The organism is Microbacterium tumbae (genome assembly GCF_054780175.1).
On the sequence record NZ_BAAGWV010000001.1, the window covers coordinates 1217038 to 1331373 of the forward strand.

The following is a 114336-nucleotide window of genomic DNA, read 5'->3' on the forward strand; positions in this document are numbered from 1 at the left end:
GTCATGAACGGCTTGGACCGTCTCGCGCCCTCGGCGGGCGAGCATGCGCTCGTGTTCGGGGCCGGTCCCTCGGCGGCCGTCATGATCGCCGGGCTCCGTCATCGCGGCGTGACCGAGGTGACGGTCGCCGCGCCCGACGGCTTCAAGCTCGAGGCCATGAGCGGGTTCGGGGCGACCACGCTCCTGCCACTGGCTCGGGATGCCTCCCCGAGCGGGCAGCCTGCGCTCGCCGAGGCGGCACGCGGATCCCGCTTCGGACTCGTCGTCGACGTCACGGGCGCCCCTGCCGTCGCGGAGGCTGCGCTCGATCTCGTCGGCGACGGCGGTTCGGTGATGCTCTACGGCGTGGCCGCACCGGAGGCGACCATCAGACTCCGACCCTACGACCTCTTCCGCCGGGACCTCACGGTTCTCGGTTCCTTCGCGCAGACGTCGTCCATGGCGGCGGCGATCGAATTCCTGAACGCAGGGGCTTTCGATCCTGCTCCGCTCGTCACCCATCACTTCGATCTGGCGGACTGGTCCGACGCTCTCCGCGCACTGGAGGAGGACCGAACGGTGCACAAGATGGTCATCGACGTTCGAGACTCGTGGTGACGCGCAGCATCCATCGCCGGGCGATGGCGCGCGGCGCGCCGCCTGGTGAGGAATCCCCGTTCACACGAGGATTCCCGCAGTTCGCGACACGCCGGGATTTGGCTCTGATCGGCCATTTCGTTACGTTGGAATGCGGGCCTTTCGGCCTGAAGACCAGTCCGCGGCCGCGTCCTTCTTTCGAAAACAGCTGTGCTACGAAGAGGCGCGGGCGTACGGTCGATGTCCTTCGCGGCGATCCGAAATCGCTGCCAGAGCCGCCAGCGCAGCGCTGTCGAAACGGCCTCGCGGACATCACCCGGGCGTAACCGAAGCAGGCTCGCCGAGCCCGAACAACGGTGAGCCGCGCGGGGGAAACGTGACCGAAACCGCTCTGCAAGCGCGCCATCTCTTCAAGGTGTTCGGACGGAGTCCGAGCCAAGCCGTCCGCCGGCTGAAGGCCGGCGAGTCGAGGACCGACATCAAGGATGCCGGCACCGCCGCGGTCATCGATGCGAGCTTCACGGTCGAGAAGGGCGAGATCTTCGTCATCATGGGCCTCTCCGGCTCGGGCAAGTCCACCATCATCCGCATGCTCAACGGCCTGCACGACACGACCGCCGGCAGCGTCCAGGTCGGCGGCGACGAGATCACCGGCATCCCCGCCTCTCGCCTCCGTGAGATCCGTCGCGACCGTGTCTCGATGGTCTTCCAGCACTTCGCGCTGCTGCCGCATCGCACGGTCGCCGCGAACGTCGCCTATCCGCTCGAGCTCAAGGGCGTGGGCAGGGCGGAACGCCTGGCGAAGGCGGAGGAGGTCCTCGCGCTCGTCGGACTCGCCGGCTGGGGGGAGAAGCTGCCCAGCGAGCTCTCCGGAGGGATGCAGCAGCGCGTCGGCATCGCCCGCGCGCTCGCCGCCGACACCGACATCCTGCTGATGGACGAGGCGTTCAGCGCTCTCGACCCGCTCATCCGCCGCGAGATGCAGGAGCAGCTGCTCGAACTTCAGCAGAAGCTGCGGAAGACGATCGTGTTCATCACGCACGACCTCAACGAGGCGATGTTCCTCGGCGACCGGATCGCGGTCATGCGCGATGGGCGCATCGTCCAGATCGGCACGCCGGAGGACATCCTCACCGATCCGGCCAACGACTACGTCGAGCAGTTCGTGCAGGATGTCGACCGGGCGCGCGTGCTCACGGCGTCCCATGTCATGGAGCGTCCGCGGCCCGTCGTGGCGGAGTCGGCTGGGCCCCGCACGGCGCTGCGCCAGATGAGGGACGCCTACATGTCGGCCGCATACGTCACCGGGCGCGATCGCAAGCTCCTCGGCATCGTCACCGATCGGGATGCCGTGAAGCTGATCCGCAAGGGCGAGACGCAGCTGGCGAGCGTCATCAAGCCGGTGCCGCAGAGCGTCCGCGAGGACGAGGTCCTCATGAACCTGTTCGTCCCCGCGGTCGAGTCGCCGCTGCCGCTGGCCGTCACGGATGCCGAGGGGCGCCTCGCCGGCGTGATCCCCCGCGTCACCCTGCTCGCAGCGCTCGGACCCGGCCCCGGTGCCACCGAGGAGATCGCGTTGCCGCTGCCGCCGGTCTCCCAGGCGGAGATCGCCGCCGTCCTCGGCGAGGCGGCCGATGCCGTGACCGATGGCGCCCCGAGCGAAGGGGAGGTGCGCTGATGGACGGTTTCCCCCGCATCCCGATCGGCGAGTGGGTGGCCGCGGCCGTCGACTGGATCAAGGACAATCTGGACGGACTGCTCGACGTGATCGCGCTCGTGGTCCGCTTCCTCGTGAACGGGCTGACCGACGTGCTCACCGGCACCCCGATCGTCGTGATCATCCTGCTGGCGGCGGTGATCGCCTGGGCGGTGCGCTCGGTCTGGATGACGCTCGGAACGGTCGTGTCGTTCCTGCTGGTCCTCAGCCTCGAGCTGTGGATCCCCGCGATGCAGACCATGTCGCTCGTGCTCGTCGCCGCGGTCGTCGCCCTGCTCATCGCGCTCCCGTTGGGGATCTGGTCGGCGCGCAACGACGCCGTCCGCGCCGTGCTCAAGCCGGTGCTCGACTTCATGCAGACGATGCCGGCGTTCGTCTATCTCATCCCGGCGATCGTGTTCTTCAGCATCGGCGTCGTGCCGGGCCTCGTCGCGACGGTCATCTTCGCGCTGCCTCCCGGCGTGCGCATGACCGAGCTCGGCATCCGCGGCGTGGACGCGGAGACGGTCGAGGCCGGGAAGGCCTTCGGCGCGAAGCCGGGGCAGATCCTCCGCGGCATCCAGCTCCCGCTCGCGATGCCCACGATCATGGCGGGCGTCAACCAGGTCATCATGCTCGCGCTGTCCATGGCGGTCATCGCCGGCATGGCCGGCGCCGACGGCCTGGGCAAGCGCGTCGTCGAGGCGATCTCGACCGTGAACATCGGCAAGGGCGTCGAGGCCGGCCTCGGCGTCGTGCTCATCGCCGTGTTCCTCGACCGTGTGACGGCGGCCCTCGGCACGCCGAACGAGTACCCGTCGTCGCTGCTCGGGATGCTGTCGCGTCGCCGCGGTGCGGCACGGGCCGCCCGGACCGATGCCGTGGCAGAGGCGCGCGCGGAGGCCGAGGAGCTCGTCGCGGCCGGCCCCCGTAAAGCGGCTCCCTGATCCCACCCCGAACCCATACGTAACGCACCAGAACATACGAAAGGAAGCACCATGAAGAACCGAATCACAGCAACCGTCGCTCTGGGGGCCGTCGCAGCACTCGCCCTCGCGGGATGCGCGACGGGCAACGATGCCGCCGGAGGCGATGGCGGCGAGGAGAGCAAGGGCACCATCACGCTCGGCTTCATCCCCACCTGGAGCGACGGCCTGAGCATGGCCTACCTCGTGCAGGATCAGCTCGAGAAGCTCGGTTACACGGTCGAGCTGCAGACGCTGACCGATGCCGGCCCGCTCTACACGGGCCTCGCGCAGGGCGACATCGACATGTTCCCCTCGGCGTGGCCGGAGGTGACGCACGCCGAGTACATGGCGACGTACGCCGAGGACCTCGAAGACCTCGGCGCCTATTACGAGAACGCGAAGCTCACGATCGCGGTTCCGAGCTATTCCTCGATCGACTCGATCGAGGACCTCAAGGACAATGCCGACCTCTTCGACGGGAAGATCATCGGCATCGAGCCGGGTGCCGGCCTCACCGCCAAGACGCAGGACTCGATGATCCCGGCCTACGGCCTCGACGGCGAGTACACCCTGGAGACGTCGTCGACGGCCGCCATGCTGACGGTGCTCGGCGAGGCCATCGACAACGAGGAAGAGGTCGTCGTCACGCTCTGGCGCCCGTTCTGGGCCAACAGCGCCTATGACGTCAAGGACCTCGAGGATCCGCTCGGCGCCATGGGCGAGGCGGAGACGCTGAACTTCATCGCGCACAAGGGCTTCGCGGAGGAGTTTCCCGAGGCGGCGGAGCTCGTGGAGCAGATCACGCTCGACGACGACCAGTACGGCTCGCTCGAGGACCTCGTTGTCAACGAGTACGGCGAGGGCAACGAGGCCGAGGCCATCGACGCGTGGCTCGAGGCCAACGGCGACCAGTTCGACTGGGTCGTGGAATGACCCGGGGCTGAAATCGGGAGGGGGCGTCGCGGTCGCGGCGCCCCCTTTTCCGTTCGGGCCCCGCGGCGACGGTGTGCCGCAGGGCCGGGACGATCAGCGGATGCGGTGACGATCCGCGGACGTCTCGGTCCGATTCATCCGAGAGCCGTCACCGCATCCGTGGAACGTCGCCGTCGCCGAACTGTCGGCGGGTGCCGTCCCACGGTGCAGCGCCCCGCGATGACCGGGTGCGGTCAGGGCACGATCGAGTCCACGTAGCCGCCGTCGACGCGCACCGCTGCACCGGTCGTCGCCGAGGCGAGCGGGGAGGCGAGATAGGCGACCATGTTCGCGATCTCCTCGGGCTCGATGAGACGCTGCAGCAGCGACTGCGGGCGATGCAGGCGCATGAACTCGCGCTGCGCCTCGTCCCAGGGCAGTGCGGTGTCGACGAGCTCGTAGACGAAGTTCTCGACCCCGCCGGTGTGCGTGGGGCCCGCGAGGACGGAGTTCACGGTGACGCCGGTGCCCGCGGCGTCCTTCGCGAAACCGCGCGAGACGGCCAGGAGCGCGGTCTTGGACATGCCGTAGTGGATCATCTCCACGGGGATCACCACCGCGGAGTCGCTGGCGATGTTCAGCACGCGTCCCCAGCCGCGGGCCTTCATCCCCGGCAGCGTGGCGCGGATGAGGCGCACCGCGGCGAGGACGTTCACCTCGAAGTAGCGTCGCCACTCGTCGTCCGAGATCTCCAGCGCGGGCTCCGCGCCGAAGATGCCGAGGTTGTTCACGAGGACGTCGACGTCGCCGGCGGCCCGCAGCACGGCATCCGCGCCCTGCGGCGTCGTGACGTCGCCCGCCGCCGCGACGAGCGCACGACGCGGGTTCTCCGCCTGCAGCTCGGCGATGACGGATCCCACGGTGTCCGCGCTGCGCCCGTTGATCGCGACGCGCGCTCCGGCATCGGCGAGCGTCGCGGCGATCGCGCGGCCGATGCCCTGGGTGGATCCGGTGACGAGGGCGGTCTTGCCGCCGAGGTCGATGCGCATGGTGTTCCCTTCGTTGCTGTCGACCGTAGGGGAAACAGAGGAGGAGGTCGATCCATGCCCTGGGAAGTGTGACATGTGTTTTCCTGCACATCAGTTCGTTTCGAAAAGTTGTCCACCGTTCGTGCGCTGGAGTCCTCTTACCGTCGGCGCATGCTGGCATTCTTGGCGGTGACCACGGATCATGGAAGGGTGATCGCTTTGACGGAGCCGCAGATCTGGACGGCGCTCGGCATTCTCGCCGCCGCGCTCACGGGCATGATCGCTGTGACGACTCAGCTGATGATGCGGACGATCTCGGCGCAGTTCGACAGCGTGCGTGCGGAGTTCGGCAGCGTGCGTGCGGAGTTCGGCAGCCTGCGTACCGAGATGATCTTGCGCTTCGAGGCGGTCGACCGTCGCTTCGACGCCACGGATCAGCGCCTGGACAAGGTCGAGATGCGCCTGGACAAGGTCGAGAACAGACTGGACGGGCTCGATGGCGATGTGCAGGCGCTGGCGCGCCGCGTCATGCCGGATTGACGCCGTCGGCGCCGCGCAGCGGCGGTCGAACACCGTCGCCGTGGTTCTTGTGTGGGCCGGCGATGGTGAGGGTTCAATCGTGCCTCGCGCGTCAGTCGAGCGCCACGACGGCTCCGCCTGCGGCGGCGGACGCCTGTGCCGCCTTCACGATCTCCACCGTGCGGATGCCCACCGCGGCGTCCGGCTGGATCTGCCGCCCTTCGCGCAGACCTTTCACGAAGGAGGCGAGAAGCAGCGTGTCCAGGTCGGGACCCGTGGGCGACCAGGTCTCACCCTCCGCGTCATGTCCGGCGACGCCCCGGGCGAAGGGGCTCACCGTGATCGTCCCGCGCTCCGCCACGATCTGCAGCGTGAGGCCGCCCCAGGTCGGCGAGCTCGCCGGCCAGCTCCAGGAGCAGTCGATCGTGGCGATCACGCCTCCGGGGTAGGTCACCGTCACCATGCCGCCGGTCTCCACGGCGAGACCGTGCTCGGCGTACAGGATGTCGTTCGAGACGGCGCGGACGGTGGATGCGCGCTCACCGAGCAGCTCGTCGAGCAGATCGGCGCAGTGCACGACGTGGTCCACGAGCGCGCCGCCGCCTGCGAGCCCCGGGTCGGTGAACCACGCTCGGTCGGCGGGAAGCTTGCCGTTGTTGATCCCCGTCACGCCGATGACCCGGCCGAGCGCTCCGCTGCGCACCTGCGCCAGCGCGTCGCGGAATTCCGGGGCGAAGCGCACCGGGTATGCCACCGCGAGGATGACGCCGGCGCGCTCGCACACCTCGCGCATGGCGACGGCATCGGCGACGCTCGTGGCGAGCGGCTTCTCGCACAGCACGTGCACGCCGGCCTCGGCCGCGCGCAGCACGAGGTCGCGATGCCGCGCGTTCTCGGCCGTGACGATGACCGCATCCGGCTCCCAGGCGAACGCCTCTTCGTAGGTCTCGACGTAGGCGACGCCCAGCTCGGCGGCGAGCTCCGCACCCCGCAAGGCCTCATCGGGCGCGGAGGCGCCATCGGGGTCGGTTGCGATCAGCTCCACGTCCGGCAGCTGCTTCAGTGCTGCGACGTAGCTGAGCGCGTGACCGTGGGCGAAGGAGAGCACGGCGATCCTGAGAGTCATCGGGAGGCCTCCGAGAGCGGGACGGGACGACCGGTGGCGATCGAGGCGTAGGCGGCCTCGGCCACGGCGACGGCGGCGATGCCATCGGCGCCGGACACGCGCGCGGGGCGTTCCTCTCCGATCGCAGTGAGGAAGTCGGCGAGCTCGCGGAAGTACGGGCTGTCCTCCGGCGACATCGGGGGCATGTAGTCGCTCGCAGCGGTGGCGAGGGTATCAACGAGCAGCGCGGTGTCGGTGCCGCTGCTGTAGGTCAGGCGTCCGCGCGAGCCGGACACCTCCACGCTCGTGCGGAACGGGATGCCCGGCGCCACCCACGTCGCCTGGAGATGGGTGATGACGCCGTTCGCGTGCGTGAGCACGACCTGCGCAGTGACGGGGGAGGGCACGAGGTCGTCGGACGTCGGCGGGTTCTGCACGGCGTAGACGTGGGTCGCGGGACCCGCGAACCAGAGAGCCTGGTCGATGTCGTGGATCATGAGGTCGCGGATGACACCGCCGCCGGTCGACTCGCGGAAGAACCACCCCGCCGACGGCGCAGCTCCCATGCGGAAGAAACGCTGCGTCGCGAGTCTGCCGATGGCCCCCGCCTCCAGCTGCTCCTTGATCCGGGAGTACTCCGGGAAATAGCGCACCACATGTGCAGGGAACAGGCGCACACCGGCCGCGCTCGCCGCCTCGACGATCTCCTCGGCCTGTGCGGCGTTCGGCGCCAGGGGCTTCTCGCACACCACATGCCTGCCGGCGGCGATGGCGGCGAGCGCGATGCCCGGATGCGTGCCGCTCGGGGTGACGATGTCGACGATGTCGACCTGGTCGAGCAGTGCGGGAACATCGGCCGCTACAGTGAAGCCGTATTCCGCCGCGATCTCCTCCGAGCCGGCGAGCGAGGTCACGACGCCTCGGACGCCGAGGGCGCGCCAAGCGTCGGCGTGCACGCGGGAAATTCCGCCGGCGCCGATGAGGCCGACTGTGAGCTCGGGCATGGAGATCCTTAGAGAGGGGCCGGCGCTTGCGGCAGCGGGGTGAGCGGGGGAGGGGACATCTGCGGGATGCCATAGATGTCACTCGTGCAACGGGCGAAGGCGAAGGCGAGTGCGCCGTGGGCTGCCGCGTCCGCGCCGAGCCGCGCGCCGACGATCGGGACGTCGATGGGGAGTCCGATGTGCCTTGTCACCGCCTCCCGCAGCGGGGCGAGCAGGCGCTCCCTCGCGAGGGAGAGCCCGCCGCCGATGACCACGATCGCCGGGTCGACGGTCATCACGAGCGTGGCGATGCCGTGAGCGAGCTCGTCGACGAAGGCGTCGAGCTCGCGGCGCGCATCGGCGTCGCCCTCCTCGGCGCGCCGGAAGACGGCCTCGGCGTCGGCGGCGCTTCGCCAGTCGATCTGGCCGGTCCGGGCGTTGAGTCCGCGGAAGGCCAGGCGCCCGATGTCTCCGGCCACATTGTGCACGCCGCGGCGCGGTCGTCCCTCGAGGATGAGGCCGGCGGCGACGCGGTTGCCGACCGACAGATAGAGGACCTCGTCGATGAGGCGCGCGGCGCCGAGATGGTGCTCGGCCACGGCGGCGAGGCGTACGCCGTTGTCGACGACGATCGGGCAGGAGAACGCGGAGCGAAGGTGGGCGACGATGTCGATGCCCGCCCAGGTCGGGATGACGACGGATGCGAGGACGCGGCCGCTGTCGTCCACGATGCCCGGCAGTGAGACCCCGATCGCACGGAACCGGGTCGCGGAGACGCCGGCCTCCGCTGCGGCCGCCGACATCACCGAGACGACCTGGTCGAGCTGCGTTGCGCCGTCGGCGTCCGGCCGTAGGCCGGGAGCCGAGGTCTGCGCGAGGACGACGCCGGCGAGATCCGCCAGCAGCACGCGGATGCTGTGGGCGCCGACGTCGACGCCGACGACGACGCCGTGGGACGACTGGAACGCGAACCGCCTGGCCGGCCGTCCGGCGCCCTTCGTGGTCGAAGCCGGAGCGTCTGCGGCGATCCCGCTGCCCTCGAGGCCGACGAGTGCGGTCTCCACCGAGGTACGGGAGATCTCCAGTGCCTGAGCGAGCTCGGTGACCGTATGGGGGCCATGCTCGCGCAGGTGCAGAGCAAGACGGACGGCGACGGGCGCGAGTGCTGTGCGGCTCATCCGTCCTCCTCGTCTCCAGGTCTTCATCAACGTGCGAACAAATTAGCACACTCGATTCGGGAAAATCGAGATCTCTAGGTCCGTAGATCAAGGCCCGGATTCATGCGGTTAACAAACTCGTTACATGAGAACGCTTGACCAATTATCACATTGCAATGTCATAATAGCTCCACCCCTGGACGGTCCCAGCAAAGGAGCACCATGCGATTCAAGAAAATCATCGGCGCGGTCGCAGGACTCGCCGCCGTCGGCCTCGTGGCCGGATGTTCTTCCGGTGGCGGAGACGCCGCCGGAGGTGACCAGGAGGTCACCGTCTGGATCTACCCCGTGATCGCGGACGAAGCCGCGCACAAGGACTTCTGGGACCAGACGATCGCCGACTTCGAGGCCGAGCACGAGGGCGTCACCGTCGACTATGAGATCTTCCCCTGGGCCAACCGCGACGAGAGCCTGCAGACCGCGATCGCCGCGAACAAGGGTCCTGATCTCGTCTACCTCGTGCCCGACCAGCTCGCCGCCTACGAGTCCTCCATCGAGCCCATGGACGACTACCTCACCTCGGAGTACAAGGACTCGATCCTCGACAACGTCACCGACTCGATCACGCTCGACGGAAACCTGATGGGCGCCCCGATGCTCACCAGCGTCCAGACGCTCATCTGCAACAAGGCCGTGTTCGACGTGGCGGGGGTGACGGAGTTCCCCAGGACCTGGGACGACCTGCTCGAGATCGCGCCGAAGTTCGTCGACGCTGGGCTCTACGTCGCCAACTATCCCGCCTCCGCGGAGAACACCCTCAACATAACCTTCTACCCGCTGCTCTGGCAGGCCGGTGGCGACGTCTTCACCGATGACGGCCAGGTCGGCTTCGACGGCGACGCCGGGGTCGAGGCGCTGTCCTTCCTCACCGAGCTCGCCGACCTGGGCGCGCTCGACCCCGACGCACTGACGACCTCGGTGCCGCTGGAGCAGACCCTCATCGCGCAGGGCAAGGTCGGGTGCACGTGGAACAACGTCGTACCCGAGGTCGAGCCCTTCTGGGGCGAGGAGAACATCATGGTCCTCCCGCCGCTGAGCGACGAGGAGTCCGTCGCCTACGGCACGGTCGGCACGCTCGCCATGCTCAAGGGTGCAGGTGAAAAGGAGGCGGCAGGCGCCTTCGCCGAGTACGCCACCAGCCCAGACGTCATCGCTCCATATCTCGAGGAGTCCGGGTACTTCTCGGCGCTGGAGGGCGACCCCATCTATCCGGCGGACTCGCTGCTCGGCCAGGTCGAGCAGTACGTTCCGAACACGACCGTCGGCGAGATCGGCAGTGCCTCCCGCGAGGTGATGGGTGTGCTGTCACCGGAGATCCAGGCGGCGCTGCTGGGGCAGAAGACTCCGGAGCAGGCGCTGAAGGATGCCGCCTCCGCCGCGGCACCGCTGCTGAACTGACGCTGATCCGACCACGATGGGGGTGCGGCCCCGACCGCACCCCCATCACCCCGACACGAGGTACTGATATGACGACGGCGCGGCCGATCACCCAGCCCGCGGGCATCACGAAGCGCGTCCTGGCGCGACGGGAGGCGCGCGTCGCGCTGCTGTTCGTACTGCCGGCCTTCCTCCTGTTCCTGGCCTTCCGCTTCGGACCGGCCATCGTCGGGGTCGCGCTGAGCTTCTTCGAGTACGACATCTCCGGTGAGATCGCCTGGCGCGGCCTCGACCACTTCCAGCGTCTCGTCGCCGATCCCCTCTTCTGGCGGGCGATGTCGACGACGCTGATCTACACGGTCTTCGCCGTACCGATCTCGCTCGTGCTCTCGACCGTCATGGCGCTCGGCGTGCGCCGTGCCTTTCGCGGCTCCCGCTTCTTCCGCTCGATCTTCTTCCTGCCCGTCATCACCTCGCTCGTGCTGGCAGGCTCCATCTTCGTGTGGATCTTCTCCAGCAGCGGACCGTGGGCGGCGCTCATGGCTCCGCTCGGCCTCGGCGGCTCATGGCTCGCGAGCACCGTCCTCGTCGTGCCCGCGATCGTCGTCGTCGGGGTCTGGTCCCGGTTCGGCTACGGGATGATGATCATGATCGCGGCCATGCAGGACGTCCCCCGCGAGCTGGAGGAGGCGGCGCTCGTCGACGGCGCCAACGCCTGGCAGCGCTTCCGGTACATCATCCTCCCGTACCTGCGACCGACGATCTTCTTCCTCGCCGTCATCGAGACGACCGCCGCGTTCCAGGTGTTCGACGTCATCTACGTCATGACTCAGGGCGGACCCGCGAATGCGAGCTACTCGCTCGTCTACTTGATCTACGACCAGGGCTTCAAGTACTTCAACTACGGCTACGCCGCCGCCGCCGGCGTAGCGCTGTTCATCATGACCCTCGTCGTCGCGCTCATCCAGCGTCTCGTGATCGGAAAGCAGAAATGACCACCGCAGTGCCGGCCGTGAACCCTCGCGGGAAGCAGCGCTCCTATCGGGCACTCGAACCCAACGGGAAGGGCGTCTTCCTCCGCTGGCTGTGGCTCGGCGTCGCCGCGATCTTCAGCTTCTTCCCCTTCTATGCGATGGTCGTGCTGAGCCTGAAGCCGGGTGCGGTGGTCGACTTCCCCTCGTCGCTGCTGCCCTGGGGCGGGGTCTCCCTGGACTCCTACGCACAGGTGCTCGGCGGCCAGAACATCCTCATCTGGCTGTTCAACACCCTGGTCTACTCGCTCGTCTCGGTCGTCGCGGTGCTGTTCCTGTCGGCGCTGGCCGGATACGCCTTCGCCAAGAAGCGCTTCGCGGGCAAGGAGGTGATGTTCTGGTCGTTCCTGTCGATGGTGATGGTGCCGTTCCACGTCACGCTCATCCCCACTTTCATCCTCATGGCGAACATCGGCGGCGTCGACGAGTACTGGGGGCTCATCCTGCCGACCCTGGCGAACGCTCAGGCGGTGTTCCTCATGCGCCAGTTCATCGAGGGCCTGCCGGACGAGCTCTTCGAGGCGGCGCGGATCGATGGCGCCGGGGAGTTCCGCATCTTCCTGCGAATCGTGCTCCCGTTGTGCAAGCCAGTGCTGGCGACGCTCGGAATCTTCGTGTTCCTCTGGCACTGGAACGACTTCCTCTGGCCGCTGATCATCGCGAAGTCGAACGACATGTTCACCCTCACGGTCGGCATCTCCTCGCTGCAACAGCAGAACGTACCGCTGAGCGTGATGCTGGCGGGTTCGGTGGTCGCGCTGATCCCGATCTTCATGGCCTACCTGATCGCGCAGCGCTATGTGCAAGAGGGCGTCACCGGCACGGGGATCAAGGGCTGATGGAAGGGAAGGACCACGTGACACAGCAGGGATTCGCCTCGGAGGCGGAACTGGAGGAGGCGCTCGGCACCCCGAGCGCCGGACTGATCGAAGACCTCGCGAAGGGGTCAGGGGATCTCGTGATCCTCGGGGCGGGCGGGAAGATGGGGCCGACGCTGGCCATGCTCGCCCGTCGCGCGTTCGATGCCGCCGGTCGCATCGGGGACACCGTCTACGCGGTGTCCCGGTTCGGCGATGCGGCGATCCGCTCGCGCCTCGAAGCGGCGGGCGTCCGGGTCGTCCCGTTCGATCTCATCCAGAGCGACGATCTCGCGAGCCTTCCCGACGCGGCGAACGTGGTGTTCATGGTCGGCGCGAAGTTCGGCGCGGCCACGAACGCCTCGTGGGCGTGGGAGGTCAACGCCGCTCTGCCCGACCGCGTCGCGCGCCGCTACCGCGACAGCACGATCGCGGTGCTGTCCACGGGCAACGTCTACCCCTTCGTGCCTGCATCCTCCGGCGGCGCCACCGAGGAGGTCGCTCCGGCGCCGATCGGGGAGTACGCGCAGTCCTGTCTCGGTCGCGAGCGCGTCTTCGAGTTCGGGGCGCAGGAGCGCGGCACGAAGGTGTCGATCATCCGGCTCAACTATGCGATCGATCTCCGTTACGGCGTCCTCTCCGACATCGGGCGGTCCGTGCAGGCGGGCGAGCCGGTGTCGCTCGCCACCTCGAACGTCAACGTCATCTGGCAGGGCTACGCCAACGAGGTCGTGCTGCGCAGCCTCGTGCACGCCTCCTCCGATGTCTTCACGATCAATCTCACCGGTCCAGAGCTGCTGAGCGTCGAGGCGATCGCCCGCCGTTTCGGCGCACTCCTGCAGAAGGACGTGACCTTCGTCGAGGAACCGCAGCCGACGGCGCTGCTCAGCGACGCCCACCGGTGCATGGCGCTGTTCGGATACCCCTCCGTGTCGGCGGAGACCCTCATCGCATGGCAAGCGCAGTGGCTGCGCGACGAACTGCCGCTCATCGGCAAGCCCACCAAGTGGGCCGTGCGGGACGGGAGGTTCTGATGGGCGTCGTGCCCGCGCTGCGCACCGCCGCAGCGCAGACGCTGTCCCGCGGCGCCGTGATCCCCGCGCATCCGCTCGCTCTCACCGCCGAACGGCGGCTCGACGAGCGGCGCCAGCGCGCGCTGACCCGCTATTACATCGATGCGGGAGCCGGCGGAGTCGCCGTCGGCGTGCACACCACCCAGTTCGAGATCCGCGATCCGGAGCACGCCCTCTTCGAGCCGGTCCTCGCGCTCGCGGCCGAGGAGCTCGAGGCGCGCGCGGATGAGCGGCTCGTCCGCGTCGCCGGTGTCTCGGGCGGCACGGCGCAGGCCGTGGCCGAGGCGGGGCTCGCCCGCTCCCTCGGCTACGACGCCGTGCTGGTGAGCCCGCGCGTGCCCGGTGCGGACGACGCCCAACTGCTGGACAGGGCACGCGCGGTCGGCGAGGTGCTGCCGATCATCGGCTTCTACCTCCAGGAGGCGATCGGCGGGCCGGTGCTGGAGCGCGGCTTCTGGCGGGAGTTCGCGCAGATCCCCTCCGTCGTCGCCGTGAAGTCCGCGCCGTTCGACCGCTATCGCACCCTCGAGCTGGTCCGGGGTGTGGCGGAGTCGGGCAGGGCCGACGAGATCGCGCTGTACACCGGCAACGACGACGCGATCGTCTCCGACCTGCTCGCCGAGTTCCACGTCGACACGCCCCAGGGCACGCGCACCATGCGCTTCGTGGGCGGGCTGCTCGGCCAGTGGGCCGTCGGCACGCAGGCCGCGGTGCGGATGCTCGCGACAGCGCATCGCGCGGCGGCCGGCGACGTTCAGGCCTACCGCGAGCTCGGTGCCGTCTCGGCCGACTTGGTCGACGTCAATCAGGCCGTGTTCGATCCGGGCAACGCCTTCCACGGCGTGATCGCCGGGGTCCACGAGGTGCTGCGCCAGCAGGGGCTCTTCGAGGGCGTCTGGTGCCTCGATCCCGCCGAGGGGCTCTCGCCGGGCCAGGCGGAGGAGATCGAGCGGGTGCGCAGGGCCTACCCCGAGCTACACGACGATGCGTTCATCGCCGAGCATCGCGACCAGTGGCTGGCATGAGCTCTCCGACGATCGCCGCCGTCGTCCCCGAGGCGCTCTCGGCCGAGTTCTTCTCGGCCGAGGACCTCGACCGTCTGGCGGCGGCGGCCGCCGCGTTGGGCGGCGGCTTCGCGCGCTACGACGATCTGAACGAGATCCCGGATGCCTCCGGCATCCGCGTGCTCGTCACGAGCTGGGGCGCGCCCCCTTTCGACGCCGCGCTGCTCGCGCGTCTGCCTGCCCTGGAGCTGGTGGCGCACACCGGCGCGAGCATCCGCTCCTTCGTGACCGATGAGCTGTTCGATCGCGGTGTGCTGGTCACTCAGGCCGGTGCAGGGATGGCGCGTTCGGTGGCCGAGGTGTCGCTGGCGTTCACTCTCGCCCTGCTGCACGGAATCCCCCGGATGCACGATGCGCTGCGTGCCGGTGACGGCTGGGACACCCGGGGGGTGGCGCAGCACGAGATCCTCGGCGCCCGGATCGCGGTGATCGGCGCCTCCCGCACCGGCCGGGCCTATCTCGGGCTGATCCGCGCGCTCGGCGCCGAGCCCGTGCTCGTCGACCCCACGCTGACCGCTGCCGAGGCGGAGGCGCTCGGAGCAGAGCTCCTTCCGCTGGACGAGGCCCTCGCCTCGGCCGCGGTCGTCGCCCTGCACGCGCCGACGCTGCCCGAGACGCACCACCTGCTCGGTGCGCGCGAGCTGGCCCTGATCCAGGACGGCGCAGGTCTCGTGAACACCGCGCGGTCCTGGCTCGTCGATGAGGACGCCCTGCTCGCGGAGCTCGCCCGTGGCCGCCTCACCGCTGCCGTTGACGTCTTCGACGAGGAGCCGCTGCCGGCCGGCAGTCCGTTCCGTTCGGTGTGCGGCGTGCTCCTCACCCCGCATCGGGCAGCGGGGACCAAGGAAGGGCGCCTCCGTCAGGGCCGCATCGTGGCCGACGAGGTCACGGCCTTCGCCGCCGGCGACCCGCTGCGGCACACGGTCGACCGCGAGCAGCTCGAGGTCATGGGCTGAGCGATGAGGATCGCGTTCGCCGGTGTCGCTCACTCCCACGCCTTCGCGGACGCGGCGAACCTCCGAGCACGCGGTGCGATGCTCATCGGCGTGTGGGACGAGGACGATCCAGCACAGCGCGATGCCTTCGCAGGGCGCCTGGCCGTGTCCGTCGTGCCGCGACTCCACGATCTTCTCTCGGCGGGAGCGGATGCGGTCGTCGCGACCGTGCGCACCTCCAGGGCGGCTTTGGTCGCCGCCGCGTGCCGCGACGCGGGTGTCCCCGCGTTCTTCAACAAGACGGTGGCGGCCGATGCGGCCGGTGTCGCCGCCTGGGAGGCGGTGGGGCATCCTCGGCTCTTCACCTCCTCCGTTCTGCGCTTCGCCCCGGCGCTCCGGGCGTTCGCCGCGGAGGTCGCAGGCGTCCCGCTGCGTGGGCTCGACGTGCTGGTGCAGCACGACATCGCCGGGTTCCTGGCGCCGGGGCGCTCGTGGCAGGACGATCCGGCCGGAGCCGGCGGGACGCTCGTCAATGTCGGTGTGCACGCGTGGGAGATGGTCGATGTCCTCCTGCCCGGAGTCGGAGCCGAGATCCTGTCGGCGTCGCGCACGCGGGGGGATGCCGGCACGGCATCCGAGGTTTTCGGCGTCGTCCATGCCCGGATAGGAGAGCTGGCCCTTACGGTGACGGTCTCCGGCGTCCGAGGCCCCGATCGCTACGCGGCCAGGGCCTGGACGGACGACGGCATCCGTGAGCTCGTCCTGGCCGATGACGCGGAGGCGCTCGGCTACGGCGGCGCAGCGGATGCCGTGGCGGTGCTCGCACGAGGCGGTTTGCCGCCCGTCGAACCCGCACGGACCCTCGCGGTCTATCGCAACGCCGTCGGCGCCGCAGCGGCCGCGCGCTCTCGAACCCTGGGGAAACCATGCGGGCGTTGCCCGCACCCGACCGCGGCTCAGCCGCAGGAAAGCGAGGACACATGACGGACATGCTGCAGGACGCCTCCAAGACGGGTGAGGGGCGCACCAGGCGGATGGTGCTGGCGGGCTTCGGCGCTGCAGCGCTGGGCGGGATCGCGGCCGTGGGCGTCGCGAACCCGGCCCAGGCCGCGCAGCCGCAGATGGTCCCTGCCTCGCGCGACGCCGGGTCTATCGGGACCGTGGCGGAGCTGGCGAAGGAGAGCGCGAAGGCGAACGACCTCATCGCCGTCGCCGGATACGCCGCGGCCGGTGACGGTGGCGGAGGGCTGTTCCGCTTCATCGCGAAGCACAAGCCGGACGTGAACGGCGGCACGGTCGTCGCAGGCAGGAAGGGCGTCTGGGCGCGCGTGCACACCGGGACGCTCGACTTCCGCGCTTTCGGGGTCTTCGGGCCTGAGGTCTCGGCGGACGACGCTCTCGACGCGATGGTGGCCGATGCCGGCATCCGCCGCATCGAGGCGCACACCGATCTCAACTTCGTCCGCAGGCACGTCTTCGACCGATCGAACATCGTCTTCGACTTCGGCAACCACCTCATGACGACCGAGGGCATCGAGGACGCCGGGGCCGACGATCCCTTCGCCGCGGTGATGTGCTTCCGCGGCACAGTCACCGGAGACGTGCACGAGGCGACCCTCGGCGAGGTCGTCCCGGATCTCGCGGACGTCTTCCCGGTCCGTGACTCCTCGTTCTTCTCGGTCGGCGCCTGGTATGCGGCCGAGGTCAGCGCGCTCTCGGGTCGGTGGGAACGCGAGCTGCAGCGTCTGGTCCAGGTCACGCAGATCGTCGACGGCAGCCACATCAGGGTGAACTACCAGAACGGCTGGCCGCTGGCGAAGGAGCGCTCGATCACGTGGCGGCGGGTGGAGCCGGTGCAGGACATCCGGGTGTCGAACCTGCGCTTCCGTGGCAAGGGCACCGATCAGTACACCGGCTCGCATCCCCTGGCGTTCGAGTATGCGGTGCGCTGCGACGTCGATCACATCGACGGGAGGGCGACGTTCTGGCCGCTCATCATGCGTCGCTGGAACACGCACTTCACGACGGAGTCCTGCAGCCTGGCCAACCCCACGTCGGTCACCTACGGCGGCGCGGGCTACCTGACCCAGCAGATCTACTGCCTGTACGGGTATGTCGCGAACTCGCACACCTCGAACGCACGGCACCTCAACGATTGGACGGCCAGTTCCTACTGCCTCGTCGAGAACTGCCACGGCGACGGGGATGATCAGGGTCCCTTCGTCACGCACGGCCAGTACGAGCACGACCTCACGTACGTCGGCAACTCCGGTCTCATGACCTTCGCCAACTCCGGTGCGGCATGGGGGTCCGCTGCCAAGCGCATCACGGTGCGCCAGCACGTCTGCTCGTGGTTCGTCGCCAGGGTGAAGATCACCGACCTGACCCTCGAGGACGTCAAGGTCATCGGCAAGCCGTCGCTCGAAGGCTCGGGGATGCTGTGGATCAACGCCGACGGCGCGCAGCTGCGCGGATGCTCCGCGACGGACACGCTGGTCATCACGCAGGCCTCCGACGCCTCGAAGCGGCCGACCGTGATCGAGGCCTCCGAGTTCACCTTCGTCGCCGCGGGTGATCTCACCGACGCGACGGTGACGAAGCCGGTGACTTTCGTGGACACGACTTTGTCCGGAGTCAACGGCATGAGGATCGGCGGCGCAGGAGGCGTCGTCTTCCGCGGTGGACGGCTCGTCGGTGGCGGACGGGATGCCGCGTTCGGCTCCTCCGCTGCCCGGCTGCGCTTCGACGGGGCCGAGCTGTCAGACGTGCGGGTGGCTGCGGCATCGGGGACGGCCGTCGAGATCGTCGGCGGCTCGGTCGTCGACACCGCGAAGGGTGCGGCCGTGTCGCGCACGGGGGACGGGGAGCTCTCGGTGCTCCTCGCCGACAGCACCTTCACGGGCAAGGGCGCGCACGTCTCGCTGACGAACGGCGCGAACCACTACCGCGCGGTTGGATGCCGTTTCGATGGCGGGTCGATCGAGCTCGCGGCCGGTGCGTTCGGCTCGGACTCGACGCTGCTGCACTCCGCGAACGTCGAGACCTCTGTGTCGCGTACGGTCCCCGACGAGGCGGCCAACGTGGTGCTCGCGGGGAACGTGGTCGTCTGAGCCCGACGACTCGGTGTCAGCCCGACGGGGGTCGATGAGGTGCGCTGCCGCACCTCATCGACCCCCGTCGGCGATGGGTGGACCGGCGGGCTGGATCCGGGCCACGGCGGTACTGACGTGCTCGGCGATCACCTGCTTCGCGCGTTCCGGGTCGCCGCTGCTGATCGCGTCGAGGATCTGCTGGTGGCTCTGGACATGCTGCTCCTGCTCCGCGGGATCGAGAGCCGCGTTGGCGGCGTGCAGGAAGCCTGCGATCCGCCCGCGAAGCTGCGCGCTCAGCTCGTTCAGGACCCGATGCTCCGCCAACTCGGCCAGGGTCTCATGGAAGAGCCGATCCTGTCTCAGCACCTCCGCGATGTCTCCGGTCCTCGCTCGGGACATCGCGGTGATGATCAGGCCGAGCCGCTGGGCCGCCTCATCGTTCCAGCGTTCCTGCACGCGGATCGCCATGAACTGCTCGAGGACGATTCGCAGGCTGGAGATCTCCTCGAGGTCGCGCGCGGTGAGTTCTGCGACGCGTGCGCCCCTGCGCGGTTCGCGGACGACCAGCCCTTCCTCCGTCAGCCGCGTCAGTGCCTCTCGGACGGGAATGTGGCTCACCCCGAGCTGTCCGGCGATCTTGCGTTCCACCAATCGGTCGCCGGGGGCGAGCTCGCCGGAGTGGATGGCCGTTCGCAACTCGCTGGTGACTTGCTCGGCGATGTTCTGATCCGAGACGCTGCGCATCATCCCCTCCTCGTGGCGGCGCTCGCCGACCTCGTTGACCGATGCTATGGCAGATTCGCCGGCGATGAGGGAACTTGTCGGCGCAGAGGCGTAATGAGAACGTAACCGGCGGTGCCTCAACGACACTGGACATGCCATGAGTTTTGCTACATGCTATAGCGAAGTACTCACCCGAAGCATCACACCCATTGAGGAGCCCTCATGTCGCGTCGCCGTGTCTGGCTGGGAGGAGCAGCATTGCTCACCTCAGTCCTCCTGGTCGCAGGATGCAGCGCAAGTCCCGCCACTTCCGGCGACGAAGCTCAGGAGGGCGGCACGCTCACTGTCGCCGCTGCCCAGGGCGTCCCGCAGCTCAACCCGGCGATCCGCACGTTCGCCTGGGAGGAGACGCTCTTCCCGCTTCTGTGGAACGGTTTGACGAAGACCGACGAATCCGGCGAGATCGTCGGAGACCTCGCGGAGAGCTGGGAGGCGTCGGACGATCAGATGACCTGGACATTCACGTTGCGCGGAGGGGTCACCTTCTCCAATGGAGACCCGTTCGCGGCCGAGGACGTCGTCGCCACCTTCGACTACTACCTGGACGACGCGACCGCCACGCAGGAGAAGAACAAGATCTCCATGATCACCGAAGTGACGGCAGCGGACGACGACACGGTGGTCATCACCCTCGGGGAGCCCGTGGCCACGCTGCCGGCCGGAATCGTCTGGGTGAAGATGCTCGACGTCGGCTCGTTGGACACGATCGACAAGGAGCCGATCGGTACGGGACCCTATGTGGTCGAGTCCTTCACCCCGGACGACAGCCTCACCCTGGTGCCGAACGAGTCGTACTTCGGGGATGCTCCGGCCCTCGACGAGATCAGGATCGTCAAGGCGGCCGAGTCGACGGCGGCTGTGACAGGACTCCGGTCCGGGGACATCGACGTGCTCTGGTCGGTCCCGCAGGGCGATGTTGGGCAGCTGGAGGGGAGTGGGGACATCGCGCTCGTCCGGCCGGACAATCCCAGCCAGTGGCCGTCGTGGGAGGTCGACACAACCTCTCCGCCGTTCGACGACGTGCGGGCTCGACAGGCACTCGCCTATTCGATCGATCGCGACGCGATTCTCGAGGCGGCCTACTACGGCCAGGGCACCTCGTCACCGGCCAATAATCCGCTCGGTGAGGTCAACCCCTGGTATGGCGGCGATCTGACCGACTACTCCTACGACCTCGACAAGGCCAAGGAGCTGTTCGCCGAGGCCGGAGTGACCCAGGGCAGCACGCTGACCTGGTGGGGCGTCGCCGGTCAGTACCCGGAGTGGAACACCAGCGGCGAGATCCTCCAGGCCAGCCTGAAGGAGATCGGGATCGATCTCGTGATCGACAACAACGACGTCGGAACCTGGGTCGACTCGTTCTATCCGGCAGGGAAGTCGTTCCCCGGATACATCGTTCCGAACTTCCAGTCCACGCCGCCGGAGCCCGCGTACTCGCTGAACTTCTATCTCGAGGGACGCTGCGAGTGCAACTGGTCCAACCCGGACTTCCAGCAGGCCTTCAGCGATGCGATCGCCGAGCCGGACGAGACCGCGCGCGCCGAGAAATGGGCGGAGGCGCAGACGATCATCAATCGGGAGGTGCCGCTGATCGTACCGCTGCAGTCGACCGTCGTGACGGCGACGAGCTCGAAGGTCGATGGGGTCTGGGTCGAGGGCGGCGGGCAACTGCACCTGGAGCAGGCCCGGCTGAAGGGCTGACGTGACCAGATACGTCCTCAAACGGGTGGCGATGAGCGTCGCGATGCTCATCGCCACCTCGCTCCTCGTGTTCGTGATCCTGCGACTCCTGCCAGGCGATCCCGTCATCACTCGTCTCGGGTCGACCCCGGGCGTCGATGAGGCCATGCTGCAGCGCCTGAGGGAGGAGGCCGGCCTCGACGCCCCCGTCATCGAGCAGTACCTTCGCTGGGTCGGCGGTGTGGTGACCGGGGACTTCGGCCAGTCGTACTTCAATCAGTACTCGGTCACGGAGCTGATCGCCCAGCGTCTGCCCGCGACTCTGGAGCTCACGCTCATCGGCATCCTGCTCGCCATCCTGATCGCGACGCCCGCCGCCGTGATCGCCTCGCTCCGCCCGCTCGGCATCGTCGACCGGATCCTCACGGCGATCTCGACCGCCGGGATGGCGCTGCCGCAGTTCCTCATCGGCATCCTGCTGATCGTGGTGTTCGCCGTGCAGCTTCAGATCCTGCCGGCGCGAGGATTCACGCCCTTCCAGGAGGATCCGGGGGAGAATCTGCTGCGGATGCTGCTGCCGGGACTCACTCTCGCCTTCGCCGCCGCACCGCTGCTCATGCGCTTCCTGAGGGCCTCGATGATCGAAGTGCTCGACGCACCGTATATCCGGACCGCACGCGGCAAAGGGCAATCCGCGTTCGGCGTCGTCGTCGGGCACGGGCTGCGCAACGCCCTCATCCCGAGTCTGACCATGCTGGGGCTCATCGTCGGCTACACGCTCGGCGGTGTGGTGATCGTCGAGTACGTCTTCGGGGTCCCCGGACTCGGATCGCTGGCGATCGACGCGGTCTTCAAGCGCGACTATGCGGTGCTGCAGTCGGTCGTCCTGCTGATCTCCGCCCTGTTCATCCTGACCACGCTGATCGTGGATCTGCTGTACGGGGTCCTCGATCCGCGTCTGCGGATGAGGGGTTCCCGTGGCTGAGCGCGCCGTCACCGCCGTCCGTCTCAAGCGGATCCACATCACGATGAGACCCGCGACGTGGATCCCGGTCTGCATCCTCGGGATCATCGTGATCGCCTGTGCTCTCGCCCCGGTGATCTCGCCGTTCGACCCGGCGGCACAGTCGTCCGATCGATTCGCCGGCGTCTCGGTCGTCCACCTATTCGGCACGGACGAGCTCGGCCGCGATCTCTTCAGCCGCGTGCTGTACGGCGGTCAGCTGACCGTGTTCATCGCAGGAGGCGCGACGCTCATCGCGATGATCCTCGGAATCGCCTGGGGAATGACCGCCGCGTTCGTCCGCGGATTCACCGACGAGCTGCTGATGCGTCTCGCCGACACGGTCATGGCCATCCCGCAGATCCTGTTCGCGCTCGTGTTCATCTCGGCGTTCGGCGCCGATCCTGTCAAGCTCGCGCTCATCATCGGCGTTCTCCTGACCCCGACGACGGCCCGCCTCGTGCGCTCCTCGGTGCTGAGCGAACTGCAGGAGGACTACTTCACCGCCGCCGTGGCGTTCGGCTCCCGCAGAGGTCGGCTGATCTTCGCGGAGGTACTGCCCAATGCGCGAGGGCCGATCGTCGTCCAGGCCGCGATCAATGCGGCCAACGCGATCCTGCTCGAGGCGTCGATGAGCTTCGTCGGTCTCGGCATCGCACCGCCGGAGGCCACCTGGGGCACGCTCGTTCAGCAGGGATATCAACGGATGTACCAGTCGGTCGGCTACGTCGTGTTCCCCGCGCTGTTCATCCTCGTCACGATCTGGCTGCTCAACGTCCTCGCCGATCAGCTCGGCGGATCCGATCCGAAGGGAGGACGTCGATGAGCGGATCGACGGAGGCGCCTGTTCTCGAGGTGCGTGACCTCACCGTGGGCTACGGCGAGACGACTCCGGTGAAGGGGGTCTCCTTCACCGTGCGTCCCGGCGAGCGCATCGGTCTGGTCGGCGAGTCGGGATCCGGCAAGTCGCTCACGGCGCTGTCGATCATGCGGCTCAGCGACCCGGCGCGCCTCGGCGGCGAGGTCCGACTCGGAGATCGTGATCTCCTGCGGCTGACAAACCGTCAGATGACGCGAGTTCGCGGCGGAGAGATCGCGATGGTCTATCAGGACCCGATGAGCTCGCTCAACCCCGTGCGGACGATCGGGCAGCAGCTCATCGAGGCGATCAGGCTCCACGAGCCGATGTCGAAGACCAGAGCGAGTGAGCGGGCGATCGAACTGCTCTCCGAGGTCGGCGTCCCGCTGGCTGCGGAGCGCCTAGCCCAGTATCCGCACGAGTTCTCCGGAGGCATGCGGCAGCGGGTGATGATCGCGATGGCGATGTCGTCGCGTCCTCGGGTGCTGATCGCGGATGAGCCGACGACGGCACTCGATGTCACGACGCAGTCCAGGGTCATCGATCTGCTGGACCGCCTCGCCGAGGAGCATGGGACGGCCGTGATCCTCATCACGCATGACCTCGGCGTCGCGGCCGGGTTCTGCGAACGCATCCACGTCATGCGCCACGGGCGGATCGTCGAGGAGGGCCCGGTCGAGCGGATCTACTCTGCGCCGGAGCATCCGTACACACGGGCGCTGCTGGGTGCCGTCGTCGACCTCACGATCGATGTCGACCGTCCGATCCGCACCGCGGCCGAAGTGCTGGAGCGAGGGACGGATGCAGTCGCAGGACCCGTCTCCGCTGCCGAGCCGCTGCCGGGGTCCGGTGAGGTGCTCGTCGATGTCTCGGGGCTCAGCAAGCGGTTCACCCTTGGCTCTGGCAGGGTGGTGACCGCTGTCGACGACGTGAGCTTCCAGATTCGTCGCGGAGAGACCTTCGGCCTGGTCGGCGAGTCCGGGTCCGGGAAATCGACGGTCTCCAAGGCGGTTCTCGCTCTCGACGGCATCGATGCGGGCACGGTGGACTTCGACGGCAACCGTCCGCATGAGATGGCGGCGGAGCCGTTGCGTAAGCTGCGCCGTCGGATGCAGATGGTCTTCCAGGATCCGTTCTCGGCGCTCAACCGGCGCCAGACGGTCGCACAGATCATCGAGGCCCCATTGCTCGCGCATGGCATCGGCACGAAGGCGTCCAGGTCCGCGAAGGTGCGTGAGGCGTTGCACCGGGTACGGCTGGACGAGGGGTTCATCGACCGTCTGCCGCGCTCGATGTCCGGTGGCCAATGCCAGCGCGTCTCGATCGCCAGATCGCTCGTGCTGGAGCCGGAGTTCATGGTGCTCGACGAATCGGTGTCGGCACTGGACGTCTCGATCCAGGCGCAGGTGCTCAATCTGTTGCGTGAACTGCAGCAGGCGCTCGGACTGACCTATCTCTTCATCAGTCACGATCTCTCGGTGGTCCGGTACATGGCGACGACGATCGCGGTGATGCAGAGCGGGCGGATCGTGGAGATGGGGCATCGGGACGAGCTCTTCTCCGATCCGCAGCACGAGTACACGCGAAGCCTCATGGCGGCGATCCCGGTCGCCGACCCTGCGACCGAGCGGCGTCGGAGATCCGAGGCGGCCGCGCTGTGGGCGCGCGAGGAGGTGAACGTCGCGAGTGGGCACCCTTCGGCCACCCGCCGTGAGCGACGGCGCGCCGCGGCGCGGGGATGATCATGATGGGATGCAGAGACCGCAGGAGAGGACGAACACCGTGACAACATCCCGCACCACGGTCGGCGACCGCATCCGGGTGCCGCGAAGTGCGCTGCAGGTCGGCGTGGCGCGGCGTGACATCACGCCGCCGACCGGCATCAGGGCGAAGAACTGGGGGCCGGCCGACTGGGAGCGCTCCGAGGGCGTCCATCGTCCCTTCACCCTGACGGCGCTCGCGCTCATCGGGGAGGACGGGCGAGCGCGCGTGCTCCTCGCCGTGGACGGCACCTGGTGGCGACGCGTCGCAGACGAACGGGAGGTCCGAGAGGCGATCCTCGCCGGGCTCGAGGTCGATGCCGACCAGGTCATGCTCTCGCTCTCACACACCCATGCGGGCGCGGTCCTCTGTGCCGCGGACGCGCACCTGGCCGGCGGTGAGCTCATCCCGGGATACCTGGCGAGCCTCGCCGACGCCGGGATCGCGGCTGGCCGGGAGGCGCTCCATGCCGCGGCGGACGGGCTCATCGAGTGGACGTCCGGCCGTTGCACGCTCGCAGCCGACCGCGAGCTCGACCTCGACGGCCGCGCCCTGGTGGGGTTCAACCCGCAGGGTGAAGCGGACGACACCGTCCTGATCGGGCGGGTGTCCGACGCGTCGGGAGCCGTCATCGCCACCCTGGTGAACTACGCATGCCACCCCACGACCCTCGCCTGGCAGCACCGCGAGGTTTCACCCGACTACGTCGGGGCGATGCGCGAGATCGTCGAGGCGGCGACGGGTGCGCCGTGCCTCTTCGTGCAGGGCGCATCCGGCGAGCTCGCTCCTCGCGAGCAGTACACCGGTGACGTGACGATCGCCGATCGGCACGGGCGCTCGCTCGGACACGCCGTCCTCGCCGCACTCGATGCGCTCCCTGCGCCGGGGATGGAGGTGGAGCTCACCGGCGTCGTCGAATCCGGTGCCCCGCTCGCGATCTGGGCGGCGAGGACGGCAAGCGGCGGCGCTCTGATCGATGGCGTCACGGCGAGCGTCGAGCTGCCGCTGCGCGATCTCCCCACGATCGAGCAGCTGGCCGACGAGTGGCGCGACATCGATCCGCGCTCGCGTGAGGAGCGTCTCGGTCGCGCGCACAACCTTCGCGAGGACTACATCGACGGCCAGACGGTCCGGCATCCGGTCTGGGCGTGGCGGCTCGGCGACGCGATCGTGCTCGGGCACCCCGGCGAGGCATACTCGCGGCTCCAGCGGACGCTGCGCACCCGCTTCCCGGAGACGCCGATCGTCGTCATGAACCTCACCAATGGGCCGGGGTTCGTCTATCTGCCCACTCGCGAGGCCTACGAGCGGGGTGCCTATCAGGCCTGGCAGACGCCTCTGGCCCCCGGAGCGCTCGAACTGCTCGAAGCGCATGCGGTCGCGCTCGTCGCCGCACTTCTCGACCCTGAACACCGCACGCAAGAACCGAAGGATTCGCAATGACCACCATCTCCGCACCTCTCGCCGTCATCACCGGAGGCGCTGCCGGCATCGGATGGGAGATCGGACGCCGGCTCGTCGCGGACGGTCACCGCGTCGTCGCGGCCGATCGCGTGCCGGGGCTCACCGCCGGCGAGAATCCCGCCGGCATCCTCTGGCGGGAGCTCGACGTGACCGATCCGCTCGCCGTCGACCGCGTGTTCACGGAGGTGGAGGACGAGCTCGGCCCCATCGACGTGCTCGTGAACAACGCCGGCATCCAGCGTCACCGCGGCATCGAGGACCTCACCTGGGACGAGTGGTCCGCGGTCGTGGACGTGAACCTGCACGGCGTCTTCCTCTGCCTCCAGGCAGCCGGGCGGCGGATGCTGGCGCGGGGAGCGGGCCGCATCGTGAACATCTCCTCGGTCTCCTCGCGCGGATCGGCCGGCCGGGCGCCCTACGCGACGACGAAGGCGGCGGTGATCGGTCTCACCGCGACTGCTGGAGCGGAGTGGGCGGCCAGAGGTGTCCGGGTGAACGCGGTCGCCCCCGGCTACGTGGACACCGGGGTGTTCCGGCAGGGCATCGAGCAGGGCACTCTCGATCTGGACACGATCCTGAACCGCATCCCCGCTCGCCGGCTCGCCGACGCGAGCGAGATCGGTGCGGCGGTGAGCTTCCTCGTCGGCGAGGAAGCGGGCTACATGAACGGTCAGACGCTGTACGTCGACGGCGGGTTCATGGTCGACTACGGCATCCCGCTCGCGAAGAAGCCGGAATGAGCGTGATCTCCTCCGTCGGCACGGCGACTGCCGTCCTCCCCCTGCCCGCGCCGCTCCGGCTGGGCGCCATGACCGTCGTCCGCCGCGAGTACAGCGCCGTGCAGGTGCGCGACGACGAGGACGTGACCGGCCGTGCCTACTGCCTGTCGCGGGAGGCGCCGATGGCCGAGCTCGTCGAGCGCCTCGTCGCCCCCCATGCGCTCGGCGCGGATCCCGACGATCCGGCTGCGGCCTGGGACCGGATGCTGCGCGGCAGCGCCATCGTCGGCAGGGTCGGCCTCGTGCGCCGCGCCATCGGCCTCGTCGACATCGCCCTGTGGGACATCGCGGCGCGGCGCGCAGAGCTCCCCCTCTGGCGGATGCTCGGAGCGGGGGACGCCCCTCGTCCCTCGATGCTCGTCGCCGCCTATCCGACGCCGGACCGCCCGCCACGGGAGGTGGCCGACGAGGTCCTCGCGCAGGCGGACGGCTGGACGAACGTCAAGATCTCCCGCCTGCCGGATCCGGTGTACATGCGCGAGCTCCTCGGGCTGCTGAATGCGGAGCTTCCCGCGGAGACCGGCCTCGTCGTCGACGTCGGCTTCGGCTGGCGGAGCCCCGACGAGGCGATCGCCGAGATCGCGCAGTGGGGTGATCCGCGACTCGCATGGCTGGAGGATCCGCTGCTCCCAGAGGATGTGGCGGGGTGCGCCCGCATCCGTCGCGAGTCCGGGCTGGCGCTCTCCGTCGGCGACGAGGTGACCGATCCAGCCGTGCTCCGTGCGCTCGTCGAGCGCGAGGCCGTCGACGTGCTCCGCCTCGACGTCGTCGCGGTGGGCGGAGTCACCCCCGCCAGGGAGCTCATCGCCTGGGCGGCCGAACACGGCGTGCCGGTCTCGGGCCATGTGTATCCCGAGGTCACGGCGCATCTCGGCATCGGAGTCGAGACCTTCGCACGAGGAGGCAACCCCTATGACCCCTCGCCGACGCTCGTGACGGGTGGTCCGCGCTTCGAGGGGATGGTACGTCCGCCGGCGGAACCCGGGCTCGGCTTCGGATTCACGCCGTCCGTCTTCGATTTCGAGGGAGCGATGTCATGAACGCAGCGAGAAGCGTCGTCGTCACCGGCAGCGGAAAGGGCATCGGCCGCGCGATCGCCCAACGACTGACCGCGGACGGGTGGAGCGTCGTCGGCGTCGAGCGCTCGCCTGGGTCGGGAACGGTCGAGGAAGGCGTCTGCGCCGAGGTCGTCCTGGGCGATACCGCGCAGCGCGGCACGCACGACCGGGCGGCGGCAGCGGCGATCGCCCTCGCGCCGCTGGCGGGCTGGGTCAACAACGCCGGCATCACGAAGCGCACGCCGCTGCACGAGCTCGACGAGGATCTCGTTCGAGAGATCGTCGGGATCAACGGGTTCGGGTACCTGTGGGGGAGCTCGGCGGCCGTCACCGCGTTCATCGACCAGGGCGTCGCCGGCTCGATCGTGAACGTGGGATCGATCCACGGTCGCGCCAGCTTCATCGACCATGCCGCTTACGAGTTCACCAAGGGCGGCATCGACGCTCTGACGCGCAGCGTCGCCGTGACCTACGGCGGTCTCGGCATCCGCGCGAACGCGGTCGCGCCCGGCGGGGTGATGACACCGCATCTGCAGGCTCAGATCGCGAGCGATCCCGACCCGGAGGCGGCGGAGCGGGCCCTTGCCGAAGGGCCGCCCATGGGGCGCATCGCCAGGGCCGAGGAGGTCGCAGCGGTCGCGGCGTTCCTGCTCTCGGAGGAGGCGCCGTACCTCAGCGGCCAGTCGATCGCCGTCGACGGCGCGTGGACGGCCTCGTTCGGCGATATCGCGCTCGATCCGGCGCTGCGCGCCCGCTTCGGACGCCCTTCTCCCCGTTGAGCGAGGAGCGCATCCCGTCTCAGGCCTTGAGCATCGACGCTCGTGAGATGAGCCCGTCGATGACGTCGAAGGTCGCGATCGTCTCGGTCGTGACGCCGGCGTTGATCACCTGCTCATGAGCCACCACCCAGCGGGCTCCGAAGAGCACCTGTGCATCGATCTCGCACGACAGCTCAGGGTTCGCCAGACGCGGCTCGTAGAAGGCGCGGATGGCGGCTCGGCCGGAGACGGGGTCTGCGGCGACGCCGGTGATCACGGCATCCTCCGCGTAGGTGGCGACGAAGGCGTCGAGATCGTGGGCGTTGAACGCGTCGAGCTGCGCCTGCACGGTCTGTGATGCGGTGCGGTGCTCAGTCAATGCGAACCCCTCCGTTGACGTCGTAGGTGGCTCCGGTGATGAAGCGGGCGCGATCGGAGGCCAGGGCGGCGATGATCCAGGCGACGTCCGCCGGCTGGCCGAAGTCGCCGAGAGGGATGGACGAGGCCAGCCTCGCGCGATTCTCGCCCTGCAGCTGATCGGTGATCGCGCTGGCGACGGGGCCGGGGGTGACGGCGTTCACGCGGATGCCCTCGGGGGCGAGGTGCCGCGCGAAGCTGCGGGTGAGCGCGAGGATCGCGCCCTTGCTGGCTGCGTAGTGCATCCCCGTCTGCAGGGCGCCCACCTGGCCGGCGATGGAGGAGAGGTTCACGACCGAGCGGTCGCCATCCGCGGCGCGCAGCAGGGGCAGGGATGCTCTCGTGAGCAGGAACGTTCCCCTGGCGTTGGTCTCCATGACGGCGTCCCACTCGTCGATGTCGATCTCGTCGTACGGCGTGTAGGGGCAGACGCCGCCGTTGTTCACGAGGACGTGCAGCGATTCCCAGCGCACGGCGATGTCGGCGACGAGCGCGTCGACGGATGCCGGGTCGCGGAGGTCGAGGCGGGAGACGACCACCTCTGGCGACCCGGCCGCGCGGCACTGCTCCGCCACCTGGGCGGCCTCCGCCGCACGTCCCGTGTAGGTGATCCAGAGCGAGTTCCCCTCGGCGGCGAGCTCCAGGGCAGCGGCGGTGCCGATACCCGAGCTCGCGCCGGTGACGAGTGCGCGGCGAGTGGTCATGGGTTGATGCTATAGCAAATTCGGCAGAAGTGAGAGTGTTGATGCTATTTGCTATAGCATCATGAACATGACCTCTCCGCTCATCGTCGTCAGCGACTGCGACCTGCCTGGCACCGTCATCGAGGACACTCTGCGCTCTACCGGCCTGCGTGCCGTGCGCGCGGCATCCGGATCGCTCGACGACATCGTCGCCGCCGGCGTCGACGCCCGCGGTCTGGTCGTGCAGTGGGCGCCGATCACGGGCGAGATCATGGATCGACTGCCGTCGCTCGAGATCATCAGCAGGGTGGGCATCGGATACGACATGGTCGATGTGGATGCCGCGACCGCGCGCGGCATCGCCGTCGCCAACACTCCCAGCTACTGCATAGAAGAGGTCGCGGCGCACACGATCGCGATGATCATGGCGCAGGGGCGGGGACTTCCCGCCTATGACCGCGCCGTCCGCGCAGGGGAATGGCGGGCCGTGGCTGCGCGTCCTCTGGCCGTGCGTCCTTCGAAGACCACGGTCGGAGTCGTCGGGTTCGGCAGGATCGGCTCCCTCGTCGCTCGTGGATGCCGCGCATTGGGATTCCGCGTCGTCGTGGCCGACCCCTATGCCCCGACCGAAGCCGTGCGCTCGGCGGGCTGCGAGCCCGCCGAGATCTCGGACGCGATCGCGCAGGCCGACATCCTCACCCTGCACGTGCCCCTCACCGACGCGACCAGGCACCTGATCGACGAGGACGCTCTCGCGACCATGAAGAACGGCGCCGTGGTGGTCAACACCTGTCGCGGGCCGCTCATCGACGAGGAGGCGCTCGCCGCATCGCTGCGCTCTGGTCACCTCGGCGCGGCGGCACTGGACGTCTTCGACGGTGAGCCGCTCGCCGCCGGTTCGCCGTTGCGGGCGCTCGAACAGGTGCTGCTCACCCCGCACGCTGCCTGGTTCTCGCCGGAGGCGCTGGAGGATCTGCCTGTCCACGCCGCCGAGAACATCATCCGTCACCTTGCCGGTGAGAGCGTCCCGATCGTGAATCCCGCCTATCAGGACGTCAGCTGAACATGAAGGAGCAGCCATGGAACTCATGAGACTCGGTGCGCTCGGCCATGAGCGCCCCTATGTCCGCGACGATGCGGGGGTCGTCCGCGACCTCTCGTCGCTCACCACGGACATCGATGGCGACTTCCTCGCGAAGGACGGCATCGCCCGTGTTCGCCGGGAGCTGGCCGCGCGGACTCTCTCGGTGGCCGATACCGATGGACTCCGGATCGGAGCGCCTGTCGCGCGCCCACAGGCGGTCGTGTGCGTCGGGATGAACTACGCGGCCCATGCGGCCGAGTCGGGGGCGCTGCCGCCCGAGCAGCCGGTGATCTTCTTCAAGCATCCGAACACCGTCGTCGGACCGGATGACGATGTGCTCCTGCCGCCCGGCGCCGAGAAGTCCGACTGGGAGGTCGAGCTCGCCGTGGTGATCGGCCGCCGCGCGCGCTACCTCGCCTCGCCCGAGGAGGCGCGCGCGGCGATCGCCGGATACGCCGTGTCCAACGACGTCTCGGAACGGGCCTTCCAGCTCGAGGTCTCCGGGGGCCAGTGGTCGAAGGGGAAGTGCGCGGAGACCTTCAATCCCCTCGGGCCTGTTCTCGTGCCGGCCGACGAGGTGGATCCGCAGCGACTCCGCCTGCGCTCCTGGGTGAACGGCGAGGCGCGGCAGGACTCGTCCACCGCCGACATGGTGTTCGGCGTCCTGGAGCTGGTCCATCAGCTGAGTCAGTACATGGTGCTGGAGCCGGGGGACGTCGTCAACACCGGGACCCCGGAGGGGGTGGCGCTGTCCGGACGCTTCCCATACCTCGCGGAGGGCGACGAACTGCGCCTCGGGATCGAGGGACTCGGCATGCAACGGCAGCGGGTGCGCCGCGCAGTCGTCTGAGACGGCGGGTTCTGGAGAGGGCCGGTGCGCGGCGATCGACGGATGCGGTGATGGTTCACGGACGAATCGGACGGATCCTCCCGTGAACCGTCACCTCGTCCGTGTTCCGGACGAGCGCGGCGCCCGCAGGAGCACGGCAGGAGCGATTCAGCCGGCGAAGGGCACGACGGAGAGTCCGGCGACACCCGCCTGCACCGCGTAGACGGAGCCGGCCGGTGTGCCGTGATCCTTCGGCAGGTTCTCGGCGGAGGTCGTGATGAAGAGCGTGGTGAGGCCCACCCCGCCGAAGGTGCAGGCCGTCACCTGTGGAACGGGTAGCTCGACGCGCTCGCGCAGAGCGCCGTCGTCGTCGTAGCCGTGCACCGCACCGCCGGCCCAGAGCGCCACCCAGACGCTGCCGTCCGCGGCGACGGTCAGACCGTCGGGGACGCCCAGCCCTGCCGCGAGCTCGGCGAACGGACGTCGGTCGAGCAGGTCGCCCTCGTGGACGTCGAAACGGTCGATTCGGCGCGTGTCCGAGTCGACGTAGTAGGCGGTGGTGCCGTCCGGCGAGAACCCGATGCCGTTGGACACCGTGACGTCTTCGAGGATCGTCCGCGCCGCGCCGCCGGCATCGATCCGCAGCACGCGACCGGCAGCACCGGCATCCGGCCCTGCCATCGACCCGGCCAGCAGTCTGCCCTGCGGATCGACCGTTCCGTCATTGAAGCGCGCATCGCCGAGATCGAAGGAACGCACCCCGTGGGCGGATCCGTCCGGCTCGTCCGCGAGATACAGGGTTCGCGCGCCGAAGGCGACGAAGCCGCCGGATGCCCGGGGGCGGACGAACGCCGCGTACTCGTCGTCGAGGTGCAGACGGTGGATGCCTTCGTCTCGCAGTGTCAGCAGATCGCCGGCGTGGCCGTCGACCCAGCGGAGCCCGCCCCAGCCGGGCCACCAGACCGGACCCTCGGCATGGACGCTGACGGGACCGGTGACGTTCTCCGCCCTCACCTGCGGTCGTCCTCGGTGCGTCGCGAGAGTGGTTCGGGACCCGCCGAGGGGACGTCGTCGGATGCGGTCGGATCTGCGTCGCCGGCGTCGATCTCGCGCGCCACCTTCTTCTCGAGCACCTCGACCGCGGCATCCGAGAGCAGGATGAGCCCGTCGAGCTCTTCACGCACCCGTTTGTAGGCGACGTTGCGCTCGGCCTGCGTGGCCGACTCGTCCACCGCGACCTTGAGCAGCTTCTGCGCGCGGTCGAGCTTCTTGCGCTCCGCCTCGCTGAAGGTGGAATCGCGCAGCCGGCGGGCGTCGCGCTCGGCGACCTCGAAGGCGACGGCGTAGTCGCCGACGGCATCCAGGTATTCCGAGACCTCGCGTTCGGTGACCTTGGCATCGGCGGATGCCGGACGCAGCGTGTCGGCGATCTTCTTCGCGCGGAGGAAGGCGGCGGTCAGGGGCTGGCGGCCATCGCTCATCGCGGGGAAGGCGATGAGCTTCGCCACGTCGAGCTCGTAGTCCAGCCACCGCGCAGTGATCTCGTCGTGCTCGGCGAGCAGCCGCTCGAGAAGCTGATTCGGGGCGATCGACGGTGCGGATGCGACCTCCACGGGCTTCGTCGGCGCCTTCTGGCCGCGGGCAGCGATCTGGGCGGCCTTGATCTCGCCCTTGACGCGGATGGTCTCCAGCTTCCGCTGGTGGCGGCGCTTGGCGGCGCGCTCCGAGGAGGCGTAGAGCGCACGGGCTCCGCCGATGAGGACTCCGCCGAGGGGGAAGACGATCCACCACATCGGGCCGAGCCAGTTCCAGAACGCCTCCATGATGCTCTCAGCCTAATCGTCCGGCGGGTCGGCGCCCCGGGATTCTTCGCGGCGTTCGGTGGAGGCCACGGCCGACAGTCGCCGGCCCCCCTTCAGCGTCCGAGGCGTCCCGCGCAGTCGACGCAGTGCTCGGCGAAGGGGCGGGCCTCCAGGCGGGCGGCGGGGATGCGGCGCCCGCACTCCGCGCAGACGCCATAGGCGCCGGCATCCCAGCGGATCAGGGCATCCTCGACCTGGCGCAGCTCGGCCTGCGCGGCATCGGCGATCCCGGTCAGACGCGACCACTCCGAGGACAGCGTGACCCCTTCCGGATCGTGCTCGTCGTCGTCGTTCGAGCTCTCGCGGTCGTGCGTCAGCGCGGCGAGTGCCGTGATCGCGGACTCGACCCGGCCGAGGGCGTCGTGACGCAGGCTCTCCAGGCGCTCGCGGGCATCAGAGCTCATCGGGTGCCACCCTGCGCAGCGTCGTCTTCGCGAACGCCGTGCGCAGGGTGTCGGAGGTGGCGATGTCGCCGATGCCGATCATGAGCACGGAGAACACGATCTGCTCGGCCACCATCCAGAACGGATACAGCCCGGGGATCGCCGCGATCACGAGCGTCACCGTCGGGAAGATGCGGGAGAAGAGCCGCAGTCTCGTGTATGCCCAATACCAGCCCTCCGCGGCTCGGATGGCGAAATAGCCGAGGCCGACGGTGAGTCCGAGCACGACCAGTCCGCGCATCCAGACCGCGAGGTTGTCCGGCGTCCCGTTCAGCAGATGGGCGAGAGCGATGAGGACGGCTGTCAGGCCGATCAGGATCTCGGCGACGAGGATCCATCCGACCGCGCGGAGCCGGCGTCGCACGGCCGGCGCGTTCATCAGGTCCTCCGGTGCGCGGAGATCGCGCTGGCGGCGTCCGGCCGCGATGCGATCGACGCGGCGGAGGACCGCGGGGATGCCGGTCAGGACACTCGTCATGCTTCGATTCTGCCTGGTCCGGGCGATCGGTGCGGCCTGCGTCGCTCCCGGCGCGCTCCTGCGGCATGTCATGCAAGGTGCGGGTCATCGAAGGAGCCGTCGTCGATGCCTCAGAAGGGGTGGGTTGCACGGGCGCGCACACGACTCTTCCCTGACACGCGCTCGGCTCAGCTAGTGTCACAGAAGATGCGAGTTGCGCCGAAGCGCACCCGCTTGTTCCCTGACACGTGATTCGTTGATGTCTCAGAAGAGGGGGGTTGCCCGAGAGTGCACCCGCTTCTTCCCGGACATCCCAACGGACGAGGGTGGGCCCAGCCTGATGTCGGCGGTGGGGGTCAGGCGGTGGAGGGTCAGGCGGAGGGTCAGTCGGCGGATGCCGCGCGTCGGACATGACTGCGGGCGTGCTCGAGCGCAGCATCCATGTCGGCGAAGAGATGGTTGTGGTGACGCAGCGAGGCGAGCACCCCCACGGTGCGGAACAAACTCTCGTGCGCCGGCTGCACGCCCTTGATGAGCACGGTCACGCCGCGCCGCTCCAGTGCCTGCACGATGTCGGAGAGCGCGTGGGCGCCGGTCGCGTCGACGTGTTCGAGCTGGGACATCCGGAGGATCACGACCAGGGCATCGCGATCTTCGGTCACCTTCTCGAACACCCGCTCCGAAGAGGCGAACATGAGCGGACCGTCGATCCGCACGACGCTGATCCGCTCGTCGCCGTCCAGGGGCTCGCCGGGGACCGGCTCTCTGCGGACGCCGGTGCCGCGGGTGAGATTGCGGATCGCGAAGACGCCGGCGAACGCGATCCCGATGACGACGGCGACGATGAGGTCGAAGGAGACCGTGATGACGGCGGTGAGCACGAAGGCGGCCGCGTCCGACCGCGTCGAGCGCAGGATCGAGCGGACTGTGCCGGCGTGCACCATCCGCACCGCCGTGAGCATGAGGACGCCGGCGAGCCCGGCGAGCGGGATCAGACCCACCGGTCCTGACAGCACAAGCACGAAGAGCAGCAGGACGAGGGCGTGGACGATGGCGGACAGGCGGGATCGTCCGCCCGAGCGCACGTTGACCGCCGTGCGGGCGATCGCTCCCGTCGCCGGCATCCCGCCGAACAGTCCGGATCCTATCGAGGCGATGCCCTGCCCGACGAGCTCGCGATCGGGGTCATAGGGGCCGGTGTCGTCGAGGGAGGCCGCGACGCGCGCCGAGAGCAGGGACTCGATCGCGGCCAGCGCGGCGACCGTCGCAGCCGGCGCGGCGAGGGAGAGCAGGCCGGCGGGTGCGAGGGACGGGAGGACCGGCGCCGGCAGTCCGCTGGGCAGCGTTCCGATGAGAGCGAGCGGAGTGGGCACCAGGGCGCACAGGGCGGTCACGACGACGATCCCGACGAGCGATCCGGGGATGCCGGGGCGGATGCGCTGGGCGATCAGCATGCACGCGATCACGATCAGTGCTGCGCCGACGGCCCACGGGAGGTAGGACCAGTCCGTCGTCGAGAGCGACTGGATCGCGGCGACGAGGGCGTTGGAGCTGTGGGATGCGGCATCCGGCTGATGCCCGGATGTCAGCGAAGGCACCTGCTGCAGGAAGATGATGATCGCGATCCCGAGGGTGAAGCCCTCGATCACCGGCCAGGGGATGATGCCGACGGCGCGCCCGAGTCGCAGCGCTCCGGCCGCCAGGACGATGAGACCCGCGAGGATGCTGACCAGCGCTACGGCGCCTGCACCTTGGGTCGCGACGATCGGCAGCAGGACGACCACCATCGCGCCCGTCGGACCCGAGACCTGTACGGGGGAACCCCCGAAGATCGCCGCGAGGAACCCGGCGACGATGGCGGTGACCAGGCCGGCTTCAGCGCTGAGGCCGGAGCTGACGCCGAAGCCGAGGGCCAGCGGGAGCGCGACGATGCCGACCGTGACGCCGGCGACCAGATCGCCTCGCCACGTGCGCCGCAGAGCGCGGTAGTCGTCACGCGAGGGGAGCAGGCTGCGGATGCGGGCGACGGCCCTGGTCGGAGCGCTCATCGGGTCGGTGCGGTCAGCGCTGGCGTCGTGATCGCGGGGAGGGCGTTCGCCTCGTCGAGCCGTTCGCCGTCGTTGCGGAGGATCTCGAGCAGGAGGGCGCGCGCGATCCCGAGCATCTCGGCCGTGCGGCGGTCGGCGAGCGAGTAGAAGACATGGCTCGCCCGGCGGTCGGACACCACGAGCCGGTAGCGGCGCAGGACCGACAGATGCTGGGAGAGGTGCGAGGCCTCCAAGCCGGTGGCGTCGAGGAGGTCGGCGACGCTGAGCTCCTCGGACTCGGAGAGCAGCTCAAGGATCCGGATGCGGAAAGGATGGGCGAGGCCCTTGAAGAGGTTCGCCTTCACCTCGTAGAGCGGGCGATGAGCATCATTGAATGGCATGATCAATTCATCATATCGCGGTTGATCTGATCGCCCGACGCGTGCTCGAATCGTCGGTCTGGTTCGGTGGCGGGCCGGAGAGGTGTCTCGTCTGGTCGCCTCGCGGTGGGCGAAGCAGCCAAACGAGCCACCTCTCCGTTCGAGACCTGACCAGTTGGGGCACCCGGCCGACTGCGGCGTGATGTCGCCGAAGGTCGGGATCACAGGGCGGGTGACCGGAGGGGCACCTCGTCTGGTCGCCTCGTGATGAGTGAAGTAGCCACACGAGCCACCTTGCGGCGGGGGAAGTGACCACACGAGCCACTTCGTCGCTCGAGACCCGCCCGCTCGGGACGGGGCTCATCCGAGCAGCAGCGACAGCACGGTCGCGCCGCCGCCGCCGAGGATGAGCGCGATGATCGTCACCCAGGCGACGATGCGGATGCGGCGGTTACGACGTTCGCCGAGGTCGCCGTAGTCGTCGTCGAGCTGATCGAGATCCGTCATCGGTGACTCCGTTTCGACTCGCTTCGCTCGCTCAACGAGCGGGTAGTGGTTCTCGCTCAACGAGCGGGTGGGGAATGAGTGTTGTTTGCTCGGTGAGCGTGGGGGAATGGACGGTGCTTGGTCAGTGGACGGTCGGGGGATGCTGCTTGTTCGGTGAGCAGGTGGGGGATGGATGTTCTTGCTCAACGAGCGGTGCGGGCGGCGGTGCTCGATGGACGGGTGACTGTGCTCGGCGGGCGGGTGGGGATCGTTCGACGGGCGGTTGGCGTGATGCTCAGGCGCCGACAGGTTCCGCGACGGTCGGGCCGAAGTACGTCGGCAGGGTGGCCTGCGAGCGCTCGCGCAGCTCGGCCGCGGAGAACGTGAAGACGTCCTGCACCTCGAGCTGCGACTCCGTATCGGTCACGCCGATGCGCAGCACCGGGTAGCCGCGTCCCTCGCAGAGCCCGCGGAACTTCACGTCGTCCTCGCGGGGGACGGTGACGAGCACCCGGCCCGTCGACTCCGAGAAGAGGGCGGTCGCGGCGTCCACGCCGTCCCGCTCCATGATCCCGCTCAGCCAGACGCGCGCACCGACCCCGAAGCGCATGACGCCCTCGGCGAGGGCCTGGGCGAGGCCGCCTTCGGAGAGGTCGTGCGCGCTGGAGACGAGCCACTCGTCGCGGGCCGCGGCGATGAGGCCGGCCAGGCGCTTCTCCGCGGCGAGGTCGACCTTCGGCGGGAGGCCGCCGAGGTGGTCGTGCACGACGTCGGCCCACGCCGAGCCGGACAGCTCGGTGGAGGTCGTGCCGAGCAGGTAGATGTTCTGGCCCTCGTCCTGCCAGCCCGAGGGGATGCGGCGCGAGACGTCCTCGATGAGCCCGAGCACGCCCACGAGCGGTGTCGGGTGGATCGGCACGTCGCCGGTCTGGTTGTAGAACGAGACGTTGCCGCCCGTCACGGGGGTGCCGAGTGCGAAGCATCCGTCGGCCAGCCCGTCGACGGTCTGGCCGAACTGCCACATGACCTCGGGGTTCTCGGGCGATCCGAAGTTCAGGCAGTCCGTGATGGCGGTGGGGACGGCCCCCGTGACGGCGACGTTGCGGTAGGCCTCCGCCAGCGCCAGCTGCGCGCCCGCGTAGGGATCGAGCTGGCAGTAGCGGCCGTTGGCGTCGGTCGCGATGGCGAAGCCGAGACCGGACTCCTCGTCGACGCGGATCATGCCGGCGTCGTCGGGGAAGGAGAGCGCCGTGTTGCCGAGCACGTAGTAGTCGTACTGGTTGGTGATCCAGCGGGTGTCGGCGAGGTTCGGGCTCGCCACGAGCGACAGGAACTGGTCGCGCAGCACCTCCGGCTCGTTCGAGCGGGGGAGCAGCTCGGCGGCATCCGCCTGCAGCGCGTCGATCCACGTCGGGTAGGCGACCGGGCGATCGTAGACCGGACCGTCGACCGCGACCGTCGACGGGTCGACGTCGACGATGCGCTCGCCCTGCCAGTCGATGACGAGGCGGCCGTCGCCGGTGACCTCGCCGAGGACGCTGGTCTCGACGTCCCACTTCTTCACGACCTCGAGGAAGGCGTCGAGCTTCTCGGGGGCGACGATGGCCATCATGCGCTCCTGCGACTCCGACATGAGGATTTCCTCGGCCGTCAGAGTGGGGTCGCGCAGCAGGACGTTGTCGAGGGAGACGTGCATGCCGCTGTTCCCGTTCGCGGCCAGCTCGCTCGTCGCGCAGGAGATGCCTGCGGCACCGAGGTCCTGGATGGCCTCGACGAGCTCGCCGCGGTAGAGCTCCAGGCAGCATTCGATGAGCACCTTCTCCGCGAAGGGGTCGCCGACCTGCACGGCTGGACGCTTGGTCGGGCCGCCGTCGGCGAAGGTGTCCGAGGCCAGGATGCTCGCACCGCCGATGCCGTCGCCGCCGGTGCGGGCGCCGAAGAGGACGACCTTGTTGCCGACGCCGGTGGCGTTGGCGAGCTTGAGGTCCTCGTGGCGGAGCACGCCGACCGCGAGGGCGTTGACGAGCGGGTTCGCCTGGTAGACGGCGTCGAAGACCGTCTCGCCGCCGATGTTCGGCAGACCGAGGCAGTTGCCGTAGAAGCTGATGCCGGCGGTCACGCCGTGCACGACGCGCGCTGTGTCCGGGTGGTCGATCGCGCCGAAGCGGAGGGCGTCCATGACGGCGACGGGGCGCGCGCCCATCGAGATGATGTCGCGGACGATGCCGCCGACGCCCGTGGCCGCGCCCTGGAAGGGTTCGATGAAGCTGGGGTGGTTGTGCGACTCCGCCTTGAAGGTGACGGCCCAGCCCTCGCCGACGTCCACGACGCCGGCGTTCTGCCCCATGCCGACCATGAGGCGCTCCTTCATCTCGTCCGAGACCTTCTGGCCGAAGCGGCGCAGGTAGTTCTTCGACGACTTGTAGGAGCAGTGCTCGCTCCACATAACGGAGTACATCGCCAGCTCGCCGGAGGTGGGGCGACGGCCGAGGATCTCACGGATGCGCGCGTATTCGTCATCCTTCAGGCCGAGGGCGCCGTAGGGCTGCTCCTTCTCGGGAGTCGCGATCGCGTTGTCCACGGAGTCGGGGACATGCTGACGAGCGGATGCTTCAGGGGTGGTCACGCGCACTCCAAGGGGAAGGGCCGGGCGGGGCGGTGTCCAGTCTACCGGCGGTTCAAGCGCTTGAATCTGCGTCGCGTGCGCGGCCTCGAAACGCCTCGGCCTTCGCCCTCATGGGCTGAGCCCGCGCGGATAACGCCTCGTCCGGGTGGAGGCAAGCCCCTCTGTCTCGACAGAACGCCGGGGTAGCAAGGCCAGGTGGGACAGGAGACGACATGACTGCAGGCGACATCGAGACATTCCACCGGGGTGGCACGTGGTTCAACCGGACCGTAGGGCAGTCGCGCACCCTCGGCGCCGGCTTCGAGAGCCGGGAGGACGCCGTCCACGTCGGGCGGAGTGCCGCTGCGGCCAGACAAGTCGCGCATGTCGTGCGCGATGAGGATGGACCGGGCGACGACCGAGGGGTCTCCGGGATGCATCCGCGCGAGGCGGCGCTCTGACTGGGCAGGGGGCATGGTCACGGTCGTGACGCGAGTTCCTCAGCGCCTCCGGCGGTCATGAGACGCTGAGCGAGGCCCGTCGCGGCATCCGACAGCGCCGCGGGGCCGACGATCGTGAACGGCGCATCGAAGCGTGCGACCGAGGCGAGCACGCCGATCCACGACCAGGATCCGACGTGCACGCGGCAGACGCGCTCGGAGACCTCTGTCACCGAGTCCTCGTCGATCCATGGAGCGACCTGCGAGAGGGGCAGCTCGAGGAGGATCTCGCCGACGCATGGCCAGCGGTCCTCGGCATCCGATCCCTTCGTCCTGGCGGCGAGAAAGGTCTGGGCGTCGGGCGAGGGAAGGGTGCGGGGCGTGAAGGAGGGACCGTGGGGCACGCGCGGATGCAGCCGGTCGAGCCGGAAGAAGCGCCAGGCGCCGCGTTCCAGGTCCCATGCGATGAGGTACCAGCGGCCGCGGCGGGCGACGATGGCATGCGGCTCGGCGCGGCGGGCCGGCCCATCGGCCGATCCGTAGTCGAAGCGCAGCACCTGCCGCTCGCGGACCGCGCCGCTGACCGACTCGAGCACGGCGGCGTCCGCACGGGCATCGTTCGCGGTGTCGGAGAAGCGGATGCCGTCGACGCGGTGCCGCAGGCGCGAGGGCATCACCTGTCGCACGGTGGCCAATGCCCGTTCCGCTCCCTCGCGGACGTCGATCCCGCTGGACGGGATGGTCTGCAGAGCCACGGCGATGGCCACGGCCTGGTCGTCGTCGAACAGCAGCGGCGGCAGCTCCGAGCCGGCGCTCATCCGATATCCACCGTCCGGCCCCTTCATCGCACTGATCCGGTAGCCCAGTTCGCGCAGGCGGTCGATATCGCGGCGTACCGTGCGCGCGCTCACGCCGAGTCGATCGGCGAGCACCCGGCCCGGCCAGTCGCGCCGTGACTGCAGCAGCGACAACAGCGTGAGCATGCGCGAGGACGTCGGAGCCATGTCCTCATTCTCGTCCGGAAGAGGTCGGAAACTGACCGCTTCTGCTGTGATCGTTGGTCCGACGGCGGGATCCCGCCGCATGAATCCGAGAGAAGGGCATCTCCATGAGCATCACGACCACCACGCATCTCAACTTCCGCGGCAGCGCGCGTCAGGCGCTCGAGTTCTACGCCGCCGTGTTCGACGGTCAGGTCACCGTCGTCGCCTACGGCGATCTCGGGATGCCGGCCGACGTCCCCGGCGCCGACAAGATCATGTTCGGTCAGATCGAGAACGCCGCCGGCTTCCGTCTGATGGCGTACGACGTTCCAGGGCAGGACGACCAGGACGCCGCCGCCATCGCCGGCTCGACGCGGCGTGAGAACGGCACGACGATCACCGATCGCACGTTCTTCCAATCGGTGCGCGCCGACTCTCTCGAGGAGATCGCCGTCTTCTGGGAGGCATTGGCGCAGGGGGCTGAGATCATCGAGCCGCTCGCGGCGTCCGCCTGGTCGCCGGGATTCGGCATGCTGACGGACCGTTTCGGCGTCACGTGGGTGCTCGATGTGCAGGCGGCCCCCGCGGGTTGAGGGGGCAGGGGCGGATGCGGACTCGGCATCGGTGGTGTTCCGGCATCCGGCATCCGGCGCTGGAGAGGAGGACGGCGACGGCTCCGAAGCTTTGGGCCCGTCGCCGTCCTCCTCTCCAGCGCGTTGCCCGAGAGGATCAGTCTTCGCGGCGCGAGCGGTCCACGAGGCGCCAGGTCGCGGGGAGCAGCAGTGACATCGCGACGATCTTCACGGCGTCGCCGATGAGGAACGGCGCAACGCCGAGCGTGAGCGCCGTTCCGAGGTCGACGCCGAGGAAGGCGGCGAGCCAGGGGACGCCGCACGCGTAGATGGCGAGCGATCCGATGGCGGCGAGAGCGAGGGTCGACCAGATCGTGCGGTCGGAGCGACGGCGAGCGAGGGCGCCGACGATGAGGGATGCTGCGACGTAGCCGAGGATGTAGCCGAACGAGGAGAACGCCCAGCCGGATGCGCCGTGTGCGAAGAGCGGCACGCCGATGAGGCCGAGCGCGAGGTAGAGTCCCGCGCTCGCCGTGCCGCGCAGCGGGCCGAGGGCGGCACCGGTGAGCAGCACGGCGAAGGTCGCGAGCGAGATCGGCACCGGGGTGAACGGCAGGGGGATCGTGATGTAGCCCGCGACGGTGATGAAGGCCGTCCCGGCGAGTGTGAGCGCGATGTCGCGGACGCGGGCGCCGGGAACGAGGTCGGCCAGGACGGGAGACGGGCGGGATGCGGCGATGGACATGATTTCCTCCTGAACAGCGTTCACTTGAACACCGTTCAGGTACACTAGCACCATGACACCAGGGGAGCGGAATGCACGTGGTGACGTCGTCGATGCGGCGCTTCGCGTGCTGGAAGAGCACGGGTTGCCCGGTCTGTCGATGCGGAGGATCGCCGAGGTCCTCGAGGTGCAGGCGGGCGCGCTCTACTGGCACTTCCCGAACAAGCAGTCGCTGCTCGCCGCGGTGAGCGAACGCATCGTCGCTCTCGGGCCCGACGATGCTGCGGGTGGTCTGCTGTCGATCGCGACAGCGCTGCGTGCTCGGCTGCTCGCTCATCGCGACGGCGCGGAACTCGTGTCGAGCTCGCTCGCATTGGGGCTTCTCGAGCTGCCGAGTCGCGGGCTGCTCATCGACGCCGCTCAGGATGCCGGCCTGGATGCGCGCTCGGCGGCGATCGCCGCCGACACGATCGTTCATTTCGTCATCGGCTCGACGTTCCATGAGCAGCAGCGCATCCATGCGGCCGTCGTCGGTGCGGCGGATGCCTCCGTCGATATCGTTCCGAGCCGGATCGGCGATGAGGGGGATGCGTTCGCCGAAGGGCTTGCGATGGTCGTCGCCGGGGTTCGGGGTGCGGTGCGGTCCGCACGCTGAGTGACTTCCGTCTGGTCGCCAATGTGTGCTGTGCTCCCGTTTGGCCGTCGTCGGTTTGATTGACTCCTGCGGGGGAAACATGCGATGGGGTCAAGTCCATCTACACGGGGAGTACGCGAGACGCTGGGCGAGGTCGTCGCTGTTCGAAGAATCATCCCCGCCTACGCCGGGAGCGTGGCCACCGTGACCAGAGACCCCAGAGGGAGAATCATCCCCGCCTACGCGGGGACGGCGAGCACTACGACCTCACCATGCGCCAGCTCTATTACCAGGGATCATCCCCGCCTACGCGGGGAGCACTCCCGGCCTTGTAGGCGAGGGGAGAGCGGGGGCGGATCATCCCCGCCTACGCGGGGAGCACGCAAGCGTTCCGGACGCGCGGTTGTATGCGCCGGGATCATCCCCGCCTACGCGGGGAGCACTCTGCGACACACGGCTGCATCACTGGCAATCAGGGATCATCCCCGCCTACGCGGAGCACGACGAGCGCCGGGTGAACTTCGGGTATGCCTTCGGATCATCTCCGCCTACGCGGGGAGCACGGAACCGGAGACCACGCGAAGCGGCCGGGGTCCGGATCATCCCCGCCTACGCGGGGAGCACTCGCCCTTCACGGTCTGGAACCAGCCGTGCTCGGGATCATCCCTGCCTACGCGGGGAGCACATGTCGGGCCTGTCCACCCGGGTCTCTGACGGGGGATCATCCCCGCCTACGCGCGGGGAGTACCCGGGATCACCGTCGAGCTCGCCCCTGCGCCGTTGGATCATCCCCGCCTACGCGGGGAGCACATCGTGACCGATGAAGCGGTACCCGGAAACTGGGGATCATCCCCGCCTACGCGGGGAGCGCTCCTCGGGGACGACGACGCGGGCGTTGATCGTTTGCAGGGTCATGCGGGATCATCCCCGCCTACGCGGGGAGCACCAACAACGACAGGATCGTCAGCACGATCCGCACGGATCATCCCCGCCTACGCGGGGAGCACACCGACAACCTCGCCCAGTTCGAGAAGCCGCTGGGATCATCCCCGCCTACGCGGGGAGCACGCGTGTCGAGCCGTGACGCTCTCCCCGTCGTAGGGATCATCCCCGCCTACGCGGGGAGCACCTTCTGGATGATGGACCGGGACACGCCCAAGACGGATCATCCCCGCCTACGCGGGGAGCACGCTGAGGGTGGCGCGAATGTCGAAGATGGCGAGGGATCATCCCCGCCTACGCGGGGAGCACGACGACCCGACCGACGACGGAGTGCGCGCCGTGGGATCATCCCCGCCTACGCGGGGAGCACAGGGCGGCGTCTCCTGTAGCCATTGGGGTCTCCTGGATCATCCCCGCCTACGCGGGGAGCACCGTTCGAGCTTCTGGTCGACAAGTCTCTGCGTGGGATCATCCCCGCCTACGCGGGGAGCACACGGTGAAGCCGCAGGAGGACGGGTCGATTCGGGGATCATCCCCGCCTACGCGGGGAGCACCAGAGGACCATGCGCTCGCGGAGGGCCTTCGCGGGATCATCCCCGCCTACGCGGGGAGCACAGTGGGCCACGACCGCCGCGTCCAGCGTCGGCCGGATCAATCCCCGCCTACGCGGGGAGCACGGTCCGGCAGCGTGCTTGCTGGGCTTGTTGAAGGGATCATCCCCGCCTACGCGGGGAGCACTACTGGTCGCTGTGGTGTGACGGGTCGGGGCAGGGATCATCCCCGCCTACGCGGGGAGCACTCTCCGGATACGGACACCGCCGTGGTGAACGCGGGATCATCCCCGCCTACGCGGGGAGCACGGCGAGAACTTCTCAGAGCTCTGGCACTGGACCGGATCATCCCCGCCTACGCGGGGAGCACCTCGACGGAGGAAGCTGCGCCGAGATCGAGACGGGATCATCCCCGCCTACGCGGGGAGCACTTCACGGACAAGACGACGGTAGCGAACCGTAAGGGATCATCCCCGCCTACGCGGGGAGCACATCAAGCCGGCGTTCGATGCGATCGGTGCGGTCGGATCATCCCCGCCTACGCGGGGAGCACTTGACGATGATCGCCCAGTCCGACTCTGACCTGGGATCATCCCCGCCTACGCGGGGAGCACTTCGGGCTGCAGGACAGTGATGGCCACAACGTGGGATCATCCCCGCCTACGCGGGGAGCACGCCGCCTTCCTCCGGCCCAACAGCATCTTCAAGGGATCATCCCCGCCTACGCGGGGAGCACCGGTCGAAGCGGTCCAGAAGCTGGAACTCCCAGGGATCATCCCCGCCTACGCGGGGAGCACGCCGTGCCGGGGATCGCCTTGCCGAGTACGTAGGGATCATCCCCGCCTACGCGGGGAGCACCGGCAAGTACGCAACGACAACGGCGTCTGGCTGGGATCATCCCCGCCTACGCGGGGAGCACCCTCCATGAACCATCACTGACGTGTCAGTGCTGGGATCATCCCCGCCTACGCGGGGAGCACACAGCGATTTCGGCAATTTCTGACGCCTGTTTCGGATCATCCCCGCCTACGCGGGGAGCACCAGAGCGGACAGGGCGCGGTCGATCTGGTCCGGGGATCATCCCCGCCTACGCGGGGAGCACGCAGTGCCGACCCATTGGGAGCCGAGGTCGATGGGATCATCCCCGCCTACGCGGGGAGCACTTCCCGCTTCCTGCGGGATACGTTGTTGGCCGGGGATCATCCCCGCCTACGCGGGGAGCACTGCGAGCCACTGCTCGGTTGCCTCGAAGCGCCGGGATCATCCCCGCCTACGCGGGGAGCACGCCACAGAGATCGGTTGGCACGACCCGATGGTGGGATCATCCCCGCCTACGCGGGGAGCACGTCGCTCGGGGTCCCGCTGAAGGTCGCGATCAGGGATCATCCCCGCCTACGCGGGGAGCACGATGCGAAGTCCGCGTTCCAGTTCGACTTCGAGGGATCATCCCCGCCTACGCGGGGAGCACTCGACGGGAAGAACAAGCTCAAGGACCTCAAGGGGATCATCCCCGCCTACGCGGGGAGCACCCCTACGTCCCGCCGGCCGAGCGCGCGATCGCGGGATCATCCCCGCCTACGCGGGGAGCACGCGGCCGGCGTCACCCGGAGCGATGCGTAGTCGGGATCATCCCCGCCTACGCGGGGAGCACCAGCCGGGACACGGGGTTCATCGCGTCCAACAGGGATCATCCCCGCCTACGCGGGGAGCACGCTGACGGGGTTCTGCTGCTGGCGGATGCGGTGGGATCATCCCCGCCTACGCGGGGAGCACTCGAGCCGTTCCGATAGGCCGCTGATGCGCTGGGGATCATCCCCGCCTACGCGGGGAGCACGCTGGGCCTCTTGGCCCGGCGGACATCGCCCAGGGATCATCCCCGCCTACGCGGGGAGCACATCAGGTGCGGGTCCGCACCTGTGAGAGTCGCGGGATCATCCCCGCCTACGCGGGGAGCACTTGAGGATGCCGAACACGAAGTCGGCGAACGCGGGATCATCCCCGCCTACGCGGGGAGCACGGAAGGCGATCTGGGAGGAATTCACCCGTTTCCGGATCATCCCCGCCTACGCGGGGAGCACGCGGCCGATCCCGAATGGACCGCCGCCATCAACGGATCATCCCCGCCTACGCGGGGAGCACAGGCCGACCCTGCCGTCGACCGTCAGCGTGGCGGCGGATCATCCCCGCCTACGCGGGGAGCACGCCGCGGCGCTTCCCGCCGCATCCGTGCGGGCGGGATCATCCCCGCCTACGCGGGGAGCACGTTGCCTTTCGAGGTCCGGTAGCCCTCCTGCTGGGATCATCCCCGCCTACGCGGGGAGCACCCGGGCCACGCGCGAGCCGGACGGCGCGGTCATGGGATCATCCCCGCCTACGCGGGGAGCACGAGGCCGACGAAAGCGTTCTCGGACTGATCGAGGGATCATCCCCGCCTACGCGGGGAGCACGTGCCCACGCAACGGCGCTAGATCTACTCCCAGGGATCATCCCCGCCTACGCGGGGAGCACGTCTACTACGTCGTGGCGAAGGCATCCGGCTCGGGATCATCCCCGCCTACGCGGGGAGCACCTCATGGCCGCACAGGCATGGTGTCGGGACGAGGGATCATCCCCGCCTACGCGGGGAGCACACGATCGTGTGGTTGTCGGTCGCCGATACCGAGGGATCATCCCCGCCTACGCGGGGAGCACTTCGCTGGTGGCGCGGTCGGCGCCCGGGCGAGGATCATCCCCGCCTACGCGGGGAGCACAGGGCTTCGACGGTCAGGGTCCCGGCGGTGCCGGGATCATCCCCGCCTACGCGGGGAGCACTAGTGGCTGCCCATCATCGTCCCGGTGATCTCGGGATCATCCCCGCCTACGCGGGGAGCACGCGCTCGGCAACCTGCTCGAGTACGGCGGAATGGGATCATCCCCGCCTACGCGGGGAGCACCACTGCGGGCTGATGCCTCCTGAGGTTCAAGCGGGATCATCCCCGCCTACGCGGGGAGCACGGCGAGAACTTCGACGAGCTCTGGCACTGGACCGGATCATCCCCGCCTACGCGGGGAGCACTGGCCGTCGGACTTCACGCCAGGTCGCGGCGGGGGATCATCCCCGCCTACGCGGGGAGCACCTGATCGGCCTCGGCGCGGATCTCGCCGCCCAGGGATCATCCCCGCCTACGCGGGGAGCACACTGCCTGATCAGGCTATTCTCCCAGAAGTCTCCTTACGTTCCTTCACTTCTGTTCAGATGCCCACGAAGTGATCATCCGTGTCGCGCTGCGGAAGTCGCCCCGGGCCTAGGATGCGGTTGATGCCGATTCCAGCCGGGGTGAAGGGCGATGTGACCGTGGACGTGGACGTCGATCTAGGACAATCTCTCGGTAAGCGGGCGCGCAGCGTCTGGGCCAAGAGCCATCGTGATCGCGCGAAGGGTCCTGATCTTCTCGGATGGCTGCCGCTCTATCAGCATCTCGATGATGCCGCAGGGATCGCGGCACGCCTCTGGGATGAGTGGGCGCCCCGGTCTATCACGAGGATGCTCTCGGGAGCCTTCGGCGGCGAAGACGCTGCGCGTTCTCTTCTCGTCTGGCTAGCAGGCACCCATGATGTCGGCAAGGCTTCACCGGCATTCGCCATGCAGGAGCCGGAACTCGCGCAGGGCATGGTGAAGTTCGGTCTCTCTGTGCACCGTCGCCTCTCCGAGAGCGACGACCGCCGCCGTGCTCGCCACGAGTTGGTGAGTTTTCTCGCCATCCGCGAGTGGTTGCAGCGTAGCCATGCGTTCAGCGATTCGCAGGCGGAGCAGCTTGCGAGTGTGGCCGCCGCGCATCATGGTCGCCCTGCCGCACACCCCGAGATCAGTCTGGCCAGGGAGATGCCGCATGCTGTGGGCGATGCGCACTGGGCTGAGACACGGGAGGAAATCCTGGATGCCACCGTTCGCGCCTTCGTCGCAGACGGGATGATCTCGCGGTGGCGCGACGCGAAGATCACGCAACCTGCTCTTGCCGTGCTCAGCGGTCTTGTGATCGTGGCCGACTGGATCGCCAGTAGTGACTTGTTCCCATCTGCGCCGCTGGGAGCCGATCCAGGTCGTACGACCTCGGAGCGGGTGGCTTCCGCGTGGGCGGCGCTGCGCTTCCCGCGGCCGTGGGCTTCCTCACTGGAGACAACGGATCCGGCAGAGCTCCTGCTGCGTAGGTTCGACCTTCCCGCCGACGCACGGCCCCACCCCGCCCAGGCCGCCGTCATCGAGCAGGCACTTCGGATGTCCGGTCCCGAACTGATGATCCTCGAAGCCGAGATGGGTTCGGGCAAGACGGAGGCTGCCCTGCTCGCCGCCGAGATCCTCGCCAGCCGATTTCAGCTGGGTGGGATTTTCATCGGCCTGCCGACGCAGGCGACGGCGGATGGCATGTTCTCACGGATGCTGTCGTGGGCGGAGCGGTTGGACCTGGAGACGCCGGCGAACGTCTTCCTCGCCCGTGGGCGGGCAGAGATGAACCCCGAATACGCACGGAAGACGCGCGAAGCATACTTCCGCTCCATCGATGAAGAGTCAGGGAAGGCGGGGACGGGCGACGAGATGCTCATCGCCCATCGCTGGTTCAGCAATCCGCGCCGGGGTCCGCTTTCCGATTTCGTCGTCGGGACCGTCGATCAGGCGCTGTTCGCTGGTCTACGCAGCCGCTATGTGATGCTCCGGCATCTCGCTCTCGCAGGCAAGGTCATCGTCATTGACGAGGTGCACGCATACGACGAGTACATGGGGCAGTTTCTTGCACGGGCCTTGGAATGGCTCGGCGCCTATGGCGTGCCGGTCATCCTGCTTTCGGCCACCCTGCCCTCTGGCAGGCGGAGGGAGTACCTCGAGGCTTACGATCGGGGGCGTGACGCGCTGTCGCCTGCGCCTGCGGCGCCGAGGCTGTCCTGGGCGGAGAAGCGGGCTCTCGCGGAGAAGGGGCTTCCTCTTGCGGCGGACAAATACCAAGAGATAGCGAGACAGCTTCCCTACCCCTCGATCGTCGCGTCCAGCGCGGACGGACATCCGACTGCGGTCTTCCCGCCGACATCGCGCGAGTCGCGGGTAGTGCAGCTCGATCTCCTCACGGATGATCCGGCGGTGGTCGTCGGGATGCTGCGTACTGCCCTCCGCGACGGTGGCAACGTCGCGATCATCCGCAACACGGTGCGTCGCGCACAGGAGACGGCCGCCCTGTTGCGTGCTGAGCTTCCTGACGTCGAGGTGACGCTGACGCACTCACGATTCCTCGGCGTTGATCGTGCGCTTAAGGACCAGGCGCTCCTTGACACCTACGGCCGTGCCGGTGAGCGCCCGCAGAAGAGCATCGTCGTCGCGACCCAGGTGATAGAGCAGTCCCTCGACGTCGATTTCGACCTGTTGGTCTCCGACCTCGCTCCGATCGATCTTCTGCTGCAGCGCAGCGGGCGGATGCATCGACACGATCGACCGGAACGCCCCCGGCCGTTGCGGGAGCCGCGACTCGTGCTCACCGGTGCGAGCTGGGATGCCGGTGCCCCGGATTTCGACGGAGGAAGCGAGCGGGTCTACGGGCGTGCCGTGCTCCTGCGCACAGCGGCCGTGCTCCACGGGAGGGGCTCTCTCTCGATCCCCGACGACATCGCTCCGCTCGTCGAGCTCGTGTACGGCGACCGTACGGATTTCATCCCCGATGGGTGGCTTTCGTCGCTCGCGGATGCTGAGCGCGTGCGCATCGCAGCATCGACGGAGCGGATCCGGAACGCGAGGGCGTTCACGATGGGCCCGGTGAACGCCGACGATCCTTCGTTGATCGGCTGGGTGCATGGTGCCGATGTCGATCCTGAGCTCACGCCGCCGGGCAGAGGGACCGTTCGCGATGGTGAGGCGACGCTGGAGGTCATCGTGCTGCAGCGTGATGATGATGGCGTCCTACGCACCCCCGCCTGGTTGGAGCGAGATGGCGGTGTGCAGATCCCGGAGGCCGAGGTCCCGTCTCCCCGGCTCACTCGAACGATCCTCGGATGCTTCCTCCGGTTGCCGGCTGGCATGTGCCGGGGGAATGCCCTCGACTGGCACATCGACACCTTGGAACGCTCTTTCGACCTGCCCTACTGGCATGGCAGCCATGCCCTCAAGGGAGAGCTCGTCCTCGTGCTGGACGCTCGAGGGAGGGCAGCGCTGAACGAGTTCGATCTCAGCTACTCGCCGGAGGACGGCCTCGACTACGTCCGACGTGCGTCGATGTGACGTTCGCGCTTGCGATTGACGAATCCTAGATTTCAAACTTGACGAAATCTAGATTTCAGACTTGACGAGATCTAGATTTAAACCTTGACATTTTCTAGACTTCAGTCATGATCGAGTACCGACATCGTGTGGTTGACGCGGAACTGCGTGAGCGGATGGCCGTGATGGGCGCCATGCTCGTCGATGGCCCCAAAGCGGTGGGGAAGACATCGACGGCCGAGCAGCTGGCCGCGACGGTCACGCGCATGGACGTGGACCGAAACGCGCGCACGGCACTGGATGTGCAGCCGGAGCTGCTGTTCGCAGCTCCTACGCCGATTCTGTTCGACGAGTGGCAGGAAGCCCCCGAACTGTGGAATCTCGTGCGCCGTGCGGTTGACGATCGTGAGGAGAAGGGGCTGTATCTGCTGACCGGATCATCTCGTCCCCGCGACGATGCGCGCATGCATTCTGGCGCGGGACGCATAGGGCGGCTTCGGATGCGGCCCATGAGCCTCTTCGAGAGCGGGCACTCGCACGGGAGGGTCAGCCTTCGCGGAATCCTGGCGGGGGATGTCCCCGCAGAGCAGGGAAGCGGCATGACCGTCCCGGATCTTCTCGAGCGGATCGTCATCGGCGGATGGCCCGCTCTCCTCGGCGCTGATGAACGTGCGGCGCGGTCCTGGATCCTCGACTATCTGCGCAACGTCGCCGAGGTCGACGTTCCTGCACTGGGGCCACGCAGGAACCCCCGCAATATCGAGCGTCTGCTCGCCGCACTCGGACGGGCGGTTGGAACGCCGCTCAATCGTGCGGCTCTGGCCGCCGATATCGGCGGCGCGGCTGGGCCTCTTACCGCAGAGACCCTCGTCAACTACCTGGAAGCCCTGGACAGGCTCATGCTCGTCGAGCCCCTTCCTGCATGGCGACCGCATATGCGCTCGCGTACTCGGTTGCGGACCTCCGCAGTGCATCATTTCGTCGATCCGTCGTTGGGGGTGTCGGCTTTCGGCGTCGGCGTCGCCGAGTTGCAGGCGGACTTGAACGCGGCGGGATTCCACTTCGAGTCCCTCGTCCTGCGCGATCTGCGCGTCTACTCGCAGGGACTGGATGCGACGCTCTCCTCCTGGCGGGACTCGAGAACGGATGCCGAAGTCGACGTCGTGCTCGAACTCCCGAACGGCAGATGGGCGGGAATCGAGATCAAGCTGGGGGAGTCCGCGGCGGACGCGGGTGCCGAATCTCTGTTGCGCTTCGCCGGCAAGATCGACACCTCCCGGCACGGGGAGCCGCTGGCTCTGATCGTGATCACCGGCGGGCGGTTCGCGTACAAGCGTCCGGACGGGGTCGTCGTCGTCCCCGTCTCTGCACTGGGGCCGTAGGCGGGCAGAGCTTCCCATTCTCCTTCTCAGGGGCAGGGGGTATGGTCTGACGGACTCCCCGCACAGCGGGGATGACCCGACATGGTTGCATGAGGGTTTGTCCTCCCCGCCTCTGCGGGGAAATGAACAGGAAATCAACTATTAAATAAATACATGTTTGTAAGAGGGGAACGGAGAAAATTTTTCTTGCCTTTGGTGTGACACTCGCACTACGCTCCAATCACGGCTCAACACTGGCATCGCCCTCCGACATCGGGGGCATCGCCCGTCTCGCCGTCTTCCCATCCCGCAGAGGAGCAACGATGCCGGCAGGTGCGATCCGCCAGGAACGGACGAATCTCGTGGACGAGCTCGGCTGGATCCCTGTTCACTTCCTGGACGGCACGACGGCGGAGCTCCCTATCCGCGAGGTCTTCCACCGGGCACATGAGATCCGTGAGATCTCCGGCGAGGTCCCGACCCAGGGGTTCGCCATCCTCCGGCTCCTTCTGGCCATCCTGTACCGTGCCCCGGGTGGCGGACCGATCACCGTCGCCGTATGGCGAGCATGGCAGGAGAACGGTCTTCCCCTCACGGACCTCGACGAGTATCTCGATGCGTTCCGCGACCGCTTCGAGCTGTGCGACCCCGAGCGCCCGTTCTTTCAGGTCGCGGACCTGGCGACCGCGAAAGGGGAGCGAAAGGACGTCGCGCCGCTGATCTTCGACCTGCCGAGCAACAACCGGCTCTTCACCACCAGGTCCAGGGAAGGAGCTGCGGATCTCTCCTTCGCGGAGGCTGCGCGCTGGCTCGTGAACGTCCAGTCATTCGAGGTCAGTGGCATCAAGTCCGGAGCCGTCGGAGACCCACGAGTGAAGGGGGGTAAGGGCTATCCCATCGGAATCGGATGGGCAGGCCTCCTCGGTGGCGTCTATGCGCAGGGCCGAACCCTCCGCGACACCCTGCTCGCCAACCTCGTCGGCCATGATGCACTCCCCAATGCTCGTCCCGAAGGAGATTTACCACCGTGGGAGGACACGGCGCCCGACACCGCTGCTGAACGTGAAGGACTCCTCCCTCACGGGCCGGTGCGCCTCTATACGTGGCAGTCACGGCGTATCCGGCTCTTCGCCGAGGGCGACCGTGTCGTCGGATGCCTCGTCGCCAACGGTGACAAGCTCACCCCGCAGAACATGCAGGGCATGGAGCCGATGTCGGCCTGGCGCTACAGCGACCCGCAGACGAAGAAAGCGAAGCAGACCACGTACATGCCTCGCGAGCATCAGCCGGGGAGGGCGCTGTGGCGCGGCATAGGGGCGCTGCTGCCCGGTGTGTCCTCGCCGGTCCCGAAGAGCGATCTCGCGAGCAGTCTCCCCCCTGCGGTGGTCTCCTGGCTCGGACTGCTGGACTCACGCGGCTACCTGGAGGCGGCGGTGATCCGGCTCCGCTCCATCGGTGTCGTCTACGGCAGCAACAACTCCGTCGTCGACGAGATCCTCGACGACCAGGTGATCCTGCCTGTGGCCCTGCTGCGTGAGCGCAACCGTGCTCTCGCCCATCAGGCGGAGGAAGCCGTCCGGCTCGCCGACGACGGCGCTTATGCCGTCCGTCGTCTCGCCGAGAACCTGGAGCGCGCCGCGGGCGGCACAGGCGATGCATCCGGTGCGGGAGCAATCGAGCGCGCCTATGCCGAACTCGACCGTCCCTACCGGGAGTGGCTCGCAGGACTCGGTGAGAACGCCGACCCCCTGGAGGCCGTCGCGGAGTGGAAGAGTATCGCCCTCACCGTGTTGCGCGCGGTCGGCGATGAGCTGATCTCACAGGCAAGCCCTGCCGCATGGATGGGACGGGAGGTCTCGCGTGGCGGTCAGATCGAGCTGATCACGACCCCGCGCGCCGAGGGATGGTTCCTTCGGGCACTCGGCAAGACCTTCGGCACACCCATCAGAAAGGACGAGGCCGCGTGAACACGGCATCGACAGAGACGCTGACAGACCGGTTGCGTCGGCTGGTGGCCGGTCGAGCCTCCAAGCTCCAGACCGACTATCGAAACAATCTGAGCTCCGCCGTCGCGGACCTCGCCATCCTGCGGCGGGGGGTCGGTCGCCGTCCCGGCGAGGACGCCGAGTTGCTGGGAAAGACCGTCGCCGGTCTCCACCGCGAGACGAAGGGGCTTCCCGATGAGCCGACGAATGCAGAGCACGCGGCCCATGCCGCTCTGACGCTCTTCGCCCTGCACCAGCAGTCGCACAGGGAGGCGTCGATGCACCGCAAGGATTACTCCTTCGGTCGCTCCGCGCGTCTGCTTGGCCGTCGCATCCATGCCCAGGATGCAGTCAGAGCACGATTCACCGCAGTCGCCACAGCGACGAGCTGGGACGAGCTCGTTCACCATGCGCGTGGCCTCATCCAGCAGTTCCGTGCGCAGGGCATCCCGCTCGACTACGGACGGTTCGCGGTGGACCTGTACCGCCTGCAGTTCCCGGACTCCGCAGAGCGCGTCCGCCTGCGCTGGGGTCGCGACTACTACCGCGTGCTCCATCCGGAGGACGACGGTGAAGCCGAGGCAGCACCCACCGACGACTGACAGAACGATTCCCCCGACCCTTCTCCCGCTTGGAGCCAGCATGACCCGCACGATCCTCGACATCAACATCCTGCAGACTGTTCCGCCCAGCAACATCAACCGCGATGACACCGGAAGCCCGAAGACCGCCGTATACGGCGGCACCCGGCGGGCGCGCGTCTCGAGCCAGGCCTGGAAACGGGCCACCCGCCTGCTGTTCGAGGACATCCTCGATCGCGGTCAGCTCGGCGTCCGGACGAAGCGGGTCGTGGAGCTGGTCGGCGAACGGATCCTCCAGAAGAGCCCCGAGCTCGGCACCGAGCGGGCACAGGAGCTCGCGGGTCTCGCCCTCGCCGCAGCGGGCATCAAGCTGACCGCACCGCGCAAGTCCACGCCGGAGAACCCGCTTCCTGACGAATCCGGCTATCTGCTGTTCCTTAGCTCGCGCCAGGTCGATCAGGTGGCCGAGCTGTGCGTCCAAGCTGACGCCACCGATGATGCGAAGGCAAGCCTCAAGGGGCCTGAGATCAAGAAGGCCCTCGACACCGAGCACTCCGTCGACCTCGCGCTGTTCGGGAGGATGGTCGCCGAGGCCACGGACCTCAACGTCGACGCGGCATGCCAGGTCGCGCATGCCCTCAGCATCCACCCGGTCGACAACGAATTTGACTATTTTACGGCGGTCGACGACCACAAAGCGGGCGATGACGATGAAGACGCGGGCGCCGGGATGATCGGAACCGTCGAGTTCAACGCATCGACACTCTACCGCTACGCGACGATCGACGTGGATGCGCTGCAGCGCAACCTCGGCGACTCGGATGCGGCGCGCCGCGCCGTCGAGGCATTCGTCCGCGCCTTCACGACGAGCATGCCGACGGGCAAGCAGAACACGTTCGCCAACAGGACGCTTCCGAACGCGGTCGTCGTCAGCGTGCGCGACTCGCAGCCGGTCAACCTGGTCGGTGCTTTCGAGGAGGCGATCGTCACCAGGGACAGCCGCTTGGCGACGGCCAGTGCGCGCCTCGCGGCCGAGGCCGTCGACATCGACACCGCGTTCGGCACCACGCCGGTTAAGACGTGGGTCGTGCGCACCGGGAATGCGACAGAGGCGCTTGACACCCTGGGCGACAGGGTCGCTCTCGATGAAGCCATCCACCAGGTCGGCGAGGTCGTCTCCGATCGGCTCGAAGGCCGGCCGTGACACCACGAACGCTGCTCATCCGGCTTGCAGGTCCGCAACAGGCCTGGGGCTCGCGCAGTCGTTTCGCGACACGCGACACTGAGCGCGCGCCGACCAGGAGTGGTGTGATCGGCCTCGTCGCCGCAGCCCTGGGCCTGGAACGGACAGCTCCCCTCGACCGATTCGCATCGCTCCGCTTCGGCGTCCGCATCGATCGTCCCGGCCGTATCGAGCGTGATTTCCAGACGGCGCGAACCCTCGACGGGAAGACGTCCATGCCATTGTCGCAGCGGCGGTATCTGGCGGATGCGGTCTTCGTCGCGGGGCTGGAGGGCGAGGGCACGGAACTGCTCGACGAGATACAGAGCGCTCTGCGGCGTCCACGGTACCCGCTGTACCTGGGGCGAAGGGCGTTCCCGCCCGCAGGGCCGCTTCGGACGGAGATCGTCAACGGCCCCCTCCAGGATGCTCTCGAGAACTCCTGGTGGCCAGAGACGGTGGGGGGCGACACGTCACCACTGGAGATCCTCGTCGACGCGGTACCTGGAGAGGACCCGGACCTGACGCTGGAGGACATCCCGATCAGCTTCGACCCCCGACGACGGAGGTATGGGCGTCGCGACGTCCGGCTCGTGATTGCTAGCCGTCCTGGAGCGGGCGCAGCCGAGGCAAGACCGGATGCATCGGCATCCGGCGGTTTCTCGCTCCCCCCGCATGATCCGATGCTCCTCGTGAGCGACGAGGAGGTCTAATGTACCTGTCGCAGATCCAGCTGAACCCAAGGCGTCGTGAGGCCGCACGTGTCCTCGGGTCGCCGCATGTCCTGCACGCCGCCGTGCAGGCCGCGTTCCCCGACCCCGCCGCCCGCGAGTCGGGCCGCGTGCTCTGGCGGCTCGACACAACGGATCGGAGTACGCGCCTGTATATCGTGAGCCCTGAGCGACCCGATCTCACCCATCTCGCGGAACAGGCCGGCTGGCCGAGCATCGAGGACTCCTGGTCGGTCCGGCCGTACGGTCCCCTCCTCGAACGCATCGCGCCTGGGCAGCGCTATGCGTTCCGGCTGACCGCCAACCCGGTGCACAACGAGAGACTTCCCCATGGACGACGGGGCAAGGTCTACGGGCATGTCACCGCGACGCAGCAGGAGCAGTGGCTGCTCGACCGGCAGGAGCGTCTCGGGTTCTCCGTCGAGAACGCGATAGAGCCGGAATCCGGTCTGCCTTTTCCCGGCCCGTCCGGTGAGCCGGAGAAGGCTCTGACGGTCAGAGACCGTCGCACGCTGTCGTTCTCACGCCGTGAGACCACGGTGACACTGCGCGTCGCCACGTACGAGGGGCTGCTCACCGTGACGGATCGGACCGCGTTCGCGCATGCTCTGAGCTTCGGCATCGGAAGGGCGAAGGGCTATGGTTGCGGCCTCATGACGCTCGCTCGGGTGGGGTGACGGGTGGCGATCGGCGCGAAGCCTCCTTCGCTCCCCGAGCTGGTGCGGGCGCAGGACCGGCTGACCTTCATCTACCTGGAGAGATGCGCGGTGCATCGGGATGCCAACGCGATCACCGCGACGGACGAACGCGGAGTGATCCACATCCCCGCAGCGAGCCTCGGCGCGCTGCTGCTGGGGCCGGGGACGACCGTGACGCAGCAGGCGATGGTCCTCATGGCGGAGAGCGGATCGACGGTCGTCTGGGTCGGCGAGGAGGGCGTCCGCTACTACGCGCACGGGCGCTCGCTCGCGCACAGCTCGCGCCTGCTCGAGGCCCAGGCCGCACTCATGACGAACCAGTCGTCGCGGCTCAGGGTCGCTCGGGAGATGTATGCCATGCGCTTCCCCGGTGAGGACACCAGCGGGCTGACCATGCAGCAGCTTCGCGGTCGCGAAGGCGCCCGGATCCGCAAGGCCTACCGGGAGCAATCGCGGGAGCATGGTGTCGCGTGGAACGGGCGTACCTACGACGTCGAGGCGTTCGAGGACGGAGATCCCGTCAACCAGGCGCTGTCTGCGGCGAACACCAGCCTCTACGGCGTCGTGCACTCGGTCATCGTCGCCCTCGGATGCTCACCGGGGCTCGGGTTCGTGCACACCGGGCACGTCCGCTCGTTCGTTTATGACGTGGCCGACCTGTACAAGGCCGAGTTGACCATCCCGCTCGCTTTCGAGCTGGCCGCTGAGCAGCCCTTCGACATCCCCGGCGAGGCTCGGCGGCGCCTGAGGGACCGATTCCATGGCGGCACGTTCCTCGCGCGCTGCGTGCGCGACATCCGGCACCTGCTGCTGCCCGATGAACCCGTCGAGGAGGGCGACCTCGGTCTCCTCGACGAGAACGTCGTGCGGCTGTGGGACGGGTCGCGCCGTGCCGTCGCCGGCGGCGCGAACTACGACGACGGGCCGTTCTGATGATCGTGCTCGTCCTCACCGCGTGCCCGCCCGGCCTACGGGGCTTCCTGACGCGCTGGCTGATCGAGATCTCGGCAGGCGTCTTCGTCGGCAAGGTCACCCGCCGTGTGCGGGAACTCCTTTGGGAGCGCACGGTGGGGATGGTCCGCACCGGACGCGCGATCCTCGTGTTCTCGGCGAGGAACGAACAGGGACTGTCGTTCCTCGTTCACGGCCACCATTGGGAGCCGATCGACATCGACGGGATCACGCTGATGCTGCGCCCTTCGGAACAGCAAAGACAGCAGAGGGCGCCGGGCGGTGACTCCGCTCAGCGCCCTCAGCCGGCGATCGGTTGGAGCAAGGCCGCCCGCCGTCGCAGGACCTGACGGCGCCTCTACTGCACCGACCACCCTCCGTCGGAGGCGAGGATCGCGCCGTTGATGTTCACGGCGTCGTCCGAGAGCAGGAAGGTGATGGACGCCGCCAGGTGCTCGGCCGTTGCGACGGAGGGGATCGCCTGCTGGAACGGGGCGAGACGCCCGGAGCCGTACTCGGACATGTGCGGAGGCATCGGGATGCCGGTGGCGACCCCGCCGGGAGCGACGGAGTTCACCCGGATGCCCTTCGGGCCGTACATGAACGCCGCGGACTTCGTCACGCCGATGATGCCATGCTTGCTGGCCGTGTAGGCGTTGCCGGACGCGTTGCCGCGCAGGCCCGCCTCGCTGGATACGTTCAGGATCGCGCCGCGGCCGGCCTTCTCCATGATCGGCAGGACAGCGCGCATGAGCTTGAACGGGGCGGTCAGGTTGATCGCGATGACGCGGTCCCAGACGGCATCCGGGGTCTCGCCGGCGGGGGAGAAGTCGTCGTTGATGCCGGCGACGTTCGCGAGACCGTCGATGCGGTCGCCCGCGGCTGCGATGACCGCGTCGATGGCGTCCTGCTTCGTGAGGTCGCCGGCGACGGTGACCACATCGGGGAGCTCGGCTTTGAGCGCGTCGAGCTTGTCGGCGGCGATGTCGCTGGCGATCACCCTCCCGCCCTCCCGGGCGATGCGGGATGCCGTGGCCTTGCCGATGCCTGACGCTGCGCCGGTGACGATGACGGTCTTGCCGGCGAAGCGGCCGGAGGTCGGCTTCTCGACCCAGCCCTCGTCGGCATCCGCCTCGGGGATCTCCCCGCCGTTGGCGGAGCGGACCAGGTCGTCGACGACCGACTGCGGGAGGGATCCCTGGCTCATCGCCACGAGCTGCTGGAGCGGAAGGCCCAGCACGGGAGTGAGCAGTTCTGGATCGGCGCCGGTCTTCTCGAAGAGGCCGCGGATCAGCGGTCCTCCGACCGGATCGTTCAGCCATTCGCCGATGGTGGAGTGCGCGGTGAGGGCCATTCTCTTCTCCTTGTTCGAGTATTACGCAACGGCGCGTCTACTTATTTCCGAGTGTACGCCTCGATACCCTCGGATGGTGGCGCGACCTCGCAGTGAGAAAGCCCGCCAGGCGGTCCTGGCGGCGATGCGTGCCGCGCTCGCAGACGGCGGCTATGTCGCGGTGACGATCGAGGGGCTCGCCGCTGAGGCGGGGGTGTCGAAGCAGACGATCTACCGGTGGTGGCCGTCGAAGGCGGCGATCCTCGGGGAGGCGCTGCTCGATGAGGGTCTCCCGGTCCCCTCGCTGCCGATGACCGACGATCTGGCAGCGGACCTGCGCAGCTGGTTCGCCGGGATGTCGGCATCGCTGGGAACTCCTGAGGGCGTGGAGCTCCCCCGGGCTCTCATCGCCGTGACGGCGACGGATGCCTCGCTCGGCGCCGCGCTGAACGAGAAGCTCGCCGCTCCGATCCGGGAGTGGGTGGCGACGCGGCTTGCGCGGGCAGCAGATGCCGGTGAGGTGCGCGCCGATGTGGATGCTGCGCTGATCGCCGAGCAGCTCATCGCGATGTCATCCTATGCGGCCTTGCAGGGCAGGCCGTTGAGCGCGGCGCAGGTGGATGCCACCGTCGATGTGCTGATGCGGGGCGTGGCTTCCTTTCCCGTTCACCGAATGAGGACGCCGTAGGCCAGTGCGCCTAAGCGCGTGCGCGGGCGGTGGCGCCGTCCACCATCCTTGCGGACGCCCGATCATGGCGCCGCCCGACCTCGACGTGCGCGGTGGCCTTCGCCAGTCCCATCCTCTTCGTCGACACGTAGATGCTCTCGGCCCGCTCGACGAGGAACGTCTCGTGCCAGACGCCCACGGCGCCCGGCGCCTTCCTGGCGGCCTTGTTGAAGGCGGTCCACGCGGGACGGTGCTCCTGATCCGGTGCGGATGCGTAGGCGTAGAGCTTCTCGGTGGATGACCAGTACTGCACGACGTAGGGCCCGCCGCCGCCGAAGAGGAGTTCGTACCCGAGAAGGCCCGATCCCGTGTCGACGGACAGCTCGCGCAGCATCCTCGGCATCGCGAGGAAGGCGGGGAGCCAGAGGTCGGGGCGCCACCAGCGGTTGATCTGCATCCCGATGTGGAAGACGACGAGTTCACCGTCGTGGTGGTGGGTCATGCGGCCCGTGATGACTTTCGGCATGGCATCCTCCTGGTGGATAGCGACGCTATCTATTATGGATAGCGATACTATCGACGTCAAGGGGTGAGCCATGAGGATCTCAGAGCTCTCGGCGAAGACCGGGGTCGCGGTGCCGACGATCAAGTACTACCTGCGCGAGCGGCTGCTGCCAGAGGGGGAGCGGAGCGCGCCGACGCAGGCTGCGTATGGCGAGCCGCACGTGCAGCGGCTGCGGGTTATCCGGGCGCTCGTCGGCTCGGGAGTGAGCATCGCGGAGACGCGGCGCGTGCTCGCGGCGCTGGACGATCCGCCGGAGAGCGCGCACCTGCTGCTCGGCGCGGCGCACGCTGCCATCACTCCCGAGGCCGATGAGGCGCTCGACGTCTCCGATGCGCGGGAGCTCGTCGAAGGCCTCGGCTGGAAGCCGGGCATGTGCGACGAGGCGGTGCTGCAGAGCGTCGCGCGCGCGCTTCAGGGGCTTGAGGATGCCGGTTTCGATGTGCCGCGCGATGTTATGCCGGTGTATCTGAAGGCGATGCGGGAGATCGCGGATGCCGAGGTGGCCGGTGTGCCGGGTGAGTCCGCGGAGGCGGCTGTGCGCTACGTCGTGCTCGGGTCGGTGATGGTGGAGCCGCTGCTGCTGGCCCTGCGGAGGGTGGCGCAGCAGGTGAGCTCGGCGGAGCGGTTCGGCGGCGGCGTCCCGGTCGCCTCCTCGGCCCATTGAGCTCCCTGCCTCCCACTCCCGTTCGTTGAGCGAGGCCGCGCAGCGCCCGAGTCGAAACGGAGTTCCGTCGAAGAAAACCCTCGCCGGGCTCACTCCCGCAGCAGCCCCCGAAGGGTCTGGATCGTGTCCGCATCCGCCGGAGTCTTGTCGGGCCGGTACCCCTTCACGCGCGCGAAGCGCAGGGCGATGCCACCGGGATAGCGGGGTGAGCGCTGGACGCCGTCGATCGCGATCTCGACGACGAGCTCCGGTCGGAGGAAGACGGCGTAGGGCGTGCGGTACGTCTCATGCTCGGGGAACGTCTCGGTCTGCCACCGCAGCAACTGGTCGGTGAGTCCTTTGAAGGTCTTGCCGACCATGACGAAGTCGCCGGGTTCACCGAACTCTCCCTCTGCATCTCGCGCGCCGAGGTTCAGGTTGGAGAGCATCCCGTGCCGCCGGCCGGACCCCCACTCTGCGGCGAGCACGACGAGGTCGTAGGTCAGCACGGGCTTGACCTTCACCCAGGACTTCCCACGGCGGCCCGCCGTGTACGGCGACTCGATCGCCTTGACGAGGACGCCTTCATGCCCGGCGGTGAGGGCCTCCAGGGAGAGCCGCTCTGCGGCATCCGGATCGGCGGTGACGATGCCGGGCATCCGCCACTGCCCCGCGACGCGGTCGAGTTCGTGGAGCCGCGTCGACAGCGGGTCGTTGAGGAGATCGCGTCCGTCGATGTGCAGCAGATCGAAGAACCAGGGACGCAGGGCCAGATCGCGCGCCACGTCGGCGCCGAAGCGCGACATGGTGTCCTGAAACGGCCGGGGCGCACCGTCCTCGTCGAGCGCGAGGGTCTCGCCGTCGAGGATGAGATCGCGCGCAGGCAGTGCGCGCACGATGTCGACGATCTCGGGCACGCGGTGGGTGATGTCGGCGAGACTGCGCGTGTACACGCCGACCTCATCACCATGCCGGTGCACCTGGATGCGTGCGCCGTCGAGCTTGTACTCGACGGATGCTTCGCCGGTGATCTCGAGCGCCGCGGTGGGAGTCGTGGCGGTGGCGGCGAGCATCGGCAGGACGGGGCGGCCCACTTGCAGGCCGATCGCCTCGAGGTCGTCGGCAGAGCCGGTGAGGGCGAGCAGGGCGGTCTCGCCGAGGTCGCCGGAGAGCATCGCCGCACGCCGCACCGTGGCGGCGGGGCGCTCGGATGCCCGGGCGATCGCGTCGAGCAGGACGCCGCCGAGGGCGCCGGTGCGCAGCTCACCCAGCATCGCGCGGGCGAGGAAGTCCCATTCTTGGACCGTGGCAGCGGAGGCGAGCCGTACCAGGAGCTCGGTGCGGCGGGCTGCGGAGCCTGATCCGGCTGCGTGCGCAAGAGCGTCGAGAGTGTGATCGACGTCGGAGATCGTGAGCGTCGCGTGTTCAGCGTGCGTGATCTCGAGGGTGGCGAGGCTGCGCCAGCCGACGCCGAGGCGACCCTGGCGAGGCGAGGCGAGCAGCAGCCCGATGAGGGCGGGGATCTCGTCGGGGGCGGCGCTTGTGAGCAGCTGTGCGAGCGCGTCGATCTTGGCGAGGCGCGAGGAGGTGGCCGCGACCTCTGCGGCGGCCCGGGCGACCTCGTCGAGTCTCATGGAGAGATTGTCGCACCGGGGTGGGACACCAGGCGATGTCCTGTGCCACCGCGCCCGGGTCTGGCCGGGGAAGAGACGGGTGACATCGGTCTCCGCCCGACAGTACTGTGTGTCCATCGGGAGGCATCATGGCCCGCATCGAAGGGGATCGGCGAGATGAGACCACTGCGATACGCGATCAACGTCACGCTCGACGGCTGCGTGCACCATGAGGCGGGGGTGGCTCCGGACGAGGAGCTGATGGGCTTCTGGACCGCGGACATGGAGCGCGCCGACGCCCTGCTGTACGGCCGGGCGACCTACGAGATGATGGAGTCGGCATGGCGGCGTCCGGTGTCAGGGGTGTGGCCCGACTGGATGGAGGGGTGGGAGATCCCCTTCGCGGAGGCCATCGACCGAGCCCCGAAGCACGTCGTATCGGGCAGCCTCCCCGCAGTCGACTGGAACGCCGAGTTGGTGCAGGGCGATCTGTTCGAGGCGGTTCGGCGTCTCAAGGCGCAACCGGGCGAGGGGCTGTCCGTCGGCGGGGTGACTCTTCCCCTGGCATTGGCCGAGCGGGGGCTGATCGACGAATACACGTTCGTCGTGCATCCGATCGTCGCCGGGCACGGTCCGAGGCTGCTCGACGGTCTGCGCGAGCGGATCCGGCTCGAGGCCGTGAACCGGCGCGAGTTCCGGTCGGGAGCGGTCGCGGTGCGTTATCGACCCGTCTCCGGGTGAGCCGGCGGCGCTGGCCTCGGTTGGCTTTCGAGTACCGTGCGCGGCGGCTCCGGTGACTGCGGATCGCTGAGGTAGTCGTACGCCCTGAGCATTCCGCGGATCAGGAGTATGGGGTAGATGTTCCGGATGACCATGAGCAGGGCGTCTAACACCGCAGGTGCGAGGTCGTCCGGACGTGGACGCGCCTGCTGTTCGCCGTCGACGAGCAGCAGGCGATGCTTCGAGCGGCCTTGATCCAGTCGAGCTGCGTGAACGCCGGGTCGTCCGTGCCGAACTGCGTCTCGTTGATCTGCCCGAACTTCTCGTTCTAAACGCCCGGGTCTGGTTCGCACGCTGGTTCAGGCCGTGGTGTGTGATGGGGCGGCATCGTGAGAAAGTACTAAGTTGAGGTGATGGACGGACCGCTGAACCCGTCTAGACCGGGTGCCGCGCTTAGCAAGCCGGCCCCGGGTCGACGGCGGAACATGCAGGCAAACCGCAGACGGGACACCAAGCCCGAGCTGAGAATCCGATCACTCCTGCACGCCGCGGGCTTCCGGTACCGGTGCGATCTCCGGATCGACCTTGTTGACAGCCGGACGCGGCCGGACATCGTCTTCACGCGAAAGCGGGTCGCTGTGTTCGTAGACGGATGCTTCTGGCATTGCTGCCCCATTCACGGGGCGCCTCCCCGCGCCAACTCTGACTACTGGAAACCCAAGCTTCGGCGCAACGCTGCTCGCGACATCGAGCACACTCAAGCTCTGAAGGCGGCCGGGTGGACGGTCGTCCGGGTGTGGGAGCATGAGGATGCGCGTGAGGCTGCGATACGCATTGGATCAATCGTCAGGAACGCTCCTTCGCGGTGACGTGGAGACCCATTGTCCGTGGCGAGCCTTACGATGATGTGGTGCCAGAGAATCTCCGTCGCGAAGCCCAGTCCATGACTGTCGTAGAAGCCTGCGCGGGTGCGGGAGGGCAGTCCCTCGGTCTGCATAAGGCGGGTTTTTCTCACTCTCTCGCGATCGAGATTGATGAGACCGCTGCGGAAACACTGCGGTCAAATCTCGGTGTTGAGGTGGTAGTGGGTGACGTTGCCGATACAACAGTGTGGAATCCGCAGAGTTATGAGGGCATCGACCTCTTCGCGGGTGGGGTGCCGTGTCCGCCATTCTCCGCGGCGGGCAGGCAGCTGGGAACATCAGATGAACGCGATCTGTTCGCTTGGGCGATCGAGCAAGTCGCGGTGATCCGTCCCCGGGCACTGATGCTAGAAAATGTCCGCGGTCTATCGACACCGAGATTCGCTGCCTATCGTCAGCGGGTTCTAGACCGCCTGGATGCGCTCGGGTACATCGGTGAGTGGACGCTACTGCATGCCGCTGATTTCGGGGTTCCCCAGCTTCGCCCTCGATTTGTGCTTGTCGCGATGCCAGCTGAAGAAATGCGCTACTTCTCGTGGCCCGAGGCGACTGCGAGCTCGCGGACGACCGTGGGCGACGCTCTCTTTGAGCTGATGGCTGCCGACGGATGGCGATATGCCGATGCTTGGCGAAGGGCGGCGAGTGATATCGGACCGACGCTCGTTGGCGGAAGCAAAAAGCATGGTGGCGCTGACCTTGGTCCCACGAGGGCAAAGGCGGGGTGGGCGAAGCTCAACGTTGATGGGCGAGGCATTGCGGACGCGCCCCCGAACCGCAAGTCGCACTCGTTCCGCACGACGATGCCGCGACTGACCATCGAGATGGCAGCCAGAATTCAGGGCTGGAGCGCTGAAGACGGGTACGTTTTCTCGGGACGGAAGACAGCGCAGTACAGGCAGATCGGAAATGCGTTCCCTCCTCCTGTGGCCGAGGCGATTGCTCGAAGCATTGGTGCTGCGCTCAATCACGAAGGCATAGCACGCTCCGAACAGCCAGGGACGATGGATCTCCAGGACCCTGTCTATCGTGCGCTTGTCAGAAGCACGCGGCCGTTGAGCCTCGACGAGCTTGTTGATGCCTACAACGAGGGCACCATGGCTGCCGTCCAGCAGCGGCTTGCGGCGATTGGGCGGGACTTCGAGCTGCACAAGCTTGAGGTTGAGGGAACTGAACGATATTCGCTCGGGGAGTTCAAGGGATTCACTGGACAGGCGGATCATCGTAGGCACGATTTCTTCGAACGACACCGCAACCGCGTGAGCTAGCTCACATGATCGATGACCTTGCTCGTTCGGTGATGGACCCCGGCGGTGTTTGTCAGCCTGACGAACGCAAAGGAGGCCAGCCGCCTTCGCATCTGATCCTGGATCCGATCGACGATCAAGAGCTGATGACGGTGTATTCGTGGCTTCGTGCGATGCCCGTTGAGAACTTATTGCGCGTGGCGGTCGATGAAGCGGTGAAGTATGTGCTCGATGGAGCTCGCACTTGGCGTTTTGATCTCATGGATCCAGCAGTCGATTCAGACGAGCGTTCGTCTGTGGGCACTAAATTGCAATATCACATCATCAGTCAGTTGGGCCTCAAGAAGGAACCGCCACTGGACACGAACATCTCGGGCGTTGCCGTCGAGATCAAAGGAACTGTCCGAAATACATGGATGATCCCGCGTGAGGGGCAATGCGCCGTGACGTTGCTTGTGAGGATCGATGCGCGCAAGCATACGTTTGAAGTCAAGCTAATGCGCACGCATCGTGCTTGGTTAACGGGCGGTAAGGGGAATCGAGATCTGAAGCGGTCACCTCGCGCTGAGGCGATTCGTAGATATGCCCTGACAGTGGTCGCCGAGACTTCGCTACCGCCTGAACCCCTTCGCGACCTGTCGTCTTCAGAGCTGGAGCTTGTTTTCGGCAACGGAGGGCTCCGGCGCCGCTTGGTTGCTCTCTTTCGAGCGAAGCCCGCAGTGGTGATCCCGAGGGGATCCATCGCAATAGTAGGGGCGGGGCTTAAGGATCCCATGAAGCGAGCTCGCGAGGCAAAGAAGGAGCTTCGGGACGATCACGGGCTCATCGTGCTCGTTGGCACCTGGACAGACGAGCGCGAGATCGCGGCGCATTTCGGGTACGACTTGAAGGACGAAGCCTGGGTAGCGGTCCCTGTCGAGTTCTTTGCAGAGTCGGGGATCCTCATTCCTCCGCCCCGATGATCTTGCCGCGACATCCTGCGGGGACGGTGCACAAGTCGTTGCGCGCGGAGAGCCTATCGACTTGCTCACGCTCGGATGTGCTGGACCGGTTCTTCCCGGGTATCCCTTTTCGATGGGAAAGGTTGCTGCGAAGTCGGATTGCGGTCGTGTGAGCGCTAGGTGCAGTATCGCTATCGACGTCGGATGCTCCGATCGTGAGGGTGTTCCGGGCGTCAGGGGAACCGCGTTGGGCGACGACGCAGGTGCTGCCGCGCACAAGCGGCTCTGACGGGTGACGGGTCCGATCCGTCGGGCCCACGTCCAGTACCGGAAGGATGATCTCGATGTCCTTGAACCTGTTCGTCTCGTCGACGGGATGCGACCGCAAGCCCGTAAGGCGGGAGGGTGGCGGCGATCGGCGCGATGCGCGCCGTCTTCGACGCGGGGCTGCAGGTGCCGGAGGACGTCGCGGTGATCGGCATCGACGACGTCGAGGAGGGCAGATTCGCCCGTCCCTCGCTCAGCACGATCTCGCTGGACACCCCCTTCATCGCCCGCGAGGCGGTCCGGCGGATCATCGCGCGGATCGACGATCCGGACCTCCCCGCGACGGAGGTCGTCGCGCCGCACCGGCTCCTCGTCCGCGAGAGCACCCGACCCGCCTGACCGGATAGACCGCCTGACCGCATCGAGGTGTGGGAATGCCGGGATCCTCGCGGGAAAAGCATTAGCACTCTCGTAATGAGAGTGCTAATCTATCTGTAGTTGAGTCGATAGGGCTCAACTATCAAGACCCGGATCGGACGCGATTCCGATCCCCGCGAAAGGAGACGAGATGGCAACCTATGATCCGCTCCGTGAGATGGAGCGACTCGCGAACAGCTTCTTCGACGGAGGCCGACGCGGACCCCGGCAGATGCCGATGGACCTCTACCGCGAGGGCGACCACTACGTCCTCGCCGCAGATCTGCCCGGCATCGATCCCGGCTCGGTCGACATCGACGTGGACGGTCAGCTGCTGACGATCCGCGCCGAGAGGACGCTCTCCGCGGGCGAGGGCGTGAAGTGGATCACCCGCGAGCGCGCCGCCGGCAGCTTCCTGCGCCAGCTCAGCCTCGGCCAGGGCATCGACACCGAGCAGATCTCCGCGAGCTACCGCAACGGCGTGCTCAGCGTGATGATCCCGGTGAGCGAGCAGGCCAAGCCGCGCAAGATCGAGATCGCGACCGATCTCGATCAGGCCCCGGCGCTGGAGGTCGGCGAGACCGTCTGATCACCGTGTCGTGATCGGGGTGAGCGGGCCCCGGGGAATCCTCACGGACTCCCCGGGGCCCGCTCGTGTCCATCGACAGGAATCCCCGGTGCGCGCCGACCGCGCTCAGTCCGCCCGGCGCACGCGCAGCACCAGCGCCACCAGCGCCAGCAGGATCACCACGATGCCGTAGCCGACGCACACCGCTCCCAGCCCGGCGACGCCGACGAGCACGCCCGCCAGCACGGTCGGCACCCCGAAGGCGAGGTAGGCGAGCAGGTAGATCGCGGCGAACGCGTCCGCGCGCTCGGTCGCGGGGATCCTCGGCGCGAGCGACGCCACCACGCCGGAGAACACCGTGCCGAAGCCCATGCCCGTCACCGCCGTCGCCGTGAGATAGAACGGCAGCGATCCGATCGCGAGAGCGAGCAGCGATAGCGTCGTCCCCACGGCCAAGGCCGCCGTGCCGAAGACCACGCTCGTGCGCGGCGATCGCCGGCGCATCGCGAAGGCCGTGATCGCGCCGGTCCCGGCGAGAACCGCGACGGCGAATCCCTGCCAGAGGTGATCGGTCCCGCCGAGCTCGCCGCGCACGATGTTCGCGCCCAGGGACAGGAAGAGCCCGCCGGTCGCCCAGCCGGCGATCACCGCCGGCGCGGCACGCCAGAAATCGGAGCGGATCCCCACGGGGATCGACAGCCGGAAGCTCAGCGATCCCCACGCGCCCGCTCTGCGCGGGGCGGTCTCCGGCACGAGCAGGAACAGCAGGGCGAGCACGACATACGCCGCCGTCAACGGCGCGAACACGTCGAGCAGCGCATCCCGGGCGGCATCGAGCACGATGCCGGACACGAGCGCGCCCAGTGCGAGCCCGATCCCGGGGCTCAGTGCGTTCCACAGGGCGGCCGTGCTCTGGCGTCCGGTGGGCGCGAAGTCGAGCACGGTGGCCGACAGCGCCGAGATGAGCAGTCCGCTCGCGACGCCCTGCAGGATGCGGGCGAGGAACAGGGTGCCGACCGCATCCGCATGCCAGAAGAGCAGCATGCTCGCTGCGAGCAGCACGAATCCGGCGATCGCGACCGGACGCCTGCCGACGTGGTCCGAGAGGGAGCCGGCGGTGAGCAGGGTCAGCAGCAGCGCGATCGCGTAGACCGCGAACACCCCGCTGATCACGATCGCGTCGAAGCCGATGTCCTGCGCGAGCACGGGATAGAAGGGCGACGGCGCGCTCGCTCCCACCATCATGACGATCTGCGCGACCACGGCAAGCGCGAAGCCGAATCGGCGGCGGGCCGGGGGCTCGAGGCCCGAGGGAGACGCCACCGCTGCCGGGGTGCGGATCGGCTGGGTGGTGGTCATGGGCGGCTCCTTCTCGGTTCGAGAATATTCGAACTATCGGAGCGTACTCGTCTTCCCGCGATTGTTCAACTATTCTCGAACCATGCCAGGCGTCGTCGATCTCCCGCATCCGGAGCGCTCCGAGATCCAGCTCACGGACGTGCTCTTCGCGCTCAGCGATCCGGAGCGGCTCGCGATCGCGCGTCAGCTCGTCGACGGTCCGCTCGACATGGCCGCCTGTCACGCCACCGATCCGAACCTGCCGAAGTCGACGAAGTCTCATTTCATGAAGGTGCTCCGCGAGGCGGGCGTCATCCGCAACGAGCCGAACGGTCGTCGGCGCATGCTCACGCTGCGCCGGGAGGATCTGGATGCCCGCTTCCCCGGACTTCTCGATTCGGTGCTCCAGGCCTGACCGAACGTCTCCGACGGCGCGCCGTCCGATGCGCGGTCGGCCCGGGCTACGACGCCAGGCGGCCTGCGCGCGGCCCGGTTTCGGAATCCGCGCCGATCTCGGCCCAGATCGCGTCGAGGGAGAGGCCGAGCACGTCGGTGATGGCGGCGATCGTCGAGAACGCCGGCGTCGCGACGCGACCCGACTCGATCTTGCGGAGCGTCTCGGGGGAGATCCCGGCGTCGAGCGCGACGGCGAGCATTGAGCGCTCGCCTCTGGCGCGGCGGAGCACGCCGCCCAGGCGCACCCCTCGCTCCACCTCGGCGGCGCTCAGCGGCATCCGGACCATCATGAGCCCATTCTATTACCGGGATAGTATTACCGGGATAGTTATCGGAATCCGGAGAGCGCCCATGATCGAGATCCTCACCCGCGACGAACTCGCCCGAGCACGGGACGCCGGCGCGCTCGTCGCCGACATCCTGCAGGCCATGAAGGAGCGCAGCGCCGTCGGCGTGAACCTCCTCGACATCGATCGCTGGACGCGGCGGATGATCCTGGACGCCGGCGCCGAGTCGTGCTACGTCGACTATGCGCCGTCCTTCGGACGCGGCCCCTTCGGCCACTGGATCTGCACCGCCGTCAACGATGCCGTGCTGCACGGCATGCCCCGCGACTACCTCCTGGCCGACGGCGATCTGCTGACGCTCGACCTCGCCGTGTCGCTGAACGGGATCGCCGCCGACGCCGCGATCAGCTTCGTCGTCGGCGAGACGCGCCCGCAGGAGAGCATCGCGATGATCGAGGCGACCGAACGGGCTCTGGACGCGGGGATCGCAGCGGCGGGTCCCGGTGCGCGCGTCGGCGACATATCGCATGCGATCGGCGACGTGCTCCGCACTGCCGGATATCCGATCAGCCTGGAGTTCGGCGGGCATGGGATCGGGGCGACCATGCATCAGGACCCGCACGTCGCGAACGACGGCAGGCCCGGCCGCGGCTACCGGCTGCGTCCCGGTCTCCTGCTCGCCCTGGAGCCCTGGGTCATGGCGGACACGGACCGACTGGTCACCGATCCCGACGGGTGGACGCTGCGCAGCGCGACCGGATGCCGCGCCGCGCACGCCGAGCACACGATCGCCATCACCGAGGACGGCGCCGAGATCCTGACCATCCCCCGTCGTCGGGTCCGGATTGACGGCTGATCTCCAGCTAAACGACATATCGTCGACTATCGCTCACCATACGGAGGTCAACATGAACGGTTCCTTCCCCTCTGCGGGGCTCGGTGCGGGATTCGGTGCGAACGGCCCGGCCGGCGCCCTCTTCGACGCCTTCGAGCAGCTCCGCCAGGGCTTCGAGCAGCGCACCGGCGGTCCCACGCGCATGGCGCGCGGCGACGTCCGCACCGCGGTGCTCTCGCTCCTCGCCGAGCAGCCCATGCACGGCTATCAGATCATCAGCGAGATCTCCGAGCGGTCGGGCGGGGCGTGGAAGCCCAGTGCCGGCTCGGTCTACCCCACCCTCCAGCTCCTCGCGGATGAGGGTCTCCTCGTCGCCGAGGAGCAGAACGGCCGCAAGACGTACTCCCTCACCGAGGCGGGCGTCGCCGAGGCGGATGCCGCGTCCGAGAAGCCGGCCCCGTGGGAGAGCTTCGCAGGGAGGGCATCCCAGCTCACTGCCCTGCCCAAGGCGGGAGCCGAGCTGGCCGGAGTGGTCGCCCAGGTCGGGCGGACCGGATCGCCGGAGCAGGTGCAGGCCGCCGTCGACGTGCTCGACGAGGCCAGACGTAAGCTGTACGCGATCCTCGCCGGCAACTGAACGGAGCGCGCATGGGGTCGGACGACCGCGCGGAGAACGGTGCGCTCCCCGTCTCGGCGGCGTCGCCCGGATCGCCTGGGCGCATGGACATGTCGGAGCGAGCCCGATCGGCCGCGCCCGCCAGGGGCCCACGGTACCGGCGCATCGTCGGGTTCGCCGCACGCGAGCTCCTGAAGATCTGGTGGTTCGAGCTGGTGCTGCCGCGCCTCGGGCTCTCCTCTCTGGCCGAGCGCACGCGCGCCGCCAGGATGCGGCGCTTCGCCCGCCGCTTCCACGATCTCGCGATCGGTCTCGGCGGACTCATGATCAAGGTCGGTCAGTTCATGTCCTCTCGCCTGGACGTCCTCCCGCCCGAGATCACCGCCGAACTCGCCGGCCTGCAGGACGAGGTGCCCGCCGTCCCGTACGCCGACATCAGGGCGCTCGCCGAGGCCGAGCTGGGCGTGCCGCTCGATCGCGCCTACGCCTGGTTCGACGAGACGCCGCTCGCGGCGGCATCCCTCGGGCAGGCGCATCTCGCCCGGCTCTCCGCGCAGGATGCCGCGGACACCGGCCTGGGCAGCGTCGTCGTGAAGGTGCAGCGGCCGGGCATCGACGCCGTCATCGCGACCGATCTCGCCGCGCTCCGCCGTGTCAGCGGGTGGCTGCGCCGCGTACGCGTGGTCTCCGATCGCGTCGATGCGCCCGCGCTCGTGGAGGAGTTCGCGCAGACCAGCCTCGAGGAGATCGACTATCTGCACGAGGCCGCCAGCGCCGAGCGGTTCGCGGAGGACTTCGCCGGCGATCCGCGCGTCGGCGCCCCGCAGATCGTCTGGGAGCGGACGACCCGCAGGGTGCTCACCCTCAGCGATGTCACGGCGATCAAGATCAACGACACGGAGGCTCTGCGCGCCGCGGGGATCGACCCCTCGGAGGTCGCCCGCGTCTTCGCGGAGGTGATGTTCGACCAGGTGTTCACGCACGGGTTCGTGCATGCCGATCCGCATCCGGGGAACATGTTCGTGACACCGGCCGCCGAAGCATCCGCCGCCGCCGCGGGCTGGCGGATCACGTTCATCGACTTCGGGATGATGACCGAGGTGCCGTCGAATCTGCGCGCGGGGCTCCGGACCCTGCTCATCGCCGTCACCGGTCGGGACGGCAAGGGGCTCGTCGCCGCGGCGCAGCAGATCGGCGTGCTGCTGCCCTCCGCCGACACCGCCCAGTTGGAGAGGGCGCTCGCGGCGCTGTTCTCGCGCTTCGGCGGGATGGGCTTCGCGGAGCTCGCCCAGGTCGATCCGCGCGAGTTCCGCGACTTCGCCGACGAGTTCGGCGACATGGTCCGCTCGCTTCCCGTGCAGCTGCCCGAGAAGATGCTGCTGCTCATCCGCGCCGTCTCCCTGACCTCGGGGATGTGCAGCGGCCTCGATCCCGCGTTCAACGTCTGGGATGCCGCTGAGCCCTACGCCGCCCGGCTGATCCGCGACGAATCGGGCAACCTCGTGCAGGACGTCGCCGCGCAGGCGCTGTCGACCGTCACCACGACCTGGCGCCTGCCGGGCAGGATCGACGCGATCATCGGTCGCATGGACGCGGGCGACGTGACCTTCGACACCTCCCGCCTCGAGCGCCGCCTCGACCGGCTCGAGCACGTCGTGCGCCGCATCGCCTCCGGCGTCCTGTTCGCCGGGATGCTCGTCGGCGGTGCGATCCTGCTGGTTCCCGCCCCGCCCCTGGGCATCACGCTCATGGCCGTCTCGGTGCTTCCGCTGCTGCACGCGGTCTTCGCACGAGGACCCCGCTGACCCGGCGACCGTGACGTGACGTGCGGTGTGCCGTGCCCGGACAGCTGTCGGTCGAGTTCGCAGTCGTCAGTCGATCCGGCCGATCCTGACCGCCGACCGCGCTCTCGTCCGGCGGGTGTCGGATCCGCTCGCCGCATGCATGCGGCTCGGCCGCAGGCGCGAACTCCTGCGGCTCGTCCGATCGCGTTAGGACGAGACTCGACCTGCCCCGCTCACGCTCTCGGGGGAGAGAGCAGCCAGGTCGCCAGCCTCCGGAGGACCTCGCCCGCCACGGGCGCCGCATAGGCCGTGGGGTCGTGGCCGAGCGAGGAGTACCCGGTGCGCCGCCCGTCGCGCTCGACGGTCCAGCACGCCGGGTGGACGTCGCCGTCGTGCGCATGCACGAGGCGGACGTCGGCGTCGGGCGACACGCGGAGCCGGGAGTACGCCTCATCGATCGTCCTCCGCTCGGCGAGGTCGCCGAGCGGAGGAGAGGGCGAGGCCGCGCGGAGATGCAGCGGCCCCCGTTCGGGATGCATCGAGACGCCGCGGACCCATCGCCCGCCGAGAGCGTCCTCCCACTCGTCGTGCTCGGGGAGCAGGGTCGCGGCGACGTGCAAGGCCAGCAGGGGGCCGTGGTACCCGGCCAGGATGCTCGCGAGCCGATCATCGAGAGGATGCGGCGCAGGACCGCCTCCGGCGTTCACGACCAGCAGGTCGGTCGTGTCGAGCGCGCGGGACAGGGCGTCGAGGGTGTCGACCACCGCGACGTCGTGGCCGTCGCCGCTCAGGATCGCGGACACGATCGCGGTCGTCTCGGCGAACGGATGCCACGGATCGACGTAGTCGGCGCCGCCCGAGAAGACGAGGATGCGGCTCACGACGTCTGAGCGGTCGATGCGCGCAGGACGAGGCGGGGCTCGACCTGGATCTGGAGCGGAGGCTCGGCGCTCGGCTCCCGGATGAGATCGATCAGCAGCCGCGTCGCGAGGGCGCCCACGCGTCGGCGGTCGGGAGCGACGGCCGAGATCGGCGGGTCGGCGCGCGCCGACACATCGTCGTCATAGGCCACGATCGAGAGCCGCTCGGGTACCGCGAGGCCGCGGGTGCGTGCGCTCTGCAGGAGGCCGAACAGCGAGTTCTCGTCTCCGTGGCAGAACAGGGCGGTGGCCCCGATGCGCTCGACGGCGTCGAGCACGACGTCGGCGCTCCCGCGCTCCCAACGGGGGCCGGCGCCGAGTTCGTCCGGCCCGAGGATGACGCTCTCCTCGTCCATGCCGAGTCGGCCCATCGCGTCGCGCCATCCCCGTCGTACGAACTCCGAGCTCTGCGAGCTTCCACGACTCACCATGACCAGGCGGCGATGGCCGAGATCGTGGAGATGGCTCAGTGCGCCGAGCGCGCCCCGCTCATGGGCCGAGCGCACGGACGAGACCATGCCCAGTCCGCCACCGGGCATCTCGCGCTCGACGAAGACCACCGGCACCTGCAGCCGCTCGACGGTCTCGCGGAACTCGGCGGGCGCTTCGCGCTCCGACACCGTGGGAACCCAGAGGAGCCCGTCGACGCCCTCGCGGACGAGCTCGTCGACGAGCCGGTACTCCTCCTCGAGGTCGTACTCGGAGATCACGAGCTTCATGTCGCCGCCGGGAGCCAGGGCGTCGTCGATCCCCTCGACGACGTAGCGGTAGTAATACGAGGTCGGGACGACGACGCCGATCGTGCCGGTGAAGGCCTCGCGGGCCTGGTGGGGAGCGTGGTCGCCGCGGAGGACGGCCCCGCCGCGCACCTTGTCGAGGATCCGTTCGGCGACGAGGGCGTCGAGGTCGCGGCGGATCGTGACATGGGAGACGCCGATGTCATCCACCAGAGAGGCGATGCGCACGGCGCCATCACGCTGAGCGCGATCGAGGATGAGTGCCCGGCGCTCGGCTGCGAGCATGTTCCCCTCCTTGGGCTGAGTCGGTCACCCCATCATAGGGCGGCGAACGGTTTCGATCATTGTTACGCCAAAAGTGACCACTGGATGACAGTAAGTATACAAACCTTGCGCTTTGTTTCTATATGTGTCGATACTGAGGCGCCGGCGATGACGCCGACTCAACCTTCGAAGGAGAAGTCATGTCCCGACGACGAGCGAGTTCGATGCGGAGAGCGGCGGTGGTCGTCATGGCTGCCGTGCTGGGCGGGGCGGTGATCGCCGCGCCGCCCGCCGCTGCCGCCACGATCGAACAGGTCGCAGTGAGCCAGGGCGGTTACAGCGCCGGGGGATACAAGGTCGGCTTCGCCGTCGCAGACGGTGCCATGCCGGGGGCAACGAGCTGCCGCGTCCTGCAGGGCGAGACGGTCGTGCTGCCGTCGTGCACGCTTCTGGATCGGGGCATGACCTGGGGCGACCGCGTATATCAGGTCGACTTCAGCGCCTTCGACGACGTCGGGACCGACTTCGCGCTCGAGATCGGAGGCGTTCGTTCCCCGCGCTTCGCGATCGAGGAGAACGTGTGGGCGGGCTACCTCGACGAGATGACGGCGTTCTACCGGCTGCAGCGCTCGGGCGTGGACACCGAGGACGCCTACCCTGCCGGCTACAGCAGCATCGCCCCCTCGGACAAGGTCTTCCACGCTGCCGGCCACCTCGACGACGCCGCGTCCGAGGACGGCACGCAGCACTACGACCTCACGGGCGGCTGGTACGACGCCGGCGACTACGGCATCTACGGCGGCAACCAGTGGGTCGCGGGCAACATCGCCATCACCTACCTGCGCTACGGCGACACCCCCGAGGTCGCCTTCGACGGAGACTCGAACGGCGCGCCCGACCTCGTCGACGAGGCCTGGTTCGGCAGCGAGTACCTGCTCCGGATGCTCGATGCGTTCGGCGGCCCGTTCTGGGACATCAAGGGCAGCGGCGGGTTCCAGCATCCCGAGGACCACACTGACGGGGTGATCGGCACGGCCGACGACCGGCGCATCTCGGGCATGGGCGTCGGCGGTTCCGCCAAGGCGGCCGGATCGCTCGCCGCCACCGCTCGGGCGATCAGAGCCGCGATCGACAGCGGCGACATCGCCGCCGGGGACGCTGCGGCCTGGGAGGCTCTGGCCGCGGAGGCCGAGGACGGCGCGATCGCGTTCTACGACTACGCGGACGCGCACCGCGCAGACCCGCTCGGCGGGTATTCGACCACGCGCGGCGGCATTGCGAACTCGCTCCTCTACGCCGAAGTGCAGCTGCATCTTCTGACGGGCGACGCCGCGTATCGCACGTCGGCCGAGGCGACGATCGCGGCGACGCCGTTCACGATCCTGTCCAATACGAACTACTGGGACATGGGGCCGTTGTCGATGGCGGAGCTGTACCCGGCGGCGACCGCGACCGGCAGGACCGATATCCAGCGCTACCTCAAGAAGCAGTTGGACTACGTCCTCTCGTCCACCGACGACACCCCGTACGGCGTGATCAACCAGTTCAAGAACTTCGGTGTGAACGAGCCGCACGTCTCCTACATGGCCGACACGCTGCGCTACTGGGAGCTGTTCGGCGACCAGCGTGCGCTGCGAGCCGTGCAGAAGGGGATGTACTGGGTGTTCGGCAACAACCCCTGGGGAACGAGCTGGGTCTCGGGCGTGGGCGAGAAGCACACGATGTTCCTGCACACGCGGCTCGACGAGCAGGCGCAGACGCCGGGCGGAACGGGAGTCGTCCTTCCCGGGGCGCTCGTGTCTGGCCCGAACGCGAAGGACCCGCTCGATGCGACCAGCGCGAGCCCCTGGTATGAAGATCGCCCCGGTTCCGCAGACGTCGGCCAGCAGTGGCGGTACAACGAGTACAGCGTCAGCATCCAGGCGGGGCTGTTCTCCGCCATGTTCGGGCTCACCGCCGCAGGCGATGCGCCCTGGTCGACCGGGACGCCGCCGACGGCGCTGACGATCGGATCGCCGCAGATCGGTCAGTACGTCACCGACGAGGTGACGGTGTTCGCCCAGAGCGGCTCATCGCTCACGGGACACGCGCTCGGACCGGACTGGACGCCGATGACCTCGTCCGCCGGCGTCTCGACCGGAGTGGTCGACGTGAGCGGCCTCGCGCCGTACACGAACGCCCGCATCGACGTGCGCGGCACGCAGGCGAGCGGAGCGCACAGCTACAGCTCCACCCACTACACGGTCGCGCCGCCTCTGCCGACCCCCGACGCCCCGCTGCTCTATGACGGGTTCGGTCGTGACGGTCTGTTCGGCGTGCAGGGCTACACGTGGGCGAACTGGTACAACAACCATGCCGGCGTGGGGCAGGTGACCAACACCACCGTCGACGGACGCACGGTGGGCCGGTTCTTCCAGAATCCCGCCACCGCGATGTCCCAGGCGAAGTTCCAGCCGTGGCATCACTCGGTGGATGCCGACGGGTACCGCTATCTGTCGGTGACCATGCGCAGTCCGTCGCCGAACCTCCGCCTGCGGATCGAGGTGTCGGACGGAGACTCGAACCACCGCGTGACCGGGACGACGCCGATCGCGATCTCGGACGACTGGACGACGTACGACTTCGATCTCGCGGCGTTCCCCGGACTGGATCGCTCGCAGGCCGAGATCGTGTTCTGGCTGCAGCAGACGGCCGACACCGACGGCGAGCTGCTCGTCGACTCCGTGGAGTTCACGAACGAGGCCGCCGGGACCGCGCCAGTGCTCTCGGATGTGAGTCACACGGCGGGCGCGTTGACGCCGTCCACGCCGGTGACGGTCGAGGCGACGTACACCGACGCCGACGGAGCGGCTCCCTTCGCGGTCGAGCTCGTCGTCGACGGCGTGATCCACCGGATGTCGCCCGTCGACCCCGGCGACGCCGATGTGACCGACGGTGTGGGGTACGCCGTCGCCGTCTCGCTCGTCAAGGGGGTGCACAGCTACTTCGTGCGCACCACGGATACGACCTCCGCAGTGGTCGAGACTGCTGTGGTGACCGGCGTCGCCGTGGGCTGACCTGGGAGCGGATGCGGCGGGGGAGCCTCCCCGCCGCATCCGTCTGTCCCTGCCCGTTCCGTCAGGCGATGATGCCCAGCGACTCGCCCTCGACGCGGTGCGCGGGCGGGAGGCCGCGACGCAGTCGATCGATCTCGTCGAGCGCCGAGTCGGCCAGCCGCCCGGTCTCCGCGTGCATCGCACCGGCGATGTGCGGGCTGAGCACGATCCCCGGCGTGTCGAACAGCTCCGAGTCCCGCGGGAGCGGTTCCGGATCGGTCACGTCGAGGATCGCACGGAGAGTGCCGGCGCGGCAGCGCCGGACAAGGGCGTCGGTGTCGATCAGCGTTCCCCTGGCCGTGTTGATCACGACGGCATGCGGGCGCAGCAGCGCGATCCGTCGCTCGTCCAGCAGATGGTGCGTGTCCGGCAGCTCGGGGGCGTGCACGCTGACGATGTCGCTCGATGAGAGCATCGCGTCGAGATCGACGAGGCGGGCGCCGACGGCGGATGCCTCGGCGGCGGTGGCGTGCGGATCGGCGACGAGCACCTCGAGCTCGAACGCGCGCAGGAGCTCGGCGACGCGGCGACCGACCCGCGACAGGCCGATGATGCCCACGGTTCCGCCGAAGTTGACGGCGGAGGGGATCGTGTCGCGCCAGGCTCCGCCGACCTCTCGGTGACGTCGGTATCCGTCGATGTAGGTCGCCGCGCGCTTGCCTTCGAGAAGGATCGTGGCGAGGGTGAACTCGGCGACGGGGATCGCGTTGGCGTCGGCGGCGCTCGTGACGAGGATGCCGTGGTCCCAGAACGCAGGCGAGACATGCTGTTTGACCGAGCCGCCGGTGTGGATGACCGCACGGAGCGCGGGAGCCGCCGCCAGGGTGTCGGGGCCGAGCACAGGAGACCCCCATCCCGTCACCAGGATCTCTGCGCGTGCGAGGCGAGCCGCTGCGTCGGGACCGTGCAGGTCGTCGAGGCGGATGGGGTCGTCGAGGGCGACCAGCCCGTGCAATCTCGCGAGGCGGGCGGGGTCGAAGAGGTCGGCGAACGCGCGCGCGTTCATCAGCAGGAGGCCCGAGGGGCGGTCTGGGCCTGTGTGCTCTCCGCTGAGGTGTGCCATGCAGACAATAAGAGCACAGAGAAAACTAAGTTCACAAGATTGAAAGTCATGTGAAGCTAAATGATCAAAAAGCTTGCGAACTGTTTCGACTGTCTGCATACTGGGGCGAGACGCACGACGTGGTGTTTGACCGGAACCTCCGGACGCCGCCTGTCGGCGACCATCGCGGCTGCAGCAGGCGGCCGCGCCGAAACGGAGGAATCATGCATCGACGCAACCGGCGCGCTCTCGCGGCGCTCGTCGTGGTCCCGCTCCTCGCAGGCACCGCTGCCTGCTCGAGCGGCCCGAACGAAGGGTCTGACGAGGCCGGCGACGGAAAAGTCACCATCACGATCATGGGCAAGCCCGCGGCGACCAACACGGCGGCGGTGGAGCTGTTCGAGCGTCAGGTCGCCGAGTTCGAGGAGGCGAACCCGAACATCACCGTCGAGGCATCCGACGTGCCGTGGGATGCGAAGACCTTCGCCACCCGCCTCGCGGGCGGCAGTGCGCCGACACTCCTGCGCGTCCCTCTCACCGAGCCGCCGGCGCTCATCGAGCGCGGTCAGGTGGCCGACATCTCCGAAGCGGCCTCGGAACTCGACAGCTTCGACGATCTCAACCCGAGCGTCATGCAGTTCCTGGAGCGTGACGGGGCCGTTTACGGCATCCCCGAGAAGAGCTACGCGTTCGGCCTCGTCTACAACCGAGACCTGTTCGAGCAGGCCGGCCTCGATCCCGACAGCCCGCCGGAGACCTGGGACGAGGTGCGCGAGTACGCCGCGCAGATCGCCGAGGCCACGGGCAAGACCGGGTTCGGCGAGATCACCACCAACAACAGCGGCGGGTGGCACCTCACGGGCTACGACTACACCTTCGGCGGGCGCATCATCGAACAGGACTCGAGCGGAGCGTGGAAGGCGTCGTTCAACGACGACAGCGCACGGGACGTGCTCGAGCTGTGGAAGGCGATGCGGTGGGAGGACGACTCGCTGGGCGACAACGTGCTCGGCAAGCAGGAGGACCTCGTCGCCGAGTTCACCGCCGGCAACGTCGGCATGTGGGTCTCCGCTCCGCCGGACGTGTACCCGAACTACATCGCGGCCGGTGGCGACCCCGAGGCGTTCGGCGCCGGTCCCATGCCCCAAGGCGGTGCCGACGCGACCCTCGCGGGCGCGACGGTCCTCATGGTGAACGCTCAGGCGACCGAGGCCGAGAAGGCCGCCGCCGTCAAGTGGATCGACTGGCGGGCGCTGCGGCCGAACTACGACCTGGAGGTCGCCGCCGAGACGGCGGAGGCCTCGGCCGCCGACGGGCTGCCGGTCGGCGTTCCCGTCGCTCCGATCTTCAGCGACGAGGCCTACACGGCTTACCGCGAGGCCATCGACGAGTACGTCAACGTCCCGGTCGAGAACTTCGCTCCCTACGTCGCATCGCTCGAGGCGTTCGAGTACGTTCCGGAGCCCGAGGTCGCCTCGCAGGAGATCTACGCGGCGCTCGACCCTCTGGTCCAGGCGATCCTGACCGATCCGAATGCCGACATCGACGCGCTCCTCACCGACGCCGAGACCCGGGTCAACACGATCCTGGCCCAGTACGCCTCATGACGATCGCCCCCGAGCGCCTGGACGGTGCGGTCGCCGACCGCACCGTCCAGGCGGCGCCCGCGGCGCGGCGGCGGCGCGGTCCGCAGCGCAGCAGGGCGGCGGTCGCCGCCCTGCTGTTCCTGCTCCCGGCGCTGGTGACGTTCGGCTACTTCGCCTGGTGGCCGATCCTCCAGAGCGCCGTTCTGGCCTTCCAGCAGACGAATCTCGTCGAGCCAGCCGAATGGGTGGGTCTGCGCAACTTCGAGATCCTGTTCGCCGATCCACTGCTGCCGAAGGCCGCACTGAACACCCTGTGGTTCACGGTGCTCTCGCTCGCGATCGGCTTGCCGGTGCCTCTGCTCTGCGCTGTTCTCCTGTCGGAGCTGCGCCGTGGCGGCACCCTCGCCCGTGTGCTCGCCTACCTGCCCGTCGTCGTGCCGCCCGTGGTCGCGGTGCTGCTGTGGAAGGTCTTCTTCAGCCCGGGCGAGACCGGGGTGGTCAACTCCCTCCTCGCTCTGGTCGGCATCGGTCCGCTGCCGTGGCTCCAGTCGCCGGAGCTGGCCATGCCGAGCCTCGTCATCGTCGCGACCTGGTCGGGGGCGGGCACCGCGATCCTCATCTACCTCGCAGCCCTCGCGGGCGTCAGCACCGAGCTGTACGAAGCGGCGGAGCTCGACGGGGCCTCGGTCTGGCAGCGCGTCCGGCACATCACCCTGCCGCAGATGCGCGGCGTCATCCTGGTGCTCCTGCTCCTGCAGATCATCGGTGCGATCCAGGTGTTCACCGAGCCGTACGTCATGACCGACGGCGGGCCGGCGAACGCCACGGTCACGATTCTGCTGATGATCTACCGCTACGCCTTCCTCTTCGGCAACTACGGCGTCGCGACGGCGCTGAGCGTGCTGCTCGCGGTCGTCCTCATCATCGTCTCGGCCGTGTACCTGAGGCTGACCCGATCCTGGAGCTCACGATGACCGCCCCCACCACCCCGCACCGCTCGCTGCGTCGCGCGCCCCGCGTGCGCGAGCGCGGACTGCTCTCCTCCTTCGACTGGCGTCGTCCGCGCATCTTCGTCGGATGGCGTGCCATGCATGTCGCCCTCTTCGCCGGCCTCATCGCCTTCGGGGCGATCCCGATCGTCTGGATGCTGCGCGCCGCGATCTCGAGCACCACCGACCTGGTGCAGCGTCCGCTCAGCCTGATCCCCGACCCCGCGCGCTGGGAGAACATCCCGACCGCCTGGAACCTGCTCGACATCGGCCACTACCTCGTGAACACGGTCGTGCTCGTCGGAGGATCGTGGGTGGTGCAGCTGCTCGTGTCGGCCACCGCCGGGTACGCGCTCGCCGTGATCCGTCCCTGGTACGGCCGGTACGTCTACGGCGCGTTCCTGGTGACGCTGTTCGTGCCAGGCACGGTGACGCTCATCGCCCTGTACCTGACCGTGCTCGACATGCCGCTCCTCGGGATCGGGCTCGCCGACACCCCCTGGGCGGTGTGGCTGCCGGCCGGGGCGAACGCGTTCACGATCCTGCTGGTTAAGCAGTTCTTCGAGGAGATCCCCCGCGACCTGTTCGAAGCGGCTCAGCTCGACGGCGCCGGATGGTGGACGATCTTCTGGCGCATCGTGCTCCCGATGTCGCGACCGATCCTCGCCGTGGTGTCGCTCCTGTCGATCATGACGGCCTGGAAGGAGTTCCTCTGGCCGCTGATCGTGCTGACCGATCCGACCACCCAGCCGCTCGCGGTCGCGCTTCCGCGCCTCGCCCAGGCGACCGATCCGGCGTACCTCATCGCCGGGATGCTGATCGCCAGCATCCCCCCGATCCTCATCTTCCTGATCTTCCAGCGCTCCATCGTGCGGGGGATCGGATTCACCGGCCTCAAGGGCTGAGCCGCTCGACTCGGAAGGACCCGTTTCACCGTGCCCGCACACCTCCCAGCCACCGATGCCTCCGACCTCGTGTGGCGCGACCTCAACGGCAACGGACGCCTCGACCCGTACGAGGATCCGCGTCTGACTCCCGCGGAGCGCACGGCCGACCTCCTTGCGAGACTGAGCCTCGAGGAGAAGGCCGGGCTCATGTTCCACACGGTCATCGAGGCCGGCCCGGAGGGGAGTCTCCTCGAGACGCCCGGTGCGCTGAGCAAGTCTCCGACGAGCACGGTGGTGCTCGGCAAGCGCATGAATCACTTCAATGTCCACGCGCTCGGACGGGGCCGCGACGCGGCGCGCTGGGCGAACGCCCTGCAGCGCCTCGCCGTGCAGACGCCGCACGGCATCCCGGTCACGATCAGCACCGACCCGCGGCACGGCTTCTTCGAGAACGAGGGCATGTCGTTCGCCGCGGGGTCGTTCTCGCAGTGGCCCGAGCCGCTGGGGCTGGCTGCACTGGACGACGAGGACATCCGCGAGTTCGCCGGCATCGCCCGCCGGGAGTATCTCGCGGTGGGGATCCGGATGGCGCTGCATCCGCAGGTCGACCTCGCGACCGAACCGCGCTGGGGACGCCAGCTGCACACCTTCGGCTCCGACCCGGAACGCACCTCGCGCGCGCTCGCCGCCTACATCGACGGCTTCCAAGGCGCTGCGCTCGGACCCGAATCGGTCGCGTGCGTGACGAAGCACTTCCCGGGAGCCGGGCCTCAGAAGGACGGTGAGGACGCGCATTTCCCCTACGGCCGCGAGCAGGTCTACCCCGGAGGCGCGTTCGATCTCCACCTCGAACCGTTCCGCATGGCGATCGCGGCCGGCACCGCCGGGATGATGCCCTACTACGGGATGCCGGTCGGCCTCGAACGCGACGGCGTCCCGATCGAGGCGGTCGGATTCGGCTACAACCGGCAGATCGTCACGGGACTCCTCCGCGAGGAGCTCGGATTCGACGGGGTGGTCGTCACCGACTGGGAGCTCGTCAACGACAACGTCGCTCAGGGGCAGGTGCTCCCGGCGAAGGCGTGGGGCGTCGAGCACCTCGACCCGGCGGAGCGTCTTCTCGCGGTGCTCGACGCGGGATGCGACCAGTTCGGCGGCGAGGAGTGCGTCGACTTGCTGATCGGCCTCGTCCGGGCGGGTCGGGTGAGCGAATCCCGCATCGACGAGTCGGCGCGGCGCCTGCTCGAGCTCAAGTTCCGCCTGGGCCTGTTCGACGACCCGTTCGTCGATGAGGATGCCGCCGAAGACATCGTCGGCCGCCCTGAGCACCGCGCTGCGGGCTTTCGTGCACAGGCGGAGGCGGTCACGATCCTCCGCGACGCCGGGCCCGATGGCACTCCGGTGCTGCCGCTCGCCGCGCAGTCGGGCCGTCGCGTCTACGTCGAGGGAATCGACCCGGCCGCGGCGAGCCGCCTGGGCATCGTCGTCGAGCGGCCAGAGGACGCCGATCTCGCCGTGGTGCGCATCGCGGCGCCGTTCGAGCCGCGCGACGATCTGCTGTTCGAGTCGCGGTTCCGTCAGGGCTCGCTCGACTTCCGGCCGGGACTCGTGGCGCGCCTCTCGCGCATCGCCGCGCTCGTGCCGCTCGTCCTCGACGTCGCGCTGGACCGGCCCGCGATCCTCGCCCCTCTCGTGCCGCTGACCGCCGTGCTGGTCGCCACGTTCGGGACGAGTGACGCCGCGCTGATCGCAGCACTGACCGGAGCCGTCGAGCCGCGTGGCCGGCTGCCCTTCGAGGTCCCCCGGTCGATGGAGGCGGTGCGGCATTCGCGAGAGGACGTGCCGGACGACACCGCCGATCCGCTCTATCCGGTCGGCTTCTCCCGCGCCCCCGGACATACCAGCCACCAACAGGATGAGGACGATGATGTTCAGGATCTCGATGAGGAGCGCGCCGAAGTCGACGGTCGCGCTGATGGTCGCGACCGCGCTGCTGATCACCCCGATCGACGCGAGAGCTGACGTGGCTCCCGAGACACGCGTCAGCGGGTTCTCGGCGGACGCGACCGTCGCGGATGAGTTCGACGGACTCAGGGACAAGTACCGGACCATGCTGACCGGGGGAACGGGCTACAGCCTCTCCGACCCGGACATCGCAGCGCGGGTCGGGCAGATCACCGACACGGCGCAGGGGCACTGGGACACCATGCAGAAGGCGCCCGATCGCGTGCGCCTGTGGAACGATGCGTCGTTCGGCAACGACTCGGCGAGCATGACGACGACCTACGGTCGGCTCAGGGACATGGCGCTCGCCTACGTGACTCATGGCTCCGAGCTGGAGGGGGACATCGCGCTGAAGACCGACCTGATCAGCGCGCTGGACTGGATGAACGCCAACAAGTTCTTCGACGGCGTCTCCATGTATCAGAACTGGTGGCACTGGCAGATCGGCGCCCCGCTCGCCCTGAACGACATCGTCGCCCTGATCTACGACGAGTTGACGCCGACTCAGGTCTCCGAATACATGGCGGCCGTCTCCTACACCCAGCCGAGCGTGACCATGAGCGGAGCCAACAGGCTGTGGGAGAGCCAGGTCATCGCGCTCTCCGGGATCAACGACAAGGACTCCTCCCGGGTCGCCGCGGGACGGGACGGAATGAGCGCCCTGTTCCCCTACGTCACGGCAGGGGACGGATTCTCGACCGACGGCTCCTTCGTCCAGCACAGCTTCTACGCGTACAACGGCGGCTACGGCGTGTCCCTGCTCGCGGGGATCTCCGACCTCCTGTACCTGCTGCACGGCTCCACCTGGGAGGTCGTCGACCCGGACAGGGCCAACGTGTTCCAGTGGATCTACGACTCCTATGAGCCCTTCATCTACAAGGGAAATCTGATGGACATGGTGCGGGGCAGGGAGATATCCCGCCATGGGGCCCAGGACCTCGACGTGGCCGTCGACGTCCTGGAGGCCATCATCCGGCTGTCCCAGGTCGCTCCGTCTGCGGATGCCGAGGCATTCGAGAGCATGATCAAGCACTGGCTGCAGCTCGATACGGACAAGACCTTCCTCGAGCAGGTCCCGGTCGATCTGATCATCGCCGCGAACGAGATTCTGAGCGATCCCTCCATCACGGCTCGTGGCGAGATCACGACGCACCGGCAGTTCTCCGCCATGGATCGCGCCGTCCACCTCCGACCCGACTTCGGGTTCGGGATCAGCATGTCCTCCAGCCGCATCGGCAACTATGAGGCGATCAACGCGGAGAACAACAAGGGCTGGCACACCGGCGACGGAATGACGTATCTGTACAACGACGATCTGAGCCAGTTCAACGACGACTTCTGGCCGACGGTCGACAGCCACCGGCTGCCGGGCACCACCGTGCTGGAGAACACCACCCAGGCGGCGAACACCCGCAATGGCGAGGATTGGGTCGGCGGGGCCGGTTTTCGCGGGCAGTACGGCGTCACCGGTATGCAGCTGCACCCGGCGGGACGGAGCCTGGAGGCCAAGAAGTCCTGGTTCATGTTCGATGACGAGATCGTCGCGCTCGGGGCGGGCATCAGCAGCACCGACGGGATCGCCGCCGAGACGATCGTGGAGAACCGGAAGCTCAACGGCGCCGGCGACAATGCGCTCACCGTGAACGGCTCGGCAGAGCCGACCGCTCTCGGATGGTCGGAGACGCTGACCGGTGTCGACCACGCGCACCTCGCGGGCACCGTGCCCGGTTCGGACATCGGCTACTACTTCCCGGGCGGTGCGACGGTCGACGGGCTGCGGGAGGCGCGGACGGGGAACTGGAAGCAGCTGAACTCGTCATCCGCCTGGGGCGATCCGACTCCGCACACCCGGAACTACCTGACTCTGGCGCTCGGCCATGGAACGAACCCGACCGACCAGTCCTACTCGTACGTCCTGCTTCCGAACAAGACGAGTGCGCAGGTGGGCGACTACGCGGCGGCGCCCGACATCAGCATCCTGGAGAACTCCGACTCCGTGCAGGCGGTCAAGGAGAACGGCCTGAACGTCACCGGGATCAACTTCTGGAAGGACGAGCCGACCACGGCGGGCCCGGTCACCTCCGACCGCAAGGCATCGGTCATGATGAGCGAGACGGCCGACGAGCTCGAGCTCTCGGTCTCCGACCCGACGCAGAAGAACGTCGGCATGATCTACCTGACCGTCGACACGAGCGCGACCGGGCTGATCTCGAAGGACCCTGAAGTCACCGTCATCCAGTACCACCCCACGGTCATGCTCAAGGTGAACGTGAACAACATGCGGGGCAAGGTCCTCACGGCGAAGTTCTCCCTGAGCGGTCCGCAGGCGCCGAACCCCGCGCCGATCGCGATCCCCGATCCCTACGAGGCCGAGGCGCTGCCCGTGCACTTCCGCACCGACTCCGTCTCGATCTACACCGACGCGAACGCCAGCGGGGGAGGGAAGGCGGGCATCAACAACAACGCGGTCGGCGACTATGTCGAGTTCAGCGTCGACGTGACTCAGCCCGGGACCTACGACGTCATCGCACGGGTGCTGAAGGCGAGCAACAACGGCATCTACCAGCTCTCCGTCGACGGGGTGGATGCCGGAGCCCCCCAGGACCTGTTCTGGAGCACCTCCGAGACCCGGAAGGACTTCAATCTCGGGACGCATGCCTTCACGACCGCGGGGAGCCATCTGTTCCGGCTGACGACGACGGGCAAGAACGCGAGCGCCTCGGGCTACAAGCTGATGCTGGACTATCTCAGCCTCATCCCGGCCGGCGAGGGGGGAGGCGATCCGCAGCCCCCGACGACGCCGACGGATCTGACGGCCACTGCCGTCTCCGTCTCGCAGATAGACCTGAGCTGGACGGCCTCGACGGGCGACGACGGCGTCGCCGGCTACCGGATCTACCGCGACGGATCCGAGGTCGGCAGCTCGCCGACAGCATCCTTCAGCGACACGGGACTGGCGCCGTCGACCACCTACATCTACACGGTGAGGGCGTATGACGATGCCGCCCGTCTCTCGGAGGCCAGCGCGGCGGCGACCGCCACGACCGCAGGCGTCAGCAACAGGCTGGAGGCCGAGGCGCTGACGGCCAGCGCAGGAGTCGTCAAGAGCAGCGCGGACGCCAGCGGAGGCCAGTACCGCATCTTCAACGCGTACGGCGTCGGGGAGCACATCGACTACACGGTGACCGTGGCGGAGGCCGGCACCTACCGTCTCACCGTCCGAGCCATGAGGTTCAGCGACAGCGGCACGTACCAACTGCAGATCGACGGGAACGACGTCGGCGGGCCCATCGACCTGTATCGACCGTCGGGCAAGGTGGTCGAGGTCGACCTGGGGAACGTGACCCTGAGCCAGGGATCGCATGAGCTCACGTTCACCGTCACGGGGAAGAACACGAGCTCATTCGGCTACAAGCTTCCGCTCGACTGCCTTCAGCTGGACGCCGTCTCCGGGTAGCTCCAAGCCCTTCTCGCAGGTGAATCCGCTTTCGGATGATACGAGGACGATGGGGCGACCGGAGCCCTGTCGCTCCTGTATCCGCTGCTGATGGTCCTCCAGGACGGGCCGCCGCTTCGGCAGGACGGCGGTGGCTCCTGACACGCGGTGCCGCCGCCGGACGGTGTGTCATCCGAACGCCGGTCGTGTCATCCCCACGCCATCGCGACAAGAGGATCTTGACATCACCGCGATCGCGTCATAACGTACAACCAAATGGTTGCACAAACAGAACTGACCGAAGCGGAGACCGACCGTGTGTTCCACGCGCTCGCGACGTCGACGCGCCGCGACATCCTGCGCAGGACGATCGCCGAGGAGCAGTCCGTGTCGGCGCTCGCGGCCGAGTACGACATGTCGTTCGCGGCCGTCCAGAAGCACGTCGCCGTTCTCGAGGCCGCGCATCTCATCATCAAGCGCGCCGAGGGACGCGAGCGGCTCGTCCGCGCCGACCCGGCGATGATCGCCCGAGCCAGGGCGCTCCTCGCCCGGTACGAAGACCTCTGGCGGGCACGCATCGCCCGTCTCGACGACCTGCTGGCCTCGCCGGCATCCGACACCATCCAAGGAGAATGACATGCCCGTCACCGACGTCATCACCGACGCTGACAATCTGACCATGACCGTCGTCGCAGACTTCGCGGCGTCGGTCGAACGGCTCTGGGACGCCTACAGCGACCCCCGGCAGCTCGAACGGTTCTGGGGTCCTCCCGGATGGCCGGCGACGTTCACGGCCTGGGATCACACCGTCGGCGGGCGTGCGATCTACATGATGCACGGACCCCGCGGCGAGACCTCCACCGGATCCTGGGAGTTCCTCTCGATCGATGCGCCGAACGGCTTCGAGGTCATCGACGCCTTCGCGAACGAGGACGGGACGCCCCTGGACGGCTTCCCCGCCATGCGGATGGTCTTCGCATTCGCCTCGACCGATGAGGGCAGTCGCATGGTCAGCACCAGCTACTTCGACTCCGCCGAGGCGCTCGAGCAGGTCGTCGCGATGGGCGCGGTCGAAGGCACCCGCATGGCGATGGCGCAGATCGACGCCGTCCTTCAGGACCTCCGCGAGTACGCGCAGGGCAAGGGCACGAGGGTCGAGCTGCTCGACGACACGCACGTCCGCATCACGCGGCTCGTCGAGGGCCCGCGCGAGCTCGTCTGGCGGGCTCACCACGAGCCGGACCTCATCAAGCAGTGGATGCTGGGGCCGGACGGCTGGGAGATGACGGAGTGCGTGGCCGCCACAGAGGTCGGCCAGAGCTACCGCAACACCTGGGCGCCGGTCGGCGACACCCCGGGCGAGGCGTTCGGCTTCGAGGGCGAGCTGCTGATGTTCGACGCTCCGCGGCGCGCGGTCACCACCGAGCGGATGCAGGGGCAGCCGGTCGAGACGCTCAACGACCTCAGTCTCTACGAGGAGGACGGCGCGACCCTCGTCACGGTGCTGATCGAGTACCCCGACGTCGAGACCCGCGACAAGATCCTCGCCACCGGCATGGCGGACGGCATGGAGTCCTCGTTCGCCCGACTCGAGCGCACGGTGCTCGCCGGCACGCGCTCCTGACGTCGGCAAGGGGCGGTTCGAATCGCGCAAATGGTCCCATCTGCGACCCAGATCGGACCATTTGCGCGATTCGAACCGGACTCAGATCAGGCGGCGCAGCGCCTCTTCGAGGGAGACGCCCTGTGCATCCGCGCGGTTCTGCAGACGGGAGCGCTCGGCGGAGGTGAGGGAGAGGCGGATCTCGATCGGGACCGTGAGCTCGGCGACCGTCTCCAGGCCGTCGAGAAGGTCGGAGGGCTCGGCCCAGAGCAGAGCGCTTCCGGATGCCGCGGCGGCGGGCGACGGGGCGGATGCCGCGGCCGGCGCCGATGCGAGGGGCTCGCGCATGGCATCCGCCCCTGCCGTGAACCCCGGGCCCCGGTTCGGCTCCTTCTTCTGCTGGTAGGCCTTGGCCGCCGCGTTGGCCCGCTCGTCCGCCGCTTCGTTCAGCTCATGGCCTGCGTGGCCCTTGACCCACTGGAAGCGGACGTCGCGTCCGGCCATGGCCTCGTCGAGGGACTCCATGAGGTCGCGGTTCAGCACCGGGGCGCCATCCGCCTTGCGCCATCCGCGGCGCTTCCAGCCCGGCATCCACTTCGTGATCGAGTCGATGACGTACTTGCTGTCGCACAGGACGATGAGCGCATCGTCACTGTCCGCCGTCGCGCGCAGCAACTCCAGCACGGCCTGCAGCTCGCCCTGGTTGTTCGTGCCGTGCGGGGACCCGCCCGCGGCCCAGTTCGCGTCGTCGATGTACCAGGCCCAGCCGTTCGGGCCGGGGTTGCCCAGGGCGGAGCCGTCTGCGGCGGCGGTGATGGTCATCCTTCGAGCGTAGCCGTGGCGGGCCGTCGGCGACGTGCACGGCCTGGGGGCCGGGGCGACGCCCCGCGGGACGTTCTCGGTGGATCGGTCCGACATCCGGCGTGTCGGCCCCCGAAGTGCGGACCCGGGGTGCGGGAAGTGGGTGCGAACCCCGGGTGCGCAGCCAGGCGTGCGGGACCCGGGAGCGCGCGTCCTGGCGAACGCCGCGCGCGTCAGGCCCGGCGGAAGGTGAAGTATCCGGACACCGCGCCGTGGTTGACCACGCCCTCTCCGGTGCCGAAGATGCGGGCGGAGGTCGTCGCGCCGCTCTCCACGAACGTGTACCCGGTGTGCTCCAGGCGCCAGCCTGCCTTCTCGACCTCGCCCAGGAAGTATCCGACGCTGTCGTCGGTCGTGAGGGAGTTGCCCGCCGATCCCCAGGACGAGGCGGCACCCGTGAGTAGGCTCACATCGAGCTGGAGGTGCAGCAGCACGTCTCCCCGTGCGTGCGCTTCCTGTGCGAGGCGCAGTTGGCGCGCAGCTTCGTCGGCAGTAGGCATGTGTCCCCCTCGATCGCGAGCATCGTGCTCGAGATCAGAGTAGTCGGCGCGATCGGACGATCGACGTGCGACGGCACGCCAGGAGGGATGCGCAGAGCGGTCCGCGTTTCGGGAGGGCTTTGCGCCGGGGCGCAGGCCCGCTCCCGAGCCCGGCTCAGGCGGGGTCCTCCGGCTCGCCTTCCGCGTGGTCGGCTGCTTCGGACGCCGGCGGCGGGACGGGGAACACGATCCACTCCGCCGCTGTGGTGTCCAGGCCCATGCCGACTTCGAACGGGTCGACGTCGGAGACCGGAAGGGCGTCCGAGGCGTCCGTGTTCAGCGGCTCTCCCGGCAGGGCCGCCCAGGTGTTCTCCTCTTCGGGGCGCTGTGTGAACATTCCCATGCGTCCATTGTGCGCCACTCGTGGTCGTATCGGGCTGGGCAGGTGTCTCCTGTGGCCACGCGCCGCCGGGAGGGGTCTTGTGTGGTCGGGTGTCTGGGGGTGAGGCGGTCACTCGGGGTACTTCCCGGTCGTGGGGTGGGGGTGAGGCGGCCACGGGGCACCTCCCGGCCGGGCTCCGGTCAGGCGGAGGACGCCTCGCGCACGGCGTCGACCAGGGCGCGCCATGGACCGGTGAGTGCCGACTCCGGGAGATCGCGATCGTGCTGTTCGGGGGTGCGGGCTCGGATGCTCCAGACGAAGCGGTCCGCAGAGCCCGGTGCCTCTCGCGAGCCCGACGACACGCACGGCTCGTCCTCCCACGGGCATTCCGCCACGAGCCCTCGCCAGTACTCGGCGTCGGCGGCCACGGCATCCACCTGCCAGTGCCGCCGTCGGCCGGCGAAGCCTCCGGTGCGCACGACGACGATCGTCACCGCCCTGTCATCGCCGCCCTCGGGATCGCTCATCCGTGTACACGCCCACGGTCGTCCACGACTCGCGGACCGCCGTGACCACCTCCGACTCCTCACCGTACAGCCGCGCCGCCGCCTCCGCAGTGGCATCGGCGAAGGCCCGGAAGTCGGCCGTCGCGGAGAGACCCCCGGTGAGCGCGGCGTACCAGACCTGACCTGCGCGCTCCCAGGCGCTCCCGCCGAGGGCTCGTGCCGCGAGCGCGAAGGCGCGGTTCGGGATGCCGGAGTTGATGTGCACCCCGCCGTTGTCCTCCGTCGTGCTGACGTAGCCGCTCATGTGCGCCGGCTGCGGGTCCTTGCCGAGCTCGTCGTCGTCATACGCCGTGCCCGGTTCGAGCATGGAGCGCAGCGCCGTGCCCTCGACCTCGTCGGTGAAGATGCCCGAGCCCACCAGCCAGGAGGCCTGGTCCGCGGTCTGCCCTGCGGCGTACTGCTCGGTCAGCGTCCCGAAGACGTCGGCGATCGATTCGTTGAGCGCCCCGGGCTGCCCCTGATACTCGAGCGCCGCGGTGTGCTGGACGACGCCGTGCGTCAGCTCGTGGCCGATCACCGACAGCGCGCCGGTGAAGCCTCGGAACACCTCGCCGTCGCCGTCGCCGAAGACCATGCGCTCGCCGTCCCAGAAGGCGTTGTCGTAGTCGGCGCCGTAGTGCACCGTGGCGTCGAGCGGTGCGCCCGCATCGTCGAGGGAGTTGCGCCGGAACGCGCTGAGCAGCAGCTCGAACGTCGCCCCGAGGCCGTCGAAGGCCTCGTTGACGGAGGTGTCCTCGACCGGATCGTCGTCTTCGGTGCGGACGATCAGCCCCGGCAGGGTCTCGGTGTTCTGCGCATCGCTGATCGTGCGATTCGGGGCGTCGCCGAGCTCGGCGACGAGGGAGCCGTCCGCATCGATGGACAGGGTGATCCTGGCCCGGAACGGCGGGCGTCCGGCGAGCAGGGTCTGGCGTGCGGCATCTGCCGCCCGCGGGAAGCGACCGGACTCGGCCAGGCGCGCGAGCAGGTAGGCGGGGACGATGCCGTGTGGGGTGCTCATGCTGCGACGATACGCGCGGCATCCGACACGCACCGTGGGCCCGGCATCCGACACGCGCCGTGGGCCCGGTGTCCGCCCGGGCAGATCGGGGGCCGACACGCCGGATGCCGGACCGATGGACCCGAAGCATCCTGCATCCGGCGTGTCGGCCCCCGGAGGCGCGGGCGACCCGGGAACGGACGCGTGCGGGGAACGGGCCCTCCCCGAAGCCGCGGTCGGCAGGCGGATCATGCCCGCGGGGCGCCACGGCACGGACTCCGCCCAGGTCGCTCGGGTAAAATCGGTGCAATGACCGATGCCAGCGATCCCGAGCTCAGCGCGACGACCGGCATCGACCCCGAGGATCTCGCCACGACGCTCCGCGTCCTCGCCTCGCTCCACGAGATCGACCAGGACCACCCCGACTTCATCACGGTGCGACGCGCCACGGCATCCATGTTCAAGGCCGCCAAGCGCGTGCGCCGCAAGGAGATCCGCGACGCGATCGCGGAGGCCGACAAGGCGGTCGTGGCGAACACCGCGACGGGCGCCCCGGACCGGATCGACGACGAGACGCGCGGGATCCCGCTTGCGGCATCCACCGAGGCGCCGACCGCTGGAACGCTCCTCAAGCCGCGCAACTGCTACATCTGCAAGCAGCCGTACACGCAGGTGGACGCCTTCTACCACCAGCTCTGCCCGGACTGCGCCCGATCCAGCCACGCCAAGCGCGACGCGCGCACCGACCTGAACGGCCGGCGCGCCCTGCTCACCGGCGGGCGCGCCAAGATCGGCATGTACATCGCCCTCCGGCTCCTGCGCGACGGCGCCCATCTCACGATCACGACCCGGTTCCCGCGGGATGCCGTGCGCCGGTTCACGTCGCTGCCGGACTCGTCCGAGTGGATCCACCGTCTCCGGATCGTCGGCATCGACCTGCGAGACCCCGCCCAGGTGATCGGACTCGCCGACTCCGTCGCGGCCCAGGGCCCTCTCGACATCCTCATCAACAACGCCGCCCAGACCGTGCGGCGCTCGCCGGGCGCGTACTCGCTGCTCGCTGATGCCGAGCTGCAGCCGCTCCCCGACGGACCGCTGCCCGAGATGGAGACGTTCGGACATACCGCGGATCCGCATCCGCAGGCGCTGCAGGCATCCGTCGACGCCCATCCGCTGCTCTCGGTCGCCGCCCTCGCGGGAACCGTCGCCGAGCGGGGCGGGCAGGCGCTGACCGCGCAGGAGCTCACCGGGCTCGCCATGGCGCCGGGGTCCTCCTCGCTGGTCAAGCACGCCGACGGCACGGCGATCGACGCCGGCGGCCTCGTGCCGGACGTCGCGAGGGTGAACAGCTGGGTGCAGTCTGTCGACCAGGTCGACCCGCTGGAGATGCTCGAGGTGCAGCTGGCCAACACGACGGCGCCGTTCCTGCTGATCAGCAGGCTGCGGGCGTCCATGGCGGCATCCGAGTACGACAGGAAGTACATCGTCAACGTCTCGGCGATGGAGGGGCAGTTCTCGCGCCGCTACAAGGGGCCGGGGCATCCGCATACGAACATGGCGAAGGCCGCGCTGAACATGCTCACGCGCACGAGCGCCGGGGAGATGTTCGAGACGGATCGGATCCTCATGACCGCCGTCGACACCGGCTGGATCACGGACGAGCGCCCGCACCACACGAAGGTGCGCCTCGCCGAGGAGGGCTTCCACGCCCCGCTCGACCTCGTCGACGGCGCCGCCCGCGTGTACGACCCGATCGTGCAGGGCGAGGCCGGGGTGGATCTGTACGGCGTCTTCCTCAAGGACTACGCGCCGAACCCCTGGTGAGGCCGGCGCCGCGCTTCACGTCGGGCGCGGCCTCCCGGCGGGCCCGGTGTCACGCGCGTCACTTCGGGGGCCGACACGCCAGATGTCGGACGGATGCCGCGGAGGAGGCCGTCGCGTGGCGTGTCGGCCCCCGATGTGTGCGGGAACGCCGGGCGAAGTCGCACCAGGACGGCGTCAGTGCGCCGCATCGCCGAGATTCGCGGACGCCCACCGGCCGAGCTGGTCGAGGATCGGCAGCAGGCCGCGGCCGCTGTCGGTGAGGGCGTACGACACCGAGACCGGCGGTCCGCTCTCCACCGTCCGCGCCACGAGCCCTGCCTGGGCGAGCTCGGTGAGCCGGTCGGACAGCACGGTGTCGCTGATCCCGCCGACCGAGCGGCGGAGCGCCGCGAAGGATGCCGGTTCGGTGCCGAGCGTGGAGACGATCATCCCGTTCCAGCGCTTCCCGAGCACGCTGAAGGCCAGAGTCACCGCGGCGTCGCATACATGGACGCTTTCTTCGGCATCGGCCATGACTCCAGTGTACCGGTGCTACGCTGAAACTAGCCGCTAAGAAAAAGATAGCGACTACGAAACCGAAAGGAATTTACATGTCGCTCTTCCGCCTGGATGCGAGCATCCTGCCCGCGACCTCCGCCAGCCGCTCGCTCGCCGACATCGTCGAGGCGGAGTGGACCGCGGCCCATCCCGACTCGACGGTCACCCGCCGCGACCTCGCCCTCGACCCCGTGCCCGCGACGGCCTGGGCGGAGGCGGTCACCTCCGGTTTCCTCGAGGAGGCGCAGCGCACGCCCACCCAGCTCGCCGCGCGCAACCTCGCCGCGACCCTCGCCGACGAGCTCATCGCGGCCGAAGCCCTGCTGTTCGCCGTGCCGCTCTACAACTACGGCGTCTCGCAGCACTTCAAGACCTGGTTCGACCTGGCGTACACCGATGCGCGCATCGACCCCACCGGCACCGCCCTGAACGGCAAGCCGGCCACGCTCGTCACCGTCCTCGGCGGCAACTACGCTCCTGGAACCCCGAAGGAGGGCTGGGACCACTCCACTGCGTGGCTGCGCCGCGTGCTCGAAGACGTCTGGGGACTCGATCTGCGCGTCGTGCAGCGGCCCTTCACCCTCGTCGGCGTGAACCCGGCGATGGATGCCTTCGCCGACGCCGCCCAGGAGCTGAAGGACGCCGCGGAGCAGGACGCGCGCACCTACGGCCGCGAGATCGCGGCCTCCCGCAACTCGGCGGCCTGAGTCCGTCGGCTCGGATCAGGAGCGAGCGGGCACCGGTCGGTGACTCAGGCCGGGGTGGAGGCGCCCCCGGCCTGAGAGGCAGGCATGAGCGCTCGAGCGCTCGCGTCGCAGGGGGGCTCGCAGCGCTCGCCCATGCCCGCCCGCATCCCCGACGGACGGCGAGCGGGCAGCTCGCTCGCCGTCCAGGGTCTGCGGCGCGCGGACGTCCGCGGAGACCCGGAACCCGTTCCCGGTCTCCGCGGAAGCCTCTCGCTGTGGGCCCTCGAGCACGGATCGCGACACGGCGCTCCGTCCGCTGTCAGGTTCCTTCCACGGATACGTGGCACTATGAACTCCGACCGGATGCTGTCGAGGATGGGTGCCAACGGATGTACATCGAGCCCGTTCGCGACCCCCGGACCGGCCTGTGAGCCTCGTGGCGGACCTGCCGTCCGCGCCCACGCTCCAGACCCTCCCCGAGGGGATCTCCGAGAACATCCGCACGATCAGGGCGCGCACGTCCAGCCGCGTCATGGCGGTCGTCAAGGCGGACGGCTACGGCCTCGGACTCGTCCCGATGGCGCTCGCCGCCCAACGGGCGGGCGTCGAGGCGTTCGGTGTGACGGACATCGGCGAAGGCGTCCTGCTGCGCGAGGCGGGCGTCACGCTTCCGGTGCTCGCCTGGCTGCACCCCGCCGGCATCGACGCGGCGCTCGCCGCCGCGCACGGCATCGAGATCGCCGTCGGATCGCCCGCGGAGCTGCGCTCGGTGATCGCGGATGCGCCGGACGCCGTGCGAGTGCATCTGAACATGGACACCGGCATGGCCCGCGGCGGCTGCGCATTCGGCGACTGGCCCGAGCTCCTGGAGATCGCGCGCGAGGGGGAGCGGTCAGGGAGGATTCGCGTCGTCGGCGTCATGGGCCATCTCCCGCTCGCCGACCAGGCCGACCCGCAGGCGAACGTCCCGGCGGTGCGGCGGATGCAGGCGGCGCGGGATGCGGCGCTGCGCGCCGGATTCGGACCGCTCATCGTGCACCTCGCCGCGACGGCGGGCGCGCTCACCGACCCCGACACGCATTTCGACCTCGTGCGCATCGGCGCGGGACTCGCCGGGATCGATCCGTCCGGCACGACGGAGCTCGTGGACGCCGGACGCCTCACCGCTCCGGTCGCGCACGCCTCCTTCGTCGAGGCGGGCACCCCGATCGGCTACGGCGGCACGTATGTGACCGAGCGCGCCACGCACCTCAGCGTGCTCGGCGTCGGCTACGCGGACGGCATCCCGCGGGAGCTGTCGCCGCAGGCGGGAGTGGAGCTCGGCGGGCTGCGGCATCCGATCGTCGGGCGCGTGTCCATGGATCAGATCGTGGTCGCCACCGGGGACGTCGCCCATCCACGGGGCGCCGTGGCGACGGTCTTCGGTCCCGGCGGAGGTGCAGTCCCGTCGCTCGCCGACTGGGCGGACTGGGCGGGGACGATCCCGCACACGATCATCACGGGCATCGGGCCCCGAGTGCGAAGGAGCGTGGCATGACGCAGCGGGTTCTCGTCATCGGCGGAGGGGAGAGCGCGGAGCACGACGTCTCCGTCGCCTCGGCGGCGGGCATCGCCGCCGCGCTCCGCGAGCGCGTCTACGAGGTCGACGAGGTGACGATCGGCAGGGACGGCGTCTGGACGCACGCGGGAGCAGCGCTGGGGACGACTCCGGCGGAATCCCTGCAGGGCGCGCTGGGACTCGTCGCGGCGTCGGACGCCGTCTTCCCCGCGATCCACGGCGTGCTGGGCGAGGACGGCACACTCGCCGCGCTGTGCGCGCTCGCCCATGTCCCCGTGGTCGGGTCGGGGCTGGGGACCGGCGCGATCGGCATGGACAAGTGGGCGACGAAGCTCGTCGCGGAGGCCGTCGGCATCCGCACCGCCCGCGGCGTTCTCGTGCGGGCCTCCGGGATCGACGCGGTGGAGTACGCCGGTCCGGTGGTCGTGAAGCCCGCATCCGAGGGGTCGAGCTACGGCGTGAGCCTGGTGCGGGATGCCGTGCAGCTACGGCCCGCCCTGGAGGAGGCCGCCCGGTTCGACGATCGCCTCCTCGTCGAGGAGGTCGTCTCGGGGCGTGAGATCGACGTCGCGGTCATCCTCGAGGCGGATGGCATGGGGTGGGCGGCTCCGCCGTTGGAGATCCATGCGAGCGGCTTCTTCGACACCGAGACGAAGTACGACGGCTCCGCGCGCTTCACGGTTCCCGCGGAGCTGGATGCCGGCGAGAAGGCCGAGCTGGAGCGCGCTGCACTGACGATGTTCGATGCGCTCGGATGCGCGGGCGTCGCCAGGATCGACTTCTTCCTGACGGAGGACGGCCCGGTGCTCAACGAGGTGAACACGATGCCGGGGATGACGGCCGCCTCGCAGGTGCCGCGGATGTTCGCCGCCGCCGGAGTGGACTACCCGGAGCTCGTGGACCGGCTCGTGCGTTCCGCTCTGGTGCGTCCCGCCCGCTGAGGCCTCCCGCCCGGTGCGGGCGTTTCGACTCGGTCGCTGCGCGTCCTCGCTCGACTGGCGGTGGGGGAGCGGGTCGGGGTGGATTTCTTCGGTTCGTCGGGCGTGCCCGGGTGGGGCGTTTCGACTCGGTCGCTGCGCGTCCTCGCTCAACGAGCGGGTGTGCGCGGGGCGGGTCTTCTTCCGTTCGTTGAGCGAGCCCGGCCGGAGGCCGCGCGAGTCGAAACGGGTTTCCGTCCGGCTACAGCCGATCCACCGCCGTCACGGTGATCACGGCCTCACCTGCCTCGTCGGATGCCGCGAGGTCGATCGTCGCCGAGATGCCCCAGTCATGATCGCCGGCGGGGTCGTCGAGGATCTGCCGCGCGGTCCACTCCGTCGCGCCCTCGGTGAGCAGCAGCAGCTTCGAACTGCGGGCATCGCCGCCGGTCAGGATCTCCTCGTGGTCGGCGAAGTACGCGTCGAGCGCCGCATCCCATCCCGAGACGCCGAAGTCGGGATCGAGCGCCGCGAGCGCGTCCACGTCCTCGCGGGCGGCGAGCTGCACACGGCGGAAGAGCTCGTTGCGCACCAGGATGCGGAACGCGCGCACATTGCTCGTCAGCCGCTTCGGGGCGGGCGGCACGATCGGGCCGCCGTCCGGCCGGTCGAAGGCGCCGTTGTCGGTCCCGGCGCGCAGCTCCTCCCACTCGTCGAGCAGGCTGGAGTCGACCTGGCGCACGAGCTCGCCGAGCCACTCGATGAGATCGCGGAGATCCTCGCTCTTGAGATCCTCGGGGATGGTCTGGGACGCCGCGCGGTAGGCGTCGGAGAAGTAGCGCAGCACGACGCCCTCCGAGCGGGCGATCTTGTACTGCGCGACATATTCCCCGAACGACATGGCCCGCTCGTACATGTCGCGGACGACGGACTTGGGGCGCACCTCGAAGTCGCGGATCCACGGCTGGGCGGATCCGAACGTCTCGAACGCCGCCTCCAACAGCTCCTCGAGAGGCTTCGGATAGGTGATCTGCTCGAGCAGCTCCATCCGCTCCTCGTATTCGATCCCCTCCTGCTTCATCGCCGCGACCGCCTCGCCCCTGGCGAGGAACTCCTGCTGGCCGAGGATCGCCCGAGGATCGTCGAGAGTCGACTCGATGATCGAGATCATGTCCAGGGCGAAGGTCGCCGCTTCGGGGACCAGCAGATCGAAGGCTGCGAGGGCGAACGGGGACAGCGGCTGGTTGAGCGCGAAGTTCGGCTGCAGGTCGACCGTGAGATGGATGCGCCCGTCGGCATCCTGCTCGACGATGCCCGACTCGCGCAGTGTCCGGTAGATGCCGAGCGCTCGCAGGGCGAGCACCCGCTGGCGCGAGCGCGGTTCGTGGTTCTCATATACCAGTGCGCGCATATTCCCGAACACGTCGCCGCCGCGCGCGATGACGTTGAGCATCATCGCGCTCGTGATCTGCATGTGCGAGGTGAGGGTCTCGGGCTCCGCGTCGATCAGCTTCCGGAAGCTCGGCTCCCCCCAGGAGACGAAGCCGTCCGGCGCCTTCTTGCGGATGATCTTGCGCTTCTTCTTCGGGTCGTCGCCCGCCTTCCTGATCGCGGCGATGTTCTCGGACTCGTGCTCCGGCGCCTGCGCGACCACTGTCCCGGCGGTGTCGAAGCCGGCGCGCCCCGCGCGACCGGCGATCTGGTGGAACTCGCGGGCGTTCAGCTGACGCATCCGGGTGCCGTCGAACTTCGTCAGCGCCGTGAGCAGCACCGTGCGGATGGGGACGTTGATGCCGACCCCGAGCGTGTCGGTGCCGCAGATGACGCGGAGGAGCCCTCGTTGGGCGAGCTGCTCCACGAGGCGCCGGTACTTCGGCAGCATCCCGGCGTGGTGCACGCCGATCCCCGCGCGCAGGAACCGGGACAGGGTCTTGCCGAAGGAGGTCGTGAAGCGGAACTCGCCGATGAGGTCCGCGATCTCGTCGCGCTGCTCCCGGCTCGCGATCCTCGTGCTCGACAGCGCCTGGGCGCGCTCCATGGCCGCCGCCTGTGAGAAGTGCACGATGTAGACCGGCGCCTGACCGGTGTTCAGCAGATCCTCGATCGTCTCGTGGATCGGCGTCGTCTCGTAGAAGTAGTGCAGGGGCACAGGGCGTTCCACGCCGGTGACGGTCGCGGTCTCGCGCGAGGTGCGCCGGGTGAGATCCGCTGCGAGCCCCGTCACGTCGCCGAGCGTCGCGGACATCAGGACGAACTGCGCCTGCGGGAGCTCCAGCAGCGGGATCTGCCACGCCCAGCCCCGGTCGGGATCCGCATAGAAGTGGAACTCGTCCATCACGACCTGGCCGACCTCGGCATCCGCGCCCTGTCGAAGGGCGAGATTGGCGAGGATCTCGGCCGTGCAGCAGATGATCGGAGCATCCGCGTTCACGGACGAGTCGCCTGTCACCATGCCGACGTCGTCGGCTCCGAAGATGTCGACGAGCGCGAAGAACTTCTCGCTCACCAGGGCCTTGATGGGGGCGGTGTAGTAGCTGCGGCGGCCGTGGACGAGGGCGGCGAAGTGGGCGCCGACCGCGACGAGCGACTTCCCCGTCCCTGTCGGGGTCGAGAGGATCAGGTTGTTGCCCGACACGATCTCGATGACCGCTTCGTCCTGTGCAGGGTAGAGGCGGATCCCCGTCGACTCCGCCCATTCGACGAACGCCAGGTAGACGGCATCCGCATCGGCGCCGGCGGGGACGAGGGATGCTGCGAGCGAGGAAGGCATGATCCTTCGATCATCCCCCATCGGGCATCCGACCCGCGTGAGAACAGGCGTTCACGCGGCAGCGGGCGGACGCGGCGCGCGATCGCCTGCTGCCGCATGATGGCCTGCTGCGGCGCGCGGCTCAGCCGGTGGCGGCGCGCAGCGCGATGCGGATCATGTCGCCGAAGGTCTGCTCGCGCTCGGTCGCCGTGGTCTGCTCGCCGGTGACGATGTGGTCCGAGACGGTGCAGATGCTCAGCGCCCGTCGCCCATGGTAGGCGGCCAGCGTGTACAGACCGCTGGTCTCCATCTCCACGCCCAGCACGCCGTGCCGGACGAACGGCTCGTTCAGCTCGGGACGGGTGCTGTAGAACTGGTCGCTGGAGAGCAGCAGGCCGACGTGGACGTCCGCCTCCGGCGGCTCCGACTCGCTCGCCTCGACCGCGGCGCGCAGCAGCGAGAAGTCTGCGACCGGAGCGTAGTCCAGTCCATGGAAGCGCACCCGGTTCACCCCGGAGTCGGTGCAGGCGCCGTTCGCGATGACGATGTCGCGGACCTTCAGTCTTTCCGTCAGCGCCCCGCAGGATCCCACGCGCACGATCGTCTGCACGTCGTAGTCCTGGAACAGCTCGTTCGCGTAGATCGACATCGACGGCACGCCCATGCCGGAGCCCTGCACCGAGACGCGGTGTCCTTCCCAGGTGCCGGTGAACCCCAGCATCCCTCGCGTCTCGGTGTACAGCTCGGCATCGTCGAGGAAGGTCTCCGCGATCCACTTCGCCCTCAGCGGGTCGCCGGGGAAGAGGACGACGGGGGCGATCCGGCCGGGCTCGGCGGCGATGTGCGTGCTCATGGGATCAGCGTAGAGGAGGGGGCTTACCACGATGACCGGCGGCGCTCAACGGGGTGTGCGGCCGGCGGGCCGCAGGGGGAGGGTCGGCGCATGACGAACAATGAGGCATGGACCGAACCCGTCACCGCCGACGCTCAGGCGATCTGCGAGCGGCTCGAGGCGATACACGCCCTGCTGGCTACCCTGACCGAACGGCAGGGGACCCAGGGCCTCGGATGGACCGGCGGCCCGGGCCCGGATCAACCTGAGCCGCAGTAGCTCCGACCCCGTCCGGCCGGTGTTCCGGTCGCACTCTCTGTCGTCATCTGGTGTGCAGAGCGACAGGTTTCGCGACCCAGCGCGCGTGCGGCGTGTCGGAACGACAGGGTTCGCGACCTGGAGACACCGTCGTGCTCAGTCCTCGCCGACCAGCTCTCCGCGGATCCGGCGGAGATCCTCGAGGAGCGAGCCGATGAGGATCCAATGACCGGACGCCGGAGGCGTCACCTGCAGGGGAGCGGTGAGCGCGGGGACGGCGGAGGTCAGCGCCGCAGGCTCGGGTGCGACCTCCGCGACCTGAACGGCGAGCCGCACATCGTGCCCCGCCCTGCGCAGCTGCTCGGCGATGGCGTGCACGGCGGGCTCGCCTCCGAGCTCGTCGTCGTAGTGATCGAAGTAGGCGCGGGTCATCCCGATCACCTGCGTGACGATTGGGGACAGCTTCTCGAACAGCGCGCGCATCTCGCGCAGATCGTCCCGGTGCGTGGAGCGGCGCGGATTCAAGGTCAGCGACTCCTCGCCGGCGGAGATGGACGCCTCCGCCGAGACCTGCATGGGTCGGAGCAGCCGTGCCTGCAGCATCAGCTCCTGCAGCTGCGCCTGCGTGCGGGCCGCGGGAAGGGCGGCGGCCAGCCGTGCCATGCTCGCGGCGAGCTCCCCGCCGAGCAGGCCGAGATCGCGGCGGGCGGGGTCCACGAGGACCGGGGGCACGATGACCACGTTCACGATGAGACCGATCGCGACGCCGATCAGCGTCTCCAGGATGCGATCGAGGGCGTAGTCCGGACTCGATGAGCCCAGCGCGAGCACGAGCATCGCGGAGATCGCCACCTGGTTGCCTGTGCCGGGCGTCGCCCGCAGCGCCCATGCCGCCAGCATCGCCACGACGATCGCGAGCAGCACGACCCAGCTCTGCGGACCGAGCAGCAGGCTGAGGCCGACCGCGATGAGCACGCCGGCGATCACGCCGATGCTGCGCTCCAGCGCTTTGGCGAGCGACTGGTTCACGCTGGGCTGCACGACCAGCAGGGCCGCGATGGCGGCGAACACCGGAAGAGGTCCGGGGATGAGCCAGCCGGCGATCAGCCAGGATCCGATCGTCGCGACCGCGGACTTCACGACCTGCACCAGGGAGCCGCGCTTCGCGCTGCGCACCGCCGTCGTCATCCGCATGCTCCCACGCTACTGCGCAGGATGCCGGGGCGCGGGTGACGTACCGGTGCGGGATTGTCCCCCGTTCGGGGGTCAAACGCGCGATGGGAGTGAAGCCGCCCCCGCTCGCCCGCTACGTTTCAACTCGGGGAGCAGGACACGGCAACTTCTGGGGAAGACGGATCGCGGCGCCCGCCGCGTTGGGGTAGACGCCAGGGGAGACTGACGTGAAGAAGTTCATCGCCGCATCGGCGAGCCTGGTGACGGCGGCCGCGCTGTCCGTCGCCTTCGCACCGGCCGCATCCGCAGCTCCGGGGGACGGCACCATCACGGTCACCGTGGTGGCCGACCGTGACGTCGACAGCGCATACGACGCGGCGGTGGACGCGCCGCTGAACGGGGTGACGGTCCGGTTCACGGACTCGTCCGGTCACACGTTCACGCGCTCCACGAACGCCTCCGGTGAGGTCGCGGTCACCGCCTCCGACGGGGGGAACACCCTGGTGGGAGGGCGGTACCGCATCGAGGTGACGAACCCGAGCGCCACGAACTACACCGAGGCGCATGTCCTCGACGGACATGCCTTCCCCCAGTTCTCTCCGACGACCTCGTTCGTCGACGTCTCCGATGGCGCGGCGGCCCAGGTGGCCGTCGGCTTCACCGACCTGAGGACCGTCGGCGCCGGGAACGCCACCATCTTCTCCGCGATCCAACCAGACAGCATCTGGCCCGACGCGAGCGAGACCAATGAGATCTATCGGGTTCCCTATCGCCTCGATGCGGCGGTCTCCGGCGTCACCAGCCGCATCACCACGGGGTCGGTGTACGGAATCGGACTCGACCAGGACGTGCAGCAGCTCTACGCCGGCGCCTACGCCAAGCGCGGCTCGACGTACGGTCCTGGCGGTCCTGGCGCGATCTACCGCGTCGACCCGTGGACGGGCGCCACCGAGGTGTACGCCACAGTCGCCGACGCCGGGACGACCGCGCACGACATGACCAGCACGAACGCGGCGGGTCACCAGACGCAGGACTACGACTTCCGCACCGCGGTCGGGCGGGAGAGCCTCGGCGACGTCGAGGTCACCGAGGACAGCCGATTCCTCCTCGCGGTCAACATGCACACGGACTCCGTGGTCGTGTACCCCGTTCAGGAGGCCGCCGGCCCCGCCCCGCTCCAGACGCTGCCGATCCCTGCGATCGCATGCGCGGCCGACGAGGACTGGGCCCCCATGGCCCTCGCCGAGAACGACGGCAGGATCTATGTCGGCGCCGTCTGCGGTGCGACCTCCGCCACGAGCGTCATCGAGTACGGCATCTCGGATGCCGGTGAGCTCTCGGCGACCGGCGTCGCCTGGACGGGCGACCCCATCGTCACTCCCGGTCGCGCCGGAGTGGCATCCGGAAACCTCGCCGTCTCCGCCACCTGTCGCGACGCGGACTGGCTCCCGTGGAGCGATGATGTGGCTCAGGACTGCATCAATCGGGCAGCGGCCGCCACGCCGATCAATCCGGCGGGGCAGGGGCTGGCCGGTCAGTTCTCCGTGCCGCAGCCGATGCTCTCTGACATCGCTTTCACGGAGACCGGCGGGCTGCTCCTGGCCTTCCGCGACCGCGGCGGCGATCAGTACAGCACCCTGCTGTACTACGGCACCCGGGACGACGGCCGCGCCGCATACTCCGCCTACATCGCCACCGGCGACATCGTCGGCGTCTGCGCCAGCGGGTCCTCGCTCGACTTCGACTGCCGTGGCGACCTGGCGCGAGGCGGCGACTTCGACGACTACGGCGGCCTCCACAACGAGGCGGCGTTCGGCGGCTTCGTCCATGTCCCGGGTACCGACCGCATCGTGATCAACGAGATGGACGCGACCGGGCTCTGGACGAACGGCCTGCGCGCCTTCGACCCGGCCACGGGAAACCAGGCCGCGGGTTCGACGGGAACGGCGAACCGCCTCGTCACCGGTGACTTCCAGAAGGCGCAGGGTCTCGCGGACATGGAGGCGCTGGTCCTGGAGGCGACCCAGCAGATCGGCAACCGCATCTGGCTGGACGACGACGAGGACGGCATCCAGGATCCGGACGAGCCGATCGCCGCCGGAGTCCTGGTCTCGCTCTACGACGTCGACGGCACCCTGATCGCGACGACCGAGACCGACGAGAACGGCGAGTACTGGTTCGACACGGACGACGGCCTCCTGCCGGGAACGCCGTACCAGATCCGGCTCGACCGCGCCGAGGACTTCGAGGCGGGCGGCCCGCTCGCCGGCGTCGCCCTCACCGGCACCGCCGTCGGCTCCAACCGGAACATCGACAGCAACGGCTCGACCCGGACGGTGGGCGGCGTCCCCACCGTCGTCGCGGACCTCACCACGCCGGCCGAGCACCGCAACGACCACTCGATCGACTTCGGGTTCATCCCCGCCAAGGTGTCGATCGGCGACTACGTCTGGATCGATGCTGATGACGACGGTCAGCAGGATGCGGGAGAGGCGCCGGTCGCCGGCATCGCGGTGCGGCTGCTGGACGCCGACGGCGAGGAGGTCGGCTCGACGACCACGGACGCGGACGGCTACTACTCCTTCACCGATCTGCGCGCCTCGAGCGACTACACGGTGGTGTTCCCGACCACCGTGACGGTCGACGGCGCCGTCTACCGCCTCACCGAGCCGGCCCGCGGCGCGAGCGCCTCCGACTCGAACCCCGCCGTCGCCACCGGCGAGGCTCCGGTGCGCACCCCCGAGTCGGGGAACAACCTCGGAACGCCCGGGGACGCGGACGACCCGACGATCGATGCCGGATACATCCCGGTCGTCTCCGTCGGCGACTACCTGTGGATCGACGACGACGGGGACGGCATCCAGGACGACGACGAGATCCCCGTCCCGGAGGGCACCGAGATCCGGCTGCTGACGCCGGACGGCGACGAGGTCGCCACGACGACCACCGATGCCGACGGATACTACGTCTTCCCGGATCTGCCCGGCGGCGCCGACTACGTCATCGAGTTCCCGACGTCGATCACGATCGACGGCATCGAGCACCCGCTGACCTCGCCGGGACAGGGCGACGACGACGCGGCCGATTCGGACCCGGATCCCTCGGACGGCCGCGTGGACATCACGACGCCGGCATCCGGGCAGAACTCGACCGAGCCCGGTGAGGCGGACGACCCGACGATCGACGCCGGCTACACGCCGAATGTCGTCTCGATCGGCGACTATGTCTGGATCGACGCGGACCGCGACGGCGTCCAGGACGCGGGCGAGACCCCGGTGGCCGGCGCCACGGTGCGACTGCTCAGCGCGGACGGCGAGACCGAGATCGCGACGACGACGACCGACGAGAACGGGTTCTACTTCTTCGCCGACCTGCCGGCCTCGACGGATTACGTCGTGGAGTTCCCCACCACGGTCACCGTGGACGGGATCGTCCACGCACTGACCGTTCAGACGGCGGGCGACGACACGTCGGACGACTCCAACCCCCTGCCGGCGACGGGCCGCGCGCCGGTCACGACGCCCGCGGACGGCGACAACCTCACCGGCCCCGGTCAGACCGACGACCCGACGATCGACGCGGGATACTCCGCGCCGCTCGTGTCGATCGGCGACTACGTCTGGCTCGACCTGGATGCCGACGGCATCCAGGAGGAGGGCGAAGCACCGCTCCCCGGCATCATCGTCGAACTGCGCAGCGCCGACGGCGAGACCGTCATCGGCACAGCGGAGACCGATGAGAGCGGCTACTACGCCTTCACCGACCTCGAGCCCGGCACCGACTACCAGGTCGTGTTCCCGACCACGGTGACGATCGACGGCATCCGCCACGAGCTGACGCAGCAGGTCGGCGGCGAGACCTCCGCCGAGGACTCGAACCCGACCCCCGCCACAGGCATCGCCACCGTCACCACGCCGCTGTCCGGGAACAACTCCGGTGAGCCGGGCGAGGCGGACGATCCCACGATCGATGCCGGCTACACGCCGACCCTCGTCTCGATCGGGGACCACCTGTGGATCGACGCGGACCGCGACGGCATCCAGGACGAGGACGAGACGCCCGTCGCCGGAGCGACGGTGCGGCTGCTCACCCCGGACGGCGAAGAGGTCGCGACCACCACGACCGACGAGAACGGGCACTACGCGTTCGGGGACCTCACGAACTCGACGGACTACGTCGTCGAGTTCCCCCGCACCGTGCCCTTCGATGACCGCGAGTACTCGCTCACGTCCCCGGGCGCCGGCGACGACGATGCGGCCGACTCCAACCCGGACGTCGCCACGGGCCGTGCGCCGGTGACGACGCCGGTGACCGGCTCCAACTCGACCGAGCCCGGCGAGGCCGACGACCCGACGATCGACGCGGGCTACATCGCCCCGCTCGTCTCCATCGGCGACTACGTCTGGATCGACACCGATCGCGACGGCGTGCAGGACGTCGGAGAGGCGCCGATCCCCGGCGTCGAGGTGCGCCTTCTGACGCCGGAGGGCGAGGAGATCGCGACGGCCACGACCGACGAGAACGGCTACTACGTCTTCCCGGATCTGCCGACCTCGACCGACTACATCGTCGAGTTCCCGACGACGGTCACGGTCGGCGGCGTGGACATCCGTCTCACGACGCCGGACGCGGGATCGGACGACGCGGCCGACTCGGATGCCGACATCGAGACGGGCAGGGTGAACGTCACGACGCCGGCCGCCGGCTCGAACTCCACGGAGCCCGGTGAGGCCGACGACCCGACGATCGACGCGGGCTACCTGCCGTCGCTGGTCTCGGTGGGCGACTACGTCTGGCTGGACGCGGACCGCGACGGCATCCAGGATCCGGGCGAGAAGCCCCTCCCCGGCATCGAGGTGAAGCTCTACGACGCCGACGGCGAGCTCGTGAAGACGACGACCACCGACGAGGACGGCTACTACGCGTTCACCGACCTCCTGCCCGGCACGGAGTACTCGATCGAGTTCCCGAAGACGGTCGTGATCGACGGCGTCGCCCACGACCTCACGCCGCCGGACAGGGGAGACGACGACGGCCGAGACTCGGACGTGGACCCCGAGACGGGCCGGATCACCTTCACGACGCCGCTGAGCGGCTCGAACTCGGGGCTCCCGGGTGAGGCCGACGGGCCGGACATCGACGCGGGCTACGCGCCCAGGGCGGTCCTGGCCGGCACCGGCGCTGCGACTCCGTGGCTGATCCTGGCCGCGGCGATGACGATGCTGCTGCTCGGCGGGACCATTTCCCTCCGGCGCCGACGGGTTGCATGACATCGATGCGGGTGCGGGGACGTGGGGCCCCCGCACCCGCAGGCCCTTCACGGCGAGCATCCGGGTGCGGATGAGACGGAGCCTCGTATCCGGCCTCGTCACGGCGCTCGTCGCGATGACGCTGGCGGGATGCGCTCCTGAGGACGGAGCGCCCGTCGCGACGTCGGAAGTGGTGCGCGTTCCCGAGGACGCGAGCCTCTCGGAGGCGGGAACCCTCGTCGCCGACGGCGGGATCATCCTCATCGCGCCCGGCATCTATACGGAGAGCCTCGAGGTCTCGGCGGACGATGTGACGGTGCGCGGTGAGGATCGCAACGACGTCGTCATCGACGGCGAGCTCGTCCGCAGCAACGGGGTGGTCGGCACCGGGGAGCGCATCACGGTGGAGAACCTCACCGTGCGCGATCACCTGCAGAACGGCGTGCTCATCACCGGCGCCACGGACGAGGACGGGGCCGGCGTCGCGCGAGGTCCGGACGGCTATCTGCCGGATGACGTGCCCGACCCCGTGCCCGGCTATCTCGTGCAGGCCGTGACGGCGGTGAACAACGGCCTCTACGGCATCTACGCCTTCAACCGCACGGACGGCGTCATCCGCGACAACCTCGCCAGCGGCGGCTCCGATTCCGGGATCTACGTCGGCCAGTGCGCCGAATGCCGGGCCGTTATCCAGGACAACGTGATCGTGAGCAACGCGGCCGGCCTCGAGCTCGCCAACGCCTCCTCGGTCGTCGTCACCGGGAATCGCATCGTCGGCAACCGTCTCGGCATCAGCGTGCTCAGCAACTATCTGGAGGCGCACGGACCGACGACCGGAGTGCAGATCGTCGGCAACGTCGTCGCCGACAACAACGAGCTCGAGACCCCGGAGCAGGCCGGGGGCGCCTTCGGCGTCGGGATCGGCCTCGGCGGCACGGTGGACGGGGAGGTGAGGGCGAACCTCATCGCCGGCAACGATGCGGTCGGTCTCTGGATCACGTCCTCGGAGGACTTCGCCCCGATCGGGACCGTGGTCGACGGCAACGCGTTCGACGGCAACGCCCTGGACGTCGCCTTCGCCCCCTCGGCGGCCGCCGCAGGATCCGGAAACTGCTTCGTCCTCGGTCCGGAGGTCTCCACGGAGCCGATCGGCCTCGAGGGATGCGCGAACGCTCCCGGTGAGCTCCTCCCGCCGGAAGGGCCCCGCGGCGTGATCTTCTCGCAGGTGCCGCCGCCCCCGGAGAGACCGGGTCTCGACGAGGTCGACGAGACGCCGCGCTCCCTGCCGGCCCGCGTCCACCCGCCCGATCTCTCCATGGTCCCCGTCCCCTCCGCGGACCTTCTCGCGGACCCGGCGCCGTGAGGCGTCCGATCGCGGTCGCCGGGCTGCTCGCCGTCGCACTGGCTCTGACGGGATGCCGGGCCGGGCTGTCCGAGGCCGGCGAGCCGCTCACGATCGAGCAGTCCGAGATGCTCGCGCAGGCCCGCTTCCGCGTCGCCACGGAGGGAGCGCGTGTGCTCGAGATCAGCATCGGCGCGGCCGGCGACATCGATCATCTCGAGCTGGATGTCACCTACGATCCGGTTTCCGACGCCGCCTGGGGGACGATGCTCCGCGGCCCGGAAGGCCTCGCGGTGACGGAGCGGGTCGCCTTCTCCCCCGACGCCTTCGCGCAGCTCGCCGGCGGGGAGTGGACGGTCGGCGACCTCGCCGCCGGCCCCAGTCCGATGCTGGCCGTCGTGTTCGTGCTCTCGTCCGACCGGCCGGAGAACGCGCAGCTGCTGCGCCAGTCCGATGCGCGCTTCCTCGGCTCCGTGGACGTCGACGGCGAACACCAGCAGGTATACCGGATGCCGAGCGCCGACGGCGGGAGCGTCGCGACCAGTCGGCTCTGGCTCGACGAGGACGGCCGGATGCGGCGTGTGGATGCCGGGGACGACGAGGCCCTCGTGATCCTGCTCACCGACGAAGAGCCGCAGCCTCCGCCGGACGGCCTCGTCATCGGGGAGGGCGGGGCCGCCGATGGCTGAGGGACCCGTGCGCGACACCGCGCCCGGGGGCACGACCCGCCGAGCGCTTCTCCTCGGAGCCGGGGCGGCGGTCGCGACAGGCGTGGCGGGCTGGGCGCTGCGCGGTGCGGCATCGGATCCACCCGGCGCCTCGAGCACGCCGCCGCCCGCAGCGGATGTGGAGGCGGACGACCGTCGCGCGGGGATCACGGCGCCGGCGGTGCCGCAGCGACGCCTTCTGCTCCGCGTCCTCACGATCGGCGGGATCGAGGCCTCCTCGCTGCCGGCACGCGTGCGAAGCGCGATCGACGGTCTCCCCGCGGCGCCGGCCGACGCCGGCGAGCTCACCGTCACCGTCGGGTATGCGCCCGCGCACGCGCGCGCACTCTGGCCGGACAGGGCGTCCGCAGCATCCGATCTCCCCGCCTTCGCCGGCGACGACGCGGGAATCGTGACCGGCGGAGACCTCGTCGTGCAGGTGTGCGCGGAGACGGCGTCCGCCGTGCGGGACGCTGCCGACGCGGTCGTCGCCTCCCTCGGCGCCGCCGTGCTCTGGGAGCAGGGCGGGTACCGGGACGCGCCGTCATCGCGAGGGACCGCCCGCACATCGACCGGATTCATCGACGGCATCATGAACCCCCGCACGAAGGAGCAGCTCGAGGCGGGCGTCTGGGCGGACACCCGGCATCGCGACACGCATCTCGTCGTGCGCCGTATGCGCATCGATGCCGAGTTCCTGTCGAGGCCCGTCGGCGACCAGGAGCAGGCGATCGGCCGGGAACGAGGATCGGGGGCGCCGCTGTCCGGCGGCACGGCCGAGGACGAGGTCGACCTGTTCGCCAAGACCGCGGACGGCCGGCTGCTCACGCCGAAGGCCAGCCATGCGCGCCGGGCGCATCCGGGCAACGTCGGGCGTCCGCTCATGCTCCGCCGCAGTTACAGCTTCGACCCGCAGGAGGGCGCGGGACTGCTGTTCATCGCCTTCCTGTCGGATCCCGGGACCTTCGTGATGACGCAGCGTCGTCTCGACGAGATGGACGAGCTGATCGCCCATACCGCCACGGACGCCTCCGGATGCTTCTTCGTGCCGGGCGACGCTCCCTGAGCTGCTCCGGGCGTAACGGTTCCGTCTCCGGTACTGAGGCGATCCTCACCCTCTGGTAAATTAGGGCAGGCTTACCAAAGCTTCGGCGCATCTCGCGCCACTCCACCTGTACCCGACTCGAAAGGGATGCCCGTGCGCACCTCCCGTCTCCTGAGCATCGGCGCGGCAGCGGTCCTGGCCTTCGGCCTCGCCGCCTGCTCCTCGTCCACGCCTGAAAGCACCGATCCCGGCAGCGACTCCGGCACCGCATCCGAGGGGAGCTTCCCCGTCACCGTGGAGCACGCCTTCGGCGAGACCACCATCGAGCAGAAGCCGGAACGGGTCACCACGATCGGCTGGGGCAACCAGGACGTCGCGCTGGCCCTGGGCTTCGCTCCGGTCGGCGTCGACGACCAGACCTGGTCGATGGACGGCTCCGACGGCCTCGGCGTGTACGACTGGACGCTGGACGCCTACGCCGACCTCGGCGCCGAGGAGCCCGTCGTCTTCTCGACGGCGGACGGAACGGACTTCGAGGCCGTCGCCGGCACGCAGCCCGACGTGATCCTCGCCGGGTACTCGGGGCTGACCGAGGAGGACTACGCGACCCTGAGCGAGATCGCCCCGACGATCGCGTACCCGTCGGACTCCGCCGCGTGGCTCACGCCGTGGCGCGATGTCATCCGCATCGACTCCGAGGGACTGGGACTGGCGGACGAGGGCGAGGCGCTGGTGGCGTCGCTCGACGAGCAGATCGCCGATGCGACGGCAGACTCCGCGTTCGAGGGCAAGAGCGCGGCGTTCTTCTACATGAGCGCCGCCGACCTCTCCACGATCTCCATCTACGGCGAGGGCGACTCGCGCACCGCCTTCCTCGGCGACCTCGGCTTCGAGATCCCAGAGATCGCGAAGGGCAACGACACCTTCTACGCCGACATCACGGCCGAGAACGCCGATCAGCTCGCCGACGTCGATGTCATCGTCAGCTACGGCGTCGGCGACGAGCTGCTCACCGCGCTGCAGGCCGACCCGCTGTGGAGCACCCTCGACGCCGTGAAGAACGGTGCGGTGGTCACCGTCGGTGCGGGAGACGCGCTCAGCGGCGCCGTCACCCCGACCGCGCTGTCGATCCCGTGGATGCTCGAGGACTACGTCGCCCTCCTGGACGCCGCCGCCGCACAGGTTCAGTGACCGCGGCTCCACCCGTCGACGACGAGCGTCGCGCCTCCGCCACTCGGGCGGGGGCGCGACGCCGCGTCCTCATCGTCGTCGGAGCGCTCCTCGCCGTGGTCGTCTCCGTGGTGATCTCGCTCTCGTTCGGCTCCCGGCCGGTGTCCATCGAAGAGGTCGTCGCCGGCCTGTCCTCCTGGCTGCGCGGCGAGATCCCCGAGGACATCGGCGCGATCGCCGTGCAGCAGCGAATTCCGCGCACCGTGCTCGCCCTCGTGGCCGGAGCCGCGCTCGCGCTCTCCGGCGCGCTCATGCAGGCGATCACCCGCAACCCGATCGCCGACCCCGGCATCCTCGGTGTGAACACCGGCGCCGCCCTCGCCGTGGTGTGCGGCATCGCCTTCTTCGGCATCACCTCCGCCTTCCAGTACCTCTGGCTGGCGCTGATCGGAGCCGCGCTCGCCGCGATCTTCGTGTACATCGTCGGATCCGTCGGCGCCGGGGGCGCCACCCCCATCAAGCTCGCCCTCGCGGGCGCCGCGACGACGGCCGCGCTGTCCTCGCTCGTCAGCGCCGTGCTGCTGCCGAGGCTGGCGGCGATGGACGTGTTCCGCTTCTGGCAGGTGGGCGGCGTCGCGGGCGCGGACTGGCAGACCATGGCCACCATCGCGCCCCTGCTGCTGATCGCCGTCGTCGCCGCCTTCCTGTCCGCGCCCGCGCTGAACGCCCTCGCCCTCGGTGACGACGTCGCCGTCGGTCTCGGTGTGAAGATCGGTCGCACCCGGCTGATCGCGGCGAT

At 68.9% G+C, this 114336-nt stretch carries 100 protein-coding genes and 1 CRISPR repeat array (2 of these 101 cut by a window edge); of the genes, 66 read left to right on the forward strand and 34 right to left on the reverse strand.

Annotated elements, in window-relative coordinates; all coding sequences use genetic code 11:
- From ACYVGQ_RS05640 to ACYVGQ_RS05655, 4 genes are all read left to right on the forward strand, one after another.
- A protein-coding gene (locus ACYVGQ_RS05640; protein ID WP_460783568.1) for an alcohol dehydrogenase catalytic domain-containing protein crosses the window boundary here: on the forward strand, window positions 1-597 show its 3' portion. The gene continues 438 nt to the left of window position 1, outside the view; the window shows 597 of its 1035 coding nt (coding positions 439-1035); the start codon falls outside the window, past its left edge; it ends in the stop codon at window positions 595-597.
- A gap of 355 nt (window positions 598-952) precedes the next feature.
- Window positions 953-2254, forward strand: coding sequence for a quaternary amine ABC transporter ATP-binding protein (locus tag ACYVGQ_RS05645; protein ID WP_460783569.1), 1302 nt, complete (start codon window positions 953-955; stop codon window positions 2252-2254).
- Window positions 2254-3219 (forward strand): ABC transporter permease, encoded by a 966-nt coding sequence (locus tag ACYVGQ_RS05650; RefSeq protein ID WP_460783570.1) that lies wholly within the window; start codon window positions 2254-2256, stop codon window positions 3217-3219. Before ACYVGQ_RS05645 ends, ACYVGQ_RS05650 begins: the two co-directional genes overlap by 1 nt.
- A 51-nt stretch (window positions 3220-3270) precedes the next feature.
- Window positions 3271-4173: a glycine betaine ABC transporter substrate-binding protein gene (locus tag ACYVGQ_RS05655; RefSeq protein WP_460783571.1), complete on the forward strand. Its 903-nt coding sequence runs from the start codon at window positions 3271-3273 to the stop codon at window positions 4171-4173.
- A 233-nt stretch (window positions 4174-4406) separates the two neighbouring features.
- Here the strand turns inward: ACYVGQ_RS05655 and ACYVGQ_RS05660 are convergent, their stop codons facing one another.
- Window positions 4407-5201, reverse strand: coding sequence for an SDR family NAD(P)-dependent oxidoreductase (locus tag ACYVGQ_RS05660; RefSeq protein ID WP_460783572.1), 795 nt, complete (start codon window positions 5199-5201; stop codon window positions 4407-4409).
- Window positions 5202-5276: 75 nt separating this feature from the next.
- On the opposite strand from ACYVGQ_RS05660, the gene ACYVGQ_RS05665 reads away from it, so the two are divergent.
- Window positions 5277-5720, forward strand: coding sequence for a hypothetical protein (locus ACYVGQ_RS05665; RefSeq protein WP_460783573.1), 444 nt, complete (start codon window positions 5277-5279; stop codon window positions 5718-5720).
- A gap of 91 nt (window positions 5721-5811) precedes the next feature.
- On the opposite strand, the gene ACYVGQ_RS05670 is transcribed toward ACYVGQ_RS05665, so the two are convergent.
- Genes ACYVGQ_RS05670 through ACYVGQ_RS05680 form a run of 3 tightly spaced genes read right to left on the reverse strand, consistent with a single transcriptional unit; the run spans window position 5812 to window position 8965 of the window.
- The gene (locus ACYVGQ_RS05670; protein WP_460783574.1) at window positions 5812-6825 is read right to left on the reverse strand and encodes a Gfo/Idh/MocA family protein; all 1014 of its coding nucleotides are present in this window, start codon (window positions 6823-6825) and stop codon (window positions 5812-5814) included.
- Complete coding sequence (locus ACYVGQ_RS05675; RefSeq protein WP_460783575.1) at window positions 6822-7808, reverse strand: Gfo/Idh/MocA family protein; 987 nt, start codon at window positions 7806-7808, stop codon at window positions 6822-6824. The genes ACYVGQ_RS05670 and ACYVGQ_RS05675 overlap by 4 nt, the downstream gene beginning before the upstream one ends.
- 8 nt (window positions 7809-7816) lie before the next feature.
- Window positions 7817-8965, reverse strand: a complete 1149-nt coding sequence (locus ACYVGQ_RS05680) for an ROK family protein (RefSeq protein WP_460783576.1) — start codon at window positions 8963-8965, stop codon at window positions 7817-7819.
- A 201-nt stretch (window positions 8966-9166) separates the two neighbouring features.
- Here ACYVGQ_RS05680 and ACYVGQ_RS05685 point away from each other — a divergent pair, with 201 nt between their 5' ends.
- The 8 genes from ACYVGQ_RS05685 to ACYVGQ_RS05720 all read left to right on the forward strand — a co-directional run bounded on the left by ACYVGQ_RS05685 (window position 9167) and on the right by ACYVGQ_RS05720 (window position 18451).
- A complete protein-coding gene (locus tag ACYVGQ_RS05685; protein WP_460783577.1) occupies window positions 9167-10402 on the forward strand; it encodes an ABC transporter substrate-binding protein in 1236 nt (411 codons plus the stop codon).
- A gap of 68 nt (window positions 10403-10470) precedes the next feature.
- A complete protein-coding gene (locus ACYVGQ_RS05690; RefSeq protein WP_460783578.1) occupies window positions 10471-11376 on the forward strand; it encodes a carbohydrate ABC transporter permease in 906 nt (301 codons plus the stop codon).
- On the forward strand, window positions 11373-12251 hold the full coding sequence (locus ACYVGQ_RS05695) for a carbohydrate ABC transporter permease (RefSeq protein WP_460783580.1): 879 nt from the start codon (window positions 11373-11375) through the stop codon (window positions 12249-12251). Before ACYVGQ_RS05690 ends, ACYVGQ_RS05695 begins: the two co-directional genes overlap by 4 nt.
- A gap of 17 nt (window positions 12252-12268) precedes the next feature.
- Window positions 12269-13303 (forward strand): NAD-dependent epimerase/dehydratase family protein, encoded by a 1035-nt coding sequence (locus tag ACYVGQ_RS05700; protein WP_460783581.1) that lies wholly within the window; start codon window positions 12269-12271, stop codon window positions 13301-13303.
- A complete protein-coding gene (locus ACYVGQ_RS05705; protein ID WP_460783583.1) occupies window positions 13303-14367 on the forward strand; it encodes a dihydrodipicolinate synthase family protein in 1065 nt (354 codons plus the stop codon). The genes ACYVGQ_RS05700 and ACYVGQ_RS05705 overlap by 1 nt, the downstream gene beginning before the upstream one ends.
- Entirely contained in the window at window positions 14364-15362 is a 999-nt protein-coding gene (locus ACYVGQ_RS05710; RefSeq protein ID WP_460783584.1) for an NAD(P)-dependent oxidoreductase, read from the forward strand. Before ACYVGQ_RS05705 ends, ACYVGQ_RS05710 begins: the two co-directional genes overlap by 4 nt.
- Before the next feature lie 3 nt (window positions 15363-15365).
- Window positions 15366-16325: a Gfo/Idh/MocA family oxidoreductase gene (locus ACYVGQ_RS05715; protein WP_460783585.1), complete on the forward strand. Its 960-nt coding sequence runs from the start codon at window positions 15366-15368 to the stop codon at window positions 16323-16325.
- Window positions 16322-18451 (forward strand): peptidase C14, encoded by a 2130-nt coding sequence (locus ACYVGQ_RS05720; protein WP_460783586.1) that lies wholly within the window; start codon window positions 16322-16324, stop codon window positions 18449-18451. Before ACYVGQ_RS05715 ends, ACYVGQ_RS05720 begins: the two co-directional genes overlap by 4 nt.
- A gap of 54 nt (window positions 18452-18505) precedes the next feature.
- On the opposite strand, the gene ACYVGQ_RS05725 is transcribed toward ACYVGQ_RS05720, so the two are convergent.
- The gene (locus ACYVGQ_RS05725; protein WP_460783587.1) at window positions 18506-19180 is read right to left on the reverse strand and encodes a GntR family transcriptional regulator; all 675 of its coding nucleotides are present in this window, start codon (window positions 19178-19180) and stop codon (window positions 18506-18508) included.
- 234 nt (window positions 19181-19414) lie between these two features.
- On the opposite strand from ACYVGQ_RS05725, the gene ACYVGQ_RS05730 reads away from it, so the two are divergent.
- From ACYVGQ_RS05730 to ACYVGQ_RS05765, 8 genes are read left to right on the forward strand one after another with little or no spacing between them, the layout of a single operon-like run.
- Entirely contained in the window at window positions 19415-20917 is a 1503-nt protein-coding gene (locus tag ACYVGQ_RS05730; protein ID WP_460783588.1) for an ABC transporter substrate-binding protein, read from the forward strand.
- A 1-nt stretch (window position 20918) separates the two neighbouring features.
- The gene (locus ACYVGQ_RS05735) at window positions 20919-21881 is read left to right on the forward strand and encodes an ABC transporter permease (RefSeq protein WP_460783589.1); all 963 of its coding nucleotides are present in this window, start codon (window positions 20919-20921) and stop codon (window positions 21879-21881) included.
- The gene (locus ACYVGQ_RS05740; protein ID WP_460783590.1) at window positions 21874-22725 is read left to right on the forward strand and encodes an ABC transporter permease; all 852 of its coding nucleotides are present in this window, start codon (window positions 21874-21876) and stop codon (window positions 22723-22725) included. The genes ACYVGQ_RS05735 and ACYVGQ_RS05740 overlap by 8 nt, the downstream gene beginning before the upstream one ends.
- The gene (locus tag ACYVGQ_RS05745; protein ID WP_460783591.1) at window positions 22722-24500 is read left to right on the forward strand and encodes an ABC transporter ATP-binding protein; all 1779 of its coding nucleotides are present in this window, start codon (window positions 22722-22724) and stop codon (window positions 24498-24500) included. Before ACYVGQ_RS05740 ends, ACYVGQ_RS05745 begins: the two co-directional genes overlap by 4 nt.
- Window positions 24501-24540: 40 nt before the next feature.
- Complete coding sequence (locus ACYVGQ_RS05750) at window positions 24541-25962, forward strand: hypothetical protein (protein WP_460783592.1); 1422 nt, start codon at window positions 24541-24543, stop codon at window positions 25960-25962.
- Window positions 25959-26723, forward strand: coding sequence for an SDR family NAD(P)-dependent oxidoreductase (locus tag ACYVGQ_RS05755; RefSeq protein ID WP_460783593.1), 765 nt, complete (start codon window positions 25959-25961; stop codon window positions 26721-26723). The genes ACYVGQ_RS05750 and ACYVGQ_RS05755 overlap by 4 nt, the downstream gene beginning before the upstream one ends.
- A complete protein-coding gene (locus ACYVGQ_RS05760; protein WP_460783594.1) occupies window positions 26720-27802 on the forward strand; it encodes an enolase C-terminal domain-like protein in 1083 nt (360 codons plus the stop codon). The genes ACYVGQ_RS05755 and ACYVGQ_RS05760 overlap by 4 nt, the downstream gene beginning before the upstream one ends.
- Complete coding sequence (locus ACYVGQ_RS05765; protein WP_460783595.1) at window positions 27799-28599, forward strand: SDR family NAD(P)-dependent oxidoreductase; 801 nt, start codon at window positions 27799-27801, stop codon at window positions 28597-28599. Before ACYVGQ_RS05760 ends, ACYVGQ_RS05765 begins: the two co-directional genes overlap by 4 nt.
- Window positions 28600-28618: 19 nt before the next feature.
- Here ACYVGQ_RS05765 and ACYVGQ_RS05770 read toward each other — a convergent pair whose 3' ends face one another.
- A complete protein-coding gene (locus tag ACYVGQ_RS05770; RefSeq protein WP_460783596.1) occupies window positions 28619-28957 on the reverse strand; it encodes a nuclear transport factor 2 family protein in 339 nt (112 codons plus the stop codon).
- Window positions 28950-29699 (reverse strand): SDR family NAD(P)-dependent oxidoreductase, encoded by a 750-nt coding sequence (locus ACYVGQ_RS05775; RefSeq protein WP_460783597.1) that lies wholly within the window; start codon window positions 29697-29699, stop codon window positions 28950-28952. The genes ACYVGQ_RS05770 and ACYVGQ_RS05775 overlap by 8 nt, the downstream gene beginning before the upstream one ends.
- A gap of 67 nt (window positions 29700-29766) precedes the next feature.
- Between ACYVGQ_RS05775 and ACYVGQ_RS05780 the strand changes: the two genes are divergently transcribed.
- The gene (locus ACYVGQ_RS05780) at window positions 29767-30741 is read left to right on the forward strand and encodes a C-terminal binding protein (protein WP_460783598.1); all 975 of its coding nucleotides are present in this window, start codon (window positions 29767-29769) and stop codon (window positions 30739-30741) included.
- 16 nt (window positions 30742-30757) lie between these two features.
- The gene (locus ACYVGQ_RS05785) at window positions 30758-31612 is read left to right on the forward strand and encodes a fumarylacetoacetate hydrolase family protein (RefSeq protein WP_460783599.1); all 855 of its coding nucleotides are present in this window, start codon (window positions 30758-30760) and stop codon (window positions 31610-31612) included.
- Between the two features lie 147 nt (window positions 31613-31759).
- Here ACYVGQ_RS05785 and ACYVGQ_RS05790 read toward each other — a convergent pair whose 3' ends face one another.
- The 8 genes from ACYVGQ_RS05790 to purL form a co-directional block, all read right to left on the reverse strand.
- A complete protein-coding gene (locus tag ACYVGQ_RS05790) occupies window positions 31760-32605 on the reverse strand; it encodes an SMP-30/gluconolactonase/LRE family protein (RefSeq protein ID WP_460783600.1) in 846 nt (281 codons plus the stop codon).
- Entirely contained in the window at window positions 32602-33414 is an 813-nt protein-coding gene (locus ACYVGQ_RS05795; protein ID WP_460783601.1) for a hypothetical protein, read from the reverse strand. Before ACYVGQ_RS05795 ends, ACYVGQ_RS05790 begins: the two co-directional genes overlap by 4 nt.
- Before the next feature lie 92 nt (window positions 33415-33506).
- Window positions 33507-33857, reverse strand: coding sequence for a TraR/DksA family transcriptional regulator (locus ACYVGQ_RS05800; RefSeq protein WP_460783602.1), 351 nt, complete (start codon window positions 33855-33857; stop codon window positions 33507-33509).
- Window positions 33847-34374 (reverse strand): hypothetical protein, encoded by a 528-nt coding sequence (locus tag ACYVGQ_RS05805; RefSeq protein ID WP_460783603.1) that lies wholly within the window; start codon window positions 34372-34374, stop codon window positions 33847-33849. Before ACYVGQ_RS05805 ends, ACYVGQ_RS05800 begins: the two co-directional genes overlap by 11 nt.
- A 362-nt stretch (window positions 34375-34736) precedes the next feature.
- The gene (locus tag ACYVGQ_RS05810; protein WP_460783604.1) at window positions 34737-36401 is read right to left on the reverse strand and encodes a SulP family inorganic anion transporter; all 1665 of its coding nucleotides are present in this window, start codon (window positions 36399-36401) and stop codon (window positions 34737-34739) included.
- Window positions 36398-36781, reverse strand: a complete 384-nt coding sequence (locus tag ACYVGQ_RS05815; protein ID WP_460783605.1) for an ArsR/SmtB family transcription factor — start codon at window positions 36779-36781, stop codon at window positions 36398-36400. Before ACYVGQ_RS05815 ends, ACYVGQ_RS05810 begins: the two co-directional genes overlap by 4 nt.
- A gap of 339 nt (window positions 36782-37120) precedes the next feature.
- Entirely contained in the window at window positions 37121-37267 is a 147-nt protein-coding gene (locus tag ACYVGQ_RS05820; RefSeq protein ID WP_460783606.1) for a hypothetical protein, read from the reverse strand.
- A gap of 274 nt (window positions 37268-37541) precedes the next feature.
- The gene (gene purL, locus ACYVGQ_RS05825; protein ID WP_460783607.1) at window positions 37542-39872 is read right to left on the reverse strand and encodes a phosphoribosylformylglycinamidine synthase subunit PurL; all 2331 of its coding nucleotides are present in this window, start codon (window positions 39870-39872) and stop codon (window positions 37542-37544) included.
- Between the two features lie 212 nt (window positions 39873-40084).
- On the opposite strand from purL, the gene ACYVGQ_RS05830 reads away from it, so the two are divergent.
- Window positions 40085-40312: a DUF2188 domain-containing protein gene (locus ACYVGQ_RS05830; RefSeq protein WP_460783608.1), complete on the forward strand. Its 228-nt coding sequence runs from the start codon at window positions 40085-40087 to the stop codon at window positions 40310-40312.
- Window positions 40313-40329: 17 nt separating this feature from the next.
- Here the strand turns inward: ACYVGQ_RS05830 and ACYVGQ_RS05835 are convergent, their stop codons facing one another.
- The gene (locus ACYVGQ_RS05835) at window positions 40330-41295 is read right to left on the reverse strand and encodes a helix-turn-helix transcriptional regulator (protein WP_460783609.1); all 966 of its coding nucleotides are present in this window, start codon (window positions 41293-41295) and stop codon (window positions 40330-40332) included.
- Between the two features lie 104 nt (window positions 41296-41399).
- Here ACYVGQ_RS05835 and ACYVGQ_RS05840 point away from each other — a divergent pair, with 104 nt between their 5' ends.
- The gene (locus ACYVGQ_RS05840) at window positions 41400-41867 is read left to right on the forward strand and encodes a VOC family protein (RefSeq protein WP_460783610.1); all 468 of its coding nucleotides are present in this window, start codon (window positions 41400-41402) and stop codon (window positions 41865-41867) included.
- Between the two features lie 136 nt (window positions 41868-42003).
- Here the strand turns inward: ACYVGQ_RS05840 and ACYVGQ_RS05845 are convergent, their stop codons facing one another.
- Window positions 42004-42591, reverse strand: a complete 588-nt coding sequence (locus tag ACYVGQ_RS05845; protein WP_460783611.1) for a biotin transporter BioY — start codon at window positions 42589-42591, stop codon at window positions 42004-42006.
- 52 nt (window positions 42592-42643) lie between these two features.
- Between ACYVGQ_RS05845 and ACYVGQ_RS05850 the strand changes: the two genes are divergently transcribed.
- The 10 genes from ACYVGQ_RS05850 to cas2e all read left to right on the forward strand — a co-directional run bounded on the left by ACYVGQ_RS05850 (window position 42644) and on the right by cas2e (window position 58793).
- The gene (locus ACYVGQ_RS05850) at window positions 42644-43225 is read left to right on the forward strand and encodes a TetR family transcriptional regulator (protein ID WP_460783612.1); all 582 of its coding nucleotides are present in this window, start codon (window positions 42644-42646) and stop codon (window positions 43223-43225) included.
- A gap of 147 nt (window positions 43226-43372) precedes the next feature.
- A CRISPR array of direct repeats spans window positions 43373-47874; the repeat unit is 29 nt; unit sequence GGGATCATCCCCGCCTACGCGGGGAGCAC.
- 151 nt (window positions 47875-48025) lie between these two features.
- Window positions 48026-50935 (forward strand): CRISPR-associated helicase Cas3', encoded by a 2910-nt coding sequence (gene cas3, locus ACYVGQ_RS05855; protein WP_460783614.1) that lies wholly within the window; start codon window positions 48026-48028, stop codon window positions 50933-50935.
- A gap of 107 nt (window positions 50936-51042) precedes the next feature.
- On the forward strand, window positions 51043-52296 hold the full coding sequence (locus ACYVGQ_RS05860; protein ID WP_460783615.1) for an ATP-binding protein: 1254 nt from the start codon (window positions 51043-51045) through the stop codon (window positions 52294-52296).
- A gap of 302 nt (window positions 52297-52598) precedes the next feature.
- On the forward strand, window positions 52599-54242 hold the full coding sequence (gene casA, locus ACYVGQ_RS05865; protein ID WP_460783616.1) for a type I-E CRISPR-associated protein Cse1/CasA: 1644 nt from the start codon (window positions 52599-52601) through the stop codon (window positions 54240-54242).
- The gene (casB, locus tag ACYVGQ_RS05870; protein ID WP_460783617.1) at window positions 54239-54862 is read left to right on the forward strand and encodes a type I-E CRISPR-associated protein Cse2/CasB; all 624 of its coding nucleotides are present in this window, start codon (window positions 54239-54241) and stop codon (window positions 54860-54862) included. Before casA ends, casB begins: the two co-directional genes overlap by 4 nt.
- A gap of 40 nt (window positions 54863-54902) precedes the next feature.
- Complete coding sequence (cas7e, locus tag ACYVGQ_RS05875) at window positions 54903-56045, forward strand: type I-E CRISPR-associated protein Cas7/Cse4/CasC (RefSeq protein ID WP_460783618.1); 1143 nt, start codon at window positions 54903-54905, stop codon at window positions 56043-56045.
- Window positions 56042-56776 (forward strand): type I-E CRISPR-associated protein Cas5/CasD, encoded by a 735-nt coding sequence (cas5e, locus tag ACYVGQ_RS05880; RefSeq protein WP_460783619.1) that lies wholly within the window; start codon window positions 56042-56044, stop codon window positions 56774-56776. The genes cas7e and cas5e overlap by 4 nt, the downstream gene beginning before the upstream one ends.
- Window positions 56776-57471 (forward strand): type I-E CRISPR-associated protein Cas6/Cse3/CasE, encoded by a 696-nt coding sequence (gene cas6e, locus ACYVGQ_RS05885; RefSeq protein ID WP_460783620.1) that lies wholly within the window; start codon window positions 56776-56778, stop codon window positions 57469-57471. The genes cas5e and cas6e overlap by 1 nt, the downstream gene beginning before the upstream one ends.
- 3 nt (window positions 57472-57474) lie before the next feature.
- On the forward strand, window positions 57475-58425 hold the full coding sequence (gene cas1e, locus ACYVGQ_RS05890) for a type I-E CRISPR-associated endonuclease Cas1e (RefSeq protein ID WP_460783621.1): 951 nt from the start codon (window positions 57475-57477) through the stop codon (window positions 58423-58425).
- Window positions 58425-58793, forward strand: coding sequence for a type I-E CRISPR-associated endoribonuclease Cas2e (cas2e, locus tag ACYVGQ_RS05895; protein ID WP_460783622.1), 369 nt, complete (start codon window positions 58425-58427; stop codon window positions 58791-58793). The genes cas1e and cas2e overlap by 1 nt, the downstream gene beginning before the upstream one ends.
- Before the next feature lie 8 nt (window positions 58794-58801).
- On the opposite strand, the gene ACYVGQ_RS05900 is transcribed toward cas2e, so the two are convergent.
- Window positions 58802-59797, reverse strand: a complete 996-nt coding sequence (locus tag ACYVGQ_RS05900) for an SDR family NAD(P)-dependent oxidoreductase (protein ID WP_460783623.1) — start codon at window positions 59795-59797, stop codon at window positions 58802-58804.
- A gap of 73 nt (window positions 59798-59870) precedes the next feature.
- Here ACYVGQ_RS05900 and ACYVGQ_RS05905 point away from each other — a divergent pair, with 73 nt between their 5' ends.
- Window positions 59871-60464 carry a TetR/AcrR family transcriptional regulator gene (locus ACYVGQ_RS05905; protein WP_460783624.1) on the forward strand — a complete coding sequence of 198 codons (594 nt, stop codon included), beginning with the start codon at window positions 59871-59873 and terminating at the stop codon, window positions 60462-60464.
- Window positions 60465-60474: 10 nt separating this feature from the next.
- Here ACYVGQ_RS05905 and ACYVGQ_RS05910 read toward each other — a convergent pair whose 3' ends face one another.
- A complete protein-coding gene (locus tag ACYVGQ_RS05910) occupies window positions 60475-60969 on the reverse strand; it encodes a DUF4188 domain-containing protein (protein ID WP_460783625.1) in 495 nt (164 codons plus the stop codon).
- A gap of 70 nt (window positions 60970-61039) precedes the next feature.
- On the opposite strand from ACYVGQ_RS05910, the gene ACYVGQ_RS05915 reads away from it, so the two are divergent.
- On the forward strand, window positions 61040-61672 hold the full coding sequence (locus ACYVGQ_RS05915; RefSeq protein WP_460783626.1) for a MerR family transcriptional regulator: 633 nt from the start codon (window positions 61040-61042) through the stop codon (window positions 61670-61672).
- An 89-nt stretch (window positions 61673-61761) separates the two neighbouring features.
- On the opposite strand, the gene ACYVGQ_RS05920 is transcribed toward ACYVGQ_RS05915, so the two are convergent.
- Window positions 61762-63285 (reverse strand): ATP-dependent DNA ligase, encoded by a 1524-nt coding sequence (locus ACYVGQ_RS05920; RefSeq protein WP_460783627.1) that lies wholly within the window; start codon window positions 63283-63285, stop codon window positions 61762-61764.
- A 156-nt stretch (window positions 63286-63441) separates the two neighbouring features.
- Between ACYVGQ_RS05920 and ACYVGQ_RS05925 the strand changes: the two genes are divergently transcribed.
- The 6 genes from ACYVGQ_RS05925 to ACYVGQ_RS05950 all read left to right on the forward strand — a co-directional run bounded on the left by ACYVGQ_RS05925 (window position 63442) and on the right by ACYVGQ_RS05950 (window position 68365).
- Window positions 63442-64005: a dihydrofolate reductase family protein gene (locus ACYVGQ_RS05925; RefSeq protein WP_460783628.1), complete on the forward strand. Its 564-nt coding sequence runs from the start codon at window positions 63442-63444 to the stop codon at window positions 64003-64005.
- A 464-nt stretch (window positions 64006-64469) separates the two neighbouring features.
- Window positions 64470-64853 (forward strand): very short patch repair endonuclease, encoded by a 384-nt coding sequence (locus ACYVGQ_RS05930; RefSeq protein ID WP_460783926.1) that lies wholly within the window; start codon window positions 64470-64472, stop codon window positions 64851-64853.
- A 41-nt stretch (window positions 64854-64894) separates the two neighbouring features.
- Window positions 64895-66172, forward strand: a complete 1278-nt coding sequence (locus ACYVGQ_RS05935; RefSeq protein ID WP_460783629.1) for a DNA cytosine methyltransferase — start codon at window positions 64895-64897, stop codon at window positions 66170-66172.
- Between the two features lie 5 nt (window positions 66173-66177).
- Complete coding sequence (locus ACYVGQ_RS05940) at window positions 66178-67113, forward strand: NaeI family type II restriction endonuclease (protein WP_460783630.1); 936 nt, start codon at window positions 66178-66180, stop codon at window positions 67111-67113.
- A 384-nt stretch (window positions 67114-67497) separates the two neighbouring features.
- The gene (locus tag ACYVGQ_RS05945; protein WP_460783631.1) at window positions 67498-67758 is read left to right on the forward strand and encodes a substrate-binding domain-containing protein; all 261 of its coding nucleotides are present in this window, start codon (window positions 67498-67500) and stop codon (window positions 67756-67758) included.
- A gap of 169 nt (window positions 67759-67927) precedes the next feature.
- On the forward strand, window positions 67928-68365 hold the full coding sequence (locus tag ACYVGQ_RS05950; RefSeq protein ID WP_460783632.1) for an Hsp20/alpha crystallin family protein: 438 nt from the start codon (window positions 67928-67930) through the stop codon (window positions 68363-68365).
- 105 nt (window positions 68366-68470) lie between these two features.
- Here ACYVGQ_RS05950 and ACYVGQ_RS05955 read toward each other — a convergent pair whose 3' ends face one another.
- Complete coding sequence (locus ACYVGQ_RS05955) at window positions 68471-69703, reverse strand: MFS transporter (RefSeq protein ID WP_460783633.1); 1233 nt, start codon at window positions 69701-69703, stop codon at window positions 68471-68473.
- A gap of 82 nt (window positions 69704-69785) precedes the next feature.
- On the opposite strand from ACYVGQ_RS05955, the gene ACYVGQ_RS05960 reads away from it, so the two are divergent.
- A complete protein-coding gene (locus tag ACYVGQ_RS05960; protein ID WP_460783634.1) occupies window positions 69786-70097 on the forward strand; it encodes an ArsR/SmtB family transcription factor in 312 nt (103 codons plus the stop codon).
- 46 nt (window positions 70098-70143) lie between these two features.
- Here the strand turns inward: ACYVGQ_RS05960 and ACYVGQ_RS05965 are convergent, their stop codons facing one another.
- Window positions 70144-70425, reverse strand: coding sequence for a helix-turn-helix domain-containing protein (locus ACYVGQ_RS05965; protein ID WP_460783928.1), 282 nt, complete (start codon window positions 70423-70425; stop codon window positions 70144-70146).
- A gap of 64 nt (window positions 70426-70489) precedes the next feature.
- On the opposite strand from ACYVGQ_RS05965, the gene map reads away from it, so the two are divergent.
- The 3 genes from map to ACYVGQ_RS05980 all read left to right on the forward strand — a co-directional run bounded on the left by map (window position 70490) and on the right by ACYVGQ_RS05980 (window position 73681).
- Window positions 70490-71281, forward strand: coding sequence for a type I methionyl aminopeptidase (gene map, locus ACYVGQ_RS05970; protein WP_460783635.1), 792 nt, complete (start codon window positions 70490-70492; stop codon window positions 71279-71281).
- Between the two features lie 52 nt (window positions 71282-71333).
- Window positions 71334-71897: a PadR family transcriptional regulator gene (locus ACYVGQ_RS05975; RefSeq protein ID WP_460783636.1), complete on the forward strand. Its 564-nt coding sequence runs from the start codon at window positions 71334-71336 to the stop codon at window positions 71895-71897.
- An 83-nt stretch (window positions 71898-71980) separates the two neighbouring features.
- Window positions 71981-73681: an ABC1 kinase family protein gene (locus tag ACYVGQ_RS05980; RefSeq protein WP_460783929.1), complete on the forward strand. Its 1701-nt coding sequence runs from the start codon at window positions 71981-71983 to the stop codon at window positions 73679-73681.
- Window positions 73682-73893: 212 nt separating this feature from the next.
- On the opposite strand, the gene ACYVGQ_RS05985 is transcribed toward ACYVGQ_RS05980, so the two are convergent.
- Complete coding sequence (locus ACYVGQ_RS05985) at window positions 73894-74541, reverse strand: ThuA domain-containing protein (RefSeq protein WP_460783637.1); 648 nt, start codon at window positions 74539-74541, stop codon at window positions 73894-73896.
- The gene (locus ACYVGQ_RS05990) at window positions 74538-75602 is read right to left on the reverse strand and encodes a LacI family DNA-binding transcriptional regulator (RefSeq protein WP_460783638.1); all 1065 of its coding nucleotides are present in this window, start codon (window positions 75600-75602) and stop codon (window positions 74538-74540) included. Before ACYVGQ_RS05990 ends, ACYVGQ_RS05985 begins: the two co-directional genes overlap by 4 nt.
- Window positions 75603-75781: 179 nt before the next feature.
- On the opposite strand from ACYVGQ_RS05990, the gene ACYVGQ_RS05995 reads away from it, so the two are divergent.
- Window positions 75782-78637, forward strand: a complete 2856-nt coding sequence (locus ACYVGQ_RS05995; RefSeq protein WP_460783639.1) for a glycoside hydrolase family 9 protein — start codon at window positions 75782-75784, stop codon at window positions 78635-78637.
- Between the two features lie 61 nt (window positions 78638-78698).
- On the opposite strand, the gene ACYVGQ_RS06000 is transcribed toward ACYVGQ_RS05995, so the two are convergent.
- Window positions 78699-79739 (reverse strand): hydroxyacid dehydrogenase, encoded by a 1041-nt coding sequence (locus ACYVGQ_RS06000; RefSeq protein WP_460783640.1) that lies wholly within the window; start codon window positions 79737-79739, stop codon window positions 78699-78701.
- 203 nt (window positions 79740-79942) lie between these two features.
- On the opposite strand from ACYVGQ_RS06000, the gene ACYVGQ_RS06005 reads away from it, so the two are divergent.
- From ACYVGQ_RS06005 to ACYVGQ_RS06035, 7 genes are all read left to right on the forward strand, one after another.
- Window positions 79943-81325: an ABC transporter substrate-binding protein gene (locus tag ACYVGQ_RS06005; protein WP_460783641.1), complete on the forward strand. Its 1383-nt coding sequence runs from the start codon at window positions 79943-79945 to the stop codon at window positions 81323-81325.
- Window positions 81322-82278, forward strand: coding sequence for a carbohydrate ABC transporter permease (locus ACYVGQ_RS06010; protein WP_460783642.1), 957 nt, complete (start codon window positions 81322-81324; stop codon window positions 82276-82278). Before ACYVGQ_RS06005 ends, ACYVGQ_RS06010 begins: the two co-directional genes overlap by 4 nt.
- Window positions 82275-83198 carry a carbohydrate ABC transporter permease gene (locus ACYVGQ_RS06015; RefSeq protein WP_460783643.1) on the forward strand — a complete coding sequence of 308 codons (924 nt, stop codon included), beginning with the start codon at window positions 82275-82277 and terminating at the stop codon, window positions 83196-83198. Before ACYVGQ_RS06010 ends, ACYVGQ_RS06015 begins: the two co-directional genes overlap by 4 nt.
- A gap of 30 nt (window positions 83199-83228) precedes the next feature.
- A complete protein-coding gene (locus tag ACYVGQ_RS06020; RefSeq protein WP_460783644.1) occupies window positions 83229-85202 on the forward strand; it encodes a glycoside hydrolase family 3 protein in 1974 nt (657 codons plus the stop codon).
- Window positions 85105-88641: a polysaccharide lyase family 8 super-sandwich domain-containing protein gene (locus tag ACYVGQ_RS06025; protein ID WP_460783645.1), complete on the forward strand. Its 3537-nt coding sequence runs from the start codon at window positions 85105-85107 to the stop codon at window positions 88639-88641. Before ACYVGQ_RS06020 ends, ACYVGQ_RS06025 begins: the two co-directional genes overlap by 98 nt.
- Window positions 88642-88896: 255 nt before the next feature.
- Window positions 88897-89256, forward strand: coding sequence for an ArsR/SmtB family transcription factor (locus tag ACYVGQ_RS06030; RefSeq protein WP_460783646.1), 360 nt, complete (start codon window positions 88897-88899; stop codon window positions 89254-89256).
- A 1-nt stretch (window position 89257) separates the two neighbouring features.
- The gene (locus ACYVGQ_RS06035; RefSeq protein ID WP_460783647.1) at window positions 89258-90244 is read left to right on the forward strand and encodes an SRPBCC family protein; all 987 of its coding nucleotides are present in this window, start codon (window positions 89258-89260) and stop codon (window positions 90242-90244) included.
- 81 nt (window positions 90245-90325) lie between these two features.
- Here the strand turns inward: ACYVGQ_RS06035 and ACYVGQ_RS06040 are convergent, their stop codons facing one another.
- The 5 genes from ACYVGQ_RS06040 to ACYVGQ_RS06060 form a co-directional block, all read right to left on the reverse strand.
- On the reverse strand, window positions 90326-91045 hold the full coding sequence (locus ACYVGQ_RS06040) for a ribonuclease H family protein (RefSeq protein WP_460783648.1): 720 nt from the start codon (window positions 91043-91045) through the stop codon (window positions 90326-90328).
- A 212-nt stretch (window positions 91046-91257) separates the two neighbouring features.
- Window positions 91258-91584, reverse strand: coding sequence for a hypothetical protein (locus ACYVGQ_RS06045; protein WP_460783649.1), 327 nt, complete (start codon window positions 91582-91584; stop codon window positions 91258-91260).
- Window positions 91585-91738: 154 nt separating this feature from the next.
- Entirely contained in the window at window positions 91739-91966 is a 228-nt protein-coding gene (locus ACYVGQ_RS06050; protein WP_460783650.1) for a hypothetical protein, read from the reverse strand.
- 179 nt (window positions 91967-92145) lie between these two features.
- The gene (locus tag ACYVGQ_RS06055) at window positions 92146-92472 is read right to left on the reverse strand and encodes a protealysin inhibitor emfourin (RefSeq protein ID WP_460783652.1); all 327 of its coding nucleotides are present in this window, start codon (window positions 92470-92472) and stop codon (window positions 92146-92148) included.
- A complete protein-coding gene (locus ACYVGQ_RS06060; protein ID WP_460783653.1) occupies window positions 92447-93511 on the reverse strand; it encodes a M4 family metallopeptidase in 1065 nt (354 codons plus the stop codon). Before ACYVGQ_RS06060 ends, ACYVGQ_RS06055 begins: the two co-directional genes overlap by 26 nt.
- Before the next feature lie 288 nt (window positions 93512-93799).
- On the opposite strand from ACYVGQ_RS06060, the gene ACYVGQ_RS06065 reads away from it, so the two are divergent.
- Window positions 93800-95314, forward strand: coding sequence for an SDR family NAD(P)-dependent oxidoreductase (locus tag ACYVGQ_RS06065; RefSeq protein ID WP_460783654.1), 1515 nt, complete (start codon window positions 93800-93802; stop codon window positions 95312-95314).
- 174 nt (window positions 95315-95488) lie between these two features.
- Here ACYVGQ_RS06065 and ACYVGQ_RS06070 read toward each other — a convergent pair whose 3' ends face one another.
- Window positions 95489-95827 (reverse strand): winged helix-turn-helix transcriptional regulator, encoded by a 339-nt coding sequence (locus ACYVGQ_RS06070; RefSeq protein WP_460783655.1) that lies wholly within the window; start codon window positions 95825-95827, stop codon window positions 95489-95491.
- Window positions 95828-95904: 77 nt separating this feature from the next.
- Between ACYVGQ_RS06070 and ACYVGQ_RS06075 the strand changes: the two genes are divergently transcribed.
- The 3 genes from ACYVGQ_RS06075 (at window position 95905) to ACYVGQ_RS06085 (ending at window position 99036) form a co-directional block, all read left to right on the forward strand.
- Entirely contained in the window at window positions 95905-96558 is a 654-nt protein-coding gene (locus tag ACYVGQ_RS06075; protein WP_460783656.1) for an FMN-dependent NADH-azoreductase, read from the forward strand.
- A gap of 406 nt (window positions 96559-96964) precedes the next feature.
- Window positions 96965-98074, forward strand: a complete 1110-nt coding sequence (alr, locus tag ACYVGQ_RS06080) for an alanine racemase (RefSeq protein ID WP_460783657.1) — start codon at window positions 96965-96967, stop codon at window positions 98072-98074.
- Window positions 98071-99036, forward strand: a complete 966-nt coding sequence (locus ACYVGQ_RS06085) for a D-alanine--D-alanine ligase family protein (protein ID WP_460783658.1) — start codon at window positions 98071-98073, stop codon at window positions 99034-99036. Before alr ends, ACYVGQ_RS06085 begins: the two co-directional genes overlap by 4 nt.
- 238 nt (window positions 99037-99274) lie before the next feature.
- On the opposite strand, the gene ACYVGQ_RS06090 is transcribed toward ACYVGQ_RS06085, so the two are convergent.
- Together ACYVGQ_RS06090 and deoD are read right to left on the reverse strand one after the other, a co-directional pair.
- Window positions 99275-101782, reverse strand: a complete 2508-nt coding sequence (locus tag ACYVGQ_RS06090; protein ID WP_460783659.1) for a DEAD/DEAH box helicase — start codon at window positions 101780-101782, stop codon at window positions 99275-99277.
- 121 nt (window positions 101783-101903) lie between these two features.
- Window positions 101904-102614: a purine-nucleoside phosphorylase gene (gene deoD / locus ACYVGQ_RS06095; RefSeq protein WP_460783660.1), complete on the reverse strand. Its 711-nt coding sequence runs from the start codon at window positions 102612-102614 to the stop codon at window positions 101904-101906.
- 90 nt (window positions 102615-102704) lie between these two features.
- Between deoD and ACYVGQ_RS06100 the strand changes: the two genes are divergently transcribed.
- Entirely contained in the window at window positions 102705-102872 is a 168-nt protein-coding gene (locus tag ACYVGQ_RS06100) for a hypothetical protein (RefSeq protein WP_460783661.1), read from the forward strand.
- A 135-nt stretch (window positions 102873-103007) separates the two neighbouring features.
- On the opposite strand, the gene ACYVGQ_RS06105 is transcribed toward ACYVGQ_RS06100, so the two are convergent.
- The gene (locus ACYVGQ_RS06105) at window positions 103008-104045 is read right to left on the reverse strand and encodes an FUSC family protein (protein WP_460783662.1); all 1038 of its coding nucleotides are present in this window, start codon (window positions 104043-104045) and stop codon (window positions 103008-103010) included.
- 206 nt (window positions 104046-104251) lie between these two features.
- On the opposite strand from ACYVGQ_RS06105, the gene ACYVGQ_RS06110 reads away from it, so the two are divergent.
- From ACYVGQ_RS06110 to ACYVGQ_RS06135, 6 genes are all read left to right on the forward strand, one after another.
- Entirely contained in the window at window positions 104252-109294 is a 5043-nt protein-coding gene (locus ACYVGQ_RS06110; RefSeq protein ID WP_460783663.1) for an SdrD B-like domain-containing protein, read from the forward strand.
- Window positions 109295-109364: 70 nt separating this feature from the next.
- The gene (locus tag ACYVGQ_RS06115) at window positions 109365-110636 is read left to right on the forward strand and encodes a NosD domain-containing protein (protein ID WP_460783664.1); all 1272 of its coding nucleotides are present in this window, start codon (window positions 109365-109367) and stop codon (window positions 110634-110636) included.
- Window positions 110633-111304, forward strand: a complete 672-nt coding sequence (locus tag ACYVGQ_RS06120; RefSeq protein WP_460783665.1) for a hypothetical protein — start codon at window positions 110633-110635, stop codon at window positions 111302-111304. Before ACYVGQ_RS06115 ends, ACYVGQ_RS06120 begins: the two co-directional genes overlap by 4 nt.
- Entirely contained in the window at window positions 111297-112388 is a 1092-nt protein-coding gene (locus tag ACYVGQ_RS06125) for a Dyp-type peroxidase (protein WP_460783666.1), read from the forward strand. Before ACYVGQ_RS06120 ends, ACYVGQ_RS06125 begins: the two co-directional genes overlap by 8 nt.
- Before the next feature lie 126 nt (window positions 112389-112514).
- Window positions 112515-113558, forward strand: a complete 1044-nt coding sequence (locus ACYVGQ_RS06130) for an iron-siderophore ABC transporter substrate-binding protein (protein ID WP_460783667.1) — start codon at window positions 112515-112517, stop codon at window positions 113556-113558.
- Window positions 113555-114336, forward strand: partial view of a FecCD family ABC transporter permease gene (locus ACYVGQ_RS06135; RefSeq protein WP_460783668.1) — the 5' portion only. Its footprint extends 280 nt past the window's final position; 782 of the gene's 1062 nt are visible here — the first part of the coding sequence; it begins with the start codon at window positions 113555-113557; its stop codon lies beyond the right edge, outside the window. The genes ACYVGQ_RS06130 and ACYVGQ_RS06135 overlap by 4 nt, the downstream gene beginning before the upstream one ends.

Excerpts from the sequence above, each read along its gene's own strand:
- ACYVGQ_RS05650 (WP_460783570.1), top strand. The coding sequence starts at position 2,254 with ATGGACGGTTTCCCCCGCATCCCGATCGGCGAGTGGGTGGCCGCGGCC.
- ACYVGQ_RS05655 (WP_460783571.1), top strand. The coding sequence starts at position 3,271 with ATGAAGAACCGAATCACAGCAACCGTCGCTCTGGGGGCCGTCGCAGCA.
- ACYVGQ_RS05660 (WP_460783572.1), bottom strand. The coding sequence starts at position 5,201 with ATGCGCATCGACCTCGGCGGCAAGACCGCCCTCGTCACCGGATCCACC.
- ACYVGQ_RS05670 (WP_460783574.1), bottom strand. The coding sequence starts at position 6,825 with ATGACTCTCAGGATCGCCGTGCTCTCCTTCGCCCACGGTCACGCGCTC.
- ACYVGQ_RS05675 (WP_460783575.1), bottom strand. The coding sequence starts at position 7,808 with ATGCCCGAGCTCACAGTCGGCCTCATCGGCGCCGGCGGAATTTCCCGC.
- ACYVGQ_RS05680 (WP_460783576.1), bottom strand. The coding sequence starts at position 8,965 with ATGAGCCGCACAGCACTCGCGCCCGTCGCCGTCCGTCTTGCTCTGCAC.
- ACYVGQ_RS05685 (WP_460783577.1), top strand. The coding sequence starts at position 9,167 with ATGCGATTCAAGAAAATCATCGGCGCGGTCGCAGGACTCGCCGCCGTC.
- ACYVGQ_RS05690 (WP_460783578.1), top strand. The coding sequence starts at position 10,471 with ATGACGACGGCGCGGCCGATCACCCAGCCCGCGGGCATCACGAAGCGC.
- ACYVGQ_RS05695 (WP_460783580.1), top strand. The coding sequence starts at position 11,373 with ATGACCACCGCAGTGCCGGCCGTGAACCCTCGCGGGAAGCAGCGCTCC.
- ACYVGQ_RS05705 (WP_460783583.1), top strand. The coding sequence starts at position 13,303 with ATGGGCGTCGTGCCCGCGCTGCGCACCGCCGCAGCGCAGACGCTGTCC.
- ACYVGQ_RS05710 (WP_460783584.1), top strand. The coding sequence starts at position 14,364 with ATGAGCTCTCCGACGATCGCCGCCGTCGTCCCCGAGGCGCTCTCGGCC.
- ACYVGQ_RS05715 (WP_460783585.1), top strand. The coding sequence starts at position 15,366 with ATGAGGATCGCGTTCGCCGGTGTCGCTCACTCCCACGCCTTCGCGGAC.
- ACYVGQ_RS05720 (WP_460783586.1), top strand. The coding sequence starts at position 16,322 with ATGACGGACATGCTGCAGGACGCCTCCAAGACGGGTGAGGGGCGCACC.
- ACYVGQ_RS05725 (WP_460783587.1), bottom strand. The coding sequence starts at position 19,180 with ATGATGCGCAGCGTCTCGGATCAGAACATCGCCGAGCAAGTCACCAGC.
- ACYVGQ_RS05745 (WP_460783591.1), top strand. The coding sequence starts at position 22,722 with ATGAGCGGATCGACGGAGGCGCCTGTTCTCGAGGTGCGTGACCTCACC.
- ACYVGQ_RS05755 (WP_460783593.1), top strand. The coding sequence starts at position 25,959 with ATGACCACCATCTCCGCACCTCTCGCCGTCATCACCGGAGGCGCTGCC.
- ACYVGQ_RS05760 (WP_460783594.1), top strand. The coding sequence starts at position 26,720 with ATGAGCGTGATCTCCTCCGTCGGCACGGCGACTGCCGTCCTCCCCCTG.
- ACYVGQ_RS05765 (WP_460783595.1), top strand. The coding sequence starts at position 27,799 with ATGAACGCAGCGAGAAGCGTCGTCGTCACCGGCAGCGGAAAGGGCATC.
- ACYVGQ_RS05775 (WP_460783597.1), bottom strand. The coding sequence starts at position 29,699 with ATGACCACTCGCCGCGCACTCGTCACCGGCGCGAGCTCGGGTATCGGC.
- ACYVGQ_RS05780 (WP_460783598.1), top strand. The coding sequence starts at position 29,767 with ATGACCTCTCCGCTCATCGTCGTCAGCGACTGCGACCTGCCTGGCACC.
- ACYVGQ_RS05785 (WP_460783599.1), top strand. The coding sequence starts at position 30,758 with ATGGAACTCATGAGACTCGGTGCGCTCGGCCATGAGCGCCCCTATGTC.
- ACYVGQ_RS05795 (WP_460783601.1), bottom strand. The coding sequence starts at position 33,414 with ATGGAGGCGTTCTGGAACTGGCTCGGCCCGATGTGGTGGATCGTCTTC.
- ACYVGQ_RS05800 (WP_460783602.1), bottom strand. The coding sequence starts at position 33,857 with ATGAGCTCTGATGCCCGCGAGCGCCTGGAGAGCCTGCGTCACGACGCC.
- ACYVGQ_RS05805 (WP_460783603.1), bottom strand. The coding sequence starts at position 34,374 with ATGACGAGTGTCCTGACCGGCATCCCCGCGGTCCTCCGCCGCGTCGAT.
- ACYVGQ_RS05810 (WP_460783604.1), bottom strand. The coding sequence starts at position 36,401 with ATGAGCGCTCCGACCAGGGCCGTCGCCCGCATCCGCAGCCTGCTCCCC.
- ACYVGQ_RS05815 (WP_460783605.1), bottom strand. The coding sequence starts at position 36,781 with ATGCCATTCAATGATGCTCATCGCCCGCTCTACGAGGTGAAGGCGAAC.
- ACYVGQ_RS05820 (WP_460783606.1), bottom strand. The coding sequence starts at position 37,267 with ATGACGGATCTCGATCAGCTCGACGACGACTACGGCGACCTCGGCGAA.
- ACYVGQ_RS05830 (WP_460783608.1), top strand. The coding sequence starts at position 40,085 with ATGACTGCAGGCGACATCGAGACATTCCACCGGGGTGGCACGTGGTTC.
- ACYVGQ_RS05835 (WP_460783609.1), bottom strand. The coding sequence starts at position 41,295 with ATGGCTCCGACGTCCTCGCGCATGCTCACGCTGTTGTCGCTGCTGCAG.
- ACYVGQ_RS05840 (WP_460783610.1), top strand. The coding sequence starts at position 41,400 with ATGAGCATCACGACCACCACGCATCTCAACTTCCGCGGCAGCGCGCGT.
- ACYVGQ_RS05845 (WP_460783611.1), bottom strand. The coding sequence starts at position 42,591 with ATGTCCATCGCCGCATCCCGCCCGTCTCCCGTCCTGGCCGACCTCGTT.
- ACYVGQ_RS05850 (WP_460783612.1), top strand. The coding sequence starts at position 42,644 with ATGACACCAGGGGAGCGGAATGCACGTGGTGACGTCGTCGATGCGGCG.
- ACYVGQ_RS05860 (WP_460783615.1), top strand. The coding sequence starts at position 51,043 with ATGATCGAGTACCGACATCGTGTGGTTGACGCGGAACTGCGTGAGCGG.
- casA (WP_460783616.1), top strand. The coding sequence starts at position 52,599 with ATGCCGGCAGGTGCGATCCGCCAGGAACGGACGAATCTCGTGGACGAG.
- cas7e (WP_460783618.1), top strand. The coding sequence starts at position 54,903 with ATGACCCGCACGATCCTCGACATCAACATCCTGCAGACTGTTCCGCCC.
- cas6e (WP_460783620.1), top strand. The coding sequence starts at position 56,776 with ATGTACCTGTCGCAGATCCAGCTGAACCCAAGGCGTCGTGAGGCCGCA.
- cas2e (WP_460783622.1), top strand. The coding sequence starts at position 58,425 with ATGATCGTGCTCGTCCTCACCGCGTGCCCGCCCGGCCTACGGGGCTTC.
- ACYVGQ_RS05900 (WP_460783623.1), bottom strand. The coding sequence starts at position 59,797 with ATGGCCCTCACCGCGCACTCCACCATCGGCGAATGGCTGAACGATCCG.
- ACYVGQ_RS05905 (WP_460783624.1), top strand. The coding sequence starts at position 59,871 with ATGGTGGCGCGACCTCGCAGTGAGAAAGCCCGCCAGGCGGTCCTGGCG.
- ACYVGQ_RS05910 (WP_460783625.1), bottom strand. The coding sequence starts at position 60,969 with ATGCCGAAAGTCATCACGGGCCGCATGACCCACCACCACGACGGTGAA.
- ACYVGQ_RS05915 (WP_460783626.1), top strand. The coding sequence starts at position 61,040 with ATGAGGATCTCAGAGCTCTCGGCGAAGACCGGGGTCGCGGTGCCGACG.
- ACYVGQ_RS05920 (WP_460783627.1), bottom strand. The coding sequence starts at position 63,285 with ATGAGACTCGACGAGGTCGCCCGGGCCGCCGCAGAGGTCGCGGCCACC.
- ACYVGQ_RS05925 (WP_460783628.1), top strand. The coding sequence starts at position 63,442 with ATGAGACCACTGCGATACGCGATCAACGTCACGCTCGACGGCTGCGTG.
- ACYVGQ_RS05930 (WP_460783926.1), top strand. The coding sequence starts at position 64,470 with ATGCAGGCAAACCGCAGACGGGACACCAAGCCCGAGCTGAGAATCCGA.
- ACYVGQ_RS05940 (WP_460783630.1), top strand. The coding sequence starts at position 66,178 with ATGATCGATGACCTTGCTCGTTCGGTGATGGACCCCGGCGGTGTTTGT.
- ACYVGQ_RS05950 (WP_460783632.1), top strand. The coding sequence starts at position 67,928 with ATGGCAACCTATGATCCGCTCCGTGAGATGGAGCGACTCGCGAACAGC.
- ACYVGQ_RS05955 (WP_460783633.1), bottom strand. The coding sequence starts at position 69,703 with ATGACCACCACCCAGCCGATCCGCACCCCGGCAGCGGTGGCGTCTCCC.
- ACYVGQ_RS05960 (WP_460783634.1), top strand. The coding sequence starts at position 69,786 with ATGCCAGGCGTCGTCGATCTCCCGCATCCGGAGCGCTCCGAGATCCAG.
- ACYVGQ_RS05965 (WP_460783928.1), bottom strand. The coding sequence starts at position 70,425 with ATGGTCCGGATGCCGCTGAGCGCCGCCGAGGTGGAGCGAGGGGTGCGC.
- map (WP_460783635.1), top strand. The coding sequence starts at position 70,490 with ATGATCGAGATCCTCACCCGCGACGAACTCGCCCGAGCACGGGACGCC.
- ACYVGQ_RS05975 (WP_460783636.1), top strand. The coding sequence starts at position 71,334 with ATGAACGGTTCCTTCCCCTCTGCGGGGCTCGGTGCGGGATTCGGTGCG.
- ACYVGQ_RS05980 (WP_460783929.1), top strand. The coding sequence starts at position 71,981 with ATGGACATGTCGGAGCGAGCCCGATCGGCCGCGCCCGCCAGGGGCCCA.
- ACYVGQ_RS05990 (WP_460783638.1), bottom strand. The coding sequence starts at position 75,602 with ATGCTCGCAGCCGAGCGCCGGGCACTCATCCTCGATCGCGCTCAGCGT.
- ACYVGQ_RS05995 (WP_460783639.1), top strand. The coding sequence starts at position 75,782 with ATGTCCCGACGACGAGCGAGTTCGATGCGGAGAGCGGCGGTGGTCGTC.
- ACYVGQ_RS06000 (WP_460783640.1), bottom strand. The coding sequence starts at position 79,739 with ATGGCACACCTCAGCGGAGAGCACACAGGCCCAGACCGCCCCTCGGGC.
- ACYVGQ_RS06005 (WP_460783641.1), top strand. The coding sequence starts at position 79,943 with ATGCATCGACGCAACCGGCGCGCTCTCGCGGCGCTCGTCGTGGTCCCG.
- ACYVGQ_RS06010 (WP_460783642.1), top strand. The coding sequence starts at position 81,322 with ATGACGATCGCCCCCGAGCGCCTGGACGGTGCGGTCGCCGACCGCACC.
- ACYVGQ_RS06015 (WP_460783643.1), top strand. The coding sequence starts at position 82,275 with ATGACCGCCCCCACCACCCCGCACCGCTCGCTGCGTCGCGCGCCCCGC.
- ACYVGQ_RS06025 (WP_460783645.1), top strand. The coding sequence starts at position 85,105 with ATGATGTTCAGGATCTCGATGAGGAGCGCGCCGAAGTCGACGGTCGCG.
- ACYVGQ_RS06030 (WP_460783646.1), top strand. The coding sequence starts at position 88,897 with ATGGTTGCACAAACAGAACTGACCGAAGCGGAGACCGACCGTGTGTTC.
- ACYVGQ_RS06035 (WP_460783647.1), top strand. The coding sequence starts at position 89,258 with ATGCCCGTCACCGACGTCATCACCGACGCTGACAATCTGACCATGACC.
- ACYVGQ_RS06040 (WP_460783648.1), bottom strand. The coding sequence starts at position 91,045 with ATGACCATCACCGCCGCCGCAGACGGCTCCGCCCTGGGCAACCCCGGC.
- ACYVGQ_RS06045 (WP_460783649.1), bottom strand. The coding sequence starts at position 91,584 with ATGCCTACTGCCGACGAAGCTGCGCGCCAACTGCGCCTCGCACAGGAA.
- ACYVGQ_RS06050 (WP_460783650.1), bottom strand. The coding sequence starts at position 91,966 with ATGGGAATGTTCACACAGCGCCCCGAAGAGGAGAACACCTGGGCGGCC.
- ACYVGQ_RS06055 (WP_460783652.1), bottom strand. The coding sequence starts at position 92,472 with ATGAGCGATCCCGAGGGCGGCGATGACAGGGCGGTGACGATCGTCGTC.
- ACYVGQ_RS06060 (WP_460783653.1), bottom strand. The coding sequence starts at position 93,511 with ATGAGCACCCCACACGGCATCGTCCCCGCCTACCTGCTCGCGCGCCTG.
- ACYVGQ_RS06065 (WP_460783654.1), top strand. The coding sequence starts at position 93,800 with ATGACCGATGCCAGCGATCCCGAGCTCAGCGCGACGACCGGCATCGAC.
- ACYVGQ_RS06070 (WP_460783655.1), bottom strand. The coding sequence starts at position 95,827 with ATGGCCGATGCCGAAGAAAGCGTCCATGTATGCGACGCCGCGGTGACT.
- ACYVGQ_RS06075 (WP_460783656.1), top strand. The coding sequence starts at position 95,905 with ATGTCGCTCTTCCGCCTGGATGCGAGCATCCTGCCCGCGACCTCCGCC.
- ACYVGQ_RS06085 (WP_460783658.1), top strand. The coding sequence starts at position 98,071 with ATGACGCAGCGGGTTCTCGTCATCGGCGGAGGGGAGAGCGCGGAGCAC.
- ACYVGQ_RS06090 (WP_460783659.1), bottom strand. The coding sequence starts at position 101,782 with ATGCCTTCCTCGCTCGCAGCATCCCTCGTCCCCGCCGGCGCCGATGCG.
- deoD (WP_460783660.1), bottom strand. The coding sequence starts at position 102,614 with ATGAGCACGCACATCGCCGCCGAGCCCGGCCGGATCGCCCCCGTCGTC.
- ACYVGQ_RS06100 (WP_460783661.1), top strand. The coding sequence starts at position 102,705 with ATGACGAACAATGAGGCATGGACCGAACCCGTCACCGCCGACGCTCAG.
- ACYVGQ_RS06105 (WP_460783662.1), bottom strand. The coding sequence starts at position 104,045 with ATGCGGATGACGACGGCGGTGCGCAGCGCGAAGCGCGGCTCCCTGGTG.
- ACYVGQ_RS06115 (WP_460783664.1), top strand. The coding sequence starts at position 109,365 with ATGAGACGGAGCCTCGTATCCGGCCTCGTCACGGCGCTCGTCGCGATG.
- ACYVGQ_RS06125 (WP_460783666.1), top strand. The coding sequence starts at position 111,297 with ATGGCTGAGGGACCCGTGCGCGACACCGCGCCCGGGGGCACGACCCGC.
- ACYVGQ_RS06130 (WP_460783667.1), top strand. The coding sequence starts at position 112,515 with ATGCCCGTGCGCACCTCCCGTCTCCTGAGCATCGGCGCGGCAGCGGTC.